106 protein-coding genes (1 of these 106 running past the window's edge) are annotated in these 115343 nt (G+C 53.0%); 75 read left to right on the forward strand and 31 right to left on the reverse strand.

Annotated elements, in window-relative coordinates; all coding sequences use genetic code 11:
* The first annotated feature begins 467 nt into the window (after positions 1 to 467).
* The 6 genes from ABJV08_RS10145 to ABJV08_RS10170 all read left to right on the forward strand — a co-directional run bounded on the left by ABJV08_RS10145 (position 468) and on the right by ABJV08_RS10170 (position 7458).
* A complete protein-coding gene (locus ABJV08_RS10145) occupies positions 468 to 2576 on the forward strand; it encodes a tetratricopeptide repeat protein (RefSeq protein WP_348039369.1) in 2109 nt (702 codons plus the stop codon).
* A 168-nt stretch (positions 2577 to 2744) separates the two neighbouring features.
* Positions 2745 to 4097, forward strand: a complete 1353-nt coding sequence (locus tag ABJV08_RS10150; RefSeq protein ID WP_348039370.1) for an MFS transporter — start codon at positions 2745 to 2747, stop codon at positions 4095 to 4097.
* 1 nt (position 4098) lies between these two features.
* Complete coding sequence (locus tag ABJV08_RS10155) at positions 4099 to 4554, forward strand: hypothetical protein (RefSeq protein WP_348039371.1); 456 nt, start codon at positions 4099 to 4101, stop codon at positions 4552 to 4554.
* Positions 4555 to 5415: 861 nt separating this feature from the next.
* Entirely contained in the window at positions 5416 to 5832 is a 417-nt protein-coding gene (locus ABJV08_RS10160) for a hypothetical protein (protein ID WP_348115145.1), read from the forward strand.
* 268 nt (positions 5833 to 6100) lie between these two features.
* Entirely contained in the window at positions 6101 to 6814 is a 714-nt protein-coding gene (locus tag ABJV08_RS10165; protein WP_348039373.1) for an MBL fold metallo-hydrolase, read from the forward strand.
* Positions 6811 to 7458, forward strand: coding sequence for a Rieske (2Fe-2S) protein (locus tag ABJV08_RS10170; RefSeq protein ID WP_348039374.1), 648 nt, complete (start codon positions 6811 to 6813; stop codon positions 7456 to 7458). The genes ABJV08_RS10165 and ABJV08_RS10170 overlap by 4 nt, the downstream gene beginning before the upstream one ends.
* 98 nt (positions 7459 to 7556) lie before the next feature.
* On the opposite strand, the gene ABJV08_RS10175 is transcribed toward ABJV08_RS10170, so the two are convergent.
* Positions 7557 to 8324 carry a hypothetical protein gene (locus ABJV08_RS10175; protein WP_348039375.1) on the reverse strand — a complete coding sequence of 256 codons (768 nt, stop codon included), beginning with the start codon at positions 8322 to 8324 and terminating at the stop codon, positions 7557 to 7559.
* Positions 8325 to 8970: 646 nt separating this feature from the next.
* Here ABJV08_RS10175 and ABJV08_RS10180 point away from each other — a divergent pair.
* Both ABJV08_RS10180 and ABJV08_RS10185 read left to right on the forward strand, forming a co-directional pair.
* Positions 8971 to 9996, forward strand: a complete 1026-nt coding sequence (locus ABJV08_RS10180) for an NADP-dependent oxidoreductase (protein WP_348039376.1) — start codon at positions 8971 to 8973, stop codon at positions 9994 to 9996.
* Between the two features lie 102 nt (positions 9997 to 10098).
* Positions 10099 to 10257, forward strand: coding sequence for a hypothetical protein (locus ABJV08_RS10185; protein WP_348039377.1), 159 nt, complete (start codon positions 10099 to 10101; stop codon positions 10255 to 10257).
* A gap of 444 nt (positions 10258 to 10701) precedes the next feature.
* Here the strand turns inward: ABJV08_RS10185 and prfB are convergent, their stop codons facing one another.
* Positions 10702 to 11829: a peptide chain release factor 2 gene (gene prfB, locus ABJV08_RS10190; RefSeq protein ID WP_348039378.1), complete on the reverse strand. Its 1128-nt coding sequence runs from the start codon at positions 11827 to 11829 to the stop codon at positions 10702 to 10704.
* Positions 11830 to 12055: 226 nt separating this feature from the next.
* On the opposite strand from prfB, the gene ABJV08_RS10195 reads away from it, so the two are divergent.
* A complete protein-coding gene (locus ABJV08_RS10195; RefSeq protein WP_348039379.1) occupies positions 12056 to 12805 on the forward strand; it encodes a carbonic anhydrase family protein in 750 nt (249 codons plus the stop codon).
* 168 nt (positions 12806 to 12973) lie between these two features.
* Here ABJV08_RS10195 and ABJV08_RS10200 read toward each other — a convergent pair whose 3' ends face one another.
* The 3 genes from ABJV08_RS10200 to ABJV08_RS10210 all read right to left on the reverse strand — a co-directional run bounded on the left by ABJV08_RS10200 (position 12974) and on the right by ABJV08_RS10210 (position 16911).
* Positions 12974 to 14995, reverse strand: a complete 2022-nt coding sequence (locus tag ABJV08_RS10200) for a GMC family oxidoreductase N-terminal domain-containing protein (protein WP_348039380.1) — start codon at positions 14993 to 14995, stop codon at positions 12974 to 12976.
* A gap of 44 nt (positions 14996 to 15039) precedes the next feature.
* On the reverse strand, positions 15040 to 16068 hold the full coding sequence (locus ABJV08_RS10205) for a YncE family protein (protein WP_348039381.1): 1029 nt from the start codon (positions 16066 to 16068) through the stop codon (positions 15040 to 15042).
* A gap of 75 nt (positions 16069 to 16143) precedes the next feature.
* Positions 16144 to 16911 (reverse strand): CsgG/HfaB family protein, encoded by a 768-nt coding sequence (locus tag ABJV08_RS10210; RefSeq protein WP_348039382.1) that lies wholly within the window; start codon positions 16909 to 16911, stop codon positions 16144 to 16146.
* 262 nt (positions 16912 to 17173) lie between these two features.
* Here ABJV08_RS10210 and ABJV08_RS10215 point away from each other — a divergent pair, with 262 nt between their 5' ends.
* On the forward strand, positions 17174 to 17899 hold the full coding sequence (locus ABJV08_RS10215; RefSeq protein WP_348039383.1) for a hypothetical protein: 726 nt from the start codon (positions 17174 to 17176) through the stop codon (positions 17897 to 17899).
* A 107-nt stretch (positions 17900 to 18006) separates the two neighbouring features.
* On the forward strand, positions 18007 to 19311 hold the full coding sequence (locus ABJV08_RS10220; protein WP_348039384.1) for an FAD-dependent oxidoreductase: 1305 nt from the start codon (positions 18007 to 18009) through the stop codon (positions 19309 to 19311).
* On the opposite strand, the gene ABJV08_RS10225 is transcribed toward ABJV08_RS10220, so the two are convergent.
* Positions 19308 to 20201 carry an alpha/beta hydrolase gene (locus ABJV08_RS10225; protein ID WP_348039385.1) on the reverse strand — a complete coding sequence of 298 codons (894 nt, stop codon included), beginning with the start codon at positions 20199 to 20201 and terminating at the stop codon, positions 19308 to 19310. The genes ABJV08_RS10220 and ABJV08_RS10225 overlap by 4 nt on opposite strands.
* A 78-nt stretch (positions 20202 to 20279) precedes the next feature.
* Between ABJV08_RS10225 and ABJV08_RS10230 the strand changes: the two genes are divergently transcribed.
* On the forward strand, positions 20280 to 22022 hold the full coding sequence (locus ABJV08_RS10230) for a D-aminoacylase (protein WP_348039386.1): 1743 nt from the start codon (positions 20280 to 20282) through the stop codon (positions 22020 to 22022).
* A 33-nt stretch (positions 22023 to 22055) separates the two neighbouring features.
* On the opposite strand, the gene ABJV08_RS10235 is transcribed toward ABJV08_RS10230, so the two are convergent.
* From ABJV08_RS10235 to dnaN, 3 genes are all read right to left on the reverse strand, one after another.
* Complete coding sequence (locus ABJV08_RS10235) at positions 22056 to 23141, reverse strand: transporter (protein WP_348039387.1); 1086 nt, start codon at positions 23139 to 23141, stop codon at positions 22056 to 22058.
* Positions 23142 to 23206: 65 nt separating this feature from the next.
* Entirely contained in the window at positions 23207 to 23692 is a 486-nt protein-coding gene (locus ABJV08_RS10240) for a hypothetical protein (RefSeq protein ID WP_348039388.1), read from the reverse strand.
* Between the two features lie 557 nt (positions 23693 to 24249).
* Positions 24250 to 25365, reverse strand: a complete 1116-nt coding sequence (gene dnaN, locus ABJV08_RS10245; protein WP_348039390.1) for a DNA polymerase III subunit beta — start codon at positions 25363 to 25365, stop codon at positions 24250 to 24252.
* Positions 25366 to 25594: 229 nt separating this feature from the next.
* On the opposite strand from dnaN, the gene ABJV08_RS10250 reads away from it, so the two are divergent.
* From ABJV08_RS10250 to rlmN, 3 genes are read left to right on the forward strand one after another with little or no spacing between them, the layout of a single operon-like run.
* On the forward strand, positions 25595 to 26248 hold the full coding sequence (locus tag ABJV08_RS10250) for a histidine phosphatase family protein (protein ID WP_348039391.1): 654 nt from the start codon (positions 25595 to 25597) through the stop codon (positions 26246 to 26248).
* Complete coding sequence (locus ABJV08_RS10255) at positions 26245 to 26739, forward strand: hypothetical protein (protein ID WP_348039392.1); 495 nt, start codon at positions 26245 to 26247, stop codon at positions 26737 to 26739. Before ABJV08_RS10250 ends, ABJV08_RS10255 begins: the two co-directional genes overlap by 4 nt.
* A 33-nt stretch (positions 26740 to 26772) precedes the next feature.
* Entirely contained in the window at positions 26773 to 28020 is a 1248-nt protein-coding gene (gene rlmN, locus ABJV08_RS10260; RefSeq protein WP_348039393.1) for a 23S rRNA (adenine(2503)-C(2))-methyltransferase RlmN, read from the forward strand.
* Here rlmN and ABJV08_RS10265 read toward each other — a convergent pair.
* On the reverse strand, positions 28017 to 28406 hold the full coding sequence (locus ABJV08_RS10265) for a RidA family protein (protein ID WP_348039394.1): 390 nt from the start codon (positions 28404 to 28406) through the stop codon (positions 28017 to 28019). The two genes, rlmN and ABJV08_RS10265, sit on opposite strands and share 4 nt — an antisense overlap.
* Positions 28407 to 28499: 93 nt before the next feature.
* Between ABJV08_RS10265 and ABJV08_RS10270 the strand changes: the two genes are divergently transcribed.
* The 3 genes from ABJV08_RS10270 to ABJV08_RS10280 are packed head-to-tail and all read left to right on the forward strand — an operon-like array spanning position 28500 to position 31356.
* Positions 28500 to 29312: a cytochrome b/b6 domain-containing protein gene (locus tag ABJV08_RS10270; protein ID WP_348039395.1), complete on the forward strand. Its 813-nt coding sequence runs from the start codon at positions 28500 to 28502 to the stop codon at positions 29310 to 29312.
* Complete coding sequence (locus ABJV08_RS10275; RefSeq protein ID WP_348039396.1) at positions 29309 to 30067, forward strand: molybdopterin-dependent oxidoreductase; 759 nt, start codon at positions 29309 to 29311, stop codon at positions 30065 to 30067. The genes ABJV08_RS10270 and ABJV08_RS10275 overlap by 4 nt, the downstream gene beginning before the upstream one ends.
* Positions 30068 to 30105: 38 nt before the next feature.
* On the forward strand, positions 30106 to 31356 hold the full coding sequence (locus tag ABJV08_RS10280; RefSeq protein WP_348039397.1) for a cyclopropane-fatty-acyl-phospholipid synthase family protein: 1251 nt from the start codon (positions 30106 to 30108) through the stop codon (positions 31354 to 31356).
* 18 nt (positions 31357 to 31374) lie between these two features.
* Here the strand turns inward: ABJV08_RS10280 and ABJV08_RS10285 are convergent, their stop codons facing one another.
* Positions 31375 to 31818 carry a DUF1801 domain-containing protein gene (locus ABJV08_RS10285; RefSeq protein ID WP_348039398.1) on the reverse strand — a complete coding sequence of 148 codons (444 nt, stop codon included), beginning with the start codon at positions 31816 to 31818 and terminating at the stop codon, positions 31375 to 31377.
* An 86-nt stretch (positions 31819 to 31904) separates the two neighbouring features.
* Between ABJV08_RS10285 and ABJV08_RS10290 the strand changes: the two genes are divergently transcribed.
* From ABJV08_RS10290 to ligA, 19 genes are all read left to right on the forward strand, one after another.
* On the forward strand, positions 31905 to 33128 hold the full coding sequence (locus ABJV08_RS10290; RefSeq protein ID WP_348039399.1) for an argininosuccinate synthase: 1224 nt from the start codon (positions 31905 to 31907) through the stop codon (positions 33126 to 33128).
* 9 nt (positions 33129 to 33137) lie between these two features.
* Positions 33138 to 34112: a calcium/sodium antiporter gene (locus ABJV08_RS10295; protein ID WP_348039400.1), complete on the forward strand. Its 975-nt coding sequence runs from the start codon at positions 33138 to 33140 to the stop codon at positions 34110 to 34112.
* A gap of 126 nt (positions 34113 to 34238) precedes the next feature.
* A complete protein-coding gene (rimP, locus tag ABJV08_RS10300; RefSeq protein ID WP_348039401.1) occupies positions 34239 to 34796 on the forward strand; it encodes a ribosome maturation protein RimP in 558 nt (185 codons plus the stop codon).
* 2 nt (positions 34797 to 34798) lie between these two features.
* A complete protein-coding gene (gene nusA, locus ABJV08_RS10305) occupies positions 34799 to 36427 on the forward strand; it encodes a transcription termination factor NusA (RefSeq protein WP_348039402.1) in 1629 nt (542 codons plus the stop codon).
* A complete protein-coding gene (locus tag ABJV08_RS10310) occupies positions 36408 to 37091 on the forward strand; it encodes a DUF448 domain-containing protein (RefSeq protein WP_348039403.1) in 684 nt (227 codons plus the stop codon). The genes nusA and ABJV08_RS10310 overlap by 20 nt, the downstream gene beginning before the upstream one ends.
* A gap of 63 nt (positions 37092 to 37154) precedes the next feature.
* Positions 37155 to 39719, forward strand: coding sequence for a translation initiation factor IF-2 (infB, locus tag ABJV08_RS10315; RefSeq protein ID WP_348039404.1), 2565 nt, complete (start codon positions 37155 to 37157; stop codon positions 39717 to 39719).
* Between the two features lie 3 nt (positions 39720 to 39722).
* Positions 39723 to 40322, forward strand: a complete 600-nt coding sequence (locus ABJV08_RS10320) for a hypothetical protein (RefSeq protein WP_348039405.1) — start codon at positions 39723 to 39725, stop codon at positions 40320 to 40322.
* Positions 40322 to 40732: a 30S ribosome-binding factor RbfA gene (gene rbfA, locus ABJV08_RS10325; RefSeq protein WP_348039406.1), complete on the forward strand. Its 411-nt coding sequence runs from the start codon at positions 40322 to 40324 to the stop codon at positions 40730 to 40732. Before ABJV08_RS10320 ends, rbfA begins: the two co-directional genes overlap by 1 nt.
* An 88-nt stretch (positions 40733 to 40820) precedes the next feature.
* A complete protein-coding gene (locus tag ABJV08_RS10330; protein WP_348039593.1) occupies positions 40821 to 41411 on the forward strand; it encodes a thymidine kinase in 591 nt (196 codons plus the stop codon).
* Positions 41404 to 41940 (forward strand): GNAT family protein, encoded by a 537-nt coding sequence (locus tag ABJV08_RS10335; protein WP_348039407.1) that lies wholly within the window; start codon positions 41404 to 41406, stop codon positions 41938 to 41940. Before ABJV08_RS10330 ends, ABJV08_RS10335 begins: the two co-directional genes overlap by 8 nt.
* Entirely contained in the window at positions 41937 to 42647 is a 711-nt protein-coding gene (locus ABJV08_RS10340; RefSeq protein ID WP_348039408.1) for a class I SAM-dependent methyltransferase, read from the forward strand. Before ABJV08_RS10335 ends, ABJV08_RS10340 begins: the two co-directional genes overlap by 4 nt.
* Before the next feature lie 46 nt (positions 42648 to 42693).
* Positions 42694 to 43416 (forward strand): hypothetical protein, encoded by a 723-nt coding sequence (locus ABJV08_RS10345; protein ID WP_348039409.1) that lies wholly within the window; start codon positions 42694 to 42696, stop codon positions 43414 to 43416.
* A gap of 27 nt (positions 43417 to 43443) precedes the next feature.
* Positions 43444 to 44418: a tRNA pseudouridine(55) synthase TruB gene (truB, locus tag ABJV08_RS10350; protein ID WP_348039594.1), complete on the forward strand. Its 975-nt coding sequence runs from the start codon at positions 43444 to 43446 to the stop codon at positions 44416 to 44418.
* 22 nt (positions 44419 to 44440) lie between these two features.
* Positions 44441 to 44710 carry a 30S ribosomal protein S15 gene (gene rpsO, locus ABJV08_RS10355; RefSeq protein ID WP_348039410.1) on the forward strand — a complete coding sequence of 90 codons (270 nt, stop codon included), beginning with the start codon at positions 44441 to 44443 and terminating at the stop codon, positions 44708 to 44710.
* Positions 44711 to 44886: 176 nt separating this feature from the next.
* Positions 44887 to 47163 (forward strand): polyribonucleotide nucleotidyltransferase, encoded by a 2277-nt coding sequence (gene pnp, locus ABJV08_RS10360; RefSeq protein WP_348039411.1) that lies wholly within the window; start codon positions 44887 to 44889, stop codon positions 47161 to 47163.
* A gap of 282 nt (positions 47164 to 47445) precedes the next feature.
* The gene (locus ABJV08_RS10365) at positions 47446 to 48231 is read left to right on the forward strand and encodes an outer membrane protein assembly factor BamD (RefSeq protein WP_348039412.1); all 786 of its coding nucleotides are present in this window, start codon (positions 47446 to 47448) and stop codon (positions 48229 to 48231) included.
* Between the two features lie 57 nt (positions 48232 to 48288).
* A complete protein-coding gene (gene recN / locus ABJV08_RS10370) occupies positions 48289 to 49953 on the forward strand; it encodes a DNA repair protein RecN (RefSeq protein WP_348039413.1) in 1665 nt (554 codons plus the stop codon).
* Positions 49950 to 50336 (forward strand): antibiotic biosynthesis monooxygenase family protein, encoded by a 387-nt coding sequence (locus tag ABJV08_RS10375; RefSeq protein ID WP_348039414.1) that lies wholly within the window; start codon positions 49950 to 49952, stop codon positions 50334 to 50336. The genes recN and ABJV08_RS10375 overlap by 4 nt, the downstream gene beginning before the upstream one ends.
* Positions 50336 to 52450, forward strand: a complete 2115-nt coding sequence (ligA, locus tag ABJV08_RS10380; RefSeq protein ID WP_348039415.1) for an NAD-dependent DNA ligase LigA — start codon at positions 50336 to 50338, stop codon at positions 52448 to 52450. Before ABJV08_RS10375 ends, ligA begins: the two co-directional genes overlap by 1 nt.
* Positions 52451 to 52470: 20 nt before the next feature.
* Here the strand turns inward: ligA and ABJV08_RS10385 are convergent, their stop codons facing one another.
* Positions 52471 to 53457: a hypothetical protein gene (locus ABJV08_RS10385; RefSeq protein WP_348039416.1), complete on the reverse strand. Its 987-nt coding sequence runs from the start codon at positions 53455 to 53457 to the stop codon at positions 52471 to 52473.
* A 144-nt stretch (positions 53458 to 53601) separates the two neighbouring features.
* Between ABJV08_RS10385 and ABJV08_RS10390 the strand changes: the two genes are divergently transcribed.
* Together ABJV08_RS10390 and ABJV08_RS10395 are read left to right on the forward strand one after the other, a co-directional pair.
* Positions 53602 to 54777, forward strand: coding sequence for a sterol desaturase family protein (locus ABJV08_RS10390; protein WP_348039417.1), 1176 nt, complete (start codon positions 53602 to 53604; stop codon positions 54775 to 54777).
* 20 nt (positions 54778 to 54797) lie between these two features.
* Positions 54798 to 55298, forward strand: coding sequence for a GNAT family N-acetyltransferase (locus tag ABJV08_RS10395; RefSeq protein ID WP_348039418.1), 501 nt, complete (start codon positions 54798 to 54800; stop codon positions 55296 to 55298).
* Positions 55299 to 55327: 29 nt separating this feature from the next.
* On the opposite strand, the gene ABJV08_RS10400 is transcribed toward ABJV08_RS10395, so the two are convergent.
* Positions 55328 to 56050 carry a helix-turn-helix transcriptional regulator gene (locus ABJV08_RS10400; RefSeq protein WP_348039419.1) on the reverse strand — a complete coding sequence of 241 codons (723 nt, stop codon included), beginning with the start codon at positions 56048 to 56050 and terminating at the stop codon, positions 55328 to 55330.
* A gap of 174 nt (positions 56051 to 56224) precedes the next feature.
* Positions 56225 to 57358 carry a TIGR03032 family protein gene (locus ABJV08_RS10405; RefSeq protein ID WP_348039420.1) on the reverse strand — a complete coding sequence of 378 codons (1134 nt, stop codon included), beginning with the start codon at positions 57356 to 57358 and terminating at the stop codon, positions 56225 to 56227.
* A gap of 285 nt (positions 57359 to 57643) precedes the next feature.
* On the opposite strand from ABJV08_RS10405, the gene ABJV08_RS10410 reads away from it, so the two are divergent.
* The gene (locus ABJV08_RS10410; RefSeq protein WP_348039421.1) at positions 57644 to 59638 is read left to right on the forward strand and encodes a pyrroloquinoline quinone-dependent dehydrogenase; all 1995 of its coding nucleotides are present in this window, start codon (positions 57644 to 57646) and stop codon (positions 59636 to 59638) included.
* Between the two features lie 95 nt (positions 59639 to 59733).
* On the opposite strand, the gene ABJV08_RS10415 is transcribed toward ABJV08_RS10410, so the two are convergent.
* Positions 59734 to 60588 carry a sterol desaturase family protein gene (locus ABJV08_RS10415; RefSeq protein ID WP_348039422.1) on the reverse strand — a complete coding sequence of 285 codons (855 nt, stop codon included), beginning with the start codon at positions 60586 to 60588 and terminating at the stop codon, positions 59734 to 59736.
* A gap of 90 nt (positions 60589 to 60678) precedes the next feature.
* On the opposite strand from ABJV08_RS10415, the gene ABJV08_RS10420 reads away from it, so the two are divergent.
* Entirely contained in the window at positions 60679 to 61344 is a 666-nt protein-coding gene (locus ABJV08_RS10420) for a Crp/Fnr family transcriptional regulator (protein WP_348039423.1), read from the forward strand.
* A gap of 4 nt (positions 61345 to 61348) precedes the next feature.
* Here the strand turns inward: ABJV08_RS10420 and ABJV08_RS10425 are convergent, their stop codons facing one another.
* Entirely contained in the window at positions 61349 to 61987 is a 639-nt protein-coding gene (locus ABJV08_RS10425; protein WP_348039424.1) for a TIGR02117 family protein, read from the reverse strand.
* Positions 61988 to 62064: 77 nt separating this feature from the next.
* Here ABJV08_RS10425 and phhA point away from each other — a divergent pair, with 77 nt between their 5' ends.
* Entirely contained in the window at positions 62065 to 62961 is an 897-nt protein-coding gene (gene phhA, locus ABJV08_RS10430) for a phenylalanine 4-monooxygenase (RefSeq protein ID WP_348039425.1), read from the forward strand.
* 29 nt (positions 62962 to 62990) lie between these two features.
* On the opposite strand, the gene ABJV08_RS10435 is transcribed toward phhA, so the two are convergent.
* Both ABJV08_RS10435 and ABJV08_RS10440 read right to left on the reverse strand, forming a co-directional pair.
* Positions 62991 to 63974, reverse strand: a complete 984-nt coding sequence (locus ABJV08_RS10435) for a 50S ribosomal protein L11 methyltransferase (protein WP_348039426.1) — start codon at positions 63972 to 63974, stop codon at positions 62991 to 62993.
* Positions 63975 to 63986: 12 nt separating this feature from the next.
* A complete protein-coding gene (locus ABJV08_RS10440; protein WP_348039427.1) occupies positions 63987 to 65867 on the reverse strand; it encodes an ABC-F family ATP-binding cassette domain-containing protein in 1881 nt (626 codons plus the stop codon).
* Between the two features lie 167 nt (positions 65868 to 66034).
* Between ABJV08_RS10440 and ABJV08_RS10445 the strand changes: the two genes are divergently transcribed.
* Complete coding sequence (locus ABJV08_RS10445; protein WP_348039428.1) at positions 66035 to 67663, forward strand: M28 family metallopeptidase; 1629 nt, start codon at positions 66035 to 66037, stop codon at positions 67661 to 67663.
* A 5-nt stretch (positions 67664 to 67668) separates the two neighbouring features.
* On the opposite strand, the gene ABJV08_RS10450 is transcribed toward ABJV08_RS10445, so the two are convergent.
* A complete protein-coding gene (locus ABJV08_RS10450) occupies positions 67669 to 68352 on the reverse strand; it encodes a spermidine synthase (protein ID WP_348039429.1) in 684 nt (227 codons plus the stop codon).
* Complete coding sequence (locus ABJV08_RS10455; RefSeq protein ID WP_348039430.1) at positions 68349 to 69062, reverse strand: SDR family oxidoreductase; 714 nt, start codon at positions 69060 to 69062, stop codon at positions 68349 to 68351. The genes ABJV08_RS10450 and ABJV08_RS10455 overlap by 4 nt, the downstream gene beginning before the upstream one ends.
* A gap of 201 nt (positions 69063 to 69263) precedes the next feature.
* Here ABJV08_RS10455 and sdhC point away from each other — a divergent pair, with 201 nt between their 5' ends.
* From sdhC to ABJV08_RS10475, 4 genes are all read left to right on the forward strand, one after another.
* On the forward strand, positions 69264 to 69677 hold the full coding sequence (gene sdhC, locus ABJV08_RS10460) for a succinate dehydrogenase, cytochrome b556 subunit (protein ID WP_348039431.1): 414 nt from the start codon (positions 69264 to 69266) through the stop codon (positions 69675 to 69677).
* A 15-nt stretch (positions 69678 to 69692) separates the two neighbouring features.
* Positions 69693 to 70082: a succinate dehydrogenase, hydrophobic membrane anchor protein gene (sdhD, locus tag ABJV08_RS10465; protein ID WP_348039432.1), complete on the forward strand. Its 390-nt coding sequence runs from the start codon at positions 69693 to 69695 to the stop codon at positions 70080 to 70082.
* On the forward strand, positions 70082 to 71899 hold the full coding sequence (sdhA, locus tag ABJV08_RS10470; protein ID WP_348039433.1) for a succinate dehydrogenase flavoprotein subunit: 1818 nt from the start codon (positions 70082 to 70084) through the stop codon (positions 71897 to 71899). Before sdhD ends, sdhA begins: the two co-directional genes overlap by 1 nt.
* A 101-nt stretch (positions 71900 to 72000) precedes the next feature.
* Entirely contained in the window at positions 72001 to 72621 is a 621-nt protein-coding gene (locus ABJV08_RS10475) for a LysE family translocator (RefSeq protein ID WP_348039434.1), read from the forward strand.
* A 4-nt stretch (positions 72622 to 72625) separates the two neighbouring features.
* Here the strand turns inward: ABJV08_RS10475 and ABJV08_RS10480 are convergent, their stop codons facing one another.
* Both ABJV08_RS10480 and ABJV08_RS10485 read right to left on the reverse strand, forming a co-directional pair.
* Entirely contained in the window at positions 72626 to 73117 is a 492-nt protein-coding gene (locus ABJV08_RS10480) for a hypothetical protein (RefSeq protein WP_348039435.1), read from the reverse strand.
* A gap of 22 nt (positions 73118 to 73139) precedes the next feature.
* Entirely contained in the window at positions 73140 to 74288 is a 1149-nt protein-coding gene (locus ABJV08_RS10485; protein WP_348039436.1) for an alpha-hydroxy acid oxidase, read from the reverse strand.
* Positions 74289 to 74416: 128 nt separating this feature from the next.
* Between ABJV08_RS10485 and creD the strand changes: the two genes are divergently transcribed.
* Entirely contained in the window at positions 74417 to 75832 is a 1416-nt protein-coding gene (gene creD, locus ABJV08_RS10490; protein ID WP_348039437.1) for a cell envelope integrity protein CreD, read from the forward strand.
* 41 nt (positions 75833 to 75873) lie between these two features.
* Here the strand turns inward: creD and ABJV08_RS10495 are convergent, their stop codons facing one another.
* On the reverse strand, positions 75874 to 76776 hold the full coding sequence (locus tag ABJV08_RS10495) for a neutral zinc metallopeptidase (protein WP_348039438.1): 903 nt from the start codon (positions 76774 to 76776) through the stop codon (positions 75874 to 75876).
* Between the two features lie 126 nt (positions 76777 to 76902).
* Between ABJV08_RS10495 and ABJV08_RS10500 the strand changes: the two genes are divergently transcribed.
* The 7 genes from ABJV08_RS10500 to ABJV08_RS10530 all read left to right on the forward strand — a co-directional run bounded on the left by ABJV08_RS10500 (position 76903) and on the right by ABJV08_RS10530 (position 82760).
* Positions 76903 to 77688, forward strand: a complete 786-nt coding sequence (locus ABJV08_RS10500) for a 3-hydroxybutyrate dehydrogenase (protein WP_348039439.1) — start codon at positions 76903 to 76905, stop codon at positions 77686 to 77688.
* Positions 77685 to 78272, forward strand: coding sequence for a DUF4893 domain-containing protein (locus ABJV08_RS10505; protein ID WP_348039440.1), 588 nt, complete (start codon positions 77685 to 77687; stop codon positions 78270 to 78272). The genes ABJV08_RS10500 and ABJV08_RS10505 overlap by 4 nt, the downstream gene beginning before the upstream one ends.
* A gap of 69 nt (positions 78273 to 78341) precedes the next feature.
* Positions 78342 to 79664 (forward strand): amidohydrolase, encoded by a 1323-nt coding sequence (locus tag ABJV08_RS10510; protein WP_348039595.1) that lies wholly within the window; start codon positions 78342 to 78344, stop codon positions 79662 to 79664.
* Positions 79665 to 80030, forward strand: a complete 366-nt coding sequence (locus ABJV08_RS10515) for a hypothetical protein (RefSeq protein WP_348039441.1) — start codon at positions 79665 to 79667, stop codon at positions 80028 to 80030. It abuts the gene before it with no gap.
* A 163-nt stretch (positions 80031 to 80193) separates the two neighbouring features.
* Complete coding sequence (locus tag ABJV08_RS10520) at positions 80194 to 80613, forward strand: rubrerythrin family protein (protein ID WP_348039442.1); 420 nt, start codon at positions 80194 to 80196, stop codon at positions 80611 to 80613.
* Positions 80614 to 80713: 100 nt separating this feature from the next.
* The gene (locus ABJV08_RS10525; RefSeq protein WP_348039443.1) at positions 80714 to 82045 is read left to right on the forward strand and encodes a heterodisulfide reductase-related iron-sulfur binding cluster; all 1332 of its coding nucleotides are present in this window, start codon (positions 80714 to 80716) and stop codon (positions 82043 to 82045) included.
* A 121-nt stretch (positions 82046 to 82166) separates the two neighbouring features.
* The gene (locus ABJV08_RS10530) at positions 82167 to 82760 is read left to right on the forward strand and encodes a DUF3501 family protein (protein ID WP_348039444.1); all 594 of its coding nucleotides are present in this window, start codon (positions 82167 to 82169) and stop codon (positions 82758 to 82760) included.
* On the opposite strand, the gene ABJV08_RS10535 is transcribed toward ABJV08_RS10530, so the two are convergent.
* Entirely contained in the window at positions 82757 to 83194 is a 438-nt protein-coding gene (locus ABJV08_RS10535) for a hypothetical protein (RefSeq protein WP_348039445.1), read from the reverse strand. The two genes, ABJV08_RS10530 and ABJV08_RS10535, sit on opposite strands and share 4 nt — an antisense overlap.
* A 197-nt stretch (positions 83195 to 83391) precedes the next feature.
* On the opposite strand from ABJV08_RS10535, the gene ABJV08_RS10540 reads away from it, so the two are divergent.
* The 5 genes from ABJV08_RS10540 to ABJV08_RS10560 all read left to right on the forward strand — a co-directional run bounded on the left by ABJV08_RS10540 (position 83392) and on the right by ABJV08_RS10560 (position 91823).
* Positions 83392 to 84783, forward strand: a complete 1392-nt coding sequence (locus tag ABJV08_RS10540; protein ID WP_348039446.1) for a short-chain fatty acyl-CoA regulator family protein — start codon at positions 83392 to 83394, stop codon at positions 84781 to 84783.
* Between the two features lie 164 nt (positions 84784 to 84947).
* Complete coding sequence (locus tag ABJV08_RS10545; RefSeq protein ID WP_348039447.1) at positions 84948 to 86336, forward strand: TIGR03013 family XrtA/PEP-CTERM system glycosyltransferase; 1389 nt, start codon at positions 84948 to 84950, stop codon at positions 86334 to 86336.
* Between the two features lies 1 nt (position 86337).
* Positions 86338 to 88434 (forward strand): XrtA/PEP-CTERM system histidine kinase PrsK, encoded by a 2097-nt coding sequence (gene prsK / locus ABJV08_RS10550; protein ID WP_348039448.1) that lies wholly within the window; start codon positions 86338 to 86340, stop codon positions 88432 to 88434.
* Positions 88434 to 89816, forward strand: a complete 1383-nt coding sequence (gene prsR / locus ABJV08_RS10555; protein WP_348039449.1) for a PEP-CTERM-box response regulator transcription factor — start codon at positions 88434 to 88436, stop codon at positions 89814 to 89816. Before prsK ends, prsR begins: the two co-directional genes overlap by 1 nt.
* Before the next feature lie 3 nt (positions 89817 to 89819).
* Positions 89820 to 91823: a tetratricopeptide repeat protein gene (locus ABJV08_RS10560; protein ID WP_348039450.1), complete on the forward strand. Its 2004-nt coding sequence runs from the start codon at positions 89820 to 89822 to the stop codon at positions 91821 to 91823.
* 7 nt (positions 91824 to 91830) lie between these two features.
* Here the strand turns inward: ABJV08_RS10560 and ABJV08_RS10565 are convergent, their stop codons facing one another.
* Positions 91831 to 92175 carry a GntR family transcriptional regulator gene (locus tag ABJV08_RS10565; RefSeq protein ID WP_348039451.1) on the reverse strand — a complete coding sequence of 115 codons (345 nt, stop codon included), beginning with the start codon at positions 92173 to 92175 and terminating at the stop codon, positions 91831 to 91833.
* A gap of 81 nt (positions 92176 to 92256) precedes the next feature.
* On the reverse strand, positions 92257 to 92859 hold the full coding sequence (locus ABJV08_RS10570; RefSeq protein ID WP_348039452.1) for a nitroreductase: 603 nt from the start codon (positions 92857 to 92859) through the stop codon (positions 92257 to 92259).
* 161 nt (positions 92860 to 93020) lie between these two features.
* Here ABJV08_RS10570 and ABJV08_RS10575 point away from each other — a divergent pair, with 161 nt between their 5' ends.
* Genes ABJV08_RS10575 through ABJV08_RS10585 form a run of 3 tightly spaced genes read left to right on the forward strand, consistent with a single transcriptional unit; the run spans position 93021 to position 97541 of the window.
* Positions 93021 to 94832, forward strand: coding sequence for a peptide MFS transporter (locus ABJV08_RS10575; RefSeq protein WP_348039453.1), 1812 nt, complete (start codon positions 93021 to 93023; stop codon positions 94830 to 94832).
* A gap of 16 nt (positions 94833 to 94848) precedes the next feature.
* Complete coding sequence (locus ABJV08_RS10580) at positions 94849 to 96249, forward strand: amidohydrolase (protein ID WP_348039454.1); 1401 nt, start codon at positions 94849 to 94851, stop codon at positions 96247 to 96249.
* Complete coding sequence (locus ABJV08_RS10585; protein ID WP_348039455.1) at positions 96246 to 97541, forward strand: amidohydrolase family protein; 1296 nt, start codon at positions 96246 to 96248, stop codon at positions 97539 to 97541. Before ABJV08_RS10580 ends, ABJV08_RS10585 begins: the two co-directional genes overlap by 4 nt.
* A 2-nt stretch (positions 97542 to 97543) precedes the next feature.
* On the opposite strand, the gene ABJV08_RS10590 is transcribed toward ABJV08_RS10585, so the two are convergent.
* Together ABJV08_RS10590 and ABJV08_RS10595 are read right to left on the reverse strand one after the other, a co-directional pair.
* Positions 97544 to 98536 (reverse strand): aldo/keto reductase, encoded by a 993-nt coding sequence (locus ABJV08_RS10590; protein ID WP_348039456.1) that lies wholly within the window; start codon positions 98534 to 98536, stop codon positions 97544 to 97546.
* On the reverse strand, positions 98533 to 99753 hold the full coding sequence (locus tag ABJV08_RS10595) for a cation:dicarboxylase symporter family transporter (RefSeq protein ID WP_348039457.1): 1221 nt from the start codon (positions 99751 to 99753) through the stop codon (positions 98533 to 98535). The genes ABJV08_RS10590 and ABJV08_RS10595 overlap by 4 nt, the downstream gene beginning before the upstream one ends.
* 174 nt (positions 99754 to 99927) lie before the next feature.
* Here ABJV08_RS10595 and glmM point away from each other — a divergent pair, with 174 nt between their 5' ends.
* Genes glmM through rnhB form a run of 4 tightly spaced genes read left to right on the forward strand, consistent with a single transcriptional unit; the run spans position 99928 to position 102836 of the window.
* Positions 99928 to 101268, forward strand: coding sequence for a phosphoglucosamine mutase (gene glmM / locus ABJV08_RS10600; protein WP_348039458.1), 1341 nt, complete (start codon positions 99928 to 99930; stop codon positions 101266 to 101268).
* 52 nt (positions 101269 to 101320) lie between these two features.
* On the forward strand, positions 101321 to 101512 hold the full coding sequence (locus ABJV08_RS10605) for a hypothetical protein (protein WP_348039459.1): 192 nt from the start codon (positions 101321 to 101323) through the stop codon (positions 101510 to 101512).
* On the forward strand, positions 101473 to 102282 hold the full coding sequence (gene thiD, locus ABJV08_RS10610) for a bifunctional hydroxymethylpyrimidine kinase/phosphomethylpyrimidine kinase (RefSeq protein WP_348039460.1): 810 nt from the start codon (positions 101473 to 101475) through the stop codon (positions 102280 to 102282). Before ABJV08_RS10605 ends, thiD begins: the two co-directional genes overlap by 40 nt.
* The gene (rnhB, locus tag ABJV08_RS10615; protein WP_348039461.1) at positions 102279 to 102836 is read left to right on the forward strand and encodes a ribonuclease HII; all 558 of its coding nucleotides are present in this window, start codon (positions 102279 to 102281) and stop codon (positions 102834 to 102836) included. Before thiD ends, rnhB begins: the two co-directional genes overlap by 4 nt.
* Here rnhB and ABJV08_RS10620 read toward each other — a convergent pair.
* Positions 102833 to 103864: an acyl-CoA desaturase gene (locus ABJV08_RS10620; protein WP_348039462.1), complete on the reverse strand. Its 1032-nt coding sequence runs from the start codon at positions 103862 to 103864 to the stop codon at positions 102833 to 102835. The two genes, rnhB and ABJV08_RS10620, sit on opposite strands and share 4 nt — an antisense overlap.
* Positions 103865 to 104196: 332 nt before the next feature.
* Here ABJV08_RS10620 and ABJV08_RS10625 point away from each other — a divergent pair, with 332 nt between their 5' ends.
* The 4 genes from ABJV08_RS10625 (at position 104197) to ABJV08_RS10640 (ending at position 109612) form a co-directional block, all read left to right on the forward strand.
* On the forward strand, positions 104197 to 105336 hold the full coding sequence (locus tag ABJV08_RS10625; protein WP_348039463.1) for a DNA methyltransferase: 1140 nt from the start codon (positions 104197 to 104199) through the stop codon (positions 105334 to 105336).
* A gap of 1 nt (position 105337) precedes the next feature.
* The gene (gene folP, locus ABJV08_RS10630) at positions 105338 to 106474 is read left to right on the forward strand and encodes a dihydropteroate synthase (protein WP_348039464.1); all 1137 of its coding nucleotides are present in this window, start codon (positions 105338 to 105340) and stop codon (positions 106472 to 106474) included.
* 106 nt (positions 106475 to 106580) lie between these two features.
* A complete protein-coding gene (locus tag ABJV08_RS10635) occupies positions 106581 to 108116 on the forward strand; it encodes a tryptophan halogenase family protein (RefSeq protein WP_348039465.1) in 1536 nt (511 codons plus the stop codon).
* The gene (locus ABJV08_RS10640; protein ID WP_348039466.1) at positions 108113 to 109612 is read left to right on the forward strand and encodes a tryptophan 7-halogenase; all 1500 of its coding nucleotides are present in this window, start codon (positions 108113 to 108115) and stop codon (positions 109610 to 109612) included. The genes ABJV08_RS10635 and ABJV08_RS10640 overlap by 4 nt, the downstream gene beginning before the upstream one ends.
* A 1-nt stretch (position 109613) precedes the next feature.
* Here the strand turns inward: ABJV08_RS10640 and ABJV08_RS10645 are convergent, their stop codons facing one another.
* Positions 109614 to 110855, reverse strand: a complete 1242-nt coding sequence (locus tag ABJV08_RS10645; RefSeq protein WP_348039467.1) for a threonine ammonia-lyase — start codon at positions 110853 to 110855, stop codon at positions 109614 to 109616.
* 75 nt (positions 110856 to 110930) lie between these two features.
* On the opposite strand from ABJV08_RS10645, the gene ABJV08_RS10650 reads away from it, so the two are divergent.
* From ABJV08_RS10650 to ABJV08_RS10665, 4 genes are all read left to right on the forward strand, one after another.
* Positions 110931 to 111803 (forward strand): NAD(P)-dependent oxidoreductase, encoded by an 873-nt coding sequence (locus tag ABJV08_RS10650; protein WP_348039468.1) that lies wholly within the window; start codon positions 110931 to 110933, stop codon positions 111801 to 111803.
* Between the two features lie 13 nt (positions 111804 to 111816).
* Positions 111817 to 113490 (forward strand): amidohydrolase family protein, encoded by a 1674-nt coding sequence (locus tag ABJV08_RS10655; protein ID WP_348039596.1) that lies wholly within the window; start codon positions 111817 to 111819, stop codon positions 113488 to 113490.
* Positions 113491 to 113679: 189 nt separating this feature from the next.
* Entirely contained in the window at positions 113680 to 113913 is a 234-nt protein-coding gene (locus tag ABJV08_RS10660) for a hypothetical protein (protein ID WP_348039469.1), read from the forward strand.
* A gap of 166 nt (positions 113914 to 114079) precedes the next feature.
* The gene (locus tag ABJV08_RS10665) at positions 114080 to 114844 is read left to right on the forward strand and encodes an arginyltransferase (protein ID WP_348039470.1); all 765 of its coding nucleotides are present in this window, start codon (positions 114080 to 114082) and stop codon (positions 114842 to 114844) included.
* Between the two features lie 103 nt (positions 114845 to 114947).
* Here the strand turns inward: ABJV08_RS10665 and ABJV08_RS10670 are convergent, their stop codons facing one another.
* Positions 114948 to 115343, reverse strand: the 3' end of a protein-coding gene (locus tag ABJV08_RS10670; RefSeq protein WP_348039471.1) for an RcnB family protein. It continues 1095 nt past the right edge of the window; only the last 396 of its 1491 coding nucleotides appear in the window; its start codon lies beyond the right edge, outside the window — the gene reads right to left on this strand; the stop codon is at positions 114948 to 114950.

Raw genomic sequence — 115343 nt, forward strand, 5'->3', positions numbered from 1 at the left:
GCACACGCGTATCACATTGAACAAAATCTATTCGAATTTGTTTATTGTTTGATCGGAATAACAGTTCTTCTTATCGAATTTCCAAAAAAGTTTTTGCTGATGTCGGTCTATCACGTCCATTATAGCCTATACCTGCTCGCAAGCTTATATTTCTTGATCTATGTCCCTCAAATGAAACTGTCGGGAAGTGAACTTGCTTTCGTTTGTCTGTTTTTTGTGCGGACATTCGCATTCACGCTTTTCTATATCCAAATGCATCGCGTCAGGATGAAAACGAGCATTTGACATTCAAGCTTTCTAGTGTCCGCTTTCGGGATATAGCCGCCACACGCTAGTGTCCGGTTTGGGCAAAAAAGCGGACGCTACTCCTGCATTAAAAACTACGACTATGGGATTCTCATTTCCGCCATTGCTGTCGATCCGATTTGCACTATGTTACATAGCCTTAAATATCGTTGGGGGCTGCGATGGAACATGGGCAGAAAGTGGAGTTGGCGCACAGGACAAAACCCGCGTTGCGCGCGTCGCTATTTGGTGGTTTCCAGTTGTTCGCGCCTGATGGCATTGCAATTGCAATTACCAATCGCCGAGCGCGCGCTATTCTCGCCATGCTTTGTCTTGCGCCAGATGAAACACTCGATCGCAACTATCTCAGCAAATTACTATGGCCCGGTAGATTTGAAGCCCAGGCGCGCGCCAGTTTGCGGCAATGCCTGTTGGACATTGGGAAATTATTCCAGTCCATGGACTGTGATCTTGTGGAGATCAGTCGAGCCAGCGTCGGTCTGAAAGCTTTCGCAGTCCGAACGGATCTTGGTGAAGTGGAGAGTGCCCTTGCCAGTGAGGATTATGCTGCCGCCAGTGAGTTACTGATTTCCATTGGTGCAAAGCCATTGCTTGACCAGATAAATTTTGATGAAGCATTTGACGATTGGCTGAGGCTTCGTCGCCATGAAACCGAACAACGATTGCAAGTCGGAGTAGCGACGGCATTATCCGCGTTGAAAAAAAGCGATAACCTGGCAGATCATGCGCGTCTGCTTAACGCCTGGTCACTACGATCTCCCGACTCCAATCCGATATCTAACCGCAAGCAAGGCAAAGTACGAATTGCCGTGCTCCCGTTCAAATCCATCGCAGAACCCGATGATCAGAGTTTCTTCGCAGATGGTATTGTCGATGAATTGATCACGACTTTTGGTCAGGTGCCTCAACTTCTCGTTGCCGGTCGAACTTCCTCCTTCCAGTTTAAAAACACGGATAAGAACCCATCGGACATCGCCAGCGCGCTAAATGTTTCCTATCTTCTGGAAGGTTCTGTTCAAAGGAAGGGAGAGCAAGTTCGCATTGATGTTGGTTTGATTGATGCTGAAACCGGTTTTGAATCATGGTCCTATAGCTATGATGGCACTCTCGATGATATTTTTGCGGCAAGGGCCGATGTCGCGCAAGCGGTCACAAACGGGTTGAGTGAAGCGCTTAATCTGCAAGAACATCAGCCTAAAACCCGAACCCTGACAACCAACAGGGAAGCTTATGGGCTCTATTTGCAAGGCCGGGCCCTGACCATCAGGGCCATTGGCGACGGAGTGTTGCCTGCGGCTATTGAATTGCTCGAAAAAGCTTTGGCACTTGATCCTGAATTTGCTGAATGCTGGACGGCACTGGCTGAAGCAGAGATTAATGTTACGGTTTTCTCGCCATGTTTGGATCGGTTGGAGCGCTGTGAAAAAGCAGCTGGCTATGCGAATAAAGCGCTCAAACTATCGCCGCAGCAGGCCCATGCCCGTATTGTCCTTGCCTTTTACGCTTGGACGCAAAATGATATTGTCGGTGCGCTTGACTTGGCGTTTGAGGCTTATCTGCTGGAACCCAATAATCCGGATGTGTTAAACCGTGTCGGTTCCTTTCTGCTCTATTGTGGGCGTTGCCGGGACGCCTTGCCATATATCGAAGCCAGCATAGATCAGGACCCGGTCAATGGCCGTAGCTACGCTATCCTTTGTGGGGTGCATCTTAACCTTGGGAATATTGATGTTGCCATTGATGCGGGACAGCGGATGGTCGATCTTGGTTTTCCATCTTTGTGGCTGGCAGCGGCAACGGCTATTGCAGGTGATAATGAACGCGCCGTGGAAACATATCAGCTGACAAAGAAGTTGATGAATACCGTAATCTACCCGCCGGCCGGCAGTGCTCCGATGGATCCCGAGGCGATGGATGCATATTGGCTGATGGCTGCGAAGGGACTTTGGAGCGGGGAAGGCCAAGACCGCAAAAACTATTGCATGGTGCTGGAGATGCTTCACGCGACACTGCACGATTCCTGTGATTCGACTATCGTTCTCCCAGCGATTTGGATGGGTGAGGCGCAGATGGTCTTCAAAACCCTCGGCAAGCAGATAACAACCGCCAATTTCTTCGCCTTCATGTCGCTCTGGACCAATGCAGAACCGATTAATCAGGTGCGCTTGCATCCTGACTTCATGGATTTTGCCCAGCGCATCGGCATGGTCGCCGCTTGGGAAAAATATGGTTGGCCGGACCTACTCCCCAAGCCTTCCACCATGAAATAGAGCATTATTGACGCTTTTTTGACGGTAGCGCAGTTGACGTAAATTTACATTTGCGTGCATCAATAGCGCATTGAAATTGCAGACAAGTTTGATCGTTCAGGTCGGTTCAAAAAATCTCTTTGGCCGCCAGCAGGAGAGCTTTGCCTGCTATATGCTGGGGGGAATGAAATGGAGCAAGCTGCTAGGCTGCCGGTACGGCTGGCCCTTCCCTCGCTTTCTGAAAGCAAGCCGGCGCGTCTCATCGTCGTGGCAATTCTTTATTTCATGCAGGGCGTGCCAATAGGACTGACGACTGTAGGCATAGCGGCGTGGCTCGCAGCCAAAGGCGCAACACCGGTTGAGGTGGGCGTATTCATCGGCACGGCTATGTTGCCCTGGTCCCTAAAGCTGGTGAACGGCCTGTTGATGGATCGCTTTACCTTCAAACCAATGGGCCGTCGCCGGATTTGGATTATCACCGCGCAAGCCATGATGGCGATTGTCCTGCTAGCCATGGCAATAGATGCGCCGACGGTTGGTCAGATCGGGCTGCTGGCGGCCTATTGTTTTGCGCTCAATCTGTGTGCAACCTTTAACGATGTGGCGGTCGACGGGATGGTTGTCGACATTGTTCCGGAAAACGAACGCACAATTGTCAATGGCCTGATGTTCGCATCCCAATCAGTGGGAATAGCCGGCGCCAGCTTCATCGCTGGGCAATTGCTTGTTTCGGGCGATATCGCGTCGACAGCGCTGACTTTTGCCGCTTTTGTAGCAATCGCCTCGTCCGTGGTCGTGATCATCCGCGAACGTCCCGGAGAACGGCTGTTGCCATGGAGTAAAGGCTCTGCTTCCCGCGAATGTGAAGAACGGCAGCACAGCGCTTGGCTTCCAATGATCGTCGGCTTGTTTCGGTCAATGGCCTCACCGCTTACTTTGTTGTTCGTTCTATGCATGACCTTAATGCAGGTGACTTGGTCTTTTATAGACGCGGTCAGTCCGACGCTAACCATCCAACAGCTAGGTTGGGGGAGCGAGCAGTTTTCCAGTTTTTCAGCGACTGTCAGTCTAGTCGCGGCCCTTGCTGCGGGGGTCTTGTCTCCGCTGATCGTGCGCGTCACTGGCTTACGCAAAGCCATCATGATTCTGTTTCTTCTGCTCGGATTTAGTGCAGCAATTGGCGGTGCGACTTTCGACAGTTGGGAAGGTGACAGAACCTTCATCGCAATTTTCATGATTCAATATGTCGTGGCGCTGCTGCTGATGATCTTGATGATTGTTTGGGCCATGCGCATCTGCGGACCCGCCGTCGCCGCTAGTCAGTTTGCCCTGTTCATGGCCGTTCCGAATTTAGGTCGGGCAGTGATGTCCGGCAACTCCGGCTGGCTCGTCGAGAGCGGCGGCTATGCCGCAACCTATTACGCGGTCGCCGCAATCACGCTGGTCGGCTTTGCACTCTGCTTAATGGCCAAAGTGGGAAAATCTGAGGCGGTGCCTGGCACGGCGCTGCCCCGCAAAAGTTCAACAACCAAGGAGACGTAAAATGAAAATGATTAAAGAAATGAAGATGGCTGCCGCTGCTATGGTGGTGACTCTGCCAATGGCATTGCCCGCTATGGTGCAAGCTCAGGAATTCCCGTTGGTTGCCGGTGAGTATTCAAACGTTAGCGGTATTTATATCAAAGACGGCGGAGCGTTTAAATATGCCAACCATCTTGCTAGCGATTGGACCAAAGTCCAGGAATTTGCCAAATCAAAAGGCTGGATCAGCGACTATAAAATACTCATTAACGAGAACCAGCGTGATGGCGAACCGACGCTTTATCTGATGACGACCTTTGCCAGTATTCCGGACGCAGCGGAATCAGAACGGCGCAATAAAGAATATGATGCCTTTATGAAGTCATCTGCCGAGCAGCAGATAACAGAATCCGGCAATCGCGCCGAATATCGCACCGTGAAAAGCAGCATGCTTTTGCGCGAATATAAACCTCGATAGGCCGCCCTTAGGTCTTTCGAAGATTTCACGAAAGTGATGCGTCCGGCGGATGGAATTGCGACCCTCTATCCGCCGGTTTTCGCACGCCATGGAGAAGCAACGCTAATGTCCGATACAATTGTCTCTCAAGACAAACTCCAGTAGCGTCCCTGCCTCCCTGAATAACTCTAGTGTCCGCTTTCGGGATATTGCGGTCACCATGCTAGCGTCCGCTTTGGGCGCAAAAGCGGACATTGTGAACAGCCCAAGATTCAGTTTATGTGGTCGCAAATATCGAGGGAATTTGATGTGCCAAGCCTACTACTGTTGGTGACTACTGCCCTTATAGCCACAGTGTGGGCGGTATTGAGGCGACGTTCTGAATCAAGGTCCAAAACTGAACCTATCGCCTTTCTTGTTTTCTTATGTTTGACACTAGGCTTAGCACTGCGCTTTGGAGGCAGAACTTACCCCGGGATTTATTTCCCCAATTCCTCTTTTTTGAATTGGATGTTGAACGGTAGTACGCTTTTTGTTGATTTTGGATACACCTTAATCATGGCTTATTTCTTGGCGCGATCCGCATTGATTTTTATCCCAATGCACCACAGGTTAAAACTCGGTTTGACTGTGGTCTCGTGGCTTGCCGTCTCTACGGCTACTATGATAGCGTTCTATGGATTTTATTGGGCTAATGCGTTTGATCGACTGCCATAGGAAGCAAAGTCCAATCCCCAACCAGCCCCAAACACCCTCCAAGACTATACCTAGTGTCCGCTTTGGGCGCAAAAGCGGACATTTGAAACGCAAAAGCAGCCGTTCAGCTCATGACCCACTAGCGGTTGGTCCAGAATGTGCTAAGTCTGACGCATGTCTAACAAGATGCCAAGGGTAGATAGCGAGTTTTTGGAAGGCGTTCTTGAGAGTATCAGGCGTCGGAGCAAGGCACTTAAACATAGGAACGCAAAGCCTGCGATTGAGAGGTTTCTCGAAGTTCAAGAAGATCATTTCGAAGAACGGATCGAAATCCGTATAGATATCCGACCCCGCCAAACCCTAAGGCTGAAACTATGGAGCGACAGATTTATCGATGTTTGGGCAGCAGAGTCAGTTTGGCAGGCGGGATGGAAATTTCAGTACCAAAAATCCGGACGCTTTGTCGGCGGTATCGATGGCCGCAAGATTGTAGGCGCTATCGAGGAATCGCTATCTGCCATGTTCGAAATGACTGCAGACGACACATCTGAGCTTGAACAAACCTGGAAGCCATTGCTGGCTTCGGGGCCATCAGCTTTATGACCACTTCCACACACTTTCAGACATTCGACGGGATGAAAGCCAATGTCCGCTTTCGGGATGAAGCGGACAGCGCGGGCACTAGAGAGTAGAGCGCTGCGATGATGTGCTCAGGAACCTCTGCGCAGTTCCAAATTTGCTTTGCTGACAGCGCTATGCATAATGAGGATCCAGTGCATCCAAAAGGGTATGTCCAATAGAAAATCATGATGAGCTGTCCGTTGCAACATGCTGGTTCGAACGAAAGAACATCAGCGATGGCATAACCTTGTTGTGGGAACCACATGTCCATCCGCTTTTGCGATGTAACATTTGGCATGTCCGTGGACGCGACCAGGATATTTTGATCGACACCGGCTTGGGCGTAGGCAGCCTCTCAACGGCTGCGAAGGATTTGTTCGACAAGTCCATTCTTGTCGTTCTGACTCATACCCATATGGATCATGTGGGTGGCGCGTACGAATTTGATCATTGCTGTGTTCACCGAGAGGAAGCGAACGCAATGGCCACCGCCGAACACCATCTACCGTTGAGCCTTGACGCCTATAGTGACGATGACAAAGCATGGTTTACCTCCATCGGTTACGACATTTCAGGAGGTCTGCTAACGGCGATTCCGCACGCAGGATTTGATCCTGAAATCCATCAAATGGAAGCGGTAGAAGCCACCAGGATCATTGACGAAGGCGACATCATCGACACCGGCGACCGCGCGTTTGAAGTTTTGCACTTACCAGGCCATTCTCCCGGCAGCGTCGCGCTTTGGGATGCCAAGACCGGAACGCTGTTTTCCGGTGACGCGATTTATGACGGCAGCTTGCTTGATCAAATTCCAGGGTCGGACATTCCCATCTATATAAAAACAATGAAACGTTTGCGGGAGCTGCCGGTAGAAATTGTTCATGCCGGCCACGAGCCCAGTTTTGGACGCGATCGTCTGGTGGAGTTGGTCGATGGCTATTTGACGGAGAAGGATGCGCTATGATCGAAGTCGGGCAGTTGGAACGCGATGTGGGTGCAAGTGCAAAACGGGCGATTGAGGATGAGCTCGATTGGGAGCATCTACCACACACGCACCGCACCACCTTCTCGGCTGTTTCCCTCATTCATTCTGATCGTAACGGCTGGGAAGCCGATGTTATACTAGTTGATGGCACGCCAATGCGGATGAAGGTCACTCTCGATGAAGATCGGCTCGGCTATACCAATGCGACATTTTCTGAAGGCACTGAAAATGGACGCGCGGTTTGCCGGATTTCTGAAACGGGAAGCGATAGTTGCCGCATGTCATTGCGTTTCTTTGTCCCCGATATATCGGGATTGGACCGAGAAGGCGTTGGCGCATTTTACGTTGATCTGTTTGGGCGTTTGATTGACGAAGATGAACCAAAGATGATCTACACAACCGAGGCTTTGAAGGCGGGCGGTGCTGCGCATAAGCAACGCCGGAAGGCTGCTTTGGCAGATGGAACAATGGTTCGGGTGCCTGTTGTTTGCCCACATCAAGGATTACCGCTAAATTGCGAACCGGATGCGTCTGGTATCATGACCTGTCCTTGGCATGGCTATCAGTTTGATGCTCGATCCGGAGAATGCGTCAGCGGACAAGTCAAGGGATGGCGTTCGTGAGACGAACAGTTTCTCGACCGGTATGTTTCAAGCCCTGATTTGAAAATCGTAACAAATCCAATTTTCGCTTTCGGGATGTCGCGGCCATAACGGACGCTTTAGATTGATTTTGTCATTTTTGGGTATTTTCTGAGAAAAATTATAATCATTATCGGGGCGACTAGGAGAGGACCAAATAATATTAGGGCCACGGGTATCTCGAGTTGAGAATATATTTCCGCCAATGGTGCTCGCACAGCAATGACAAAAGCCCAAATCATGCGGGCAAGATGACGGCGTATTCTTAGCGCAGAGCGTACATGAGCATTGCGAAAGAAATGAATGTCTCCAACCAACAATATGATGGGTATGGTCAGTATGACCAATGGGCCAATGGGAGGAATGCTTCCCGCTATGATTTGAGGAACAGCCATTGCCAGGAATATTGCGACGACGATAATCTCGAATATGAAAAACCCATATTCCGTCACTTTTATCTTCGTAGATGCCGGTTTTAGGGCCAAAATAGCGGTGCCGACTGCGTAGACAGATGTAAGGGCAGCTACCAAGAGCGGCGGAGCCATGCGCACTGATAGTAAAATTAGCGATGTGATTGCTACGACCAGAATACCGGCGGCAAAAATTCTACCAGCTAGAATATGAAACATGCTTCCTTTTTTTGCAGTCAACGCAACAATGGCAGCAATTAGCCCGAGTGCCCCAATCACGATATGCGCATAGTAGCTCAAGGCATCAAACGGCGCTGGATTGGTTAAGTCAACCGGATCAACAGGTATCATCAGCAAACCTTTAGCAATTTTTGAAAGCCCTGTATCGCTCCTGTTTTTTACCATTGTCAATATCCGCTTTCGGGATATTGCAGACATGTCTGTTCCTTCAAGCTAAGCATATTGTCACGAAGGAGTGTGAGCATGGAACGGCTTAAGAGAATGCAATTGCCAATAAAGGGTGGCTGCTTGTGCGGCGAGGTTTCCTACCAATGTTCAACTGCGCCCATATGGTCTGTGAATTGTCATTGTAGAGCGTGCCAAATGCTTAGCGGTGCGCCATATGTTTCTGCGTTCTCGGTCCCTGCGGAGGCGTTCACTGTAAACAGTGGGGATACGATAAAGTTCTTTCGAGAATCCGACAACGGAAACAAAGTATCAACAACTTATTGCGCTAAATGCGGAACAAGATTATTCGCGCAAAGTGAAGGCAACCAGGCTTTGGTGAATATATTCGCGCCAACATTGGAGGATGCTGCCAATTTTGTACCGATTTCCAATGTCTACCTATCAGCTGCGGCCTGCTGGATTGAACCAGACGAAAAAAGATTTAACTTTGAAAAGATGCCCGAATTTTGAGGATGAATCTATGGCCGCTTCCGGGATAAAGCGGACATTGCCATGGAATCTGTCTTGGGCCGATTATTCTGATTGAAACCCAGCACTGAGTTTCACCGTGATTGCTACTCAAAATGCTACTTGCGGCTGGCAGGGCTTCTCATATGCCGGATAGACATCTTCATCCATGTGCAGGAGTTCGGCCATCACCATTAAAAACCGCAGAGTCTTTATCAAGCAACGTCCAGACGGAATGCCGACGATTGACGACTTTGGTATTGAGAATGTCAATATCGAGGATGTGCCGGCGGGTCATGTGGTGGCGAAAGTCGATACGCTTTCGATGGATGCGTGGATCCGGACAACATTGAACGAAGAAGGCATGCACCGGACGGGCGATATCGGATCGACTATTCGCGCGCTGGGTGTTGGCCAGGTGGTCGAAAGTCGCAGTGATGATCTGGCTATCGGTGATTGGGTCTATGGCCTCATGTCAGCGCAAACATATGCCGTTTTGCCGGCAGGCGCCGCTACCAAAATTGTTCCGGAAGACGGGATAGCACCGAGCGCTTTTGCCGGGCCTTTGGGAATTACCACCGGTCTGACCGCATGGGTTGGACTGGTCGCGGTCGGAGAAGTTCAGGAAAATGATGTGGTGGTCGTTTCGGGCGCTGCCGGTGCGGTGGGAACGGTTGTGGTTCAGCTTGCAAAGGCCCGCGGCGCACGCGTGATTGGGATCGCGGGCGGCCCTGAAAAATGCAGTTATCTGACAGAAAAGATGGGCGCAGATGTTGCAATCGACTATAAAAATAATGACGTCTCTTCTGCTCTGAAAGCGGCAGCTCCAGAGGGTGCAAATGTCTTTTTTGACAATGTGGGTGGCGAGATTCTTGACAATGTTCTCGACAATCTGGCCGCCGCCGAAGCGCGCATTGTCATTTGTGGCGCGATCTCGCAATATCAACATTTGGCCGATGTAAGAGGACCAAAATTATATTTAAGACTGGCCGAGCGGAACGCCTCGATGAGAGGCTTTGTGGTTAGTCATCATGAAGCGAGATATCCCGAAGCGATTCAAGAAATATCTGAGTTGCTGAAGACCGGTCAACTGGCCTTGCCGGAACATGTTGTCGAAGGGATTGATCGTTTTGCGGAAGCGTTGTTCATGCTGTTCAATGGAGCGCATGTCGGGAATCTCGTTGTCCGTCCTTGAACAGATGGACCGCTGCACATCGATGGGGCGCAGTCGATAGATTTTGAAGTGCTTCAGGGACGGAAAAACGGACATTCGAGAATTGATGTTTTTGATCAATCGGTGGAATCAGCAATAGTTGCCGGGATCGATTTTGAAGCTGCAAAGATGCTGAGACAGGTGGCCTTTATGGCGCCCAATATATGGAAGAATGTCGCGGCCCGGGAAGTGGCACAGGTGGCGGGCAAAACTCAGAGTGAAGCAGATGCTGTTGAACTTTGAAAACACAGGACAGCACTGGTCGATTTTTCTTGGGATGATATTTTGTCCTGACGCTCGCTTTCGGATGCAACGGGCATTGGTTTGTCCCTTCATTCTATGCGGGGACTTTCCTACAGATAGGCAAAGAGCATAGGTTTGTTCCTGATCTTTGATAGTTTGGATAGAATCGCAATTGCCGCGCATATGGCCTCTGAACGGCCCGGATTTGAGGTGGGGACGGAAAGGTTACACTCGATCCGAGGTTTTTGGAGTGGAATGCTCGAATATTCAGGGCTTCGGGACAAAGGGATCGGAAACAAAAAGCCTGTTTTGTGTCAACTTCGGTTGTGAATGAGAGCTTCTCCAAACGGGGTCCGTGTGGAGACTATAAAGTTGGTTAGACCGAGCGTGAACAGGCTAGGGCAGGGGGAAAGTTAGTCGTCTCCCAATTTGGAGAACGACGGGCTATTCGACATCCTCGACATCGACAGCTTCACCCGTGACTTTTTGCGACAAGGTAGCGGCAATAAAGTCGTCTAGGCTGCCATCGAGGACATCGCTGGGCGCGCTGCTGGTGTGGCCGGTGCGGAGATCCTTGACCATCTGATAGGGTTGTAGGACATAGCTTCGGATCTGGTGACCCCAACCGATTTCGGTCTTGGCTTCATATTCGCCCGAGGCTTCGGCTTCGCGGCGTTGCAGCTCGGCTTCGAACAGGCGCGCTTTCAGCATGCCCATAGCGGTGGCGCGGTTCTTATGCTGGCTGCGGTCATTCTGGCTGGCAACGACAATACCCGTGGGTTGGTGGGTGATGCGTACGGCGCTGTCGGTGGTGTTGACGTGCTGTCCGCCGGAACCGGACGCGCGATAGGTGTCGATCTTGAGGTCGCTTTCGTTGATCTCGACTTCGAAACTGTCATCGATGACCGGATAAACCCAGACGCTGGAAAAGCTGGTATGGCGTTTGGCGGCGCTATCAAAGGGAGAAATACGGACTAGCCGATGGACTCCGCTTTCGGTTTTTGCATAGCCATAGGCATTCTCGCCCTTAACCTCGATCGTCGCCGATTTGATGCCCGCCTGATCACCGGCCTGATAATCGACCATGCTGACCTTATAGCCCCGTCCGTCGGCCCAACGCTGATACATGCGCAGCAGCATTTCTGCCCAGTCCTGGCTTTCGGTTCCGCCGGCGCCAGCGTGAATTTCGATGTACGTGTCAAGACCATCCGCTTCGCCGGAGAGCAGGGCTTTGACTTTGTCACGGTCGGCGCGGGTTGCGAGCTTGTCGAGTGTCGCCACGCCTTCATCGGCCAAATCGCTGTCGCTTTCTTCTTCGGCCATCTCGATAAATTCAAGCGCATCATCGCGTTCCTGCTGGATTTCCAACGCAGCGTTGATGGATTCATCGAGACGTCGCCTTTCGGTCATAACCGCTTGCGCTGCCGTTTGGTCGTCCCACAAAGTTGGATCCTCGACGCGGGCGTTCAGCTCGTCGAGACGGCGCAAAGCGGCGTCCCAGTTGAGAGCAGTCTTGATCAAGGTGAGAGCGGCGTCGATCCGATCGACAAAGGCTTGCGCGTCGGCACGCATGATAATCTCCAATAACAGTGGCAGCAGCGATTAGACGATATCGGCGGGAAGTAAAGTGGTCTGGCAATAGATTGGCGGAACTGGCGGGTTTTCTGTCCTGCGTCCATTGATAAAATCTATTGAAATCGGTTCTTGGTTAAGATTGTGATTTTGTTGATGGAAATCTAAATATCGTCGCATAGGGCCGCTGAAAAAAGTTGCGGTTAGGCAATTTGAAAGGACTAGCATGATTTATCGTCGACTTTCGGGCTCCATATTGGGAGCTCTTCTCATTTCCAGCCCGGTATTTGCCGAGCATCACAAATCTTACGGCTATGAGGGCGAGCATGGACCTGAAAAATGGGGCCAATTGGCTGATAAATATGCGCTCTGCGAAAAGGGTGACATGCAGTCTCCGATCGATTTGGCTGGGGCCAACGCCAAGGGCAAGGTCGCACTTTCGGTAAATTATCAGAATGGCCCGTTGACCGTCTCTAACAAGGGTCTGACCATTCAAGCTGATTTCGCAGCCGGTTCTTCGATGACGAGCGGCGGGACACAGTTTAATTTGATCCAGATTCACTTCCACACGCCCTCCGAGCACGCGATTTCGGGCAAGCGTTATCCGCTAACCGGACATTTTGTACATGCTACCGAAGGCGGCAAGTTGGGTGTTCTCGGTGTGATGTTTGAAGAGGGTGCCGCCAATGCGGAACTCGCGAAAATTCTTGCTGCCGCGCCAAACAAGAAATCTAAGCCCATGGCAGTGGCTGGACAGATGATCGATCCCAACGGATTGTTGCCTGCAGATCGCGCTGTGTATCGCTATATGGGTTCGCTGACCACACCGCCATGCAGCGAAGGGGTCAATTGGCACGTACTCAAAGATCCGATCACGGCTAGCGCTGAGCAGATTGCAGCATTCGAAAAATTGATGGGCGATAGCGCACGTCCGGTGCGGGCTCTGAACAATCGGCTTGTGGTTGCGCCAGAATAATGGGGCACTGCTGATTTCGGAGCCTTTGATTGAATCAGAGGTAGGATAGGAAGTCAGCGAGTTGACTAGAAAATATTGAGAAAGGGACGTGTCCGAAGATTATGGGCACGTCCTTTTTTTGTGCGGAGAGTCAAAGATGAGTTTTGTGAACCACTTTGATCCCAAGACTTAACCGAAGCGTCTTTTCCCTGCCATCGCTCTGTGGGCCATTGCCATGGTCGTCAGTTGAGCGTTTACCCGAATGCAACTGGGCATGACGCTCGCATCAGCGACATAACAATTGGTTGTATTGTGAACGCGCTGGTTGAGGTCAACGACACCCTTGTTAGGGTCTTCGTTGATTGCATTGCCTCCATGCGGATGGGAACTCGAAAGGACTACATCATCCGGTTCGACAATTGCACTTTCGTAAAAGGCATCGATCTGTGCGTCGGTCATCTCGTTCTTCAATGTTTGACCCAGGAGCAACGCAGGGTAGACTTCTAGTGCACCATTGAGGAAGTGGACTTTGGTCATCGTTGCCAGCGCGCGGCGCAATAGAGACAATTCATCTTCGCCAATTTTTAGCTTAAGCTTACCATTGTCCATGTAACCCAGTCGATCTGCCGGAAACAGAACTCCTGCGGAAACCAGATGGTTGTAGTTTTGCATGCGCTCAAAATGATCTTCAAACCAACCCGGTACCAACATAGCCATGCTCATTGGCGGCTGAAAATGACTCTCGATCAGAAAATCACCGCGATCGATATAGGTTGCCATCTGGTCTTCGTTCCAGGCATTCACCTTTGTGGTTTCGGGCATCAGGGCAACGACAGGGCAGGCGATGTTCAACGAGATATTTGTTCCCGATTGCAGGATGCCGCTAGCGTTTAGCAAATTGCTCGAGGCAAGGGCACCAGCTGCTACGACGACGCCTTTCCGTGTGCGAATTGTCCGCTTGCGTCCATCAGGCAACATGATTTCGACGGCTTTCGCGATGCGCTTGCCGTTGGCACCTTCGGCCCAAAGAATTTCGGTGGCTTCGGCTTGATCCAATATCCGGGCTGGTTTGTCCCGCGCATCGCTGGTTGCATGCGTAAGATAGCTTTCGGGCATGGCTTTTTTGCGGCCGTATGGGCAACCGGTGTTGCAATATCCGCAATATACGCACTCGCTATCCGCGGTCGCGGGACCGTAGTTTTTCTTGAACCACGCAGTGATAGCCTTCTGGTCCTTCGGATCGGTTGACTGCGCAGCATATTTTTCCCAGCCATTCAGAAGATGGGGGCCATTGTTGCGACCGGTTATCGGGTCAATCTCTGCAACGTTCAATGCTTGCTCGATGGCTTGGTAACTGGTCGCCAGGCTGGCTTCGCTGATAGGAGCGCCCAGCCTCGACCAAGTGTCGTAGACGTCTTCCGCATCAGGGTGGACGAGGCCCTCCTGTTTCATGCGCAGGCAGATGCCATTGTTGATGACCGTAGAGCCACCTACGACGCGGCCTTGGAATACGATGATATCGCGATCGAAGGTCGTTTGTAGCCCCCCATCCTTGAACATGCGGGCTGTCATCCGTGCTTCTTCATGCGTGATACGAGAAGAGGGGTAATGGCTTCCGGCTTCGATGATCAGTACCTCATGCCCTTCATCGGCAACTGCCGCCGCTGCTACAGCGCCGCCGGCTCCGGAGCCGATCACAACTACGTCGGTTTCTTCCGGTATGGCATCATGGCCGACAAATGTTTCTGCCGTTAGATCTCGATGCGTTTCACGGCGAACCATTCGCTCGCCTGATGCAGAGCGGTCTCGCTGTGCCGGCAGTTCGAAATTGAGGTCGTTTAAGACCGGATTATCGAAATTGGCTTCCTCATCACCGTGCTGCCAATGGCCATAATAGCCAGCCAGAATTACGCCTTTCGTGCGCGCGATGTCCTGAAGGAAATCGATACGAGACTTTTGCAGCCGTTTACGGATTATATTCTTTCGAATACCAGGGGGGGCAGCGAGGAAAAAAGGACCTCCGAGAACGGTCAGTAAACCGTATAGAGCCAGACCGATTTCATCTGGTTTTTTGCCGTCGATATTTGAAAAATGTTCCTGGAGATTATCAACAATCTGATCAACGGAAATGACCATCTTTCGATCGTGGAAGAGGGCTTCCGCCATTGCTTTGATAATCAATGCCTGCAGTCGATTGAACGGTTTACGCAATTTCTATCTCCCAAGGTGCGACCCGGGAATTTTGTTGTTTTGGCCTATTTCTTTTTGAACTTGGCCTGTGAAACTATACCTAACCCGTCCCCGTCTGCTCCAGCTTTGAAACGACGGAGCACCTTGCCAGCTGCCAGATCAACTTCGGCAATCATATCAGGGCCGGTTTCCGCTACATATAGAAACTTTCCATCAGGAGAGAACAAGATTGTCACTTGTTGAGAATCGATGCTGCCGCTCACCGGAATATCGCTTTTCGGTGAGCGTGTTGCCACATCGTACAGGCCCAATGCGCCGTCTCCTAGATTGGAAGTGATGGCGGTTTGGCCATCGGGGCTAATCGCAATACGGATCGGAAATTTTCCAGTCGGAATGGTGCCGATTTTTTCGAGGCTATCAGCATCAAAAATATACAATCGGTCTCCGCGGCGATCGGCAACCCACACAGTTTTGCCGTCAGGTGTGACGGCCAATCCTTCCGGTTCGGTTCCTGCTGGTAGATCCTTAATCTTGGTCATATTAAGCAGATCAAGCACACTCACTGTCCTGGATTGCATATTGGAGACAAAGGCACGCGACTTGTCCGGAGTGACAACCAACATATGGCTGCCCTGCTGGCCCGTTGCAATTTGTGAAATATTGCGTGTTTGCGTTTCTCCGCTCGGAGGAGAGACAATCGTTATCGTGTCGCTTCCTTCGGTTGTTGCAACAATGCGTCCGTCATCGAGCCACAATATTCCGTGCGGACGTTTGTTCGGAGACAATGATATGGTTTCGATTTTGTCCATCGCAGCAACGTCAAAAATATCTATGGTTTCGCCGCCATAGGAAACAATGGCCGCCAAGTTACCATCGGGTGAAATAGCAATCTCATGCGGTTGATTGCCGGTTTTTCGCCGTGCGGTTTCCTGGCCACTTTCAAGGTCAATGAAGCTTAAGCTGTCTTCGCCCTTGTTGCCTACCAGCAAAGTGCCGTTTGAACTGGGATCTATTTGACTGCTTTCATTTGCGGCAAGGGCACAGGATGAAAGGACAATCGACGTCAGAGCCGTTGTAATAATCCGCTTGTTCAATTGCCCCTCCCCAAAAAAAACTCAGCGACCTTTTGCAGGCCGCTGAGTGCTAGTTCAATCGAAATAGCGATGCCGCTACTCGGCTTGCGGAGCCGCAGCGCTGGGATCTTCGGGAAGACCGCCCAATTGCGTCACCAATTCTGTATATGCATCGAGATAGGCCAATGCCATCACCCGTCCGATTTGCGTGTCTGTATATCCGCCGCCAGCAGCGCCTACCAATGCACCGCCGAGGAAGCCGCCTGCGCCGCCACGAAAGCGAACATCAGACGTTCTTCTGTAGCCTTCAACGGTCCGCTCGATTTCAGTCGTACGGACATTGACGAGCGACAGCGTAACATTTGCCTCTTTTTTGTTGACCTTCAGGCCACCCAATAGGCCGCCAAATGTTCTGCCTCCCAACGCACCAGCGACTCCACCTAACAAGCCGCCGCCGCCAGAACGGCTATTGGCTGAAATGATGTCAGGAATAAGTACATAGTCGGCTGCTTTGACTTGGCGCCGACCAACATTTGATCCACGTTGCAATTCGCCGTCATCGGCAAGAGCGCGTTCGATTGCGCGCGCCGCAAGGCCAGACCCACGATCGACCTGTCCGAAGCAACCGGAGCGTTGAATGAAGGTCTTGATCAAGGCTTCTGGAGAACCGATATTATAGCTTCTCCACCATCTGACTTCTGGTTCTACAACAGCAATCGTGCCGAGCTTGACCGTGCATCTAGGAATTTGTGCAGCGGCCCGGTCTTGCGATTTCTGGCCCTTTGATTTTCCTGCAGCCATTGCGGCTCCACCGGTCAGCGCAACAGATGCTATCGCGGCGGTGGTCAGTAGCTTTTTCAACATGATTGTTCCTCCGATTTTAGAACTCGTTTTCCTGAAAAACTGTGAACTGAGCTTCCCCAAAAAAGCGATGTGGCTTTTTGACGACCCCAAAATTCCAAAGATGTTGTAAACCGGTTAGTAGCTAACCCCTGTGATGAATAGCATAATTTGGACATTTTACATTGCTATGGATTGTTTTGCTTCGCCGTTCCGTTTTCAATATTGGTTGTTTGTGCTAGGATGCCGATAGATAGAGAAATTTAAATATGTTGTTAGAGTCGCTATGAACTTTGTAGTTAAAATTGCCCTGCTCGGGGGTGTGTTGCTGGCTGGCGCTGCGCATGCTCAAGGTATGCTGGATCCGGACAATCCGACCTGTCCGCGCTATCCCAATTGGTCCTCCAGCAAGATCATGGAACTGACGTTGGTTGACCGCAAAGGCACAAAAGTATTGCTTGCTGAAGGCGCAGTCGATCAAGGCTTGCCCGATCGCCTGAACAAGATGCTTTCTGAAAACAAAGATATTACGGAAATCTGGTTGCGGTCTCCGGGGGGCAACGCACGGGCGGGCAATGAAGCGGGCCAGGTCATTCGAAAGTTTGCCAAGACCATCGACGGCCTTTTGATCACGCGTATCCCGTCAGGCTGGACCTGCTTTAGTGCCTGCAACTTTGTGTTCATGGGGGGGCGCGCTCGGATAATTGATAAAGGCGGTCATTTCATGGTTCATATGTTCACCATGACGGGTGATCGCAACGCGATAAATTATAGCATCGAAATGGGAACGGATTCCACGGTAGGCTTGATTGGCGAAGTGGAACAGGAAAGCGCGCTTCTTGCAACAGAAGATAACGACTTTCTAATCCGCATGGGTGTCTCGCGTAAATTACTGTCTGAAGTCATGTACAAAACCAGCGCCGTTAAATCCGGTGCAGGCGACAAGGAAACACGCCGTTGTCTGACTGAAGAAGAAGCGCTTCGCTATAATGTAGCCAATGTGACCGACTAATATTTCGGATCCCAGATACCGACCTCCCGAAAATGACAGCGCCCTTTTGCTTTTCTTTTGAAATTATGGCGTTAGCATGAGGAACAGATATTCGGGGAGGCAGGACGATGCGTCATATTGCGATCATAGGATCGGGACCCGCAGGCTATTATTCGGCGGAAGCCGCGCAGAAGAAATATGGCGAAGATGTCGCTGTCGATATTATCGATCGTTTGCCCGTTCCTTTTGGACTGATCCGCACAGGCGTCGCCCCTGATCATCAATCCATTAAAGCTGTGTCGCGGCGATATGAGAAAACCAATCTGGGCGACAATGTTCGCTTTGTTGGCAATGTAACGGTTGGCGAAGATGTCAGTATAGATGAGTTGCAGGGGCTTTATGATGCTGTTGTACTCGCGACCGGTGCACCCCATGATCGTGCGCTAGATATCCCAGGCAGTGATATGAATGGTGTCATCGGCAGCGCCGCTTTCGTAGGATGGTATAACGGTCATCCGGATTTCAAAGATCTGGATCCGCCGCTTGATGCCAAGTCGGTTGCGATCATCGGCAATGGCAATGTTGCGCTGGATGTTGCCCGGATTTTAGCAAAGACCGAAGACGAGTTTGTTGGTAGCGATATCGTCGGTCACGCGCTTAATAGCTTGAAACAAAGCAAGGTTGAACAGATCACCTTTCTGGGTCGCCGTGGGCCGCACCAAATCGCTATGACCCCTAAAGAACTGGGAGAACTTGGCAAGTTGGAACGGGCAAAACCCTACGTCGAGATCGATGACTTTCCAGATATCGGAGACGACGCCATGCTAGAGCCGGGCATGCGAAAATCTGTCACCCATTTGCGCGATTTTCTGATCAGCGATCCGGAAGAATCCCTGAAACCTTTGGGCATAAATTTTGACTTTTTCGCAATGCCGATTGAAATCCAAGGCGATGGAAAAGTTGAAAAACTGATCGTTGAGAAAACTGCGCTGGACAAAGATTTGCGATCCGCTGGCACGGGTGAACTCTATGAGTTGGAATGCCAAATGGTGATTAGTTGTATTGGTTATCGCACGCCACCGATTGAAGGGGTGCCCTACGAGCATGGTAGGGGACGCTTTGCCAATAGCGATGGTCGGATATTGCCTGGTCTCTACTGCGTCGGTTGGGCACGGCGCGGTCCTTCGGGGACGATTGGCACGAATAAGCCGGATGGTTTTGCTATTATCGAAACAGTCGCCGAGGATATCGGCTCGGGTAACCGCAAGGAAGGCCGAGAGGGGCTTGATCGACTGTTTGGAGAACGCGGTGTCGAAACGGTCACGTTCCGGGACTGGAAGAAAATCGAAGAAGCTGAAGTTGCGCGGGCGAGGGAAGGCTCCCCCCGCGAAAAGTTTACCGATATTGCCGATATGATAGCGGCGAGAGATTAGTCAGCAAGCCAGTCCCGCAGTATCGCATTCACCTTTTCCGGTGCTTCCTGTTGCACCCAATGTGAAACACCGGGCAGCCGGTACAGTTCGAAATTTGGAACCCACTGGTCGGTGCCGTCCGTGCAACGGATATCGAGAGCGGTGTCTTCCTCACCCCAAATCATAAGCGTCGGAATGTGGACCATCGCATCGCCAATTTCCCGTCCATCTTTCGTGCGAACCAAAGCGCGGTAATAGTTGATCATCGACCGCAATCCATCTGGTCGGCTGGCGGCGTCTGCGTAGACTTGCAAGTCGCTATCCGGAAAACGGCTCTTGTCGACCGCCATTTTGGAAAAGGCTTCTTTGATCGGCTGTGCTTTGTTTCTTCCCAGAATTTTCTCGGGCAACCACGGCAGTTGGAAGAAGAAAATGTACCAGCTTTTTTTGAGCTGATGCCAGTGCCGAATTTCCCGTTGTGCGCATTTGGGATGGGGGACATTCATTATCACCAGCTTCGCCAGTGGACGAATTTTCAGAATTGCAAAATGCCATGCGATGATCGCACCCCAGTCGTGCGCGATTAGGGTGACTTCCTCGGCTTGGCTGGCATCAATGAGCGCTGCGATATCTTGGACAAGAATATTGAGGCGATAAGAGTCGACACCGCCGGGCTTGCTCGAACTGCCATAGCCACGCAAATTGGGTGCCCAGACCTTGTAACCCATCTCAACCAGTTGCGGTATCTGGTGGCGCCAGGAATAATGGAGCTCGGGGAAACCATGCAGGCACAGGGCGAGCTTTTTCCCTTCGCCAGCCATGGCAACTTCGAAGTCCAATCCATTGGCATGGACCATTTGCACGGTGAAGCCGCTCTCTGGTTCCGGCTTCCATGAGAATTGATCCTGCATATCCCTTTGTAACATCAGCACCCTTTAACCATCCAGTTAAATCTGTTACGTTGTTGAAAAATATTCAGGAGAGAGTCGATGCATGATTTGGTAATTCGTGGCGGAACCGTGGTTGATGGAACAGGCAGCCCGCCTTTTGTTGCAGATGTTGCCATTGATGGCGATCGCGTTTCTCTTGTCGGGGAAGTGCTAGCGCAAGGCCGTGAAGAGGTAGATGCGACCGGTAAGTTCGTGACCCCCGGCTTCGTCGACGTGCACACACATTATGACGGGCAGGCTACTTGGGACGATGAAATGGCGCCGTCGAGCTGGCACGGCATTACCACCGTGGTCATGGGCAATTGCGGAGTCGGTTTCGCACCGGCGCGTCCTGACCGTCATGAGTGGCTGATCAATCTGATGGAGGGCGTGGAGGATATCCCCGGTACTGCGCTGGCCGAGGGCATGAGCTGGAACTGGGAAACCTTCCCTGAATATCTTGATGAACTGGAAAGAATGCCGCGTACGGTCGATGTCGCGACGCATGTGCCACATGGCGCGGTGCGCGCCTATGTGCTGGGCGACCGAGAAAAACCTGGCGCAGTGCCGACCGATGACGAGGTCGAGCAAATGTCCAAGATTGTCGAAGATGGCTTGAAAGCCGGCGCGCTCGGTTTTTCGACGTCGCGGACGATCCTGCATCGCAGCATTGATGGCGAGCTGGTTCCTGGCACCACGGCGACCAAGGAAGAGTTGATTGGCATCGGCCGCGCGATGGGCAGGGTCGGCTATGGTGTGTTCGAAATGGCCAGTGATCTCAACAAAGAATGGAATGAATTTGGTTGGATGGGTGACCTGAGCCGCGAAACCGGAATGCCGGTTACCTTTGCTGCGCTGCAGTCGATTGCCAAGGATCAGTCGCTGGATGAACAGATCGCCAATATGCGCGCGGAAAATGATAATGGCGCTAATATTGTGGCGCAGATCGCGTTGCGCGGAAACGGCATTGTCATGGCCTGGCAAGGCACGGTGCATCCCTTCGTTCGTCATCCTAGCTGGATCGCGATGGACGATCTTCCGTGGGACGAAAAATATGCCAAGTTGAAGGATCCGGAGTTCAAGGAGCAATTGCTGAGCGAGACCGCGGAGATGCCGGAACAGGTTGATATGGTGCCGGTGTTCATGGTCGTGACGCAGGGCTGGCCAATGCAATTCGAGATGGATTTGGATTTCAACTATGAACCGCAGGCAGACGAAAGCATCGCAACAAGGGCAGAAGCCGCAGGGAAGTCGGGCGCGGAATATGCCTATGACCTGATGATGGGCGATGATGGCAAGGGCTTTATCTACCTACCATTGCTTAACTATATGGATGGCAACCTCGATTTCCTGGAAACATTGCAGCAAGCTGATGACACGGTGAACAGTCTATCCGATGGCGGCGCCCATTGTGGCACGATCTGTGATGCGGCCAGCCCGACTTTCATGCTCGAACATTGGGTCAAAAACCGCAAGCGCGGCACCATCAGCATCGAAAATGCGATCAAACGGCAATGCCTGGATACGTCGCGGCTCTATGGCCTGAATGATCGGGGGCTATTGAAGCCCGGTTATCTGGCAGATGTAAATGTGATCGATATGGACCGGATCAAACTGGGCAAGCCTTGGCTCGCTTTTGATTTGCCTGCCGGTGGCAAGCGGTTGCTGCAGAAAGCGGACGGCTATGATTATACGATCAAGTCGGGACAAGTGACGTTCAAAGGCGGGGTCGTGACCGACGCACGACCGGGTGGTTTGATCCGCGGGCCGCAAGTCGTGGAAATGCTCGAAGCAGCAGAGTGAAAACACCCCTCCCTCGAAAGGGAGGGGTACATATTAGAAGGCTTTCTGCCAACCAAGGGTCAGCATCCAGTCTCCTGTCATCTGCGGGCCATTGAGGTCTTGATAGACGGGCGCACCGAATTCGATACCGAAGCGATGTCCGGCCAGTGCGCCGTGGGTTACAACCGTGTTGATACCGGCGATCAGATCAATTCGCTCGCCACCTTGAAAATCAGGATTGGCGGTTTGAACCGGGCCGATGATCATCGGATCAATGCCTTGGACCTGACCCGTGGTTTTGCCCTTTACCCGTCCGGAAAGGCTCAGCCATTGCGCAGCCCGATAGCTTATCCAGCCGGTGACTTCATGGATGTCACCAAAGCTATAACCGCTGTCATTGGAGCCTAGCCGTATCGTTCCGGCATATTGTGCACCGTAGCCAAGCTTCCCCGCCCAACCTTTAAACGTCGCTGCGGGCTTCAAGTCCCATGTTCCTGAACCAATTTGCATCATATAGGGCGCGCGCACTGTCGGCATTCCGCCCATTGGCGTTAGAATTTGGGCGGTTTCGCTGGTTGACCCTGTAGGCAAAGAGATAGATGCTCTCACATTCAACTCTTGGGCATGGTCGGCCATTTGTTCGGCATGGCCCAGCAGTGGAAAAATTCCGCCAAGGGTGACATCGCCAAAGCCCTCGGGGCTGGAACGAAATGCGCCGCGAATATTGGTGCCCATCCCGCCAGCAAAGGTTTGATGATCCATTTCCTTCTGAACATAGCTTCCCATTGCGACGAACGTGACCCAATCGGTGGGTGCGTACATTGCGCCTACCATCGTCATATCGGCCCGCATGGAAGTGGGAGCGATGCGCAATGTCGGCGGTTGTCCTGGTACACCGAAAAACCGGTTGGGAATGGAGGTCACAACATCTTCTGTTGAGATGCCGTCGGTCCCGATTTGATTGCCGGACATTTCCATATGCATATGACGGACCGAGAGCATCACTTCGCCTTTCTTGTGCGCATGGTCAGCCATCACGCCAATCGGTGCGTGGTCGTCGGCCCGGACATCATGTGCATGTGCGGGCAACGTCATAGCGCAGGCCGCGACAATCGCGCCTGCAAAAGCAGTGTTTTTCATTGAATTTTCCTGTAAATATCTGAACGCAGTGACCGCTAGGATCCGCTGCAAATGAGAGATGTGGTTCAGACGGCGGCAGGAGGTCCGGTCGCCGGGGGGATGTTGATTCTATTGCGAAGTGCAAAGCGCCGAAGTTCTGCGGGTTCGTGCATCGCAGGAGCCAATACAGGAAATTTGAAATCTGGCGCCGATGAAGTCAGGCCAACGGAAGCCCCGCCGGCAAAAGCGCAAGCAGCGGATGATGGTTCAGACTCGGTCTGCGGGTCACTCTCATGCTGCTGGCCATAGATCAGCGCCAGCAATTCAAAATCTGGATTGTCTGGCGAGATCGCTATCTTGCTCTCGGCATGGCCCGAACAAAGCTTGATCGCAAAACCACTGGTCGTCTGGGTGGGCATGAAGCCTTGGGGCGCAAGCGCACTTACCAATAAGGCAATCAATGCCAGAGCATGGATAGCCGGATAGGTTCTAACGAACCGGAAGAAGGGGAAGCGTCGAGTCATATTATTTCTGTGCCGCGTATATTCCGGGGCGACAGGAAATACTACCATCTAGAAGTTACATTTCGATAGAAAATTGACTGCGATCTTTGATTTGAAGCTTTGCGCCTCTAACCAAAATCAAGGCAATGTCAGTGGACTGTTTTCTTCGATGATACGGGCGGTTCTCTCTGACACAATAAGAGTAGTGATCTCGGGGCGCCCAAAAGCCAGATCGACGCGCGCAAACATAGCTGTTTTGGATTTTGACGGTGTCATTTGTGACCAAGGCACAAAGACAGGTGAAGAAAATGGAGCGAAAATTCTCCAAACTGAAACCCGCAGTCCGGTTGGGCATATTTCCAATCTGAGGCACCCAGACATCGTAACAGGCGCGCCTGAAGGGGACTTGATCATTCCACTTTGCATGCGCATCGAAACGGTCTCGGTTTCAGGGCGATCCGGAAACCGTTCTTCCAATGCAGGCCATTTCGCAGCTCGGCTGATGAGATGCGTCACGCCCAGCCAAATGGCTGCGAAGAGGATCAAAAACAGAGGCATGTTCCATAGAGGGTCAACGGACATGATGTGTCGCTCTAGGTTCTATCATCGATAGGTTCCGTTGAGACTTATACCCGCATTGGCATCAGCACATAGAGCGCTGGCGACTTGTCATTCTCGCGAATGAGGGTCGGCGCACTGGCATCGGCCAAATGTAATTCAACGGTGTCACTTTCAATTTCGCTCAGGATATCCATGAGATATTTCGAGTTGAAACCGATCTCAAACGTGTCTTCCTTGTAAGAGCCCGGCACTTCTTCTTCGGCCTTGCCATTTTCAGGGGAGGTGACCGACAAAGTGATTTTGTCATCGCCGAGCGCCATTTTTACAGCGCGGGTTTTTTCGGTCGCGATCGTCGATACACGGTCGACACCCTGAGCGAAGCTCTTCGGATCGATCTTGAGCAGTTTGTCATTACCGGTCGGAATAACCCGCGTATAGTCGGGGAAGGTACCATCGATCAGCTTACTCGTCAGGATAGCGGTGCCGAGTGTGAAGCGGATCTTGCTTGCTGATAGGTCAATTTGCACAGATGATTCATTGTTTTCATCCAGCAACTTGCGGAGTTCATTGACGCATTTGCGCGGGACAATCACGTCGGGCATGCCTTCTGCACCGGATGGACGGGGCAGGGTCACGCGAGCCAGGCGGTGTCCGTCTGTCGCAGCAGCTTTTAACACTGGCTTGTCTTCATCCTGCACGTGCAAGAAAATGCCGTTAAGATAGTAACGCGTCTCTTCGGTCGAAATTGCAAAGCGCGTCTTGTCGATGATCTGGATTAGTGATGTCGCTGGCAATTCGAAGCTGGTCGGCAGCTCACCTTCTGCAATGACCGGGAAATCATCGCGGGGCAGCGTCTGCAGATTGAACCGTGCGCGACCTGCATTGACTTTCATCTTACCATCGGCGGCGTCCAACTGGACCTGGGATCCATCGGGCAGCTTGCGGGCAATATCAAAGAGCGTGTGGGCGGAAACGGTTGTTGAACCAGCGGTTTCCACTTGTGCTTCGACGGTCTCTACCACCTGAAGGTCAAGGTCAGTGGCCATCAATTTGATACTGCCATCTGCGCTCGCCTCGATCAAGACGTTGGACAGAATGGGGATTGTGTTGCGCCGCTCAACCACGGACTGGACATGGCCCAGACTCTTTAGCAATGCAGCGCGTTCAATGGTCGCTTTCATAAACCGTCCTTCTTGTTCCCAATCAACCGTGAAAATAGTTGTGTCGATGACTCCGCACCGGTTCACGGATAGTTCACCGCTTCATTAACAATAAAGTGCCGTAGGGCAAGCCTGATCGCGGTCATACGTCCGATAATGCCGTGAAAAACTGTGGAAAAAAACAGGAAGGTCGGTAAAGCCGCAGTTGCAACAGATGGTTTTCGCCATTTTTGAATGGGATAGAGTAAGTATGAGTGGTATCAGCACCAATGGAAAACGCCTCTATATCGCGCGACATGGCGAGACGATTTTCAATCTTGCTGGTCGAATACAGGGCGAACATGCCCATACGCCGCTTACCCGCACCGGATTTGCGCAGGCCGATGGGATGGGACGAGCCCTGGCTTTGCATCTGGGGCAACGGGGATTGGATGAAAGCGAATTGGACCTCATTGCATCTGATACAGATCGTGCACTGCAAACTTTGTCGGTAATCTCCGAACATGTCGGAGCGGACTGGCATCAGGCCATCAGCGATGCGCGATTGCAGGAAATAGACATGGGCGAGTGGGGTGGCGTCTATTATCGTGACCTGGGAGGCAAGCTGGTCATAGATGAAGAAGAAAGACTATTTGTCACGGTTGCTCCCGGTGGCGAAGACTATCGTGATATTGCCAAAAGACTGGAAGATTGGCTCGCAGAACAGAATTTTACGCGGGATGCTGTGCTGATCAGCCATGGGATGACCAGCCGGGTGTTGCGTGGCTTATTGGTCGGGGCGGATCCGCATCCGCGATTTGGTGTTCCGATCGCAGAAGGTTTGCCGCAGGGTTCGATAGTGCAGATTTGTGATGGTCTGGAAGATGTCATTCACCTTGGTGGAGGGGAAGGGGAGAAGGCTTGAAAAAGCAGTCAGTTATATTGGGACTCCTCATATCTGTGATCTCAACCCCGGCGGTCGCAAAGGATTCGCTTGGCATATTCAATAGCTGGGGCGCGTTTCGCGATCCGGAAATTCCTCGCTGCTATGCGATTGCAGAGTCTGAAGAAATTACCGGCAAGGCAGAACGCAAGTCCTTTGCTAGCATCGGTTTCTGGCCGAAACGCAAGATCAGGCGGCAATTTCATGTCCGTATGAGCCGGGATAGGTCCACCAACAGCCGGGTGATCGTCAGCATTGCCGGCCGCCGTTTTCAACTGACCGCCAATCGATCCGATGGCTGGTCGCAGGACAAGCGGATGGATGCTGCCATCATCGCAGCGATCCGCTCGGCCACCAGCATGACGGTGGAAAGTGTTGGACGGGATGGGAGTCCGATAGTGGACGCTTATCGATTGCGCGGCGCTGCGACTGCCATTGATGCGGCCTCCTTGGGATGTTCGCGGTTGCGGTAGATTTTCCTGCAGACAGGCCCTATACGCCGCTTCATGCAGATTCCCGGCCATATTGATCCCGTTCCTTTGCCCGCAAAGGTTACTCCGCGTCCCGATGGTCGGATAGACCTTATTGGGTTGAGCGTTTCTGAAATCCGCGACGTTCTGATCTCCGCCGGACTGGAAGAAAAGCAAGGAAAACTGCGCTCCAAGCAACTGTTCCACTGGATTTACCATCGTGGCATCGATGATTTTTCTTTGATGACCGATATGAGTAAGACACTGCGCCCCTGGTTGGCGGAGCGATTTGTTATCGGCCGCCCTGAGGTTGTCGAGGCGCATCTTTCGGAGGATGGCACCCGTAAATGGCTATTGAGGTCGGCGGATAGCCAGGATTATGAAATGGTATTCATTCCCGATGAGGATCGCGGGACCTTGTGTATTTCAAGCCAAGTCGGATGCACGCTCAATTGCCGTTTCTGCCACACCGGCACAATGCGGCTGGTGCGCAACCTGACGCCCGGAGAAATTGTTGGTCAGGTGATGCTTGCTCGCGATGCTTTGGGCGAATGGCCAAAAGGCGTGATGGACTTTGCCGACGACGAAGATGCTGAAAATACAAAAGTCTATAACCAGGCCTATAAATCAGACGGCCGTGTACTGACGAATATTGTGCTGATGGGCATGGGTGAACCTTTGTATAATTTCGACAATGTTCGTGATGCGATGAAGATCGTAATGGATGGCGATGGCTTAGCGCTCTCCCGCCGCCGGATCACGTTGTCGACCAGCGGTGTGGTGCCGATGATTGCCCGGGCAGGGGCGGAAATTAACGTCAATCTGGCTATTTCTCTGCACGCGGTGAACAAAGAAACGAGAGACGAAATTGTGCCGCTCAATCGCAAATATTCGATCGAGGAGCTACTGCAGGCCTGCGCGGACTATCCGGGAGCGAACAATGCCCGTCGGATTACCTTTGAATATGTGATGCTGAAGGACAAGAATGACAGCGATCAGGATGCCCGTGAATTGGTCAATCTGCTGCGCAATTATGATTTGCCCGCCAAGGTCAATCTAATCCCTTTCAATCCCTGGCCTGGTTCAGACTATGAATGTTCCGAACCTGCGCGGATCAAATCATTTTCCAAGATCATCTTTGATGCTGGAATCAGCGCGCCCGTCCGGACTCCCAGAGGCCGGGATATCATGGCAGCATGCGGACAATTGAAGTCAGCCAGTGAAAAGAAAAGTCGGGCTGAGCTAGACAGGCTAGCGGAAGAGAAGCAGGCTGCGCTCGGTTAAACCGTCGCGATTACGTCAATTTCAACCATCAATTCGGGCAAGGCCAAGGCTTTGACTTCAACAATTGTATCTGCAGGATAGGGCTCTGTGAAATAACGTTTTCGAGCCTCAACAACCTCTGGAAAATTGCCCATGTCGGTGAGGTAGATCGTTACCTTGACGATCTGCTTGCGACTGCTGCCACCGGCTGCCAAAACGCGATCGATATTGTCGAATAACTGCGCCAATTGCGCGTCAAAGTCTCCAGCACCAACGATTTGTCCTTGTTCGTCAATCGCTGCCTGGCCAGAAAGAAATAGCAGGTCGCCGACCTGCCAACCCGGCGATATCGCATAAGGAGCAAGTGGATCTGGATCGACTTGGATCACACGCTTCTTGATGTTCATGCTTTTGCTTCCTCAATTGATGCCTTCATATTTGTGGAATGATAGTTGTAACGATGGGCTTGGCAATGCCGAACCATAGGTTAGAGTGCAAACATGCCCGAGGAAACTATCATTCCAGCCCAGCCTCGCCACCGCCTGACAACCCGAATTTGGCATTGGATCAACGCATTGTGTTTGATCACCCTTTTGATGAGCGGTCTTACAATTTTCAACGCCCATCCCCGTCTCTATTGGGGCGAATATGGTGCGAACGGCGACTATGCTTGGATGGCAGTCGGTTCCTCGGACACTATGGGATATTTGCGGTTCGGCGATTTGCGCATTGAGACGACAGGCGTTTTGGGGAACTGGCAGGATGATCAAGGAAGGACGCAAAAATGGGCGTTTCCAGGATGGGCGACCATTCCTTCCTCATATAGTTTGGCGGATGGCCGGCGCTGGCACTTCTTTTTCGCCTGGATATTCAGTGTTGGACTTGGCCTTTTCATACTCCGTTCGCTTTGGAACCGTCATGTCCAGCAGGACTTGCGCATTGGTTTGCAGGAGTGGCGACCCTCGGCGATTTGGAATTCCATCAAAAGCCACCTGAAGCTGAGCAATATCAGGCAGACAGGCGAACAGGGCTATAATATCATCCAGAAATTGAGCTACGTCGGGGTGATTTTCGTCCTGTTGCCTTCGATGATTTTCAGCGGCCTCGCAATGTCTCCGGCGATGGACGCAAACTGGCCCTTGCTGACCGATATTTTTGGTGGCCGTCAATCGGCGCGCTCGCTCCACTTCATTGCCGCTTTCTTACTGGTACTGTTTTTCTTCGTACATATCGCAATGGTTCTAGTTTCCGGCCCTGTTCGGCAAATGACCGCGATGATCTTCGGCGGTAAACGGAAGGAACCGCCTGCATGACGATCATCACCCGGCGCAAATTGATAACCAGCGCGGCCATCGGCGCTGGAGGGCTGTTGTCCGGTTGTGATGCTCTGAATAGGAGCTCAACCTTTCAGGATGTTCTAGCGAGCGCCGAAACTGCCAATTTTGCGGTCCAGAGGGCTTTGGGGGATCGGATGGCGTTGGCGAGTGAATATACATTGGCGGATCGTTCACCTAATTTCAGAGCCAATGGCACCCGCGATCCTGGCACCGCTGATTATGCATCTAGCGCAGCGCAGGGTTTTGCGGACTGGCAACTCCGGTTGACCGGATTGTTCAAAAAACCGCAACAATTTAGTATGGCAGCATTGCTATCCATGCCGCAGCGGACTCAGATAACCCGTCACGATTGTGTCGAAGGTTGGAGCGCGATTGGACAATGGACCGGGGTGCCTCTGAAAATTCTACTTGATCTGGCCCAGTTGCAAGGCAGCGCGCAGTTTCTGGTTTTCCACTGCGCCGATAGGCTGGGTGGAAGACCCTATTATGAGAGTATCGATTTGCTGGATGGTTTTCATCCCCAGACGATTTTGGCGCATCGGCTGAACGGTGAATCCTTGCCAATCGAAAATGGAGCGCCGCTGCGACTTAGGGTTGAGCGGCAATTGGGCTATAAACATGCCAAATATGTAACCGGTATTGAAGCCGTCGCCTCACTAGCGGGGATTGGCGAGGGCAAAGGGGGGTATTGGCAGGATGTCGCCAACTATGAATGGTATGCTGGCATCTGAATGACGTGAACTTGTTGAGTTTTATCGGGAGTGATTGAATGTCAATATTGGGTCAATTTCTGGACAAGGTGATCGAAAAGGGCTCGATCAAAGTCACTCATCCCGATGGTTCGACAGAATCCTTTGGTACCTCTGCTGTGGGTTATCCTGATATTGGCGTTCGGCTGGCTGACAATGCCGTGATCCGGCAGATTATGCTGGATCCGCGATTGGGCGCTGCTGAAGCGTTCATGGATGGGCGTTTGATCGTCGAGCAAGGTGATATTATGAAGCTGGTGGAGCTTTTGCGCGCGAACCGGCCCTTTGAACGCGGAGGAAAGCTCAAAGATGCCAGCGCTTTCAAGAAGGTTCGCGATCTGATCGCCGGCAATTTCGATCGAATAAACTTTCTCGGTCGATCGAAAAGTAACGTCGCGCATCACTATGATGTCGGCAATGGGCTATATGACTTGTTTCTCGACGAGGATCTTCAATATAGCTGCGCTTATTGGGATTTTGACCGGCACGGACCTGATATGACTCTGGAACACGCCCAGTTTGATAAAAAGGCGCATATCGCCGCAAAAATACAACTAAAGCCTGGACAACGGGTGCTGGATATTGGCTGCGGCTGGGGCGGAATGTCTCTCTATCTTCATCAGAAGTTCGACGTTGACGTGCTTGGTATCACGCTAAGTGAAGAACAGCTCAAAACGGCGCAGGAGCGGGCTGAGAAGGCCGGCGTGGCGGACAAGGTGCGTTTCGAGCTCATTGACTATCGAGAACTGGCGGCACGCGAGTCCGGGACGTTTGACCGGATCGTTTCTGTTGGTATGTTCGAACATGTGGGAACGCCGCAGTTCCGGACATTTTTTCGTAGCTGTGCCAATTTGATGACCGACACGGGCGTGATGCTTTTGCACACGATCGGGCGGATGGGTGGTCCTGGCGCGACCGATGCGTTTACCCGTAAATATATCTTTCCCGGTGGCTATATTCCAGCGTTGAGTGAGACGCTCGCAGCTAGTGAGCCCTATCGGTTGATCGCGACAGACATTGAGAATTTGCGTCTCCATTACGCCTTCACTCTGCGGGAATGGTACAAACGAACCGTCAAAAATAGAGACAAGATTGTCGCGCTCTATGACGAACGGTTTTACCGAATGTGGATATTCTATCTCGCAGGAGCGACTGCAGCTTTTGAAAATGGCGGCATGTGCAATTATCAGATCCAGTTTAGCCGAAACCGGAACACGCTGCCGATCACGCGGGATTATATTGGTGAGACAGAGAAAAATTTATTGGCCTAGTTGTGCGACGCTCAGCCATTATTGGGGATAGCGTTCGTTCATCAATTCCCAATTGTTGCGGATCAACTCTTCCAAAATGTTCATATCCACCTGCTCCAGCCGATTGATATATAAACAAGATTTTCCAACTTTATGCTTACCCAGCAATCCAAAAAGGCGATCTTGTTCCGCTCGTGCCTCGGGCGTGCAATAGGCACCCATCAGATAGAGACTATGCTTGGCCTTGCGCGGCGAAAAAGCGGATCGGGGTGATGTGCCCTCACGCCCGCTCTCATATTTATAGTCATAACTGCCAAATCCGATGATGCTCGGACCCCACATTTTCGGTTCTTCTCCGGTGACTTTGCGGAATAGCTCGATAAGTTTGAAGGATTCTTCTCTCCGAACTTCGGGTTCGGCGGTTTCGATAAATGCCAATACATCGGCATCGGTTGGTTTGGTTTTCAAATTTGCTTTTGTCATCGGATCCTCCTTATTGCCCTATATCATATTGCACCGGAATTTGGACCCTGTTAGGCGCGGCGCTTGATTCATGGAAAGACGGTAAAATGAGCGATTCTGTAAAACGTGTGGTCTTGGCCTTCTCAGGCGGACTTGATACCAGTGTGATCCTGAAGTGGCTGCAGCAGGAATATCAGTGTGAAGTCGTTACTTTCACTGCTGATCTGGGGCAGGGCGAAGAGCTGGGTCCTGCTCGAAACGTCGCAGAAAAGCTTGGCGTAAAGCCAGAGCATATCTTCATCGACGATCTGCGCGAAGAATTTGTGAAGGATTTTGTTTTTCCGATGATGCGTGCCAATGCGTTATATGAAGGGCTGTATCTTCTCGGCACCTCCATTGCGCGACCGTTGATTTCTAAGCGTCAAATCGAGATCGCCAAACTGACCGGAGCGGACGCCGTGGCGCACGGTGCGACCGGTAAGGGCAATGACCAAATTCGCTTTGAGCTGGGCTATTATGGTCTCGATCCCGACGTAAAAGTAATTGCGCCGTGGCGGGAATGGGATCTCTCGAGCAGAACCCGGTTGATCGAATTCGCGGAAAAGCATCAGATACCGATTCCCAAGGACAAGCGCGGAGAATCGCCTTTTTCTTGTGACGCAAACATGTTGCATACGTCGTCTGAAGGCAAAGTGCTTGAAGACCCTTGGGAAGAAGTTCCTGATTATGTTTATTCGCGGACCAATAATCCAGAGGATGCTCCGGATAAGCCCGAATATATCACCATCGACTTTGAGCGTGGTGATGGTGTGGCTATCAATGGAGAAGGCATGTCGCCTGCCACATTGCTAGAAAAACTGAATGATTACGGCCGCGAGCATGGCATTGGTCGACTTGATCTCGTCGAAAACCGCTTTGTGGGGATGAAGTCCAGGGGCATGTACGAAACACCGGGCGGCACCATATATCATGCGGCGCATCGAGGGATTGAACAGCTGACGCTGGACAGTGGCGCGATGCATATGAAAGACGAACTGGCACCCCGCTACTCGGAGCTTGTTTACAACGGTTTCTGGTTTGCGCCGGAGCGGGAGATGCTTCAGGCGGCAATCGACAAGAGCCAAGAGCGTGTTGCAGGAACGGTTAGATTGAAACTCTACAAAGGATCAGTCAGTGTCGTGGGGCGCAAAGCAGATGTAGATTTCAATCTTTATAGTGAAGATGTTGTGACCTTTGAAGATGATCAAGGTGCATATGATCAGAAGGATGCTGAAGGCTTCATCAAACTCAATGCACTGCGGCTGCGGTTGCTGGGCAAACGCAATCGCTGATAACACTACATGATAGGCGCGTTGCTGATACTCACCCTAGGGTTTGTCGTCTTGATTGTCGGCGGCGAATTGCTTGTCCGTGGCGCGGTGCGGGTTGCAGAACGCGCTGGCATGTCGCAGCTTTTAATTGGTCTCACGATTGTTGGCTTCGGTACGTCTGCGCCTGAACTGGTGGCCAGCGTAGAAGCGGCGCGAACCGGTTCGCCTGGCATCGCCTGGGGTAATATTGTCGGTTCAAACCTTGCAAATAGCTTGCTCATTCTTGGAACGGCTTCTTTGATCCTGCCTATGGTTGTGCCGAGAGGCCCATTGTGGCGCGATGGCGGATTGGCTTTGATTGTGACAGTCGTTCTTTGGCTGGTTGCCAGCACGACGGGCATTACGGTCGCCATTGGTGTCGCGTTTCTAACACTTTTGGTCTGTTATTTGGGCTATGCCTATTGGGCGGAGAGAACACAGCCTGTCGGGGCAAGCGCGTTACATGAGAAAGCAGAGTCCCTTGAGGTTTCCGATACGCATTTGCACGATGTGCAACCGCTCTGGCGCGCAATTCTCGTGCTGGTTTTCGGAATTATCCTGATCGTGATGGGCGGCCGTTGGTTGGTCGAAGGTGCGGTAGATTTGGCACGTTTGGTGGGCATGAGCGAGGCTGTTATCGGATTGACTGTCATCGCGATTGGAACCTCATTGCCGGAACTCGTCACGTCCGTGATTGCTGCTTATAAAGGCGCGAGCGCGGTGGCTTTGGGCAATGTACTGGGCTCAAATATTTTCAACCTGCTGTTGATTGGCGGTGTTACCGCGGTCATCGCGCCGGGCACAATACCTGGAGAGATTACCAATTTCGGATTGCCGGTCTTGATCGCTACTGCGCTGTTGTTGCTCTTGTTCGCAGCAACCGGAAGAAAGATCACGCGTTGGGAAGGTGCGATATTGCTTGCAATTTATCTGATGATGCTCGCCTACAACCTTGTCGCCGTTTGATTCAGCCGTTGCAATCTCGAGAATCTGTCGCTAGATAGCAGTCATCCCAACATTGTGAGATTTTGAGGGGCTGGCGCCAGACGGGGCCGGTAGCAAATTCTCATTGTGTAGATTGAAGGACTTTGATTGACCGATATAGGCGCCCTGACAAACTTGATTAAGCCGGAAGCAGATGCTTTGGGCTTTGCACTTGTGCGCGTGGAGTTTGTTGCCGGTGCAGAAGAGCCAACGCTTCAGATCATGGCCGAACGTCCGGAAACCGGGCAATTGGATATTGATGATTGCGCTGCTTTGTCCCGACGCATTTCGGCCAAGTTTGACGTTTTGGAAGAGGAAGGGCGCGATCCTATCGATCATGCCTATCGTCTTGAGGTCAGTTCGCCCGGCATTGATCGGCCGCTTACCCGAGCTTTTGATTACAATAATTGGTCGGGATATGAAGCGCGGATCAATTTGATCGATGCCGTCGCTGGTAAAAAACAGCTTCGTGGCCTGCTTGAAGGCATCGAAGGTGACATAATAAAGATTGACGATCGCGAGACGGGAAGTCAGGAGACGCCCTTGGCAAACGTCCATAGCGCAAAATTGATTCTGACCGATGCCCTGATTGCTGCCACCGTTCCGGTCTCAGCTGCGGGTGCGGACGAAATTGAAGAACAGACTTTAGAAGAACAGGAAGACTAATCATGGGCAGTGCTATTTCAGCAAACAAAGCCGAATTGCTCGCTATTGCGACAGCCGTTGCGACGGAAAAAATGATCGACAAGGCGATTGTGATCGAAGCTCTGGAAGAAGCAATCCAGAAGGCTGCGCGCGCTCGCTATGGTGCCGAAAATGACATTCGCGCGAAACTCGACGTCAAAACCGGCGACCTGCGCTTGTGGCGGGTTGTTGAAGTGGTCGAAGAAGTCGAGGACTATTTCAAGCAGGTTGATGTCAAGCAGGCCGAGAAGCTGGAACCGGGCTCCAAAGTCGGTGATTTTATCGTGGATCCGCTGCCAGCCGTCGATCTGGGCCGCATTGATGCCCAATCTGCCAAACAAGTGATCTTCCAGAAGGTTCGCGATGCTGAACGCGACCGGCAATATGAAGAATTTAAGGAGCGTGGCGGAGAAATTATCACCGGTGTCGTCAAATCGGTTGAATTTGGCCATGTGGTTGTTGATTTGGGGCGCGCTGAAGGCGTGATCCGCCGTGACCAGCAAATTCCGCGCGAAGCCGCTCGGGTTGGTGATCGCGTCCGTTCCCTTATTCTTGACGTTCGCCGTGAAAACCGCGGGCCACAGATTTTCCTGTCTCGCGCGCACCCTGACTTCATGCGGCTGTTGTTCGCTCAGGAAGTGCCTGAAATTTATGATGGCATCATTGAAATCAAGGCCGCAGCCCGTGATCCTGGATCGCGCGCCAAGATTGGTGTGATCAGCCATGACAGTTCGATCGACCCCGTCGGCGCTTGCGTCGGCATGAAGGGTAGCCGTGTTCAGGCCGTCGTGCAGGAGATGCAGGGCGAAAAAATCGATATTATTCCATGGTCAGAAGACATCGCAACCTTTGTTGTGAACGCTTTGCAGCCTGCAACCGTGAGCCGCGTGGTGATCGACGAGGAAGAAGGCCGAATTGAAGTTGTCGTTCCTGATGATCAGCTCAGCCTTGCCATTGGCCGTCGTGGTCAGAATGTGCGCTTGGCGTCCCAATTGACCGCTCTTGCGATCGATATCATGACCGAAGCCGACTCGAGTGAGAAGCGTCAGGCTGAATTTGCAGCGCGTACTGAGATGTTCCAGGAAGATCTGGATGTCGACGAAACATTGTCGCAGTTGCTGGTAGCCGAAGGCTTTAGCGAGCTGGAAGAAGTCGCTTATGTCGCACCGGAAGAAATTTCGAACATAGAAGGCTTTGACGACGAATTGGCGGCCGAGCTCCAGAACCGTGCCCTTGAGGCGCTGGATCGGCGTGAAGCGGCTGCGAAAGACAAGCGCACCGAATTGGGTGTCGAAGATGCAATCGCTGAATTGCCGCATTTGACGGAAGCAATGCTGGTGACGCTTGGTGAAGCTGGTCTGAAGACACTCGATGATGTCGCTGATCTTGCTACTGACGAGCTTGTTCTGAAACGGAAATCGGAACCGCGCCGTCGCAATGACAACCGCAAACCGGAACCGGACGGCGTGTTGGCGAAATATAGTCTGACCGAAGAGCAGGGCAACGAGATCATCATGGCAGCGCGTGCGCATTGGTTCGAGGATGAAGACGAGCCCGCGCCTGCCGCGACCGAAGAAACCGGGGAGGACGCAAATGCGGAATCTCCCCAATGAAACGCGGTCTAAACCTCTAGATCGCACGCCACACCGTAAATGCATTTTAACCGGGGAAAGCCTTTCCCAGGAAGAATTGGTGCGGCTGGCTATTGGGCCGGACGGGCAAATTGCGCCAGATGTCCGAGCAAAAGCGCCGGGCCGTGGAGCCTGGATTGGCGTCAATCGTGTTGCTCTGGATATCGCGCTCGTTAAAGGCCAGTTGAAAGCTGCTTTGTCGCGCGCCTTTAAAACGGGCCCGCTTGATATTCCCGAAGATCTGGCTGACCGTCTTGAAAAGGCACTAGAGCGTGGCACATTGGATCGCTTGGGACTAGAAGCCCGCGGCGGAACGTTGCTCACTGGATCTGAGAAGATCGAAACTGCAGCAAGGCGCGACGAGCTTTCCATGCTCCTTCATGCGTCCGATGCCGGGAAAGATGGATCATCAAAGCTTAGTCAGGCTTGGCGTGTCGGCAGCGACCGTGAAGGGCAAGATTTACACGGTATAACTTTGCCGGTGGACCGCCAGGGGCTTTCTGTGGCATTGGGCCGCCAGAATGTTGTTCATATCGGGATAATTGATAAGCGGGCTGCGAGCCGTGTCTCGCAAATGTTGACAAGATGGCTTCGCTTTATTGATCCTGACGATTTGCAGGATGATGCGGAAAAGAAAGTTGCGTAGTTTGGTTTAGGAAAACTAAGTAATATATTGAAAATGTTTATTTTTAGGGATTAAGTCTGTTCGATGAGTGAAGATACAAAAGATACGCCAAAACCTGCACGCAAACCCTTGGGGTTAAAGCGTTCGGTCGAGCCTGGCGAAGTCAAGCAGACGTTCAGCCATGGACGAACCAACAAAGTCGTGGTCGAGGTCAAACGCAAAAAGCTGGTCGGTAAGCCTGGCGCACAGGAAGCGGCGAAGGAAATCGTCCAGGAAGTTCCTGTGGCCGCTCCGACCCCGGCGCCGGCGCCGGCTCCCAAGCCTGTCGAGAAGAAACAGCCCGCTGCGCCAAAGGCAGATAATGGCCTGACTCGCCAAGAGATGCAGGCGAAACTGCTGCGAGAGGCAGAAGAATCTCGCCTGGATGCGATGCAGGAAGCGCGGAAACGCGACGCTGAAGAAAAGAAAAGCCAGACGGCAGAAGAGAAGAAGCGGGCAGAGGAAAACCGCAAGGCTGAAGAAGAGCAGGCTCGCAAGGCACAAGAAGAAATCGCCGCTGCGGAAGCCGCTGCTGCTGAAGCTCCGGCCACTGATTCAACGGCAGCTGCAGAGGCTACTAGCCCTGCAACTCCAGCGGCCACCACCGCTGCGCGTCCACCCGCTCGTAAATTTACGCCTGTGGAAGCGCCAAAACGACCGAAACCGGAAAAAGAGAAGCAGAAAACTGGACGTGACGACCGCAACGATCGTCGCCAATCAGGTAAGCTCACGGTCAACCGTGCGCTGCGCGGCGAAGACGGCGCAGCGCGGGCTCGTTCGCTTGCGGCGCTGAAACGTGCGCGTGAAAAAGAAAAACGGGCCCAAAGGTCTGGTCGCCCAAGCGAGCCGCGTGAAAAGCAGTTCCGTGACGTGATTGTGCCGGAAGCCATTACCGTTCAGGAACTGGCCAAACGTATGGGCGAGAAAGGGGCTGACCTCGTCAAATCCCTATTCAACATGGGTTCCATGGTTACCGTCAATCAGACGATCGATCAGGATACCGCAGAATTGCTGGTCGAAGAATTCGGTCACACTATCCAGCGTGTTTCCGAAGCCGATGTCGAAATTGACACCCAGGCTGATGTCGATCCTGAAGAAACGCTGAAACCACGCCCACCGGTTGTTACCATCATGGGCCATGTCGATCACGGCAAGACGTCCTTGCTCGATGCTCTGCGCGGAACCGATGTGGTTGCCGGAGAAGCTGGCGGTATTACCCAGCATATTGGCGCCTATCAGGTGACGATGAAAAATGGCGACAAGGTTACGTTCCTCGATACGCCAGGTCATGAAGCCTTCACCGAAATGCGGATGCGCGGCGCGAATGTTACGGATATCGTGATATTGGTCGTGGCTGCCGACGACGGGCTTATGCCGCAGACCATTGAAGCGATTAAGCATACCAAGGCTGCTGGCGTGCCGATGATCGTTGCTATCAACAAGATCGACAAAGAGGGTGCAGACCCGACGACCGTTCGTACACGTCTTCTTGAACATGAAGTGATTGTGGAAGAAATGTCCGGTGACGTTCTCGATGCTGAAGTTTCAGCGCTTAAGAAGCTCGGCCTTGATGAGCTGATGGAGAAAATCCACGTTCAGTCCGAATTGCTTGAACTCAAGGCTCGTCCTGATCGTCCAGCCGAAGGTGCTGTTGTCGAAGCGAAGCTTGATATCGGTCGTGGACCCGTTGCAACCGTTTTGATCGAACGCGGTACGCTGAAACGCGGCGACGTCTTTGTTGTTGGCTCGCAGACTGGTAAAGTTCGGGCGATGATCGACGAAAAAGGCAAGCAGGTTAAGGAAGCAGGACCATCGATGCCGGTTGAAGTGCTTGGTATCTCTGGCGTTCCATCTGCCGGAGATAAGTTGACCGTGGTCGAGAATGAATCCCGTGCCCGTGAAGTTGCCGCTTATCGTGCAGAACAGCAGAAGCTGAAGCGTACCACGCAAGCGCCGACAAGCCTCGAGAATATGTTCTCTGCCGCCGCAGACAGCGCAGTGGAATTCCCTGTGCTGGTCAAGGCTGACGTTCAGGGTTCAACCGAAGCGATTGTGCAAGCGTTGAACAAGATTTCGAATGACGATATCAAAGTGCGTATCTTGCACAGCGGTGTTGGCGCGATCACGGAATCCGATGTTACCCTGGCAGGAGCAAGCAAAGCACCGATTATCGGTTTCAATGTACGTCCCAACGCCAAGGCCCGCGAGATTGCCAAACGGGATAGTGTCCGGTTTAAATATTTCGACATCATCTATGCTTTGACTGACGAGATCCGTGCCGAAATGGCCGGCGAACTGGGTCCGGAGAAGATCGAGAACGTGATGGGTCGCGCGGAAGTCAAGGATGTGTTCAAGTCTGGCAAGAAAGACAAAGCTGCTGGTCTTTTGGTCACCGAAGGTGCGCTGCGCAAAGGATTGTTCGCCCGTCTTACCCGCGACGATGTCATTGTCAGCGCAACGACTATCGCGTCGCTGCGCCGTTTCAAAGACGATGTGGAAGAAGTTCGCGCCGGCATGGAATGTGGTGCGGTTCTCGAGGATACGAACGACATCAAACCGGGCGATATGCTGGAAGTCTTTGAGATCGAAGAGCGCGAACGGATTATTTAACCGGTGGTTTCCACCAACGATCCTGCGAAAGCATGGCGGATCAATATTGTGTTGCTCATGGCATGTTTGTGCTTGTGGGGTTCAGGAGGTCTGACTGCAAATTTCCTGACTATATTGGCATTAGGGGCTGCACTGTGTCTGCTGGTTCTAGTTTGGTTGGTTCTTGGTATCTTTTCGATGGCCCGAGGTTGGCAACAAAGAGCGAATTTGACTAGAAGGCGGTTGTTGGCTCAATTGATTGCGTTTCCTGTCACTACTGCTGCATTTGTCCTGCTCGCATGGCCCGTTCGTTTTGCCGTCGAATATGTTAGGTCGGCAACATATGTTGAACTTTTAGACGACCCAGTTTTTCTGGTTACAGCTAGAAAGGCATTGAATGATTTTTCCTATGATGGGCACAAAGTTGAAGTAGACAATCAAGGCCCAAATATGCGGCTTGCTTTTGACCGCGAAGGTTACGTTGTCCGTTCGGGTGCTTTTGTCTACGATCAGGATAGTGATTTGGAGATGCTCACAAAGACTAAGGAGATAGAGATGTTTGGCTATAACCTTTCCCGTTGCCGGTCTGTTAGGACAAATCTTTATTATTGTTCGTTCACCTAATGGCAAAATATAACGATACATCCCCCGAAGGCCGGTCGGTTCGCCTACTGCGTGTGGGCGAGCAGGTTCGGCACATTTTGTCGGAACTGTTGATGCGCGGCGAGGTGCATGATGCAGTGCTGACTTCGCATAGCGTGAGCGTTACCGAAGTCCGTATGTCACCGGATTTGCGTCATGCCACAGTCTTCGTGAAACCATTGCTTGGCGCTGATGAGGTGGATGTACTCAAGGCGTTAAAAACCAACACCGCCTATTTCCAGAAGGAAGTCGCGAAGCGGGTGCAGATGAAATATGCGGCGCGGTTGAAGTTTCTGTCGGACGAGAGTTTTGATACGGCGGAGCATATCGAAAGCCTGCTCAACAATCCCAAAGTTGCGCAGGATTTGTCGAAGGCCGTTGACGAAGAATAGTTCCGTGCGTCCTGAGCTTGTCGTTGGCAATCTCAGGGTGCAAAAGTGCTTCGACAGGTTCGGTACGAACGGCTATGCAGCGGGACTTATGGCCAAACTCTATTTCTACTACGCATCGATGAATGCCGGAAAGTCTAGCAATCTGCTGCAGGCGGCTTTCAACTATGGCGAGCGTGGAATGAAAGTCATGCTGTGGACGGCAGCCATTGATGATCGTGCATCCTTTGGTGCCATTGCTTCGCGCATTGGTTTGAATGCGGATGCCCATCGTTTCCATGACGGTATCGATATGTTCGCTGCCGTTCGTGAAGAGAATGATGAAAATGAACTGGCTTGCGTGCTGATCGATGAAGCGCAGTTTTTGACCGAGGATCAGGTTTGGCAATGTGCAAAGATTGCGGACAAGGCCGGTATTCCGGTTCTCTGCTATGGTTTGCGCACTGATTTCCAGGGAAATCTATTCCCCGGGTCGGCGAAACTTTTGGGACTTGCCGATAGTCTCGTTGAGCTCAAAGCCGTCTGCGAATGCGGCCGCAAAGCAACGATGAATTTGCGGATCGATGAGAGTGGAAATGCCATAGCAGCGGGTGAACAGACTGAAATCGGCGGGAACGAAAGCTATGTCGCTTTGTGCCGGAAGCATTTCATGGAACGTCTAGAAAGAAAGTCGCATGATTGATCTGACCGCAACATTAGAAGCAGGATCAGTGCGGCTCGAGCCGATGGCCGAACAGCATGTTGAACCGCTACGCACCGCCTGTGCAGAGGATCAGGATATCTGGGACATCTACCCGATCAATATGCTGGGCGATGACTTCGATAAGGCTATGCAGGCGTTTCATAGCATGACTTCGTGGGTGCCCTTCGCGGTGATTAACGCTGAAACAGACACGGTTGTCGGCATGACCAATTATATTAACCCCGACCAGCATGGCGTGGTCGAAATTGGCGGAACCTATATCGCGCCTTCGGTGCGTGGTATCGGCTTTAACGATATCATGAAGAAGCTTTTGCTCGATCATGCGTTCGCCAATGGTTTCCGCAAAGTTGAATTTCGTGTGGATGATCGAAATGAACGATCCAAAGCAGCAGTATTGAAAATCGGTGCGAAGCGCGAAGGAACGCTGCGTAAAAACCGGGTTACCTGGACTGGTCATGTACGGGACACGGCCGTCTTTGGCTTGCTCAAAGAAGAATGGGTGGGATGAACATGGTTGGAGATGTCAATGGCTGGACGGATTCGGCTGACGCATGGATTGCATCCATAGGCGATGACGGCGACTGGACGCGCAGAACCTTTCTTGATGCTGCGATGCTGGCGCGCGTGCAAGCGCATAGCGGGACGTTTCTCGACGTCGGTTGCGGAGAAGGCCGGTTCGTCCGCAAGCTGCAAGAACTCGGTTTTAAAGGAATCGGGGTCGATCCTGTTGAAAGGCTGATCAATGTGGCGCAGCAGCGTGATCCAAAGGGGGATTATCGCATTGGCGTAGGAGAAGATCTGGACTTTGACGACGCCAGCTTTGATTTGACAATCAGCTACCTGTCACTGATCGATATCGAAGATTTCCGCACTGCCATCAAGGAAATGACCCGCGTAACGAAGCTTGGTGGCTCGATATTGGTTGCCAACCTTACGGGCCACTTCACGGCGGGAAAATGGGAGCGTAGAGCTATTGGTGTCGGTCGCCGGTTTGAAATGGATAATTACCATGAAGAACGCGCTACCCGCGAACAATGGCAGGGTATTGATATCCTAAACTGGCATCGACCGCAGGCCTCCTATTTCGAAGAGTTTCTTTCGAACGGTTTGATCCTTCGACATTTCTCGGAGCCCACACCGCCAGATCAAAGCGATCCAAAGAGTGACCGTTATACGCGGGTGCCGGGATTTTTGGTGATGGAATGGCAGAAATGAGACTGGTCGAAGCCTTGTTTGAATCGCTTGTCGCGCAGGTGAACCTGTGAAACGAAGCTTTTGGGTCTTTGCTCCGATGCTGCTGCTGGCAAATACAGATGACCTTGCAGGTGATGAGGCGGGAGCCGACCCAATTCCTCTAAGCACTGCTTCAGCCCAAGATTTTGTTCCCGGTGGCTGGTATCTGGAAAGATCTGTGGTGGGTGATCTGAATGCTGATGGCCTGTCAGACATCGTGCTTATTATGCGACAGAATGACCCGAAGCTCCTCATCGATAACGAGGGTTTGGGCAGAGATCGCTATGATAGCAATCCTCGGACAATCTTGGTGGCGTTAAAACAATCTGATGGCGGATATTTAAGGATCGCTCAAAACGATCAAATCATCCCTGTAATCAGCAGTGCAACAATGGATGATCCAATTGGTGATGCTGGAGATGGTTCACTTTCACTCGTCAAAGGCGTGATGCGGTTGAGAATCGGCTTTTGGGCGAGCGCGGGCGCTTGGCAGATGTTCAATAGAACTTTTTCATTTCGACTGAACGACCGGCGATTGCGGCTGATCGGTTATGATAACTATTATGTACATCGGGGCTCCGGAGAATTGAAAACCACAAGCATCAATTATCTGACGCGGCGCAAAAAAAGCCAAAATGGGAGCATAGAAGACACTCATGTTCCGGAAGTCTGGAGCAAGATAAGCCGAAAACCATTAATTCTTTTTGACAATATCGGCGACGGCTTCGATTTCGATCCCGATAGAAACTAGTCTTTTCAGGCAGGACATACATTGACGATAGAAAAACCCCATGGATGGATTATCCTGGATAAGCCCTTGGAGCTAGGCTCAACACAGGCGGTTGGCGCAGTGAAACGGAATCTCCGTGAAGCCGGTCTGCTCGGCAAGGGTAAGAATAAGCTGAAAGTGGGGCATGGCGGAACGTTAGACCCTTTGGCGACCGGGGTGTTACCGATTGCTCTGGGTGAAGCTACAAAGCTTTGCGGGCGCATGCTGGACGCTTCGAAAATTTACGAATTTACGATCAGCTTCGGCAGCGAGACGGAAACGTTGGATACGGAAGGCGCTGTAACAGAGACCTCTGATTGCAGGCCGACATTAGCCGAAGTCAAAGCTGTTCTTCCACAGTTTACCGGCCCGATTGAACAGATACCGCCTAAATATTCAGCGCTGAAGATTGATGGCAAGCGGGCTTATGATCTTGCCCGGGCCGGGGTTGATGTTGAGATGAAGGTGAGGGGTGTGACGATATATTCGCTTAACGTTCGCGGTCCTGAGCTTGCCCAAGAACCTTCAGAAGCCCCGAAGCAAGGTCCTCATGATGGTTGTTTGACTGAAGTTACGCTCACCGCCAATGTCTCCAAAGGCACCTATATCCGGTCTCTTGCAAGGGATATTGCGCGGGCGCTTGGTACGTTCGGACATGTGATCATGTTGCGCCGAACAAAGGCTGGCCCTTTTGCATTGAAGCAGGCGATTTCACTGGACAAACTCAATGAAATTGGTAAGGGCGCGGACATTAAAGAATACCTCTTGCCGCTTGAGGCGGGGCTGGACGACATCCCGGCTTTTAACCTCAACCCTGATCAGGCAAGACTGCTTCGGCAAGGCATGACGCTGGACGGGCAGGAATTGATCGGGAACCCCGCAGTTAACGGGCTTTTTCTAGCGACAGAGAATGAAAATTCTCCCGTTGCTTTGGCAGAGTTGGTTGATGGCACCGTAAAGGTTGTTCGCGGATTCAATATGTAATGATGTTCGAAGGAATGAATGAATGACGATTACCGCAGAAAAAAAACAAGAACTGATTAAAAAATTCGGCCAGACAGAGGGCGATACCGGTTCTCCGGAAGTTCAGGTTGCCGTGCTCACAGAGCGCATCGTAAACCTGACCGAGCATTTCAAAGGCCACCACAAGGACAACCATTCTCGGCGCGGATTGCTGATGATGGTGAACAAGCGGCGCAGCCTGCTGGATTATCTTCGTAAAAAAGATGTCGAGCGTTACGCCAAGCTGATCAAGGACCTTGGTCTCCGTAAATAAGAGTTTTGAAGGCGGCTCCCATATGGGGGCCGTTTTCGCATTGGACATCGCAGCAATAAGGCGGTGATGTCTTTCGACCGGGGCACAAATGGCCCCGAACCGCTGTTCAGCCGGATTGCTGGACACAAGAAAGCCCCCGCACTGCATAGGGCAGGTGGGACAAAGGAAATATACGAATGTTTGATGTAAAAAAAGTCGAAATGGAATGGGGCGGACAAACCCTCACCCTCGAAACGGGCCGTATTGCCCGTCAGGCTGATGGCGCAGTGCTTGCGACCCTCGGCGAAACGGTTGTGCTGTGCGCAGTGACCGCCGCAAAATCGGTACGCGAAGGACAGGACTTCTTCCCGCTGACCGTTCACTATCAGGAAAAATTCTCAGCCGCCGGACGTATCCCAGGCGGTTTCTTCAAGCGCGAAGGCCGTGCGACAGAAAAAGAAACGCTGACATCGCGTTTGATTGACCGTCCTTGCCGTCCGCTATTCCCAGAAGGTTTCTACAACGAAATCAACGTAATCTGTCAGGTGATGAGCTATGACGGTGTCAACGAGCCCGATATTCTGGCTATGGTTGCAGCATCTGCTGCTCTGACCATCTCCGGCGTTCCTTTCATGGGCCCAATTGGTGCGGCTCGTGTGGGTTACAAAGAAGGCGAATATCAGCTGAACCCATCTATGGAAGAAGTCGCTACCGGCGAACTCGACCTTGTGGTTGCTGCGACACCTGGCGCTGTGATGATGGTTGAATCGGAAGCAAAAGAGCTGTCCGAAGAAGTCATGCTTGGCGCCGTTCAATTCGCGCATGAAGCATCGAAGGATGTTGCTGGCCTGATCATCGATCTGGCTGAACAGGCTGCGAAAGAACCTTGGCAGCTTGATGCTGGCGAAGACAACAGCGATATCAAAGAGGCCCTGCGCAAGCTGGTCGGAAAAGATATTGCTGCGGCTTACAAGAAAACCGACAAATCAGAGCGTAGCGACGCGCTGAATGCGGTTCGGGAAAAAGCCAAAGAAAAATATGCTGACGAAGATGGCCAGACCCAGATGACTGCTGGCAAGATGGTCAAGAAGCTGGAAGCTGAAATCGTTCGCGGAGCCATCATCAAAGACGGTACTCGTATCGATGGTCGTAAGCTTGATCAGGTTCGTCCGATCGAAGCCATGGTAGGCTTGCTGCCACGGACCCATGGTTCGTCGCTCTTCACCCGCGGTGAAACACAGGCAATCGTGACCACGACCCTGGGCACCAAAGATGCAGAACAGATGATCGATGGTCTCGACGGTCTGAGCTACACCAACTTCATGTTGCATTATAACTTCCCGCCATATTCGGTTGGTGAAGTAGGGCGTTTCGGTTTCACCAGCCGCCGCGAAACCGGTCATGGTAAGCTCGCTTTCCGCGCGCTTCGTCCGGTACTGCCGACAGTGGAAGACTTCCCATATACCATTCGGGTTTTGTCCGACATTACCGAATCTAACGGTTCGTCTTCGATGGCGACCGTTTGTGGCGGTTCGCTGGCGATGATGGATGCTGGTGTGCCTTTGGCGCGTCCGGTTTCCGGTATTGCGATGGGCCTGATCCTCGAAGGCACTGACTTTGCGGTTCTGTCCGACATTCTCGGTGACGAAGATCATCTCGGCGACATGGACTTCAAGGTTGCGGGTTCCGAAAAAGGTATCACTTCCTTGCAGATGGACATCAAGGTAGCCGGCATTACGCAGGAAATTATGAAGTCTGCTCTGGAACAAGCCAGTGGCGGTCGTGCCCATATTCTGGGTGAAATGTCGAAAGCACTGAACAGCGTTCGTACCGAAATGTCCGAACATGCTCCGCGCATCGAAACCTTGCAGATCAACAAAGAGAAGATCCGTGACGTTATTGGTACCGGCGGCAAAGTGATCCGCGAAATCGTTGCGGAAACTGGTGCGAAGGTCGATATCGACGACGAAGGTCTGATCAAGGTTTCCTCTTCCGATAAGTCCCAGATTGATGCGGCCATCGCATGGATCAAGGGCCTTGTTGAAGAAGCCGAAGTTGGCAAAGTCTATGACGGTAAGGTTGTAAACCTTGTCGACTTTGGTGCTTTTGTGAACTTCATGGGCGGCAAAGACGGTCTCGTTCACGTTTCTGAAATCAAGAATGAGCGTGTAGAAAAAGTCGCTGACGAACTGAGCGAAGGCCAGGCTGTTAAGGTCAAGGTTCTCGAAATCGATCAGCGCGGCAAGGTGCGCTTGTCGATGCGGGTTGTTGATCAGGAAACTGGTGAAGAGTTGGAAGACACCCGTCCTCCGCGCGAAAACAAGCCACGCGGCCCGCGCCGTGATGGTGGCGGCGGACGCGGACGTGAAGGTGGCGGACGTGGCCGTGATGGCGGCGGACGTGGCCGGAAACCGGAAGCTTCAAAAGACGGAGGCGGCGATATTCCATTGCCTTCTTCAATCACCGAAGACTAGATTTTCGCAAAAAATATGGATCAAGGGCTCGGAGCAATCCGGGCCCTTTTTCTTTGTCCGGAAAAGGAATCACAAGAATCTGTTCCAGGCTGCTTTGGTGTGAGCAAGGGTGCGGACTGAAACTGCAGGTGCAATTCAATCATTTATCGGAAAAACCGTCGGTTCCCTGCTGGATTAATGTCAGGTAAAGCTAAAACAGAACAGAGAGTGTTAGTCTGTTCCAGCGGCTTTTTTTGCTTTATTCTTGGCTGGACGAAAACAAGCGGTTAAGAGGTCTGGCATATGACAAAACACATTCTCAAATGGGCCGCACTAGGCCTCTCCGCTTCGCTCCTCTCCGGTTGCGCTCTTCTTGGTGGCGGTGGCGGAGGCGGCAGCACAGACACTCGTTACGTCGCGCGTGATGTTGATACGCTTTACAATGCTGCAAAAGAGCGGCTTGATCGAGGGCAGTATAAGATTGCAGCCGCCCTGTTCGATGAAGTCGAACGTCAGCATCCCTATTCGCCATGGTCCCGTCGTGCGCAGCAGATGAGTGCGTTCAGCTATTATCTAGCGGGTGACTATAACAAGGCGATTGAATCCTCTCGTCGGTTCTTGTCGATCCATCCGGGAAATAAAGACGCGCCTTATGCTTATTATCTGATCTCGCTTTGCTATTATGAACAAATCAGCGATGTGACGCGTGACCAGAAGATTACCGAACAGGCGCTGGCGTCTCTCGGCGAGGTTGCCCGTCGTTATCCCAATAGCCGCTATGCTGCTGATGCGACGTTAAAAATGGATCTGGTCAACGACCATCTCGCGGGCAAAGAGATGGAAATCGGTCGTTTTTATCAACGCCGCGGAAAGTGGCTTGCCGCTACAATCCGTTTCCGGAAGGTGATTGAGAAATATCAGACGACCACCCACACGCCGGAAGCGTTGATGCGACTCACGGAATCCTATCTTGCATTGGGTGTTCCGGTGGAGGCCAAAAATACCACCGCTGTTCTGGGTGCCAACTATCCGGGTAGCAAATGGTATGAACGCGCTTATGAGCTCGTCAACAAACATGGTGCCACTTAAAAGCATATGTCGCTGCAATGCGTTGCAGCTAAGGTAAACGTGTTTTAAGAGGGTCCTGTGCTGCAGTCCCTTTCCATTCGAGATATCGTATTGATAGAGGCGCTTGACCTCGAATTCGGGTCGGGCCTGACGGTCCTGACCGGCGAAACGGGTGCGGGAAAGTCGATCCTTCTCGACAGTCTTGGGCTAGCACTTGGCAATAGAGCGGATAGCGGCTTGGTCCGTCAGGGTACGGAGAAGGCTCAGGTTACCGCCAGTTTCGAAGCTCCGGCAGCCGGCAGTAGACTGGCAGCGACACTCTCTGACAATGACATTGAAATTGAACCGGGCGAAGCGCTGATCATCAAGCGATCCGTTAAGGCCGATGGCGGTAGCCGGGCTTTCATCAATGACCAGCCTTGCTCGGCGACGTTGTTGCGCGCCGTGGGCGGACAATTGATTGAAATTCATGGACAACATGATGATCGCGGCATGATCAACCCGAAAGGCCATCGGGCGTTGCTGGATGCTTTTGCGGGTGTAGAAGGCGCCGCAGTTGGTGATGCATTCCAAGCCTGGCAGGCCGCAAAAACGGCGCTGGAGCAAGCGAAGCAGGATCAGGAATCTGCAGAAAAAGACCGTGAATATTTAGAGCATAGCGTTGCAGAACTGGCCAAATTTGGCCCAGAACCGGGGGAAGAGCAGGAACTGGCTCTGGAACGGGCGACGATGATGAAGGGCGAGAAGCTGACCGGCGATCTCGAAGCGATCCGTTCCGCTTTTGACGGCTCCAATGGAGGGCTGGCGTCGCTGCGGTCTGCGGCGCGAAGGCTTGACCGGATTGCCGATGATCACCCCTTGCTCAAGGAGGCTTTAGAGTCGCTCGACCGGTCGATTATCGATGCCAGTGAAGCGGAAGAAAAACTCAATGATGCGGCGGCTGCGCTGATCTTTGACCCACAGCGACTCGACGATATGGAGACCCGTCTATTTGATCTGAGAGGGCTTGCCAGAAAGCATCGGGTGGAGCCTGACAAGCTTTCGGAATTGCTCGATGAACTGCAAGGCAAGCTGGCGGCGATTAGTGATGGCGGCAAGACAATGGAAGGATTGGAGGCATCATTGGCTTCTGCGAAGAAATCCTACATTTCACTGGCGGAAAAGCTGCGGACGCAACGTAGCAAAGCGGCAACGGCGTTGGACAAAGCGGTCGCCGGAGAATTGGCACCGCTCAAACTGGATGCCGCAAAATTTCAGACTTTGCTTGAAGAATTACCGGAAGAGCATTGGAATAAAAGCGGAATTGACCGCATCGAGTTTTTGATTGCGACCAACCCGGGTGCACCTTTGGCACCGTTGGGCAAAATTGCGTCGGGTGGGGAGCTTTCTCGGTTCATTCTATCCCTTAAGGTCGCATTGGCGGAAGAATATGGTCTGAAAACGATCATTTTTGACGAAGTCGACCGCGGTGTCGGCGGGGCAGTGGCCTCGGCGATCGGTGACCGGCTCTCACGCTTATCCAAGGGCGCGCAGCTGCTCGTAGTGACCCATAGCCCGCAGGTTGCCTCCAAGGGCGACGCGCATATGCTGATCAACAAGTCGCGCAGCGGCACCGTATCGCGTACCGATGTCCGCGCACTGGACGATGAGGGCCGCCGGCAGGAGATTGCGCGGATGCTGTCCGGCGCGGATGTGACGGATGAGGCGAGGGCGCAGGCGGACCGGTTGCTGGAAGGAGTATGATCGGGCGGCGAGAATTGTTGGCCTGGATGGGGACGACAGGAGCGGTGGTCTCTGGCTGTGCCAAAATAGGAAGAGAACAGGTCATGGATGAAAATTTGTCCTACGGGATTATTGGCCAAATGAAGGTTGCCGCCGGAAAACGGGATGAGCTTGTGGCAATTTTGGCCAAAGGAACGTGCAATATGCCCGGCAATATTGCTTATATAATTTCACTTGATCAGGCAGACGAAGGTGCGATCTGGATCACGGAATATTGGGAGAGCAAGGATGCGCATACCGCGTCATTGCAACTGGCGTCGGTCCAAGCCGCCATAGCCACGGGACGTCCGATGATAAAAGGGTTCGGACATCGGTTCGAAGTGGCGGCGGTTGCGGGCTTTTAATGCGCACACCGTCCACCCCTTTAATATCCGAAGCAGACGCCGCGAATGAACTCATGCGTCTCGCGCGCACGATTGCGAAGCATAATAAGCTTTATCATGCCGAAGACACGCCGGAGATATCCGACGCGGACTATGACGCGCTGGTGCGGCGGAATAATGAGCTGGAAGAGGCTTTCCCGCATCTGGTGCGGGAGAATAGCCCGAACAAGCTGGTAGGCGCGGCAGTCGCGGCTTCGCCTTTGTCGAAAGTTGCGCATGAACAGCGCATGATGAGCCTCGACAACGGCTTTTCCGATGAAGATATCGCCGAATGGCTGGCCCGAGTGCGGCGGTTTTTGAACCTGCCGGAAGACGAGCCGGTGGCGGTGACGGCGGAAGATAAGATCGACGGGCTATCTTGTTCGCTGCGCTACGAAAAGGGCAAGCTTGTCCTCGCCGCAACGCGCGGGGACGGGCAGGTCGGCGAGGATGTGACCGCCAATGTGCAGATGATATCCGATATTCCTGATACCCTATCCGGCAATGTCCCGGACCTGTTCGAGATCCGCGGCGAAGTCTACATGGCCAAGGCCGATTTTGCCGGCCTCAACGAGCGGTTGATGGACGAAGGCAAGGCTGACGCGCTGGCCAAGAATGTCGATTTTGATCCGGAGAAAATCCGCCAGTTCGCCAATCCCCGCAACGCGGCCGCCGGTTCGTTGCGGCAGAAGGATGCCAATATCACGGCAAAGCGGCCACTGAAGTTCTGGGCCCATGGCTGGGGCGTGCATAGCGAATTGCCTGCGGATACGTCTTTTGCGGTGGCCAAGGCGATGGAAAGCTGGGGCGTACCGCTATCGCCTTTGGTCAAACGCTTTGAGACGCTGGACGAAATATTATCCCATTATCGTCATATCGAGGCGGAGCGAGCGGACCTGCCATATGATATCGACGGGGTGGTCTACAAGGTCGACCGGCTCGATTGGCAGCAGCGGCTTGGTTTTGTCGCCAAAGCACCGCGCTGGGCGCTGGCGCATAAATTCCCGGCGGAACAGGCACAGACGACGCTGGAGAGCATTGATATCCAGGTCGGGCGTACGGGCAAGTTGACGCCGGTGGGGCGGCTGAAACCCGTAACCGTGGGCGGCGTGGTTGTTTCTAACGTCACATTGCACAATCGCGATGAAGTCGAACGGCTTGGCGTCCGTCCGGGTGACCGGGTGGTGATCCAGCGGGCAGGGGACGTGATCCCGCAAGTGGTCGAGAATCTGACGCGCGACGAAGAGCGCGAAGCCTATGAGTTCCCGGACCATTGTCCGGAATGCAATAGCGAAGCAGTCGCCGAAGAAGGCGAGGTCGATGTGCGTTGCACCGGCGGCCTGATCTGTCCGGCGCAGCGGTTCCAGCGACTGGTTCATTTCGTCTCGCGGGTGGCGCTGGATATTGACGGTCTGGGCGAAAAGAGCATCGGCGAGTTTATTGAAGCGGGTTTCATCGAAAGTCCCGCCGATATCTTCCGTCTGCACAAGCATCGCGCCGAAATCCTCGCCCGTGATCGGTGGCAGGACAAGTCTGTGGATAATTTGTTGGAGGCTGTGGAAAAGAAACGCCAGCCTGACGCGGCCCGACTGCTGTTCGGTTTAGGCATCAGGCATATCGGAACGGTGACGGCGCGGGATCTGCTCAAGAATTTCACAAATTTGCCCAAACTAGCCGAAATCGGCAAAGCGGCCCGTGAGGACGAAGCGGTGCGCGAGGAAATTACCGCCATTGACGGCGTTGGTCCCACTGTCGCACAGGCGCTGGCTGACTTTTTCCACGAACCCCATAATGTTGCGGTCTGGGATGATTTACTCGGCGAAGTGTCACCGCCTGACTATATCGTCGAAACCCGCGATAGTTCCGTCGCAGGCAAAACCGTCGTTTTTACAGGCAAGCTGGAAACCATGAGCCGCGACGAAGCCAAGGAGCAGGCCGAGGCTTTGGGGGCCAAAGCATCGGGTTCGGTAAGCGCCAAAACCGATCTGCTGGTCGCCGGTCCGGGTGCCGGTTCGAAAATGAAGAAAGCTGCGGAGCTCGGCATCGAAGTGATCGACGAAGCGGGCTGGGCAGAAATTGTGAAAGCAGCGGGGTAGGGTGCAAAAGCCGTTCTAAGTCATTGCTCCGCGCGGTCCGATTGTTTCAACCCTTCGCTCATGGAATGGATCATCGCAGAGCGTTGAAGCGAAGCCTTCACATTAGCAGGGACATTGTACAGTCCACGGAGGAGCAGCAAATCGCCGCTGCTCAGGGATGTCGGTTTCAGTGTCTCGTCTTCGGTTTCCGCAAATAGCGATAATATCGATCCGTCTGGCACCTGTTGATCACCGCCGACTTTTATATCGATAAGAGAGACCATTGCGGCATAATCAGCCAGTTGTGCCGCGGAGATGCCTTTCAATGATTTGCTTTCAATTAACAGATAGGAATAGGCGATGCCTTCGATGGTCGATCTAGAAATTTTGGATTTAACATGTGATGTTTGGCCGTTGGTTGTTGATCCTCCGAGGGCAGGGCCCAAACCTGCCCCATTCGCGCCTGCCATGAACGTGAAGGTACCCGCGCTGGCATTATGTCCGGAATCACTACCAACGGTGTGCGTCGCTTTCCAAGTATAAACCGGGCCACCGCTTTCTTCCAACGCATCCCGCTCCCAATGCGGGATTGTTTCGAACAGGCGGTTTTTCTTCTTTCGCAGAAGTTGAATTTCCGCTTTGCCATCCTCGATCAGGGCAACAAACAGATTGGGGGAGCATTTGTCGACGGCGACCGGAATGTTTGCCATCGCTGCAACCTGACGAATGCGATCCTCGATCGCGCTGCTTTGCCGCTCGGATAATCCGGCGACGGAGGGACAAACAGGGGCCGCGAAACGGGGATATTGGCCTGTTTGCTTGCTACCGCCGGACACATTAAACTGGCTGACAATCAATTCCCGGATTTCAGCCAGCCTTTCCTTTTGGCCGATCACGACTATTTCTCTGTCTTTTGATGCGGAGGGTTTTGCTTCCTGATTTCCGATTGCAGGGCTACCAAATGCCAAAAGTGATGCAGAGGCGAAAATCGCCATGCTGATGATTTTGGATGATTTCTTCCTTGGCATGTTGGCAAAGACTATAGGAACAGACTTACATTGGCAAACCCCAGACTATTGACTTTGGCGGTCAGCTGGAATTGGAAGGCCTAAACACAGTTGCCAAGGCCCAAATCGAACGGCAGCGGAATCGCGGTTTTGCACGGAGAGAAGATGACCACGAAGATAAAGAAAAAAGGCATTCTGAAGCAACTCGCAAAAGACCTTGAATCCCATCCAGAAGTGCGCCGTTTCGGCAGTGGTTGGCTGTCTGGATTTTTTGCGATTGTGATGGCCATTGCCGGACTGGGTATGGTGTTCGCGCTGCGTTTTCCCGACTGGTTTGCGACCCCTGAACTGGAAGCGGTCAAACAATGGACCGGTTTTCGCGGAGCCATTCATCTGTTGTTGCTTGGTTCTTATGCGCTGGCTTTGCTCAGCTTGTTGCTGCGTCCCCGTAAAATCCTGGGTTTTACAGCATTGGCCATCGGTATTTTTGCAGCCATATTGGGCGGTGCTAATGTTCAGCCGGAGGATACGCGCAGCTGGGGCATATTTTTTGGGCTGGATTTCTTCATCGTCAATATGGTGATCACCGGGCTGATGTTTGCGCCGTTGGAGCGACTTGTGCCGCACCGGCGTTCGCAGCGGTTGTTCCGGATCGAATGGCGAGAGGATCTCTTCTACTATCTGGTCAGTTCTATGATGGTACAGGCGCTTACTTTTCTGGCGCTGGCGCCTTCCAATGCGTTGGTGGCCAACACCAATAGCTGGGACGCGTTTCGCGCGGCGGTGGCTTCCATCCCGTGGATCATGCAATTTGTCATCGTGCTCTTTCTGACCGATCTTGTGCAATATTGGTTCCACCGGACCTTCCACCGCTTTCCGTTTCTATGGGGTTTCCATGCGGTGCATCATTCTTCCAAGTCTATGGACTGGCTGGCCGGATCGCGGATGCACTTCATCGAGATCATATTGCTGCGCGGGATAACATCTTTGCCGATGATGACATTGGGATTCAGCCCCTCTGTGCTGCAGGCCTATATCGCCTTCGTCTATATTTACAGTTCGTTGCTCCACGCCAATGTCAAAGGCGATTTCAACTGGCTCGGCCACTGGATTGCAACGCCGCGCTTTCACCACTGGCACCATGGATTGGAGCGCGAGGCGTTCGATGTGAACTATGCCATTCACTTTCCAGTGATCGACAAAATCTTCGGAACCTTTCATCTGCCGGAATCCCGATGGCCGGAAAATTATGGCATCCCGGAAGATGTGCCGAAAGGATATTTGAAGCAATTTGCTTATCCGGTCACGCGCAAACAACCTGATTATGGAGACCTCGAATGATGGTTTTGCGCGTGTAATATATGATCCGCTTTCGGCCCGTTATCTTGTCCGATGTTCCCTGGATTGCGGAGGCGTTGAGTCACGAAACAGTGGCAAGGAACACATCCACAATTCCTCATCCCTTAGACGAAAATTTCATCCGATCCTGGGTGTCAGACTGGAAGCAGCTAGAAGCCGCAGGGCAGGGCTTTAGAATGGTAGGAACAACGGATGATGGCGATGGTTTTGGGTCCGCTGCAATCAAACGCACGACTGCAACAACAGGGGAGTTGTCCTTCTGGATTGCTCCGCGATTTTGGCGGCAGGGACTGGCAAGCCAAATGTCCAAAGCGATTGTCGAGCAGGCAGGGGTAGCGGGCTTTACCCGACTGACCGCAGGCCATTTTCGGGACAATGCGGGATCAGCGGCTGTTTTGAGAAAACTCGGTTTCCGGCGACTGGATCAGGATATGGAGATTTTTAGCCTCAGCCGGAATGAGAATCTTGCCACGTTTCGATATGCATTGGACTTGGAACGCTAATGTTCATGCGCAAGCAGGAAGCTGCGCCGCTACATGTTGATCTTGCTGGTAGCGACCCCGGCCAAGACAGCGCCCACTTTGTTGTGGACGCCCAGCTTCCGGTACATCCGTCGCGTATAGGTATCAATTGTGGCGGGCTTGATGCCCAATATCATCGAAATCTCTATGATGCTTTTCCCGAGGGCAAGCCATTGCAGGACTTCGGTCTCGCGCGATGACAATTGAATGATATGCAGTTTTTCGTGGAAGCAGGACACAGTTTTCACATGCGATGCGGCGGCCAAGACCTCGAGGGCGCACCGCGTTTCGGCAGACAATGTGCTGATATCTTGGGGGAAGCCAAAGCACATGCAGCCTTCAATTTTATAGGGGCCATAGACCGGGATCATATATTCATCCTGCAGCCCGACGGAAGCCATATGCTTTTGAATATTCGTCGCGAATTTTGCATTGATGACGCGCTCGCCGGCCATCAGTGACAGATAGTTTGTCGGCAATCCTTCGGTGATGATGATATCATGTACTTTCTCGATATGCTTCTGCATGCCAAGACTTTTGGACGAGCCTTTGTTGGGCCAGGCGTTGCTAAACAAGAGCCGGGGTATGTTGGTTTCGGCGGAATGAATCGATGGTTTTACATGATAGGTAAAGGACTTGGCGCCGAGAGCTTGGGATGTTCTCAACACACGCTTTATGATTCCAACGGGCGTCGCTTTGGCCTCGTGCGTATCAGAATCAGGTCCATCAGGCATAGACTGGGATTAACTCCTTTGTCACAGACTCGAGATGCTCAATTTATCAGAATCCCCAACGAGCTCCATAAGCTAATATCAAAGTTTACTTTTGGCATGAGGCGTGATCACGCCACCAGTGAACAGGCACTCTATCCGGCCTGCGGAGACGTGCTGGCCCCATTTATTCCGCAACTATTGCAGCGCTTCCATGGTGATAAAGTCCCTGATTTCCTGAGATTGCGGTCCGAGAGTGATCGGGTTCTTGACACCGGGGAGCACGCAAATGTCGAACAATTCGGTGATCGCGCCATCAAAGCGCAACCACTGCGCGACATCACCACTCGACAAGGAAACGATCTGGATACCGCACCACGCATCTGCGTCTTTTTCCTTGAGCTTATCGTCCAGTGCCAGCCCTTCAAAGCGGCCGTGACGCGGTTTGGACAGAGTGACAAAAGCATGGTCATTGTGGAAGGCCAGACCGCGCAAGAAGCCGGGGAAGAAGGCAACCGGGGTAAAGGCGCCGTCACTGGGATGGAGCCAGCCCAGTTCGCCTGTTCCGGAGTTTAAGACCCACAATTTTTCGGCATGAAAGCGCGGGCTGTGGGGCATCGACAGGCCGTCTGCCATGATGGCATTGGTTTCAATGTCGATGATCACGCCGCCATCATGGCGCCGGTCCCGCCAGCCGTCGACAACATCGGATTTGCACACGGCGCTGACATATTTCGGTTCATTGTCGACCATCGCTAGGCCGTTTAGATGGCAACGGTCTTCGGGGGCCAGCTTGGTGATGAACTCGGGTTTCCAGATCGGCTTGAAACTATGTTTGACGCTGGGTTCGCACAGGCAGCTATAGCGCGTGTTGACGAACACCATCCGGCCATTTTCGCGAATGCCAAGCTCGTGGATATCTATGTTGCCGGTCGTTTGCATGTTGCGCGGGACATAGACTTTGTCATGCGCACCATTGGCCAGTTGATCGGGACCCAGAACATTTTCCATCCGCACGATTTGGGTCAGTGTGCCTAGATATAAACGTTCCTGATCACCGGCCACGCCCATGGCTTGGGGATATTGTGCTTCGTGCAAGGCCAGCTTTCCGTCGGGACCAGCGCCGACCAGATAGAGCCGTCCGGTTTGATAGGATGTGAAGCCGATCGAAATGGCGTTGGATGCCAGGAAACCGGCAAGACCGTGCGAAAAATTAATATCGATTTTGCCTGCTTCCGGCTGCGCGTTTGGCTGCGCCTCGGTCGGCTTGTTGGTGTTCTCGGGCGTGGCGGTTTCGGCCTCGGCAGCGGCTTCTGGTTTCTTCTTCGTCACGGACTTCCCCCACATCAAAGTTCACGCCTGTGCCAAAATCAGCTTGCTGCCACAAGGCAAAAGGGGATTTTGACCAGCGAGTAGGGCCTCATCGACGATCATACAGATGTCCGCAACCACCCTTTCGGGTGATTACATTGCGCCCGGCCCTGTACTAGCTTGCGCTCAGTCGGACGAAAAAGGGGCATGGTCGCGAAAGCGAATGGTTCTAATTTCTCTCGGAGAGGGCAGGCCATCGAGTGACTTGTCTGTTCCCAATCATGGGAATTCTGATACGTTGCCGGAATGAAATTCACTGCTTTCCGTGTATTGTGCGCGCTCTCGTTGCTGTTCCTTGCGGTCAGTATCCTGGGTGGATCGCTTGTCTGGTCTATACTCGGACTATCCGATGATTTGACGATTGAGGGCAATGCCCGGATGGTCCGTGCGACAGCGGGCGGTCTGGGAGACGGGTGGAGCGCCTATGGCGGTGACAAAGGTGGAAACCGCTATTCTGCCGCTAGGCAGATCGACACCGACAATGTCGACCAACTGGCCATTGCGTGGACCCATCACAGCGGCGCATTGGATGGCAAGAGCGCCGAGGACCGATCAAAAAGCGCGCTTCAGACGACGCCGATATTGGTCGAAGATTCACTGATTTTCTGCACCCAATTTAACGTGGTTATCGCCGTTGATCCGGGGACTGGTGTAGAAAAATGGCGCTATGATCCCGAAGTTCCGACCGCCAGCGATCCGTCCAATCAATATACATGTCGCGGCGTAAGCTATTGGAAAGACGAAGATACTGGGCCAGATGTACAATGTTCCACACGCGTGTTTACCGGAACGGTCGATGCGCGGTTGATTGCGTTGGATGCAAAGACCGGCATACCGTGTGAAGCCTTTGGCAAAGCGGGAACCAAGCGCATCCTGCCCTCCATGTCGTTACGCTGGCCCGGCGAATTTCAGATTACGTCGGCACCTGCAATCGTGGGTGATACCGTTGTGACGGGAACATCGATTGGTGACAATTTGAGGACGGATGCTCCCAAGGGCACCGTCTTTGCCTTTGATGCACGCACTGGTGAGACCGAATGGACCTTTGATCCACTGTCTGGATCACCGGATATCCGCGGGGGGCACAGCAATGTCTGGTCGACCATCGCTGTTGACGAGGAACGTCAGCTGGTCATTGTCCCAACCTCCAGCCCCAGTCCGGACTATTATGGTGGAAATCGGCCAGGAGACAATCTCTACGCCAATAGCGTGGTCGCGTTAAATGCCGCCACGGGCACGGTTGCCTGGCATTTCCAGACGGTCCACCATGATGTCTGGGACTATGACCTTCCTGCACAACCCGGACTCTATCAGGTGTGGCGCGATGGTAAGGCACATGATGTGGTGGCACAGGTTACGAAAATGGGCTTGCTGTTCGTGCTCGACCGGGAAACTGGAAAACCGTTCCTGCCGATTGAAGAGCGAGCGGTTCCGCAAGGGGCTGAAAAGGGGGAGATGCTTTCCCCCACACAACCATTCCCTGTTAAGACGCCGGCGATCGTGCCTGACCGGGCAGATCCTGCCAATGCCTTCGGGATTACACTTTGGGACAAGCTGGCGTGCAAGGGCCAGCTGGAAAGCCTGCGGGCGGAAGGGCTTTTTACGCCGCCGACAATCCAGGGCAGTTTATCTCTGCCGTTCACTGGCGGTGGCGCCAATTGGGGCAGCGCTGCTTTTGATCCGAAACGGAATTTGCTGGTGATCAATATGAACAATATCGGTCAATATATGCGCCTCCAGCCCAATACCAAGGAAAGCGCGAACGCGAACAAGATAAGCGATGATGATGAATTTGCTCCAATGGAAGGCGCGCCATATGGCATGAGCCGGGCCATGCTTTTCTCTCCGCTCGGATTGCCCTGCACGCCACCACCCTGGGGCGTGTTGGCGGGAATTGATCTGGACAGCGGGGAAATTGTCTGGCGGCAGACATTGGGTACAACGGAAGATGTCGCTCCGGGCGGCTTGGCGCTCAAACTGGGGACACCCGCTCTGGGAGGTCCGATTGTTACCGCTGGGGGCTTGGTCTTCATTGGCGCAACAGGGGATGATTATCTGCGGGCCTTTGAAGCGGCAACCGGCAAGGAATTGTGGAAAGGCCGGCTTCCGGCGGGTGGCCAGGCGACCCCGATGAGTTACGTTTGGAAAGGGCGGCAATTTGTCGTCATCGCTGCCGGCGGTGCTTCCAATCTGGGATCGAAGCTGGGTGACAATATCGTCGCCTTTGCGCTGCCTCAATAGCAGCAAGATGATCGATGGGAGAGCCGGTCGCATTTGAAGTCAGGCGGTCGCCAAAACTATATGCCAGCGACCGCCTTACCTCTCTCCCAAGCTCTTTAAACCTTTGAGGCCGCCTCTAGCGCTGCCAACTCTCTTACGCCGTGGCCGCCTTTCTTATTCTCCGGAAAGATCGGCCAAGCCAGTTGCTGACCCAAGGTCGCGGGGGCAAGGTTTTCAACGCCGTAGCTGTCGGGGTAGCGGCGGGTGATTTTTGCGGTGCCGAACAAGACGTCCCAAAAGAAAAGCAGATTCCCAAAATTGCCTTTGTAATTGGTCACGCCGTCACTCACATGCCGGCCATGATGAGCATGGTGCGTTGCGGGTGTCGATATCGTGCGTTCCACGACCCACATGACCGGCGAAAGCCATTTGATTTTGTAAAGCGGTGCATCCCAGGCGACATCGCTATGCGCGCCCACAATAACCGCCATTTTTACGATGATATAGCCAACATAGACCCATCCGAGCCCCAGATAGATGAGCGCGCCGGACAGCCAAATGCTGGGCATGGTGAGATAATAGAAGATATTATTCCGGTAGACCAACCGCACGCTCATATATTTCGCATTATGGTGCGAGCGGTGCAGATTGTAGAGAAACGGGACGCTGTGCGATAGCCGATGCCAGAAATATTGCATCATATCATCAAAGACCAGGAACAGGCCGATGGCTGCGATCAGGGGAATACCGGTCAAGGCACCTTGCCATTGTGGCGCCACGCTGCCGAGCAGAAATTGGGCGGCAATGATGATGCTTGGCTGTGTGATGACGAGCAACACGAAGGAACCGATTATCTCGACTAGCGCATCGTCGCGGGTTTGATCCGGCTTGCTAAACAGATGCGTGCGGAATAATTCCAGAAGTCCGAAGACTAAGAATATTCCCAGGATCGATAGAATCTCAGGCCGCATGTTTTCTCTCCCACAAGATTGCTTGCAGGATTCTGATAGCGGATGTAGCCATTGGTAAATGCAAACTAGTTATCATTCTATGGTTTTATCATGAAGGTGCCTTCTCCTATGGCTGGCACGGGCTTTGTGGCAGGGCTTCCGGAAGCGGTTCGCCGGAACCTGCTGAGCCGGGGACAAGCGCGTTCTTTCACCAAAGGACAAATCATTCAGCAACGTGGTGATGCTGCAAATGAATTTTGGTATGTCGAGACCGGTTCGGTGCAGATTGGACGCTATGGCATCGATGGACGATTGACCCTGTTTACGCTGATCGGTGCGGGCGAGACCTTTGGCGAACTTGCCTTCATGGGAGAGTTCTCCCGAACCGTGGATGCCATTGCAGGGGGTGATTGCACCTTGATCCGGATTGGGGATAATGAACTTGCAAGCCTGATGAATTCCGATCCGGCGATCACCCGATTGCTGCTCAAAACCATGGCGCTCACAGTGCAAGAGGCGATCAATCTGATCGAATCCAGTCGGAACCTAACGGTTCTCCAAAGACTGGCGCAGGCGCTGCTCCAATTGTGCGGGGATCAGCAAGATGGCGCCGAGATCATGGCCACCCAGCAGGATTTGGCAGATCTGCTTGGTGTTTCCCGTGTGTCGCTCGGAAAGGCCATGAGCACATTGCACACATCGGCTATTGTTGAGCCGGGATATGGGGTTGTTACGATCCGCGACGGAACTGCCCTTCGCGCTGTTCTAGCATCCTAGAGATCTATTCCTGTCGCTCGGGAAACCAGCGCATCACGCCGCCCTGAAACGGCGTCCAGTGGCCCGTTCGGACTCCGGCTTGTTTCAGGATGTCGTTCGTCCAGTTGTTGCACGTATTGAAAGCGCTATAGTGGCCGTTTGACTGGTAGAAGAGGTCATACCGGCCATAGCCGGGCGATGGTTGAGAATGTTGCTGATGATCAAGGGCAAATCTTGTTTCAATCGCGGCCGCGATTCTCCGATATTCCGCCTCGCTGACTTTTAGGCTGCGGCGATAATGGGGATAAGCCTGTGGAAATTTCAGGTGATAGACGTGGATAAGTACCTCTTCGCTGCCAAAAACCGCGCTGAGCGCATCGCCGATCCGTAAGTCTGTCCACTCGCGGGTGTGGCGATAAACGCCTTCATGACCCCAGCCGACCAAAATATGACTGCCGTAAAGCGACGGATCAGAGAGATGTTCGGGGCGGAGCAAAGGCGTCCAGTCGTGGGTGTCGCTCCATATCGGCATGATGATGCCCGTGTGTACCCCATTGGTTTCAATGAACAATTCTATACCATCTTCGGGGCTCTTCCAATTCTGGTTGGCGGGAAATAGGCTCCCCGTGAGTGCGGCGAGCAGGTATAATGCTATTAGTGCCATCAGCGCAAAACCGCAGCGTTTCAAACATTTATTCGCTAAAGTTGCCATTGAAACCTTTTCTGCTGTAGGATGGATTCATGTTCAGCGCCCCCGATCCCGACAGCCATGTCTATGACAAGCCGCCCGCGCACGCAAATGCCGACTGGACGATTGACCAGGACTGGCAAAGCTATTCAGCGGAAGACCATGAAACATGGGATATCTTGTTCGCCAGGCAACAGAAGATGTTGCCGGGCAGGGCGGCGCAGGCTTTTCTCAACGGCATCGACATCTTGAATCTGTCGCAACCGGGTATTCCGGATTTTACGGAACTCAACCGGACTTTGATGGATGCCACCGGATGGCAGGTCGTGGCTGTTCCGGGACTTGTTCCGGACGATGTGTTCTTTGACCATCTAGCCAACCGGCGCTTCGTTTGTGGCAATTTCATCCGGAAACGAGACCAGCTCGACTACCTGAAAGAACCGGATATTTTTCACGATGTATTTGGTCATGTCCCCATGCTCGCGGATCAACGTTTCGGAGACTATATGGCGGCTTATGGCCGTGGTGGCCTGCGGGCGCTGAAATATGGTACGTTGAAGCAATTGGCGCGGCTCTATTGGTATACGGTGGAATTTGGGTTGATCCAAGAGGCCGAGGGCTTGCGAATCTATGGCGCGGGCATTGTTTCCAGCTATGGCGAGAGCCTATTCGCGCTCGACGATCCCAGTCCCAACCGGATCATGTTCGATCTAGAGCGTGTTTTGCGCACCGAGTATCGGATTGACGACTATCAGCAGAATTACTTTGTTATCCCCGGTCTCGATGAACTATTGCGGGTTACCGTCGAGACCGACTTCAAGCCGGTCTACGATCGTATCGCCGAACAGCCCGACATCAAGATCGCAGAGATTGCGGAAGGTGATGTCGTGCTGACCAAGGGGACGCAGAGCTACGCGCTCTCCCAGTCCGGTGAAGCCAAGATTATTTGATAGCGCTAGCGACGGCGCTGATCGCCCTTTTAGCATTCGCCGAAATAGTCGGATGCGAGGGGAGACTTCATCTTCTTGCGTGTCGGGGTCCAACCATATTTTCTGGATTTCACGAGGGTCAAGCAAGGCCATTCGTTCTCGAGGCGCGTGTGTCTGAGACGAAACCCTTCACGGGCATACGCACGCACCACTTCGGCTTTTTGACGGCTGAGCAATCCGGCGATCAGCAAGGCGGTCCCGGTCCCAGCTGCAGCGGCGATTTGCGGTGCCAGTGCCACTAGCGGACCGGCCAGTATATTGGCAATGATGAGGTCGAACGGCGCCCGTCGCTTTAACGCGGGGTGATCGAGGCCATTGCTTTGAACCAGACGGACTTGGCCCCGACTATGGCCCAATCCTATTGCATTTTGGTGGCAGTTTGCTTCGGTTACGTTCACCGCAATCGGGTCAATATCGCTGGCGATGATTTTGGCGCCCTGCCAGAGATGATGGGAGGCAAAGGCCAATAGGCCGGTACCTGTCCCAATATCGGCAATATTGCGAAACCTGTGACCAGTTCGCTTCAACCGGTCGAGGCTTTGCAGGCAACCCATTGTTGTCTCATGATGACCGGTCCCAAAAGCTTGTCCGGCATTGATGCATATATTGATGAGCTTGGGGTCTTCAGATGGCTGGTCAGTCGACGTGTGAACATGAAAGCGACCGGCGCGAAGCGGGTCGAGGCCTTGCTGGCTTAGGGTGACCCAATCTTCGTCCGGCAGCAATTCCACAACAGGCTGGAAATTGCTCGCCTTGGCCGAGGGCGACAGTTGACGAAGATTCTCGATCAACTCGGGGTCAGGTTCGACCTGACAATAAACGTCGATCATCCATTGATCGGGCTGATTGACGTCAATCTCGCTGGCCACAATCGTTGGCGTTGTATCGCTGGAAGCCACAAAAAGCTGATCTTCCGTCAGCGCCTGCGCCTCGGCGCGAGTGCAGGGGAGCGAGACCTTCCATGTGCGGGTCAAAGATGCGGCCGATCAGGCATTGACGTTTTCTTTTTCCAACTTGTCACTGGCTTCCATCCAAAGCGTTTCCGCTTTGTCGAGCTTGTCCTGGATTTCCGCACGTAGCTTCATCAGCTCGGTCATCGTCAGATCGGCATGTTTCGGCTCTGCAGATGCGGGATCGAACATGGCGCGATCAATGGCTGATAGCTCGTCCCCCAGAATTTTCATTTCCTTTTCCGCGGCTGTAACGGACTTACGCAACTCGGTCTGCTGTTTGCGTCGTTCCGCTGCGGCGCGGCGTTCTTCCTTGCGGTTTCCACCGCTGGATTTACCGACGGAAGCGCTAGGTTGATTCCGGCCGAGAACAAAATCGGTATAGTCTTTCAGCGATCCGGCAAATTCTTCTGCCTTGCCGCTGTCGACCATCACCAGACGATCAGCGGTCAGTTCGAGCATGTGGCGATCATGGCTGACCAAGATGACAGCGCCGCTATATTCGTTGAGCGCGTGCACCAGCGCTTCACGGGCATCGACATCAAGGTGGTTGGTTGGCTCATCGAGGATCAGCAGATGCGGCGCATCCCGCGTGATCATTGCCAGTGCCAGGCGGGCCCGTTCGCCGCCGGACAGCTTGCCAACTTTGATCGTCGCCTTGTCGCCGGAAAAACCGAACCGGCCAAGCTGCGCGCGCACAGCGCCCGGTTTGGCGCTCTTCATCAGGCGGGTCATATGTTCGAGCGGCGTGTCGGTGGTATCGAGTTCCTCCACTTGATATTGGGTGAAATAACCAACGGTCAGCTTGCCGGACTTATTGATCGCGCCCTGTTTGGGTTCCAACTGGCTGGCGAGCAATCGGGCGAGGGTGGTCTTGCCATTGCCGTTCCGTCCGAGCAGCGCGGTCCGATCATCGGGATCGAGGCGCATATTCAATCCCGACAGAATGATGTTATCCCCATAGCCGACCGATGCATCATCCAGCGTGATCAGCGGTGGCTTCAATTCTGCCGGGCTAGGGAAGTGAAAGCTGAGCGAGGGATCGTCAATCGCAGCGGCAATAGGTTCCATACGCGAGAGCGCTTTGACCCGGCTCTGGGCCTGCTTGGCGCTATGTGCTTTTGCTCCCCAGCGGGACACGAAGGATTCAAGCTTTTCTCGCTGGGCTATCTGCTTTTCGCGAGAGGAGGCGAGCTGCGCTTGCCGCTCGGCCCGCTGCTTCTCGAACGCGTCATAACTGCCCGGATAGAGGGTTGTCGTGCCATGTTGCAGATGGAGAATATGATCGACCACATTGTTCAGCAGATCGCGTTCATGGCTGATCACCAATATTGTTGCTTGATAGCTGGTCAGGAAATTCTCCAGCCATAAGGTCGCTTCAAGGTCGAGGTGGTTTGAAGGCTCATCAAGCAGCAAGACTTCGGGTTGCGAAAACAATAGAGCGGCCAATGCCACGCGCATCCGCCAACCGCCGGAGAAACTGTCCATGGGTTGCTGTTGGGAGTCCTCGTCAAAGCCCAGCCCGATCAGGATTTTGGCCGCGCGGGCCGGAGCGCTGTGCGCCTCGATCATATTCAGACGCTCGTGGATTTCGCCAATCCGTTGCGGATCGGTGGCAGTGTCCGCCTCCTCCAACAGTTTCGCCCGTTCGACATCCGCCGCCAGTACAGTGTCGAGCGGGCTCTCCTGGCCGGCAGGGGCTTCCTGCGCAATGTAGCCGAGCCGCGCTCCCCTGGGCATGTCGACGCTGCCGTCATCCGGCTCCAAAATGCCGGCAATGACCTTCATCAAGGTGGACTTGCCTGCGCCATTGCGGCCAATCATTCCCACGCGCGCGCCCGGTGGCAGCGCAGCGGTCGCACCATCGAGGATCACGGTGCCGCCGAGGCGCACAGTTATATTGCTGAAATTGAGCATGGGGAGCCGTTAGCGGAGCAAGCGCATTAGTGCAAAAGATAGCGTAAAAAACTTCACGTGCAAATAGAGCCTGATAGGCTAATATTAGACCCGATGAGGGGTTCTTTGGGAGTTTTGCTTTGTTTTTCAGCCGCACCGCCACACTATGTTCCGCCGCCGCTTTGGCTATGGCTTCGCCGATTAATGCACAGTCCGCTGATCAATCGATAGAGATCAGCGCTGATGAAATCACCCGGACCGTCCGGACCATGACTCTGGATCAGTTCGAAGGCAGGGCGCCAGGCACCGCGGGGGAAGATAGAACCATCGGATATCTAATAGGTCGGTTCGAAGCGCTCGGCCTCGAACCTGGCGGCGTCGACGGCACATGGACGCAGGCGGTTCCCTTGCTGCATACTGTTCTTGGTGAGCCCGAGAAGCTCTCGATCTCCATGAACGGAGAGACCACCAACTTGAATGCAGGCAAGGACATTTATGTGTCGACCCTGCAGCCCAAGGACAGGGCCGTTGTCGGTGACGCGGAGATGGTTTTCGTAGGCTATGGCGTGACTGCACCGGAACGGGGCTGGGATGATTTTAAAGGCGTGGATCTAAAAGGAAAGGTCGCGGTCTTTCTGGTCAATGATCCAGATTTTGCAGCGTCTTCTCAAGAAGATGTCGCTGGTGAGTTTGCTGGTAGGGCCATGACTTATTACGGACGATGGACCTATAAGTTTGAAGAAGCATCGCGGCGTGGTGCCGTGGCTGCCCTGATCATTCATGAAACGGAAGCCGCTGGCTATGGCTGGAATGTCATCGAAAGTCCGCAGGGCGAGAATTACGGAACAGTTTCGGCAGATGGCCAGATGACCAGCCTGGCTTTGCAGGGATGGATAAGCGGCAGCGCTGCTGAGAGTCTCTTTGACGATGCAGGACTGGACTTGGCGAAATTGCGCGTTGCTGCACGGACCAAGGGTTTCAAGCCGGTGGCGCTGGGAGCGGAATTTTCGGCCGCCTATCCGGTGAAACAGTCAATTGTTAAAAGCCAGAATGTCTTCGGCAAGATTACGGGTAAAGCGCGACCGGATGAGACGATCATTTTTGGCGCGCATTGGGATGCCTATGGCGAAGGCCCCCCGGATGAAAACGGGAATATCTACCGCTCGGGTGCTAATGATGATGCACTGGGCATGGCCGGTATCATGGAAATTGCCCGCAAGTTCAAATCTATGGAGCAGCCGGACCGGACAATTGTGATCGCCGCATGGGCTGCCGAAGAGCGGGGATTGCTGGGATCAGAAGTCTATGCGCAGTCTCCGGTTTATCCGTTGGAGACAACTGTTGCCAACCTGGCGCTTGATGTCTTGCAAACCGGCGGGAAAGCGAAGGATGTCATTCTGGTCGGTAAGGGGCAGGGAACGCTCGAAGACGATTTGGCAAAATTCGCTGGTCTGCAGGGGCGTGTGGTCACCGAAGAAAGCCTGCCCGAGCGGGGTCTATTCTTCCGCGCCGACCATTTTTCATTGGCCAAGCGCGGGGTGCCGGTGCTTTTGATGATGGGTTTGGCCGGCGCGTCTGATTTAGTGGAAGGCGGCAGGAAAGCAGGGCAGAAGTGGATCGATGACTATACGGGCAATTGTTACCACGCCGCCTGCGATGCATGGTCGCCGGATTGGGACCTTGCGGGGGCGATGCAAGATATCAATGTGATGTTCGATATCGGCAATAGCCTAGCCTATTCCAAGCAATGGCCGGAGTGGAAAAAGGGTTCCGAATTTAAGGAATTGCGCGACGGATCTGCAGACGCGCGCCGATAGGCGTTTTACTCGGTTTTCTGCGCCAGCCAGATCGTATGTTTCGCGCCTTTGCCATTCGCACGGGCCGGCACGGTTTTTACGTCGACGGCAAAGCCCGATTTGTGCAGCCGCGACGTGAACTTCGTGTCGCCTTCGCTCGACCAGATCGCCACTATGCCATTGGAGCGAAGCGCCTTCTTGGCTTTTGCCAGCCCGGCCATGCTGTAAAGCCGGTCATTGGCTTCATGGGTCAGGCCATCAGGGCCGTTGTCGACGTCCAGCAATATAGCATCATATTCGCGGTCTGCCTTATCGATGACATCGCAGACGTCGTCGACGGTGATGGTCACGCGACTGTCATTGAGAGAATTTTGGGACAGCTCGACCATCGGTTCCTGTGCCCATTTCACAATGGCAGGAATCAGCTCAACCACTTCGGCGCTCGCCTGCGGTGGCAAGACGGACAGGGCCGCGCGCAGCGTAAAGCCCATGCCGTAACCACCAATCAATATTCGCGGATTCTTGACCGTCAGGCGTTCGCAGGTGAGGGTCGCGAGCGCTTGCTCTGATCCACTCAGGCGGCTGTTCATCAATTCGATGCGACCCAGCATGATGGAATATTCATCGGCACCTTTCAGCGCGCGTCGAAACAGCTTGAGTTCATCGCCGCCCGGAATTTTAGCAGTGTCCAGAAGTTCGCGTGCAATCATCTCACAAAACTTGCGCCATTGGCATCCAGCACGGCGCCGGTCATGCTTGGCGGAGCGTCCAGCGCGCACCATCGCACCATCTCCGCAATTTCCTCTGGTTGGGCGACGCGTCCCAAAGGAATGTCTGCCAGCAATTTGTCACCGCCGCGGCTAGCCAGATAATCCTCGGCCATGCCGGTCATTGTGAAGCCCGGACAGATTGCGAAAGCCAATATCTCGTCTTTGGCATAAGCTCGGGCAATCGTCTTGGTCATCGCCACCATACCGCCCTTTGATGCGGCATAATGCCAGTGATCAGGGCTGTCCCCGCGATAGGCGGCGCGGCTGGCAATATTGATGATCCGTCCGGTATCTGTACGTTTTTGAAAATGCAGCACGGCGAGGCGGCACAGTTCGGCGGAAGCCGAAAGATTGATTGTCATCGTTTGGTTCCAGCTCGCTAGCCAATCATCGCTAGCAAGAGGATTGGGATCAAAAATTCCCGCATTGTTGATCAGCACATCGATGCGGCCATCTAACTGGTCTAGCGCTTGCTCCCACAATGAAGTCGCGGCGCCGTGTTGGGAGAAATCGGACGGAATAAGGCCATCTGCTCCGGTGGTGCTTTGACCAACGATGGTGACATTGCTCTGATCCAGTGATTCGAGGATAGCTTTCCCGATCCCACGGCTGGCGCCGGTCACCAATATATGTTTTTTTGTTTTGCTCATGCTGGATTGCGTAGAACGACAGCGCGCGCGCGTCCATCGATGATGCATATTTCCTGCTTTGAATCGTTCTGGTGGCTTTTTGCACTATTAAATTGTCCAAATCGGGCGCATCCGGTTTGCATGAGACGCGCTTTTCGCTAAGAGAATGGTTCGATTTCAAAGACTCCGGCGCGATCCGGATAGATTGTTCAGGGGAATACCATGGCCGGCGCATCAGGTTCATCATCGAACAGACCGCTTTCACCGCATCTGCAGGTATATAAATGGGGTCCGCATATGCTGGTCTCAATTCTTCATCGGGCGACCGGTGATGGCATGGCGCTTGTCGGCGTGCCGCTGATGGTTTGGTGGCTTTATGCCATTGCGGCCGGGCCAGAGAGTTACGAATATTACCTCAGTTGGTTCCACACTTATTATCTGGGTTATATTATTCTTGTCGGCATGAGCTTTGCGTTTTTTGAGCATTTATATTCTGGATTGCGCCATTTTGTGATGGATGCCGGAGCGGGCTACGAACTTCAGACAAACAAAATGTGGTCGATTGTCGTGCCTTTGGCGGCTGTCCTTACCACTGCTGCGATGTGGCTCTACATCGCAGGCAAGAATTTTTTATAGATTAGGAATCGGAACATGGGTTCAGGAACCAATATCGGCCGGGTACGCGGCCTCGGATCGGCGCAAGAAGGCGCGCATCACTGGATAGTCCAGAGGGTGACCGCAGTTAGCAATTTGCTTCTGGTCTTGTGGCTGATCTTTTCACTCGTCCGGCTTCCCAATTTTGAACATGATTTGATGATCCAGTGGCTGTCTTCGCCATTGGTCGCGGTGCCGATGATCTTGATGCTAATTAGCATCTTCTGGCATCTACGCATTGGCCTACAGGTTTTGATCGAGGATTATGTTCCCGATCATGGCATGAAATTCGGCCTGATCGTTCTCCTTAACTTTTTCGCCATTGGCGGCGCGGCTCTGGGAATTTTCTCGGTCGCGAAAATAGCCTTTACCGGAGTGGTTGCATAATGACTGAAGAATCCACCCAGCCAGCTTATAAGATCATTGATCACACCTATGACACTGTGGTTGTCGGTGCCGGAGGCTCCGGCCTGCGTGCCACCATGGGCGCTGCTGAATCGGGCTTGAAAACCGCCTGTATCACGAAAGTCTTCCCGACCCGGTCGCACACGGTTGCGGCGCAGGGCGGTATTGCTGCGTCTTTGGGCAACAATACCCCGGACCACTGGCAATGGCATATGTTTGACACGGTCAAGGGATCTGACTGGCTCGGCGATCAGGATGCGATTGAATATCTCGTGCGCGAAGCGCCGCAGGCGGTTTATGAGCTGGAACATGCCGGTGTGCCATTCTCGCGCAATGAAGACGGTACGATCTATCAACGTCCGTTTGGTGGCCATATGCAGAATATGGGTGAAGGACCTCCGGTCCAGCGGACTTGCGCCGCCGCCGACCGTACCGGCCACGCCATGCTGCACGCGCTCTATCAACAGAGTCTGAAATATGACGCGGATTTCTTCATCGAATATTTCGCCATCGACCTGATCATGGAAGACGGCGAATGTCGCGGCGTGATCGCTCTTTGCCTGGAAGACGGTTCCATCCATCGGTTCCGCAGCCATGCTGTGGTGTTGGCAACCGGCGGTTCAGGTCGCTGCTATTTTAGCGCGACCTCTGCCCATACATGTACTGGTGACGGTGGCGGCATGGTACTGCGCGCGGGGTTACCTTTGCAGGATATGGAATTTGTTCAGTTTCACCCGACCGGCATTTATGGTGCGGGCGTATTGATTACCGAAGGTGCTCGCGGCGAAGGCGGTTATCTGACCAACAGCGAAGGCGAGCGTTTCATGGAACGCTATGCGCCAAGCGCCAAGGATCTTGCCAGCCGTGATGTTGTTTCGCGCTGCATGGCCACAGAAATTCGCGAAGGCCGCGGCGTCGGACCGGAGAAGGATCATATCTATCTCCATCTCGACCATATCGCGCCCGAAGTGCTTGCCGAACGGCTGCCCGGCATCACTGAAACCGGTAAGATTTTTGCTGGTGTCGACCTGACACGGGAAGCACTGCCGGTTGTGCCGACGGTCCATTATAATATGGGCGGCATTCCCTGCAACTATCATGGTGAAGTGATTAATCCGACAAAGGATGATCCCGATGCGGTTGTTCCCGGCCTCTATTCTGTTGGCGAAGCAGCCTGTGTTTCGGTCCACGGTGCAAACCGCCTGGGTTCGAACTCTCTGATCGATTTGGTGGTCTTTGGCCGCGCAACCGGTTTGCGGCTTAAAGAAAAACTGACGCCGAACGAGTCACACAAGCCTCTTCCTGCAGATGCAGCCGATCTGGCTCTGGCCCGATTGGATCATTTCCGCAATGCCGACGGACCGGTGCCGACGGCTGACCTGCGCCTTGAAATGCAGAAGACGATGCAGGCGCACGCCGCTGTGTTCCGCGACAATAAATTGCTCGACGAAGGCGTTGCAGCGATGGACAAGGTCAACGCCAAATTGGCCGATGTAGGCGTCACCGATCGCTCTTTGATCTGGAACACCGATCTGATCGAGACGCTTGAACTCGACAATTTGATGAGCCAAGCAATGGTCACGATCAAAAGTGCCGCCAACCGCAAAGAAAGCCGCGGCGCTCACATGCATGAAGATTATGAAGACCGGAATGACAAGGAATGGATGAAACATACGACATCCACCTTCGAAGGCTGGGGCGGCAAAGGTGGCAAGGTCGATATCGACTATCGCCCGGTCCATGATTATACGCTGACCGACGAAGCGGAATATGTGAAGCCGAAGAAACGGGTTTATTGATTTCGATTTATTTGGTGAAAGCGTGAAGTATCGCGACGGGCAACGTTTGTTGCTCGTTGATCCTTCTTGTTTCTCTTCATAATCCGGATACAATCTGGGCTATGCTAGCCCCCATGCTTCCATCCTTTCTGCTTGTTGTGCTGCTGGTCGAACTGACTCCCGGCCCAAATATGGGCTGGCTGGCCTTACTCAGCGCGAGTGAGGGCAAGCGAGCTGGCTTTGCTGCGACCGCTGGCATAGGTCTGGGACTGGCTATCATTGCCGCCGCATCGGCTTTAGGACTGGCGCAATTGGCGCAGGCATCGGAACTGATATTCAATTTTCTGCGTTACGCTGGGGCCGCTTTTTTGCTGTGGTTGGCATGGGAAGCCTGGATGGGAGAGCGGGAAGTATCTCCGGCAGCGATCCACAAGAGAGAGACGCCGGCGAAGCATTTTCGTCGTGGTCTAATTATAAACTTGTTAAACCCTAAGGCCGCGTTGTTTTTTATAGGGGTGCTTCCGGTTCATATTGTTGCAGATCGTTCGGTTGCGATGCAGACGATCCAGCTTTCTATTGCCTATGTGGCGATCGCTACATTGATCCACATCACTATTGTTCTGCTTGCCGGCCGTGCCCATGGTTGGTTGTCGTCTGGGCCATATGCTAATTTGATCCGGCGAGGCTTTGCGATCATGCTGGCCGCCATTGCTCTATGGTTTTTTGTCGCAACCTTTCAATAATGGCTTAAGGTCGGGCAGGGGCTTTGCATCCCCGCTCGCGGCCTACACCTTTTAGAAAGCCACGCCGGACCGTGCCGGCATAGACCGCCTTATTATATCTCCGCCGCTCGGCATTGGCACCGGTTACTTCTCCGATAAGTCCGCCAAAGGGAATGATTGAGCCAACTGCGCTACCCGCAACCCGGCCAGCGGTATCGCGCCGTTTCTTGGCCTTGCTTTTGCTAACCCGTTCGTTGACGTCTGGTCCCAATACGGCATTGAGCGCTTTGACTTCGGCGATGATGGCGGCACAGCTGCCCATGGCTTTGAGGGAGTAAGGCTTGTCCCGAATATCCTTCAATTTTTGGGGTATCTCTTTTCCATCAAATGGTTCGGTGACCTTATCGCCTGCCTCTTCGAGAGTGGATTCCTTTTTTGCGCCTTGTTGCGCCAGTGCAGGTGATCCGATCATGACAGTGGCGAACAATAGTCCGATCCAGCGGTTCGTTTTTTTCATTTCCATCCCCTTTCTGGCCCGCCTAACGAAAGCGGAGGTTCTCGCGGTTCAATTGGTCGACCGCCGTGACGCCCATGAGCTTCATATCGCGCTCAATCTCAGCTTGTAGCAATGAGAGGATTCTCTCAACCCCTCCCTGACCGGCAGCGGCGAGCGCGTATAGATAGAGCCGTCCGCCCGAACAGGCCTTTGCACCGACGCTCAGCGCTTTCAGAACATGGCTGCCGCGGGTGATGCCACCATCGCAAATCACATCAAGCTTGTCGCCGACCGCATCGCATATTTCTGCCAATTGATCGAAAGGCGCGCGCGATCCGTCCAGTTGCCGTCCGCCATGGTTGGACACCATGATGGCGGTTGCGCCAATGTCCACCGCGCGCTTTGCATCGGCGACGGACATGATCCCTTTCAGGCAAAATTCTCCGCCCCAATCTTTCGCAATCTCTTCGGCCATGGCCCAATCGAGCGATTGGTCGAGCATATTGGTGAAATAGTCGGCGACGCTATTGGGAACGCTTGTGCCTTCGGAAACATGATCCTTTAAATTGGAAAGTTCGAAACGGTCGCGGAACATATAGTTCAATCCCCATGCTGGTTTGGCAGCATAGCTCCAGAAGCTGGTCGGCGTGATTTTGGGTGGGCTGGTAAATCCGGACCGCAAGCAGCGCTCCCGGTTGCCGCCAACTATCGTATCCACGGTCAACGTGAGCGCGTCGAATTTTGCCGCTTTGCAGCGTTCGACCATCGACCGGTTGAGCTCTTTGTCCTTGTGAACATAGAGTTGGAACATTTTCGGCGTGCTGATGGTCGAACCGATTTCCTCAATGCTCACCGTTCCGAGGGACGAAATGCCAAAATAGGTGCCAAATTTTTCCGCAGCCCGCGCAACGGCGCGTTCTCCCTGCCAGTGAAACAGGCGTTGCAGGGCGGTGGGAGAGAGGAAAAGCGGCATGGCCAGCTTCTGCCCCATCACCGTCGTGCTCATGTCCATGGTCTCAACACCGGTCAGTACATTGGGCACCAGATCACACCGTTCATAGGCATCGGTATTGCGTCGGCGTGTCACTTCATCATCCGCCGCGCCATCAATATAGTCAAATATCGGAAAGGGCAGGCGTTTTTTTGCGAGCGCACGGAAGTCGTTCACATTGTGGCAATCCGAAATATTCATAACGACCTTTCGATTCGACGCACGTGTGTCTCTGCTTGTCGCAGATCATGCAAGGATCTAGCGGGTAGTTTAGACGAACATGTGCGTCTCGCAAGCAACGTTTATATGGGTAAAATGAGGGATATATCATGACTGAAATACAAGAGGACCCCACTGGTCCTGTGAAGCCGGAACGATCACCAGGGGCAAAGTTCCTGATGGTCCTGTTGATGGGCTTCATCATTACCATACCATTGTTCACTGTTTGGTTGCTCAACTACGATCGTCAGAGCCAAAGCGAAACGGCGCAGCAGTCCATTGTATCGGGTTGGGGCGGTAAGCAGGTTTTTGCCGGGCCAAAGATCGTGCTTCCCTATCAGGCGAAGGTTACAGAGTCGGTCGAGGAAAATGGCAAGACGGTAACCCGGACCAATATAGTGACACGGGAATTGTTCGTCGCGCCCGAACTGGTGAAATTGAATAGCCAGCTGAACACCGAAACCAAGAAGCGGGCGATATACGAAGTGATCGTTTATGATACGGCAATGACCGGGTCTGCAACTTTCCGGTTGCCTGATGATCTTGATCGCTATGGTGTGACCCGCGACCAGATTGATTTCAGCCGAGCTGAACTGCGCTTCGGTCTATCCGATGCACGCGGACTAGCCGGTGACAACAAGGTTGTTGTTAATGGCGAAACGCTTGAGTTGCAGCCGGGCAAGGGGCTTGGCGAAACGGGCAACAGCGGCTTCTTTGCCTTCGTGGATGGGGAAACCTTGGCCACGGGTGCTATCGAGGCTGAATTTAACGTCCGGTTCAAGGGCAACCAAAGCGTCACCATCGCACCACATGCCGGTCAAACCGAATGGACCGTCCAATCAGAATGGCCGCACCCTAGTTTTGCCGGGAGCTTTCTCCCTGAAAGCAGAACGATCGATGATGACGGTTTCAAAGCGAAATATGTGATCACCAATCTAGCCTTGGGAACGTCACTGATCTCCACCGAAGGCGCGCAACAGGTGCAACCAATGCGGGCGAAGGACATGACCTATTATGATCCTGCCTATTCTAATGGCGGAACTGCAAGCGCGACTGTGGACTTGATCCAGCCTGTTGATCTCTACGGTCAGGTGGACCGGGCGACCAAATATGGTTTCCTGATCATCGGCTTCACCTTTGTTGCACTCCTGTTGTTCGACCTGATCGGCGGAGTGAAGATATCTTCGGTGCAATATATATTGGTCGGCGTCGCACTGGTGCTGTTCTTCGTCTTGCTGCTGGCATTCGCAGAGATTGTTGGCTTTGCCTTGGCCTATGTCATGGCATCGCTGGCGACAATCGGACTGATCACAGCTTATTCGGCATCTGTCTTGTCGAGCTGGCGAAGAGCTTCCATTGTCGGTGGCATGCTGGCAGCGCTCTATGGCGCGATCTACATATTGCTGAGCCTCGAAGCCTATTCGCTTCTCATCGGCTCGTTGTTGATCTTCTTGGCACTAGCAGGAGTGATGTTCGTGACCAGACGGCTTGACTGGTCGAGCAGTTTGAACCGAGCAAAAGCTTAAATATTAGCGGGCTCCGGAGTTAATCCGGAGCCCGTATTCTATTATACCGCGCCGTTGGCAAATGTATCGCAAGAGGCCGGATCACCGGTCTGCATTCCTTTGCGAAGCCATGCTTTGCGCTGCTCGGAAGAGCCATGAGTGAACATGCTTTCTACCGGCCGCTGGCCAGCGCCACGCATCAACGTATCATCACCGATTGCGTGGGCTGCGTTTAGACCTTCTTCGACATCGCCGGGTTCCATACGGGTTGCATTTTGCGCAGCCCAAACACCGGCATAGCAATCCGCTTGCAATTCCATCCTGACCTGAAGGGCATTCCCTTCTGTCTTGCTGGCGCGGGCCTGGGCCTTGCGTATCTGGTCGGCGACACCGCTTAGATTCTGGATATGATGGCCGACTTCATGGGCGATCACATAAGCCTGCGCGAAATCGCCCTTTGCGCCCATCCGCGTCTGCATCTCGTTGAAAAAAGATGTGTCGAGATAAATGCCCTGATCCGCAGGACAATAAAAGGGTCCCGCTGCCGATGTTGCCGAACCGCAGCCTGCAGAACTCACGCCGCCTTGATAGAAATGCAAGGTCGGTGCGCGGTAGGTGCCACCATTCTGACGGAATAATCCAGACCAGGTCTGCTCAGTTGATGCCAGCACACGCCCCGCAAATTGTTCGCTCTCGGTGTCATAGGCAATGCCATCTCCGCTCGAGGACGCAGAGCCGCCGCCAAGCATCCCGCCGCCGCCGGTGAAATACATGAAGGCCAATGCCCCGCCGCCGATAAGCAAGACTGTGCCGCATCCCATTTTTTTGCGACCGAGCAACATCGGCAGGAAGCTGAACAACAGGCCAATGATTCCGCTTCCGCCACCGCCTCCGCCAAAGCTCCGTCCGCCGCCTTGTCCATGGTCGCGTACATTTTTGCTGGGATCCAGGTCGTCTAAGCGCATTGCAAATCTCCTCGTCTGATCCCAATTCGCCTGATTCATCAAAAAGCGCAAGCGTCGCTGATTTCTTTTACAAAAACATTGCAGTCCGGTTCGACTGTTTTAAGGTTGCCGGAAAGGAGAATCTGCATGTTTCTAAAGGGCAAGACGGCGCTGATTACGGGCTCAACATCGGGCATCGGCGGCGGTTATGCGAAGGCGCTGGCCGCGGAAGGCGCGGCTGTGATGATCAATGGTTTCGGCGATGCCGGCGAGATAGAGGCGCTGCGGCAAGAACTAGAAGCGCTAAGCGGCACCAAGGCGGCCTATAGCAGCGCCGACATGACCAAGCCGGAAGAAATCCGGCAAATGTGCAGCGATTGTGCCGAACAACTTGGTTCGGTCGATATATTGATCAATAATGCGGGTATCCAGTTTGTCTCTCCGGTCGATGAATTTCCCGAGGAGAAATGGAACGCAGTGATGGACATCGTCATGAACAGTGCCTTCCATACGACCAAGGCGGTTCTGCCGGGGATGAAAGAAAAAGGCTGGGGCCGGATTATCAACACCGGATCGATGCACAGCAAGGTCGCGAGCCCCTATAAGTCGGCTTATAATGCCGCGAAGCACGCGATTGACGGGTTCGGCAAGACCGTTGCTCTCGAAGTGGCGCAAAACGGCATTACAGTGAATACAATTTCGCCCGGCTATACGTGGACCCCACTGGTCGAGGGGCAAATCCCGAACACGATGGAAGTGCGGGGCCTAACGCGAGAACAGGTGATCAATGATGTGCTGCTCGCCCCGCAACCGACCAAGGAATTCGTCCAGATCGACCAGATTGGCGCACTGGCGATATTCCTCTGCAAGGAGGAGGCGCGGGCCATTACCGGCGCAAATATTTCGATCGACGGAGGCTGGACCGCGCAATGATCGCTGGACTGCTTCTGCTTGTTGCAGCCGCCGCGGAACCGCCAGTTGCACCGCCATGGCGTGAACGGGCGACTGCTGCCGATGTAGAAAGGCTGGAAAAATGGGAAGAGGCGTTGGAGATCGGTCGATCCGGCGTCATCGGAGCGGGGGCAGGCGCTGTGCTTGCCGCTCGTTCCCCTCTTTTTGAAACCGATGCGGCCCTGGCTGACAGCGATATTCCGCAAGGCCTGTATAATTGCTCGATCACCAAGTTGGACGGTGATGCCGCTGGCGGGCTTCCTTATATCGCTTATCCTGCGTTCAAGTGCCGGATCGTGGAGCAGAATGGCCGCAGGCATTTGACCAAATTGACCGGATCACAACGGACCATTGGCTGGATCGACAAAGCGAACGGGGACCATTCAATATATCTTGGTACCCTGATTTACCATTATGAGAATGCTTTGGTGCCTTATGGGCATATGGCGAAACGCGATCAGGCGGCGGTTGTACAGCGCATCGGACCAGATCGCTGGCGGATGGTATTTCCGTTTCCGGCTTATGAAAGCAAGGTTGACGTGATGGAGTTGACGCCGGCGGATTGAAATTTTGGACCTGACAAGCGTCCGTGATCAGATTAGTCAGGGGCAAATTATAGAAAATTGGGGATGATGATGCAAAAATTGGTGAAATTGGGTTTGTTGGCGGCGGCTTCGATGCTGGCGGCCGTTCCGGTCCAGGCGGATAGTCTGAAAGAGGCGATCGCCGCAGACATGCCATCGCTGATGGACATTTATCGCGATCTCCATGCCAATCCCGAACTGAGTGGCGAAGAAGTCCGTACCGCCGCCAAATTGGCCGCCGAAGCGCGGCGTCTCGGCTTCACCGTCACCGAAAAGGTCGGCGGAACGGGCGTTGTGGCGGTCATGGAAAATGGCGAAGGCCCGACCGTGATGCTGCGCGCTGATATGGATGGCCTGCCGCTGGAAGAGAAAACCGGACTCTCTTACGCCTCAAGGGCTAAGGCGAAAACCCGTCAGGGCAATGATACATTTGTGATGCACGCTTGTGGCCATGACACGCATATGACCGGTTGGGTTGCTGCTGCGCGGCAATTGGCGGCGCGCAAAGATGAATGGTCCGGGACCTTGGTGATGATATTGCAACCAGCTGAAGAGACAGGCGAGGGTGCCCTCGCGATGCTGGAAGACGGCCTTTATACCCGCTTTCCAAAGCCCGACTATGCGCTGGCTTTCCATGATGCCGCTGGTGCCCCCGCTGGTTATATCGGATATGCGCCAGGCTTTGCGCTAGCCAATGTCGATAGCGTAGATATCCAGGTAAAGGGCGTTGGCGGCCATGGCGCCTATCCGCATACGACCAAGGATCCCGTGGTTTTGGCAAGCCGCATTGTCGGCGCGTTGCAAACTCTAGTGAGCCGCGAAGTGGATCCGCAGGATCCGGCGGTCGTTACCGTGGGGAGCTTTCAGGCTGGTTCCAAGCATAATATCATTTCAGACGAAGCGCTGTTGTTGATCACCGTGCGCAGCTATGGCGACGAAACGCGCGCTCAATTGCTTGACGGGATCAAACGCATTGCGCGCGGCGAAGCTATCACCGCTGGTATGCCGGAGGATCGGATGCCGGTCGTTTCCATCCGCGATTCAGAATTTACGCCCGCAACCTACAACAGTCCGGAATTTACGCTGGAAATGGCAAAACTGTTCGAAACGCGTTTCGGCAAGAGTCGCGTAGTGCAGTCCAAGCCAGTCATGGGTGGCGAAGATTTCAGCCGCTATCGCCGCGCCGACGAGAATATCAAAAGCATGATTTTCTGGGTCGGTGGCGTTCCGATGGCGGACTATCAAGCATCTCAGACCGAAGGCAAAAAATTGCCTTCACTGCACAGCCCTTTTTGGGCGCCTGATGCGGAAAAGGTGATCACGACCGGTGCAGAGGCCTTAACGGCAGCAACGTTGACAATCTTGAAGAAATAGATGGTTGGTTGGCTTCTCTTGCTTTCGCTGATGGCCTTGCCCGAACCAGCAATGGCCACAGCGGAAGAGATGGAAGTCGAGTCGGTCTATTTTGAAGGGCGTTGGGCCTTCATCGACGAAGAATGTGCCGCGCCGAGCAGTTGGACCATGATATCCGGTGGAACTTTTGTGTCAGAAGACTTGATGGGAAGCTGGCGTTGGCAAGACGGTCAGTTGCTTTTGAACCTCGATGATCTTGCGATTGACGAGGAGACAGGTGAGGCGGGCGGAAAGTTTCGTATGGACGGCCCTGTGACGTTGGTCGATTCTGGCCGATTTGATTTTACCATCGCTCCCGATGTCTATCAGTTGAAACGCTGTCCTTGATCATAAATCGCTAATGCGAATAAATCGCAATACATTGATTGATATTTCCGATCACTAATGATCAAAAAATTCGATGGAACGGGGGTCTTCGCGCGCGTATTATCTTGGGTAATCCGATTCTTAACGTCGGTATCTAATCTATTCACGCCATTAGGAGAATATCATGGGACTTGCTGGAAGCAAAACCGAACAAAATCTGAAAGACGCATTTGCTGGAGAAAGCCAGGCCAACCGTCGTTATCTTTATTTCGCCCAGAAGGCCGACATTGAAGGGTATAATGACGTAGCCGCTGTGTTCCGCTCAACCGCAGAAGGCGAAACCGGTCACGCTCATGGCCATCTCGAATTTCTTGAAGAAGTTGGCGATCCAGCGACGGGTGAGCCTATCGGCGCGACGTCCGACAATCTGAAATCGGCGATTGCTGGTGAAACCCACGAATATACCGATATGTATCCGGGCATGGCAAAATCTGCTCGCGAAGAAGGCTTTGATGAAATTGCTGACTGGTTCGAAACGCTTGCAAAAGCTGAAAAGAGCCACGCTGGTAAGTTCCAGAAAACCCTCGACACGATGGACGCTTAATAAGCGGATCTAAAAGATTGTGCCGTTGCCACCTCTCGAGGGGCGACGGCACAATCTTCTCACCAACAGTTTCCGCCTCTAGGGCGACAGGAAGCATATCATGACAGAAGGCAGCTTGGGCGCACCGACGCGGCACCCCATCCCATGGCAGGAAGAATCCTACTATGACGAGGAAGCGCTCGATCAAGAACTGCGCCGGGTATTTGACATCTGCCACGGCTGCCGCCGATGCTTCAATCTGTGTGACAGCTTCCCCCAAATGTTCGACATGATCGATGACAGCCCGAACGAGGAAGTCGATGATCTGAGTACGGGCGATATTAAAAATGTCGTGGACGCCTGTACGCTCTGCGACATGTGTTTCATGGTCAAATGCCCTTATGTGCCGCCGCATGAATTTGATTTGGATTTCCCGCACCTGATGCTGCGTCACAGGGCGGTCGAGAACCGCAAAGGCAAGACCGGTTTTGTAGACAAGCAACTGGCCGAAATCGATCGCAACGCCAAGCTTGCCGGGACCCTGGCCGGTGCTGCAAATTGGGCGACCAAACAGACCAACGGCCTGACACGAGGCGTATTGGAGAGTGTGGCGGGCATCGACAAGCGCGCACATCTACCGGTCTTTGAAGATGTCCCGCTTGATTTCAAACATGTGGGGCACGGCCCCGTTGCCAATGCCGATGCGCCAGCCTTTGGTCGCAAGGCTGCGATCTATGCGACCTGCTATGGCAATTTCAATGACCAGACTGCTGGCAAGGCTGCGCTAGACGTGCTCTCGCACAACGGCGTGCAAACGCGAGTGGAATATCCCGCCTGCTGCGGCATGCCGAAACTCGAGAATGGTGATCTGCCAGCTGTGGCCTCTTCTGCTGAAGAAGTTGCTGCATTTTTCGAACCAATCATCGATGAGGGTTTTGATGTTCTCGCTTTGACACCAAGCTGTGCGCTTATGATGAAATTTGAATGGCCGTTGATCTTGCCAGACAATGAGGCCGTGAAAAAACTTGCTGCTGCGACACGCGATCTGAGCGAATATGTCGTCGAAATTGCCAAGGACAAAGGCGTTGTTCCCATCGAACCGATGGACGCCAAAATAGGAATTCATTTTGCCTGTCACAGCCGTGCCCAGAATATGGGCCCGAAAGCTATGGAAATGCTCAAGCTGATCCCTGAAGCGAAGCCAACTATTGCCGAGCGATGCTCTGGTCACGGCGGGAAATGGGGCATTTTCAAAGAAAATTTCGACAAAGCCGTAAAAGTTGGCCGCCCCGCTGCACGCGCGGTGGCGAAGGGCGACCCTGATTTTATGGTCAGCGAATGTCCGCTTGCCGGGCCACATTTGAAGCAGATCATGGAAAGCGGTGGTCAGAAAAAATTGCCTGAACGGATTGGACACCCGATTGAACTGCTCGCCAAGGCATATGGTTTCTAGCAACTGAACCGACGGACCGGCTGCTCTTGGCAACGCGGGCCTAACGGTAAAATGAATTTGAATGGATAGGTTTTTGTCCCGGCGCCTGCCGGAAGAACGATCAAAATTTTGAGGATTAATTATGCCCCGCGACACGCATCAGATTACCAATGACGATATAATCTCGCTCGAAAATTACGAGTCTATTCGCAAGGACAAGCGCCAGGAATCGATTCTACGGAAAAAATTCCGCCGCATTGCTATTGGCCCTTATGCGACGATCCAGTTTGAAAGTTGGGAGAGCATGTGGTTGCAAGTCCAGGAAATGCTGCGGATCGAAAAAGGCGGAGAGGAGCAACTTGTCGACGAGCTGGCCGCCTATAATCCAATGGTTCCGAACGGGTCGGAATTTACGGGCACTTTGATGTTCGAAATCGATGAAGAAGAGCGACGCACGGCTTTCTTGAAGACGCTAGGCGGAGTCGATCAGCATATTCATATCATCATTGGCGACCAGAAGGTCACCGCCGAGCCAGAACAGGACATCGATCGCACGCGCGCGGATGGCAAGGCCAGTGCTGTTCAGTTTGTTCATTTTGCGCTTACCAGTGAGCAAGCCAAAATTTGGAAAAGCATGGAAGGGCAGGTGATGGTCCAGATCGATCATCCCAACTATGGCCATGCGGCAATAATTAGCGATGAATGTCGGGGTGATATGGCCAGAGATCTAGACTAGTCGTCAACCGGGTTTTCTGGATTGTTGGTTTTCAACAGGATGGGATTTTGGAGACTACCTTTTTCGCCCGGCGGAGGGCTGTCGGGCGAGGTCGTCTTGCTGGTTTTGGCATAGGAATTGGTCGACGATCCAGCGTCGCTCCAGCCTTCGTTCCGATCAGAACCATAATCTTCCACTTCAGAATCCGCATCTTGATCGCTCTCAGCATCATCCATACCGATCATGGGTTCTCCGAAAGTATAGGATTCCTCATCCTCATCTTCTTCATCCTCACCTTCATAATCCCAGGCGTTATCCGGTGACTGAGTCGCTGGCTTGGATGGTTTTTCGAGCTCTGCCTTGACAGTTTCTGGTTTAGGCGGCTCGTCTGACGGAGTCACAAAATAGATCAAAAGGCCGGTGGAAGCGACAAACAGGATGGATTCTTTGAGCATAGGAGAACACCAATTTAGTTCAGATTTCTAACCTGAATTAATCGGTCGCGGTTAAGAAACATTTACCTGCCGGTAAGAACGAGATGCTTTCTCTCCAGAAAATAAGAGCTGAGAAGCTGAGTTGATTTAATACAGAAATATTACAAGCAAAGACAATTGAACTTGAATTTTTGTAAATAAATTTACATAGCGTCAGAATGACAAATCCAAAACTTTTCGCAGGTGCGGCGATAAAACGACTCCGGCGAAGCGCCGGAATGACGCAGGTTGCTTTGGCCCAGGCGCTCGATATCTCTCCCAGTTACCTCAATCTCATAGAACGCAATCAGCGGCCTTTAAGCGCCCGTTTGATGCTTTTGCTGGCCGATAGGTTTGACTTTGATCCGCGGCAGTTGATCGCTGCAGAACCCGGTGGTGGCATTGACGCGATCCGACAAAGATTGAGCGATCCGCTATTCGAGGACCTGACCATCGATCGTACGGAACTGGAAGAATGGTTGATTGCATCACCCAATAGCGCGGAAGCTTTTGTAAGACTGTTTGATAATCGCAAAACGAACGGAGATGCGGGGGAAGCTAATATTGTCGATCCGATCCAATCGGTTCGTCGCGAAATTGAGCGCTGGCGCAACCATTTTGCCGATCTCGACTCTATGGCCGAAGAACTGGCCGATGAGCTGCGGCTTGGCGCTGGGGATCTATATGGCGCGATAACCGAAAGGCTTCGGGTCAAGCATCAACTCATGATCCGAATTTTACCGGAGACAGTATTGTCGGACAAGCTCCGACGCCTCGACTTACACGCGCGCCAACTGCAGCTTTCGGAGATGCTCGATCCGGCTTCTCGTACATTTCAGGCCGCGTTGTTGCTGGGTCAGATTGAAGCAAAGGGAGAAATAGACGCGCTCGCATTGGGCGGCAATTTCACAGACCGATCTGCGGAGAAACTGTTCCGCAGTCATTTGTCCGGATATTTTGCGGCTGCCTTGATGATGCCGTACGAACGGTTTCTCAAAGCTTGCGAGCAATCAGGCTATAGAATTCAACTATTGCAGCGCCGTTTCGGAGCCGGCTTCGAACAGGTGGCGCATCGGCTGACGACTCTGCAGCGTGTTGGATCTCGAGGTTTACCCTTTTTCATGGTTCGGATTGATCGTTCCGGCATGATTTCCAAGCGCTATGCCGGCGCCAGCAATGCCCCGTTGGTGGAAAGTGCGCATCGCTGTCCGCTATGGGATATCCACAGGGTGTTTGAACAACCGTCAGAAATCCGATCCCAATTGGTGGCGTTGGAGGACGGGTCGACCTGGTTCACCTTGTCCCGAGCGGTCCAGGGCATAGGCTCTGGTGCAGGAGGACATACGCCGGCGTTCGCTATCGGTCTGGGAGTGTCAGCGGATGTGGCTTCAGCATTACATTATGCACGTGGCAAGGACCTTAGCATTGAGCAGGCGGATCACATCGGTTTGGGGTGCCCGGCGTGCACGCGACCGCAATGCTCGCAAAGGTCCGCGCCACCGCGGAGCCGGACTCTCAAATTCAACGAACGAGAACGTGGTTTGACGCCGTTTGATTTTGTGAACGATTGAAACGGATCAGAGACTTGGCGAGCTGGTAGGGTGAAACTGTCGGCATTTTGAACAATTTTGACGAAAAGAAGCGATTTCGGGCAAATTTCTCTGTAAAATTTACCGACAGATAACCTATTTTCCTTAAGGGCCTAGCCAACCCCAAGGGAAAGATTGCGCGCAATATGATCAGATTGTTCAAGCATTACATACCTTATCCAGTACTTTTACTGGGTTTGATTGATTTCATTTTGCTGCTAATAGCGGCGGAAGCTGGTTGGATATTGCGAGCCGTCCAGATCGATATGTCGATCGGTTCAATATCTGATCGACCCGGCCCTGTATTCAGCTTTGCCTTCGCCCTGCAATTGGCCTTGATCGCGGTCGGCGTCTATGGTCCGGAAGCGCTCCAATCCCTCCGCTTTGCGGTCGCACGTATCTTGGTAGCGATTTCGTTGGGAGTGATCTTCCTTTCATTGCTCGCATTTGCAATGCCGGGGATCACGCTTTGGCGTTCAAATTCCCTTTACGCCATGATATTGGCAATCTTGTTCCTGATGGTCATCCGCATTTTACTCGGAACGATGCTAGACAGCGATATTTTCAAACGCCGCTTGCTGATCCTCGGTGCCGGTCCCCGTGCCGAGCGCATTGCGACGCTGGAAAAACGCTCCGAAAGCGGCTTCATCATCGCCGGCTATGTCGACATGAACGAAGGTCCGAGCAAGATTGAAGATGCTGTGCGACGCCAGGATATTGGTAACTTGCCGCAACATGTGATTGATCTTGAGGTGAGTGAAGTGGTGCTGGCACTCGAGGAGCGGCGTAACTCCTTACCCGTTGCCGATCTGTTGACGATCAAGACAACCGGAGTCCATGTAAATGATATGTCGAGCTTTGTGGAACGGGAAACCGGCCGCGTGGATCTCGATAGTGTGAACCCAAGTTGGTTTATATTCTCAGACGGTTTCTCTTCCGGCCGCCGGTTGTCGACCGCTTTTAAACGGGGCTTTGACATATTCCTTAGCTTTCTGTTGCTCGCCCTTACCGGACCCATCATTATCCTCTTTGCAGTGCTGATCAAGTTGGAAAGCCGAGGCGGCTCCTTTTTCAAGCAGGAAAGAGTTGGGCTTTACGGCCAGACATTCAGTATCCTCAAACTCCGATCCATGCGCGCCGATGCCGAGGCTGGCGGCAAGGCTATCTGGGCGGCTGAAAATGATCCGCGGGTGACACGCATCGGCAGCTTTATCCGCAAGGTTCGTATCGATGAACTTCCGCAAGCGTGGAGTGTTTTGAAAGGGGAGATGAGTTTCGTGGGGCCGCGTCCTGAACGGCCACAATTCGTCGACGACCTGCAAACCAAAATGCCATTTTACGCTGAGCGACACATCGTCAAGCCCGGGATCACAGGCTGGGCCCAGGTTAATTACCCTTATGGTGCTTCGACCGAAGACGCGCGGCACAAGCTAGAATATGATCTCTATTACGCAAAAAACTACACGCCTTTTCTAGACCTGTTGATCATTCTCCAGACAATTCGCGTGGTGTTGTGGCCAGTGGGCGCCCGCTAATATGGGGGCGCTTCTCGACAATATCAGCATTTTTGGACATGGCCTTGCTGCCGCCCTTTTTGGCGCTCTCGCCATTTGGCAATTTCAGCGCAAGGTCGATCGCAATGACAAGCAGATATGGCTGGGCATTGCGATTGCACTGACCAGTTTCTGGGCGCTTTCTGTCGCGGTCGAAGGATATTTTTCTCCAATTTCCCGTTTCACTGAATCGCTCCGGAATTTTGGTTGGCTGGCCTTCATGTTCATGCTTCTCCGCACTGGAGAGGGGCGAGATGAGCCGAAAACGGTCAACATCATTTATGCGGCTCTTGCCTTGGTTCTGGTTGGCCAGGTGATCGTCGACTCCCTGATTACTGTGTTTGTTGGAAGTCCACGTCTCGAGGGCGTTACCTTGTACACATCTCTCGTCCTCCGGATGATCTTTGCGGTGGGAGCGTTGGTGCTGGTGCACAATCTCTATTCCATTTCCGCGCCGGAGACCCGCTGGGGCATCCGATTGCCTATGGCTTCGCTGGCGGCAATTTGGACCTTTGATCTGAATCTGTTCACGATCACATATTTGACCCAGCAATTTCCAGCAGAACTTCATGCCATGCGTGGACCGATGATGGCGATTATAGCGCCTATTTTGGTGCTTGCATCGGTCCGTAATAGCGAATGGAATTTGAAACTGTCTCGCAGCGTGGCTTTCCGTTCGCTGTCGCTCATCGCGATCGGAAGCTATTTGTTGATGATGATTGTGATTGCTACGGCATTGCAAATCATTGGCGGAGACTATGCGCGCCTCGCTCAGATTAGTTTCCTATTCGGGACCTCCATAGGCGCTTTGCTGCTGCTGCCTTCCGAGAGGTTTCGCGCTTCATTGAAGGTGAAGCTGGCCAAGAATTTTTTTCAGCATCGCTATGATTATCGGTCAGAGTGGATCCGCTTTACCGATACCATTGGTCGCCCGGGGGCAGACAGTGCTCCTTTCCATGAGCGGGTGATCAAGGCGATTGCAGATATAACAGATTCACCAGCTGGTATTTTGTTGGTGCCTGATGATTCCGGCCAACTTGTGCTGCAATCCCGTTGGAACTGGTCGTCGATTCAGGTGCCTGCGCGGGCGTGCACAGTTCGGACCATTCCATTTTTCGAAGATACCAGTCACATTGTCGAATTTGACGCGCTGCGGGCCGATAAGGATGACAAATGCGATCCTGCTGCCATTCCGGAATGGATGATCCAGGATGACCGGACATGGACGGCGGTTCCGCTGGTGCATTTCGATCGTTTGGCTGGATTGATGTTGTTGGCGCGACCGCGGATCAATCGCACATTGGATTGGGAAGATCTTGATATGCTCCGCGTGGTCGGCCGTCAGGTCGCCAGCTATCTGGCTGAATCTAGAAGTCAGGAATCGCTTTCTGAAGTGCAAAGATTTGATGAGTTTAATCGGCGCATGGCGTTTATCATGCATGACCTCAAAAATCTGGTCAGCCAATTAAGTTTGCTTGCGCGCAACGCCAAGCGTCATGCGGAAAACCCTGAATTTCAGGCAGATATGATTGAGACGCTTCAAGATTCCGCAAACAAGATGAACGCTTTGCTGGAACGCCTGTCGCAACATAACAAGGCCAGTCCGGAGCAACCACAGCCTGTGAAGGTTAGGGAACTGGTGCAGTCAATCATCGAGAAAAAGCGCCTTCTACACCATATGGAAAGCACGCATATTGATGACCTAACGGCGATAGCCGATCCAGTCCGGGTCGATCAGATCATGGGGCATCTTATTCAAAATGCAATTGATGCCAGTCCAGATGGTGCGCCGATCTCCATCAACGCGCGTCGCCGAGATCTTAGTGTCGCCATTGAAGTCCGCGATCAAGGAACGGGCATGTCTAACGAGTTTATCCGAGGACAGCTGTTCAAACCATTTGCTTCTAGCAAGCAGGGTGGCTTCGGCATTGGCGCTTATGAAGCGCGTGAACTGGCCCGAGCGATGAACGGACGGTTGGAAGTGGAAAGCACCGAAGGGGCAGGCAGTCGCTTCACGTTGATCTTGCCGCTAGCCAAGCATTTATCGGAAGAAATTTCAGCAGACGAAAGGGCCGCATGATGTCGGACAAAAACCAACCGAGAAAAGAAAAACTGCTGATTGTGGAAGATGATCCCGGTCTACAAAAGCAGCTCAAATGGGCCTATGAGGATTTTGAAGTTTTCATCGCAGGTGATCGCGAGGCTGCTATCGAATTGCTGCGCGCGGAAGAGCCCGATGTTGTCACGCTTGACCTCGGCTTGCCACCGGATCCTGATGGCACCACCGAAGGCTTTGCGACAATGGATGCCATATTGAGCTTGAAGCCGGATACCAAAGTCATTGTTGCTTCTGGGCATGGAGAGAAAAGTAGCGCTTTGCGTGCTATCTCGGGCGGTGCTTGGGACTTTTATCAAAAGCCGGTGGATATTGACGAACTTGGCCTCATCGTGCGGCGGGCTTTCCATGTGCGCAAGTTGGAGCAGGAAAATGCTAGCCTTGCCGCTCGCGGCAATGATGACGGTTATATTCTAGGGGATATTATCACCGGCGCACCGGAAATGCTGAAAATTGCACAGATGGTGGAACGCGTAGCCAATACCAATGCCTCGGTGATGTTGTTGGGCGCGAGCGGGACGGGTAAGGAATTGCTCGCAAAAGGACTGCATGACTCGAGCGATCGAAGCGATAAGGCCTTTGTTGCCATCAACTGTGCAGCCATTCCTGAGAATTTGCTGGAGTCCGAATTGTTCGGGCATGAAAAAGGCGCGTTTACAGGCGCGATCAAGACGACTGAGGGCAAGATTGAGCAAGCCGATGGTGGCACGCTATTTTTGGATGAAGTGGGCGATATTCCGCTGCCATTGCAGGTTAAATTGCTACGTTTCTTGCAGGAACGTATGATTGAGCGGATCGGTGGTCGCAAGGCCATTGCCGTCGACACGCGGATCGTTTGCGCGACGCATCAGAATCTGGAATCGATGATCTCTGAAAATTCGTTTCGAGAGGATCTCTATTACCGGCTTGCTGAAATCGTGATAAAAATTCCGCCCTTGTCGGGACGATCTGGCGATGCCAGCTTGCTGGCACGGCATTTTCAAAAGAAATTTGCTGCCGAGATAAACCCGGCAGTGAAGGGACTTGCGCCGGATGCTCTGGCTGCCCTCGAAGCATGGCAGTGGCCGGGCAATGTGCGTGAATTGGAAAACCGGATCAAACGCGCTGTGATTATGGCTGATGGCAAGCTGATCTGTGCAAAGGATCTGGATCTGGAAGTTGATGAAGATGCCGCGACCGATCTGCTGAACCTGAAAGCGGCGAGAGAGGCCGCCGATCGTTCTGCCATTCTACGCGCTATTTCTCAGACCAGCGGCAATATATCCAATGCTGCAAAATTGCTGGGGATCAGTCGGCCGACGCTATATGATTTGCTCAAACAGTATAAGCTGCAGCAAGCAAGCTGAGCGATGTCGCTGAATTTCGTCTCTAATGTGCGCGGCTATCGCAAACCGGCCGTCTTGGTCGCGGTTTTGGCTTTGGCTGTCGCCAGCATGCCGACGGCTATTTCTGCTGCGAGCGAAGGCAATGCAGAGGCGCGCAAGGCCTTCGCCAATGCTCAGGAATTTCGCGCTACGGGTGATGCTAGGTCCGCGCGGATCGAATTGATGAATGCGATCAAGGCGGACCCGAATTGGGCCGATGCGCGGGTGGCTCAGGCGGAAGTATTGCTCAAACTGTCTGACGGAATAGCTGCGGAGGCGGAATTGCTTCGGGCAATGGAATTGGGGCAAGAGCCTGCGCCGGTCCGGCATCTCTTAGGCCATGCCTTAGCTTTGCAAGGCAAGGTTCAAAAAGCGCGGGATCAACTTCTCGCAGACGATATTCCGCTAGAACACCAAGCCCATGCAGCAAGGATGATGGGCAATGTGGCTTTGCAATTGGGGGACCGTCAACTGGCGAGAATGTCGTTCAATCGCTCGATGAAACTGGATGAGAAAAACCCGGATCTATGGGTGGATATTGCCCGCTTTCGTTCAGAATTTGGAGATCAAGCCGGAGCAACCAACGCCGTAGAAGAAGCTGTGAAACTGGGTCCCGAAAATGTTCGAGCCTTGCAGTATCGGGGCGAATTGCTGCGTTTTCAATTCGGCTTGGGCGCTGCCTTGCCCTGGTTCGAGCGCGCGCTGCTCATAGATCCCAATAATGTGCCTCTGTTGACTGAATATGCGGCGACCTTGGGGGACATGGGGCGGATGACAGAAATGTTGACGATCGCGCGGAAGATCATTGCATTGGATGGTCGCAACCCGAGAGCATTTTTCATGCAGGCGGTTTTGGCTGCACGCGCAGGAAATTATAGTCTTGCCAGACGGCTAATGCATAAAACTGAAGGCGCTATTGACGAGGTGCCAGCAGTGTTGCTGCTGCAGGGCATTATCGAACATGGCGAAGACAATCACAATGCAGCGGTCGACAAATTTGCCCGTCTGGTTTCGATACAGCCAAACAACCGGCAGGCTCAAAACCTGCTTGCGCGCTCTCTATATCTTGCTGGAAGCGCCCTCGATTCCGTTGAGGTGTTGAAATCTCAGGTAAACCGAAGCGGAGCCGCCCCATATGCCCTTTGGCAAGCGGCTCGTGGGCTTGAAGCTATCGACGAACGCGGTCAAGCAACGGGGGTTCTGAATCGGGCCGCTATCCACGATATCGGTAAAGAAAGCGCAATTCGTACCGAGATAAGTTTGAACGTATTGCAAGCGGAAGCACAGCGAAGCCCGAATGATGCCCGAACCGTGATTCCCTATATAAGGGCGCTCTATAGCAAAGGTGATTATGCCAATGCCTTGGTTGAAGCGAAGCGCTTGCAGCGAGGAAACCCAGGAGCGAGTCCTGCGCATGTCTTGGTCGCGGATGTCGCGGCAACCATGGGCAATTATGACGAAGCGCTAGACGCTTTGCAGCAAGCCCGCAGTATCCGCTTTTCCGAGCCTGTCATGCTGCGACTGATCGAGGTTCTGCGTTCGAAAGGCGCGCTCCAAGAATCCGGCGAGGTGCTGGCGCAATATTTGAACTTTAACCCGATCAACATCGCCGGATTGCGCTGGATGGCTTATTCTCATCTGGAAACGGAGAGCTGGGCGGTGGCAGCCCATATTCTAGAAAACCTGCGCAAGCGTATTGGTGAGAATGATGTATTGATCATGGCGGGTCTGGCGCAAGCCTATGCCGGTCTCGGGCAAACGGAGAAAGCGATTGCTGCGGGACGTATCGCTTATCGGGTGCAGCCTTCCAGTCCCGTGGTTTCGCATCTTTATGGCTTGGCTCTGTTGCAGGATGAAACGCGCACGGAAGATGCGGTTAGCTTGCTCAAAAAGGCGGTCGCCATCAGGCCGGACAATGTCGATTATCAGAAGAGTCTGAAGCGCGCTTCGGCGCAATCACGGGCGAATGTGAAAAAATCCGAGAGCTAAAAGCCAGCTAGGCGTCGCTTTTCAAAAGATCATCAATTGATAAGTCGAGCCGTTTCATCTGGCGCTCTACGGGAGGCCAGATGTTCTTGACGAAATCTTCCCGCTGCGCCTGACGCAGACGGTTTTTTGCGCCAGAGGCGACAAACATGCCAACACCGCGCTTCACGGTAACAAGCCCGTCTTCTTGAAACCCCTGATAGGCTTTGGCTACGGTCAACGGGTTTGCCCCTTGGTCCGCCGCAAAAACGCGAACCGAAGGCAACATGTCACCCTCCCGATACTCGCCATCAAGAATGGAGTCGGAAATAATGTCCCGCAATTTCAGATAGACAGGTTTGCTTGTATTGTTCATGCTGCATCACTGCCATAATACAGCGACGCACGCAAGCCATAACTATTTACTTTTCCGTCATTTAGTTAATTTTGAAACCAATCATTCTAAAGGTGCGGGGTGCCAGAGGGACAGAATGTCGTCGACTTCTGGTCGCGGCCGTTCAACCAATTCAGCATTGCTTGTTCCTAGATATAGGAAACCTGCGATTTTTTCCGGAGACGAACCGAACAGATCGCGGACATCTGCGTTAAAGGCCGGCCAGCCAGTAATCCAGCCACCGACAAAGCCCTTAGCGTGCGCAGCATGGATGATATTCATAGCAAAGGCACCGCAACTCAGCTCTTGTTCCCACAGAGGAATTTTTGTCGATTCGACTGGTGATGACAGCAGGACCAATAAAGTGGGCGCTTGATGCGCCATTGTTTCAAGCGCCTCGAGCTCCATTCGGCGAGCGTCCGGCTTTTCCTTTAGATAAGCTGTTTTGATACTGCTCGCTAGCGTGGAGCGCTGATCGGGCGCAACGGAGACAACGCGCCATGGGGCCAGCTTACCATGGTCGGGCGTACGTAAGGCGATCGAGACAATTTCGGCTATTTTTGACTTGTTTGGACCGGGTTCGATCATGTTGCGCGGTCGCCCTGATCGGCGGGACGTTAGATATGCGGCAGGGCTGCTCAGGTCGTTAAACTGATTTTCGTTCATGCCAGCCACTTTGGGAGGAAAGGGTATGAATGCAAGGCCAATATGCGACAAACCGGTCTCGCTTGAAACAATCTGCTTCACTTGCGTAATTATTTCATTAGTGTGACCTGCAACCGGGCTGCGTTAGACAGCCCAAATCTATTGTCGGGGATTTTTTACAGATGTACGAATTTATTTTCACCTTCGATAACGCATGGGAAATGGGTCTTTTTTGGGGAGCTGCAATAGCTCTAAGCGGGTTTTTGCTGGGTGGTTTGTTCATTGTAACGCGGCCTCAGCCTGAAGTTCTTGGCCACCCTAAGGGATTGTTTGTTCTTTTTCTCGCCGAAATGTGGGAACGGTTTTCCTATTATGGAATGCGCGCGCTACTGATATTCTATCTTGTCCAACATTGGATGTATTCAGATAGCGAGGCGTCAGTAATATACGGCGCATATACAGCCCTGGTTTACATTACGCCAGTTATTGGCGGCTATTTGGCTGATCGCTATCTTGGACAACGAAAAGCGGTTCTTTTTGGTGCTATACTGTTGACTCTAGGTCACTTTTTTATGGCGTTTGAAGGCGGTGGTGGTCAAGAGGACCCGATCATCAATGTGTTTTGGTTGGCGCTTGCTCTAATCATCGTTGGCTCTGGTTTCTTGAAAGCGAATATTTCGGTCATAGTAGGTCAACTCTATTCTCGAACTGATATTCGCCGTGACCCAGCGTATACTATTTTCTACATGGGTATTAACGTGGGTGCTGCAACAGCGGCTATCATCTGTGGGTTTCTAGGCCAAACATATGGTTGGCAATATGGTTTCGGACTGGCTGGCTTTGGGATGTTGATCGGCCTTGTGTTCTTCGTTCTTGGGAAGCCGCTGCTGCTTGGTAAGGGTGAGCCTCCAAAAATCTTAGAAAAAAGTCGAGAGTTGAGCATGTATGGGATTGGTCTTGTGCTTGTAGCGATGTGCTGGTTTATGGTGCAAAACCAAGGTTTGGTTGGCATATTGCTGGGTACATTCGGTGCCGCGCTTATCGCCTATGTTTTGTATATTGCGATATTTAAGTTACCCTATGGTAGCTATGCCGCGTCGCCATCGTTGTGGGTGAATCTGTTTTTGGGTAGTTCCGGCTTAGCAATTTTGGGAATGTTTTTTACCGCGATGGGCAACCAGAGTTTTCAAACTGTGGCAGTTGTCGGAGGCTCGTTGATGTTGGTTGTAATGATACAACAAATTGTCAGCCATGCCGATGAAATTCGGGATCGCATTATAGCAGCGATGTTCATGATCATCGTATCAATTATATTCTGGGCTTTGTTTGAGCAGGCAGGCTCATCACTGAACCTGTTTACCGATCGTCACGTTGATCGGGCAGGGATCGACGCATCGATGTTCCAATCGATTAATGCGATCTACATCGTTCTATTGGCACCTTTCTTCGCTGCAGCTTGGACTTGGCTTGCGCGGAAAAAAGCAGAACCTTCTGCCCCAATGAAATTTGGTCTTGGCGTAATTCAGGTTGGGCTTGGATTCCTCGTTCTGGTTTGGGGGGCGAATTCTGTTGGAGTTGATGTTCCAACACCTGTGATATTCATTTTCTTGATCTATTTGCTGCACACAACCGGAGAGCTTTGCTTGTCGCCTGTTGGGTTGTCTGCAATGAATCGGCTAGCTCCCGCCCATATGGGGAGCCTGATGATGGGTATGTGGTTCTTCGCTTCTGCCACCGGCAATTTTGCAGCCGGTCAAATCGCGGCCTTAACCGGAGCGGAAGGTGTAAGCGAAGAGGCTGGCAAGGCTGTTGTGCTTGGAGTTTATTCAACAGTTGGTTGGGTAGCTGTTATCACCGGCATTGCGGTAATGGTGATTTCTCCGCTCATTAAGAAGTTGATGCATCTGGATACGTTGAAAGATGACGATCTTGAAGGCCAATCGGAAATCGGCGAACCAGCTGCAGCCGGTGTTCATCCGACAACCAAATCATAAAACAAAGGGGTTTTATATGAAATTTCGGGCTTTGCTGGCGCTGGTAGCCAGCGGATCGCTGGTGGCTGGTTGTGCCGCCACCGCTGCGGAGACCAATTCGGCTAGCGCATCGACATCCGCAAAACCGAGCAAGCCTGAAAAGACTGCATTCCCGTCGACCTACAAGGCCTATCCATCGACCCCGACTGCGATTACCGGTGTAACGATCTTCGACGGGGAAGGTGGTCGGATCGACAATGGCACCGTGTTCATGTCGGGCGGCAAGATTGATAGCGTTGGTGGCCCCGACACGGCGATCCCGGCCGATGCGACCATATTGGACGGTGCTGGAAAATATGTAACCCCCGGCATCATCGACGTTCATAGCCATCTGGGTGACTATCCGACGCCCAGCGTGTCCGCGCATAGCGATGGCAATGAAGCCACCTCTCCGGTGACTCCGCAAGTCTGGGCAGAGCATAGTGTTTGGCCACAGGACCCCGGCTTTTCTCGAGCAATGGCCAATGGCGGGATTACGGCGCTGCAAATCCTTCCCGGATCAGCCAACCTTTTTGGCGGCCGTTCCGTCACGCTCAAAAATATGCCGTCGCGGACCGTGCAGGGAATGAAGTTTCCGGGTGCGCCTTACGGTATGAAAATGGCCTGCGGTGAAAACCCGAAGCGTGTTTACGGAAGCCGCAGCCGCTTGCCATCAACCCGCATGGGCAATCTGGCACTCAATCGGCAAACCTGGATTGATGCACAAGAGTATCGCAAGAAACGCAATAGTGCCAAACCACCCAAACGGGACCTTGGCAAAGAGACTCTAGCGGGTGTTTTGGACGGAGATATTCTCGTTCACAACCATTGCTATCGCGCGGATGAACTCGCCCAGATCATCGATATGTCGAAGGAGTTCGGTTATAAGGTCACGGCGTTTCACCATGCGGTGGAAAGTTATAAGATTGCCGATATTCTGGCTAAGGAAGGCATCTGTTCCGCGGTTTGGGCCGACTGGTGGGGCTTCAAGATGGAGGCTTATGATGCCATTCCTGAAAATGCCGCCTTGCTACAGAAAGCCGGCGCCTGCGTGATCATTCACAGTGATGATGAAAATCAGATCCAGCGTCTGAATCAGGAAGCTGCCAAGGCACAGGCCGATGGTCGGGCCATGGGGATCGAAATCAGTGACGCCCAAGCAATCCAATGGATCACGCTCAATCCCGCCAAAGCCATGGGAATTGACAGAATGACCGGTAGTTTGAAGACAGGCAAGATGGCGGACGTGGTTCTCTGGAACGGGGATCCGCTCAGCGTCTATGCGCGTCCTGAAAAAGTATGGATCGATGGTGCGTTGATGTTTGACAGCGGCGACCCGACACGTCGTCCGGTGAGCGATTTTGAACTGGGGCAGCCCGGTGAAGGAGACGTGAAATGAAGCGTTTTTCTCTGTTTCTCGCCACCGCCGCGGCCTTGATCGGTAGCCCTGTTGCCGCCCAGACTACCGCAATCACCGGCGGCAAACTTGTTATTGGCGATGGCAGTGCGCCGATTGAAGGTGGCACAGTGCTCATCCGCAACGATCGCGTCGTTGCAGCAGGCGCGAATGTGACCATTCCTGCCAATGCCCGCCGGATCGATGCCACCGGAAAATGGGTGACGCCCGGTATTTTTGCCGGATTTAGCCGGATCGGTCTTGTCGAGGTCGGCGCGGTTACGCAGACCAATGACATAAATGCCAGCGGTTCGCCTTTCTCGGCAGCGCTCGACGTTCAATATGCCGTCAATCCATTTGCTTCGGCAGTTGCGGTAAACCGCGCCGCAGGCGTTACCCGTGCGGTTGTGTCTCCAAGTACCTCCAATTCTATATTCGGTGGATATGGTGCTATTGTCGATCTTGGGCAGGATGAAAATCCGATTTCCAAAGCGCGTGCATTCCAATTTGTCGAATTGGGCGAGACCGGTCACAGGCGGGCAGGGGGCAGCCGCTCCGCCGCCCATATCCATTTCCGGGCTATGTTGAATGAAGCGCGCACCTACGCGCGCAATCCTGCGGCATTTGACAGCGATCTGTTAAAAGCATCTGATGCAAAAGCGCTGTTGCCAGTCATCAATGGGAGAACAAGGCTTCTGGTGCATGTCGAAAGCGCGAATGATATTTTGAAAGTGCTAGACCTTCGGAAGGATTTTCCATCACTGAAGATGGTGCTGGTCGGCGTCAATGAAGGCTGGCGTGTTGCCAGTCATATTGCAGCCGCTGGCGTGCCGGTTCTGGCATCAGCGCTCAGCGATCTGCCCTATGGTTTTGAAGATCTTTCTGCGACCCAGTCCAACATCGGTCGAATGAAAGATGCAGGCGTCAAGGTTGCGATCGGCATGATCAACGATCGCGATGCGCATCAGTTGCGCTATTCTGTGCAATATGCTGGCAATCTTGTCGCGTTAAACAAAGTCCCCCGCGCCACAGGGTTAAGCTGGAACGAAGCCTTTGCTGCGATCAGTTCGGGACCCGCCGACATCATGGGCATGGGCGCGCAACTGGGCTCTCTAAAGGCTGGGCGCAAAGCTGATGTTGTGATCTGGACGGGAGATCCGCTGGAGCTTTCCACCCAGGTCGAGCAAGTGATGATTGACGGTGTTGAACAATCTTTGTCGAACCGTCAGATGCGTCTGAGAGATCGCTATCGCAATCCTACTCCGGGAGCTTTGCCCAAGGCCTATGATCGCTAAGCCTAAAGGCGGACCATCGACATCATCGCATCGCCATAGCGCGGGCCCGCAGTGCCTCCGACAGGCGCCGCGGCCTCCAGTTCATCGAGATCTTCTGGAGTGAGGGCGATATCGACCGCCGCCATGCTGTCTTCCAGCGTCGCGCGCCGTTTTGAACCGGGAATAGGCACGATGAAATCCCCTTGTGCGGATAGCCATGCCAAAGCAATTTGAGCGGCCGAGCCATTGTGCCGTCCGGCTACCGTTTTTACCACATCGACGAGTTGCAGATTCTGGTCGAAATTCTCTCTTGAATAGCGCGGATCATTGCGTCGATAATCGTCTGCCGGAAGATCGTCGCGGCTTGTGATCTGCCCCGTCAAAAAGCCTCGTCCCAGCGGACTGTAGGGAACAAAGCCGATGCCCAGGTCCTGGCAGATCGGAAGAATCTCTTCCTCGATGCTGCGTTCCCATAAAGAATATTCCGATTGCAGGGCCGCGATCGGGTGCACGGCGTGAGCCTTTTTCAGCGTTTCTGCACCGGCTTCAGAAAGCCCCAGATATCGAATTTTGCCCTCCTGCACCAAATCAGCCATTGCGCCAACCGTGTCCTCGATGGGCACATTGGGGTCGACTCGGTGCTGGTAAAAGAGGTCAATCGTATCGATACCAAGGCGCTGCAAAGAGCCTTCGCAAGCTTTGCGCACATTGGCGGGACTGGAATCCACTCCGGCAAATTTCCCATCCTTGATTGCAAAGCCAAATTTGGTCGCAATGACCAGCCGCTCGCGGCGACCGCGGATTGCACGGCCAAGAAGTTCCTCGTTGATATAGGGGCCATAGACCTCAGCCGTATCGAAAAAGGTGACACCAAGTTCAATAGCCCGATCAATGGTCGCGAGACTTTCGGCACTATTGGCTTCGCCATACATGCCTTTGCCGATACCAGCCATCGGCATGCAGCCCAGGCCCAATGCGGAGACTTCCAGTTCGCTGCCGAGTGTACGATATTTCATGTCATATCTCCTTCGCTTCTGGCAATTGTCGCAGTCACGCTCATATCCGCGCTGACGTTGGCCACGGTCCGCATGATATCAGGAAAAGTTTCAATCGCCAAAAGCAGCACCAGCGGTTCGATCGGGATACCCATGGCAATGCAGATCGGTGCGATAGATGTGATAAAGCTAATCGAACCGGGCAAACTGACCGCGCCCATGGTGGTTATGGCTGCAACCGCTACGCCGATCGCCAATACGCCAAAAGACAATTCGATTCCCATAAGATGGGCAACATATATCGCCACAGCGAGGTTCATGCAGGGGCCGGTAGCGCGGAACAACGCGACCGAAATGGGCAGGACCACGTCAGCAGACCGTTCGCCAACGCCCATTGCTTTTACCCCGTTCACCATCGCTGGCAGAGAAGCGAGTGAGCTTTGCGTGGAGATTGCAACGGCTTGCGCGCGTGCAGATGCTTTGAAAAATGCAATCGGGCCGCGCTTCGCACCGACATAGGTCAAGACATAGCTTAGGATCCAGATGACCGCTCCGACGCTGCTGACAATCAGGACATAATGTAGCAGGGCACCGAAGGCTGCCAGCCCGGCTTTAGCGCCGACGCCCAATGCGAGGGCAAAAACACCTAGCGGGGCTAAAGCCAATACCCATTGGATCAGGATCAGAAGAGCATCCGCGACGGCATTGAAAAACTGGTCGAGCATCATGCGTTGCGCATCGGGTAAGCGGGTGATTGCAAAAGCAAAGGCCAGCGCGAAGATCATCAATGGGAGTACAGCATCTTCTGCAGCGGCTGCAATCGCGTTGGTGGGGATAAGGGCGCGAAGGAATTCACTGAACGGCGGGACATCACCGGGTGCAGCAGCATCACCCAATGCAGCCTGAAGCGCTGCTGCAGCATCAATATTGAGTGGAAATATGTTGAGCAAGGCTGGCGTCACAAAGGCTGCCATTGCCGAAGAACACCACAAGATGAATATCATGAACAATATGGCGCGCGCGGTCATCCGTCCTGCACGTGCCATTGAAGCGGCTTTGCCAATGCCGACGATCAGCAGGGTGAAAACCAGTGGTATAACGGTCATTCGAAGCGCATTCAGCCACATATTGCCGACAACATCGGCGGCTTCGACTATCAGCTCGCTTCTGGTGCCAACAAATAATCCGGTCAATATGCCCAGAACCAAAGCAAATAATATGATCAACGCTTTTTTCAAAATTTCTATCCCTTGCCCCGTTCGTTCGCACCATCAACCATGACCGTTGTTCGCTGGCAAGGGTTGATTGATATGTAAAATTTGTCGCTGACCTCATTCCTACTTGGTCTCTAGTCGGTGCATGGGCTAGAGACACGCGCAGCGGGGCGTGTCCATGTTGGGGTTTAAGAGAATATGACAAAGAAATTTTTCGGAACTGACGGTATCCGGGGCTTGACCAACAGCCATCCGATGACGGCCGAGATAGCAATGAAAGTAGGCCAGGCTGCCGGACGGCATTTTCTGCGCGGAAAGCATAAGCACCGCGTTGTGATTGGGAAAGACACTAGACTGTCTGGCTATATGATGGAAAATGCGCTGGTTGCCGGTTTTACCAGCGTGGGGATGGATGTGGTGCAAGTCGGGCCAATGCCGACCCCCGCAGTAGCATTGCTGACGCGTTCGATGCGGGCCGATCTGGGGGTGATGATCTCCGCTAGCCACAATCCTTATTATGACAATGGCATCAAGTTGTTCGGGCCGGATGGTTTCAAGCTTTCTGATGAAGACGAATTCAAGATCGAAGCCTATCTTGAAGAGGATGCCAAGCTGGCGCCTGCGGCTGATATTGGTAGAGCCAAGCGATTTGAAGACGCCCGCGGCCGCTATATTCATGCGATCAAAATGTCATTGCCGGACCATATCCGATTGGACGGTTTGAAGATCGTCTGCGATTGCGCCAACGGGGCCGCTTATCAGGTTGCACCCTCGACATTCTGGGAATTGGGTGCAGAGGTGGTAGCATTGGGAATCAATCCCAACGGTCTCAATATCAACGATAAATGCGGCTCGACGGATGTGGCTGTTCTGCAAGAAACCGTGGTCGCTTCCGGAGCGCATATCGGAATCGCGCTGGATGGGGATGCCGATCGACTAATTGTTGTGGATGAAAAAGGTCAGATTGTTGATGGCGATCAGCTGATGGCGTTGATCGGTTCCAGCTGGAGCCGCAATGGATTGCTTCGCGGGGATGGTATCGTTGCCACCGTTATGTCCAACCTCGGATTGGAAAGATATCTGAAATCCCAGCACCTTGATCTAGTGCGAGCGAAAGTAGGGGATAGATATGTCCTGGAAGAAATGAAAAAAGGCGGTTTCAACGTTGGCGGAGAGCAATCCGGACATATGATCATGCTTGATCACGGGACGACCGGTGATGGCACTGTCGCGGCGCTGCAGGTGCTGCGCGAACTGGTAGAGAGCGGCAAGCCAGCCAGCGAAATGCTCCATCTCTTTGATCCGGTTCCACAATTGCTTAAAAATGTGCGGTACAGCAGCGGCCAGCCACTGGAAGATACAAAGGTTAAGGCTGTGATCGCTGAAGCGGAGAAGGAACTGGATGGTTCCGGTCGCTTGGTGATCCGCAAATCAGGCACTGAACCGCTCATTCGGGTGATGGCGGAAGGGGATGATGAGGCTCAAGTCAATGCAGTGGTAGACAGGATTTGCGCTGTTGTTGAGGAGGTTGCTGGCTGATGTTAGGAAAGATGCCTAATCTCCTTGGCGGGTTTAGCGTGGGGGACAATAGATGCTGACCTTCCTGGACGCCATGGATGCTCGAACCATCGTGGTTATTGGCCTGATCTTGCCGGTCCTTTTGACCATGATCCTGTACTTCTTCGCTCGGGGATTTTTTCGTCGCTTTTGGATTCTGATCCTTTTGATCGCAGGCGCCGTTGAATGGTTTCTGATCGTGCAAGTGGGACCTCTGTTCCTGTGAAAGACAATTGCCCGCGAATATTGTCGATCGCGGGTTCCGATAGCGGGGGCGGTGCTGGTATTCAGGCGGATATCAAGACGGTCACGATGTTGGGCGGTCATGCGATGACGGCGATCACTGCTGTCACAGCGCAAAATACAATGGGCGTGCAATCCGTCTTTCGAGTGCCAGTTCGGATGATATTGGAACAGATTGAATCTGTGGTTGGTGATATTGGTGTTGATGCCATTAAGATTGGCATGATCGGGAGCGCCGACGCGGCTCAAGCTGTTGCCCAGCACCTTGTAAATCACAGCATTCCAGTGGTGTTTGACCCGGTGATGATTGCAACCAGCGGTAGCGAACTTGCTGATAATGAGACGATAGCTGCCTTTGGCGCGTTGATGAATGTTGCAACGGTCGTCACACCCAATCTACCGGAACTCGAGGCTTTGGGAGGGAAGGATGAGATCCTTCGCCATAGCTGTCACTTGGTGATCAAGGGCGGTCACAGCGACGGTGATGATGTGGTGGATGAGCTTCACGCGCCGAACGGACTGTTAAAGAGGGTTGAAGGCAAAAGAATTGAAACCAATCAAACCCATGGCACTGGCTGCACATTTGCGAGTGCATTGGCGTGTGGATTGGGTGCTGGACTGGATTTAATCAATGCGTTTGAACAGGCCGTGTCCTTCACTCGCATTGCGATAGTGAAAGCGCCTGGTCTTGGCGAAGGCAGCGGTCCGCTCGGACATCAATTTGTTACCGATTTCCAGAACAGTCAGCGATGATTGCTGGCGTTGATGAAGCGGGAAGGGGGCCTCTTGCCGGTCCAGTCGTTGCCGCTGCGGTCATTTTGCCAGACAGTCACACGATTGTGGGACTAGATGACAGCAAGAAACTGACATCGGCAAAACGGGAAAGGCTCGAGTCCGAAATCATGAACGGCGCGCAGTTTTCGGTAGCGCAATGCTCCGAGGCTGAGATTGATGATATAAATATTTTGCAGGCGACAATGCTAGCGATGACACGGGCGGTTGAAGGTCTGGATATCGCACCTGAGCACGTGCTGGTTGACGGCAATCGCTTGCCCAGATGGGGCTTCTCGGCAAAAGCGGTTGTTGGCGGAGATGCTATTCATCCCTGTATTTCTGCAGCCTCTATTTTGGCGAAAGAACATCGTGATAGGCTGATGATCGCTGCGGCTGAGCAATATCCGCAATATGGTTGGGAACGCAACAAGGGCTATGGAACGGCGGAGCATCTAGCGGCTCTCAAGCAATATGGTCCCACGCCGCTGCATCGACGAAGCTTTGCACCGGTGGCCCAGATGATATTGCTTTAGGCTTCTGCTTCCGCTGGTTTAGGTGCGATCTTACGCTCGGCCAAGACCCATTCGCCATCGTCCTTTTTGATATATTTTGGCTGACGGGTAACATTCCAGACGAGCCCGATTTTCTCCAACAGCAGCAAGACATAGCCAGCTATGTCAATTTCCCACCATGCCATGCCCTGAAAACTTGCTCTGGGATGCTTGTGATGATTGTTGTGCCAGCCTTCTCCGAAGGTCAGCAAGGAGAAGAGAAAACTGTTCTTGGCCGTGCCGACGCCCTTTGTGTGCCGCTGTGATCCGACAACATGCGCATAGCTGGAAATACCAAGGGTGATCTGCAGGACTACGAATGTCCGGAAATAGCCGCCAATGAGTATCGTACTGATCACATGGTCCCATCCACCGAAAACAAGCCCCCAGATGCCGGGAAAGATAATCAATGAGAAGATCAGCCAATACCAGCGGGTTTTGTGCAGCCAGAGCACCACAGGATTATCGGCCAAACCTTTGCCATAGATGCTCATATCGGTGACGCAATCATCCATGAACCAGCCGAAATGCGAGTGGAACATGCCTTTGATCCTGCTCGTCGGTTGCCCTCGGCCATCCAGCCAGGGGCTGTGAACATCACCATTTTCGTCGGAATGCGCGTGATGGCGGCGATGATCCGCTGCCCAGCGTAGCACGGAAGACTGGATCGACATCTGCGCCATTCCGCCCAAAATATATTGCATGGGTACAGATGTTTCGAACGCTTTATGTGAATAATAGCGATGAAAACCGAGCACGATACCGAGCATCAATATGATGTAGCCGGCAATGAAGGCGGACCATTCTACCCAGCCGGTATCATAGGTGAGCATCCACCAGACGGCAGCGATTGATCCGAATATTTTTGATCCGAAAACAATCGCATATTCTATGTGCTTTTCGCGTCCGGCGGCGCCACCGACGATTACGCCTGGATGAGGGCGAGGTTCATCGCTTTCCTGAGCAATGCCATATTCATGCTGATATTTATCACGAAAATTGCGTGCCATCTGTTTACTCACTCCCGAATTGTTACGCTTTGGAGCTCTTTTTGATGGTCCAACCTATAGTCTGAAAGCGACTTTTTGTGAACCGATTTTAAATTTGGGCTATTTATCTGAAATGCGCAAATATAATTTCAGAAAGAGTCTTTTCCGTCACACCACTAGGGATTGAGTCCGCCCGATGGGCTGTGACTCCATATCTGGTGGGGGACTCCTTTCGTTCTCCTGACTCATCTTCTGTTAACCATAAAGATACGCCTTTAACCTATGTTAACGGCCTTGACCCTCCGCAGTTTCGGACTCACCGTGAACGCGGTTCAAATAAGGAATAGAGGTTCATGGGGATTATCGAGCGAATTCACGCGCCAAAAACAAGTCGCGCAACACGCACCGCGAAAAAGGCTGATGTGCTGCCATTGGGGCAGATATTGAAGATGGATTGTATCGAAGCAATGGCGTCTTTACCGGACGCCTCCGTCGACATGGTATTTGCCGATCCGCCTTATAATCTGCAACTTGGCGGCGATCTTTATCGCCCAGAAGGCGGGCAGGTGGATGCGGTTGATGACGCTTGGGATCATTTCGACAGCTTTGCGGCTTATGATGCTTTTACCAAGGCCTGGCTGGCAGAAGCGCGTCGTATTCTCAAACCCGACGGTTCTTTGTGGGTCATCGGAAGCTATCACAATATTTTCCGGGTCGGCGCTTCGCTGCAGGACCTCGGCTATTGGATCCTGAACGATATCATTTGGCGCAAAGCCAATCCCATGCCCAATTTCAAGGGAACCCGCTTTACCAACGCCCATGAGACCCTGATCTGGGCCTCGAAGTCGGAAAAAGCGAAATATACGTTCAACTATCGTGCGATGAAGAATCTCAATGATGAATTGCAGATGCGCAGTGACTGGGTGATGCCGATTTGTGGCGGACAAGAGCGGCTGAAGCGCAATGGCAGCAAGGCGCATCCAACGCAGAAGCCTGAAGCTTTGCTCTACCGTATCATGCTTGCGACCACCAATCCTGGTGACGTGATCTTGGATCCGTTTTTTGGCACTGGCACAACTGGCGCCGTTGCGAAACGACTGGGACGGGAATGGATTGGTTGCGAGAAAGAAGACAGCTATTGCGAAGTGGCGGAGCAACGCATTGCCGAAGCGCTGCCGCTGGATGAGAGTTCGCTGAAAACCATGCAGTCGCCGAAATCCAAACCCCGGGTCGCTTTTGGAACCTTGGTCGAAACCGGCTATCTCAAACCTGGCGATGAATTGTGTAGCAAGAACCGCAAATTCAAAGTGAAAGTGCGGGCCGACGGTTCCATAATCTGGGATGGACAAGAAGGTTCTATCCACAAAATCGGAGCTGCGGTGCAGGATGCGCCAAGCTGCAATGGCTGGACTTATTGGCATTATAGTGACGGCAAATCGCTAAAGCCTATCGACAATTTGCGTCAGACCTATCTGCTGGCCACTGAACCCTGATATGGGCAATGGACTGGAAGAGTTGGAAGCATGTGGAGCCGATGCACGGCTCTATCTGAAGCCCGTTGGATTGGTTGATAGTCCGCAATGGCATGACGATAAAAACAAACGTTTAAACAATAGCTTAACTTGGTTTTCTCAAGTAGAATATCTGATAGAAGAAACTGGAAAACCGAACCTCAGAGGGTTGGTCAACATCACTCAATGGCCGGAATGGTCAAATGCCTTGCCAGAGCCTTTGGCGGTCAGGGCTGCTTCACAATTTGCAAATCTGACCCGGCAGCATGCCGAACTGAAATGCGGCGACCGTATCATTCGCTTCGATCAGCCGCATGTGATGGGAATTCTGAACATCACGCCCGACAGTTTTTCTGATGGCGGCAAACATCAGAACGACCCTGATAAAGCGGCTGAAGCGGGACTGGCGATGGCTTCATCGGGCGCTTCCATCCTGGATATTGGAGGAGAAAGCACCCGGCCTGGCGCAGAAACAGTCTGGGAAGGTGATGAAATAAAGCGGGTCTTGCCGGTGATCGAACGGCTCGCCCATTGTGGAGCAGTGCTTTCCATAGACACGCGCAAGGCGGCAGTTATGGAAGCGGCAATTGCCGCAGGTGCTCATCTGATCAATGACGTTTCGGCTTTGCTGCATGACAAAAGATCGCTGGAAGTGGCTGGCATATCCGGTCGTCCGGTTGTGTTGATGCACGCGCCGTCTAGTGGCAAAAATCCACATAAAGGTGACGGATATGGCAATATCGTTACAGAAACGCTCGATTGGTTGGAGCAACGTATCGCCGATGTTGTCGCAGCGGGCTTCGAACGCGAAAAGATCATCATTGATCCCGGCCTTGGCTTTGGCAAGTCGCTGGCCGATAATCTTGCATTGATGAACAATATTGCGATGTTTCATGCGCTGGGTCAGCCATTGCTGATTGGCGCCAGTCGGAAGCGAATGATCGGGGCCTTGTCCAAGGAAGCACCGGTTGACCAGCGTCTCGGCGGCTCCATCGCTTTCGCGCATCATGCCATTCAGCAGGGTTCCCAAATTGTAAGAGTTCATGATGTCCCTGAAACGGTACAGGCGCTGCAGATCTGGCGCGGTATGCGCGACGCCGGGGTTACCGCGGCGGTCTGAGGCAATCTTCGCGCCGTTGCGCCATTGTTTGATTATCCATTTGGTCAAAACAGGCTATTCCGGCTAGCAGATATCTGCTTTGAAGATGCAAGCCATGGGGAACGCATTGAAAGACCAATCCGATCAAGCGATTCAAGAGATTGTCATCATTGGCGGCGGCACTGCTGGCTGGATGGCCGCGGCAGCGCTCTCGCAAAAGCTATCCGGCAGTGGCGCGTCTATCCGGTTGATTGAATCAGCAGAAATCGGAACCGTTGGTGTGGGCGAAGCAACCCTGCCGCAGATCCGCGATTTCAACCGGATGCTGGAAATTGACGAAGCCCAACTGATGGCCCGCACCAGCGCAACCATAAAGCTGGGCATCGAGTTTCGCGACTGGGGCAAAACGGGCGATCATTATATCCATCCCTTTGGTGTGCATGGCGAGCCTCTGGGTGACGTCGATTTTCATCATCATTGGGTTAAAGAAAATGCCGAAGGCCGAGCGGCTGATTTTGGAAATTATAGCCTACCCATCGAAGCGGCCCGAAAGGGGCGGTTTGAACCGCCATCGGACAATTGGACGTCTCCCGCGCATTCTTATGCCTATGCGTTTCAATTTGATGCCAGCCTCTACGCTGCCTTTCTGGCTGACTATGCCAAAACACGCGGTGTGGAGAGGATTGAAGGCAAGGTCACGACAGTGGATTGTGATACCGAAAGTGGCTTCATTCAATCCCTTACTCTGGAATCTGGCCAGCAAATTTCTGGTGAATTGTTTGTCGATTGCTCCGGCTTCCGGGGACTGTTGATCGAGCAAGAACTGAAAACCGGTTTCGCTGACTGGAGCGACTATTTGCCTTGCAATCGAGCGTTTGCGGTGCCCTGCAAAATCGCCGACGGGGTTGGTCCTTATACCCGTTCCACAGCCAAAGCGGCTGGCTGGCAGTGGCGCATTCCGTTGCAGCATCGGATTGGCAATGGCCTTGTCTATTGCGATCGCTACATGGACGATCAGGATGCCGTCGACATGTTGATGAATGGTCTCGAGGGAGAAGCGATTGCGGAACCCAAGCAACTGTTTTTCAAAACCGGCAAGCGCAAGAAACTGTGGAACCGGAATTGCGTGGCGATCGGACTTGCCGGGGGGTTTCTCGAACCGTTGGAATCAACAAGCATTGATCTGATCCAAAGTGGCATTTTGAATCTGATAGCATTGTTTCCGGAGAAGCAATGCGCGGCTTCGGATGTTAATGAATATAACCGGTTGATGAATCTGGAATATGATCGGGTGCGTGACTTTCTGATGCTGCATTATGTTCTGAACCAGCGGGATGATCCGTTTTGGCGGGACATGCGAGAGATGGCATGGCCTGATAGTCTCAGCGAGAAAATCGAAGCGTTCAAACGCCGCGGCCTTGTGCCCCAATATGATCATGGACTTTTTCAACCGGCTAGCTGGCTGTCGGTTTTCATCGGTCAAAATCTGGTGCCGGAAACCTATGATCCACGGGTTGATGCGATGAGCGATGATGCACGCACCACCGCTTTGAAAGCAATGGTGCATTCGATCGATACTCGCGTTGGAGATATGAGCGAACATCTGTCTTTCATCGAGCGTTATCGTGCTGCCTATTCCGGACCTGCGGGAGACACAATGTGAGCGAGGGTGATCAGCGGGTCAGGCGAATTGCCATTGTCGGCAAAAGCCAACAGCTTTGGCCTGTCGCCACGTTGCTTGCTAACAGCCTGCCTGAAGGCATGCGTTTGGTCCTCGTCGAAGATGTGGAGTCAGTCCCACCGGCGGCGGTCACGGTCCGCCTGGATGATCCGTTTCTTCTCCGGCTTGGGATCGGAGCAAAAGATTTTAGCACGACGGACAGTGCCGTTTTTGCTCTGGGCGTCACATTGTTGGACTGGCAGGGCGAGGGCAGCCGTCTCCATCTGACTGGCTCGGGGAGCCTTCCGGCCATTGATGATATTGCCATTCACCAGATCTTATTGCGCGCTGCTTTGTCTTATGACCAAGCGCAGAAGCTGGCCTATCTTTATCAACCATTTCGGTTTCCGGCCCGCGCGGTTGAAGCGGGTAAATTTGCTTTCCAATCGACTGATCTGCGCTCGCCGATGAGCATGTTGCGTCCGACCGTCCAGATTGATCAGGCCGACTTTGCCGCGCTTCTCAAAGATAGATTCCCGACCGACCGCGCGGAGATTGTAAAAGGAAAACCAAGTGCGGGGCTCGCTCATAAGGGAAGCGAGTTCATTGAACAGATTGATCTGGATAACGGTCACGGGATCAAAGCAGATTTCTTTGTCGATGTTTCCGGTGGCCTTGACGATCTTGCAGATAAACGCCGCCAAATGGATTGGCACCCACTTTTCGAGGGACTTCCCTTTGATCGACTGGCGTCTGCGCGAAATGCGGAAGTTTTGCCGCCTTCGGAAAAGCAAGAGGCCGCCCAGGCTATCGATGGCGGACTGCTGGTTCAAACGCCGTTGCGCGAAACATCGATCGCCCAACTTGTATACGCGTCGCGTGAATTGACGGACGATGCGGCGCGAAGTCTTTTAGGCGATGGTGCTCAATCGACTATGTTCAAACCCGGATATGTCAACGCTCCTTGGCACGGAAACGTAGCCAGGCTCGGCACTGCATCGGTGAAATTTGGTCCCTATTTGTCGGCAGATATCACTATGTTGCTACGTCAGACGATGGTGCTAGCGGCTCACATGCCGACGCGTTTGGATATGACCGTCGAAGCGAGAGATTATAACCGGCGGCATCTGATTGCGGTCGAACAGGTCAGGGATTTCGTTCTGTTGCCCTTCGCTCTCAATCGGCGTGAAGATGCAATTTGGTCAGAGATGAGAGATAGCAAGCTGTCCGAAAATCTCGCTATCAAGATAGAACAATTTCGCAGCAGAGGAAGGCTTGCCTCTTTTGAAGGTGAAATTTTCGACGAGCAAAGCTGGATCGACCTGATGATCGGCTGTGGCATCGTTCCCGGCCGCTATGATCCGATGGCGGCATCGCTCGACATGACGCATATGGCGCGGCGGTTAAAGAACCTCTCGGTCGCTTTCGATCAGGCGCTTGTGAGGACGCCGGAATATGAAGATGGCGTCCGCGATTTTGGATCCAACGAAACCCGTTAGGCTAGTCAGCCAGTTCAACCTGCCGGACGTCATAGCCAGACTGGTTGAGTTCTGAGATCAGACCTTCCAGTTGCTCGCGGTCTTTCGCTTCACATTCGATATCAGTGATCAGCCCTTTTGCGGGTAGATTTGTGAAGACACGTTGGTGGTAAACCTCGATAATATTCACTTCATGCTCGGCAAATTGTTTGACCACATTGTAGAGCGCACCTGGCTGATCACGCAGATGCAGGCGCAGACGCGCCAAACGGCCAGACCGGGCGAGATCACGCAACAGAACATTCGCCAAAAGGCGCGTATCGATATTGCCGCCACAAAGGACCAGCCCGACTTTCTCGCCCTTGAATTTTTCTTTGTTACCCAACAGGGCTGCCAGACCGGCTGCCCCGGCACCTTCGACAACCGTTTTTTCAATCTGCAACAACAGACTCACAGAGCCTTCCAGCTGCGCTTCGCTAACCAGCAAGATTTCGTCGATATGTCTCTGGATAATCTCTGCGGTAAATTCAGAGGGATTGCGGACCGCAATGCCTTCTGCCAGCGTATCGCCGCCGGCCTCGACCTTTTTACCAGTCAATTTCCCGTACATGCTGGGATAGAGGGCCGCTTGGACGCCGGTCATCTTTATACCGGGCTTGATGGCAGCGGCGGCCGTTGCCATTCCAGAGAATAACCCGCCACCTCCGATCGGGATGATCAGCCGATCCAGATCGGGAACGGCTTCCAGCATTTCAATGGCTACAGTTCCCTGACCGGCGGCAACACGCGGATCATCAAAGGCATGGATATAGGTAAGTCCGCGCTGTTCGGCCAGTTCGAGTGCGTGCGCATAAGCCTCATCATAATTGCCGCCGAAAATTACAATTTCAGCGCCATGGCCACGGGTCTGTTCGACCTTCACCATCGGTGTTGTGCTGGGCATGACGATCGTTGCCGGGATGTCCAGATTCTTGGCGTTATAAGCAAGACCCTGAGCATGATTGCCGGCGGAAGCCGCGATGACGCCGGCTTTGCGTTTGCTCTCATCCATAAGCAGCAGGGCGTTGAGCGCACCGCGTTCCTTATAGGCCGCGGTAAATTGCAAATTTTCGAATTTGAGGAACACTTCCGCGCCACTGAGTTCGGACAATGTGATGCTCTTCAGCGTCGGTGTGTAGACGACCCGGCCTTTAATCCGGTCGTGCGCGGCTTTCACATCCTCAAAGTCAAAGGAGGGAAGCGCTGGGTTTTGCATATCATTCATATCGCTTGTGCCCCTAACGCATCTGGTCATGGAGGGAAACAATGATTATGGCCGTGTCAGAGGATAGCGAAAACTATGGCGAATATTGCATTTATCGGGATCGGCGTGATGGGCGGACCCATGGCCGGTCATTTGGTCGAGGCGGGGCACGAGTTGACTGTTTATAACCGCACAAGATCCAAGGCCGAGGCCTGGGTGGCAAAACATGGAGGCGTAGTTGCTGATAATCCGGCACAGGCGGCTACCGAAAAGCAGATCGTGATTACTTGTGTTGGCAATGACGATGATCTTGCTGCGGTCACAATGGGGCGTGATGGCGCTTTTTCGACCATGGCGAGAGGGGCGTTGTTCATTGATCACACGACCGTGTCAGCGCGTATTGCCCGGCAACTGTCGGTTGAAGCAGAAGGGCGCGGCATCCATGTTGTTGATGCGCCGGTGTCCGGTGGCCAGGCTGGCGCGGAAAACGGCAATCTATCGGTCATGTGCGGCGGCGGCGAAGAAGCTTTTTCCGCCGCTGAACTGATTATGTCGGCTTATGCCGGGCGTATTGTGCATGTCGGGCGCACCGGCGCTGGTCAGACTACAAAAATGTGCAATCAGATTGCGATTGCTGGCATTCTTGAAGGCCTCTCAGAGGCGCTACGTTTTGCGCAGGCCAGTCAACTCGACCTGGACAGAGTCTATGAGGCTATTTCGGGCGGTGCGGCGCAAAGCTGGCAGATGGATAATCGTTGGGCGACCATGGCGAAAGATGATTTTGATTTCGGTTTCGCCGTCGACTGGATGCGCAAGGATTTGGGCTTGGCGATCGAAGAAGCCCGCACCAATGGAGCAACCATACCAGTAGCTGCGCTGGTGGATCAATTTTACGCTGAAGTGCAAGCAGCAGGAGGCGGGCGCAATGATACCAGTTCATTGGTCTCTCGCCTTCCGAAAAAAAGATAAAGAGGCATATAATATGGGCGGCTGGTTGAAAATTAATGGTTCAGCATTTTGCGCGATTGCGGCGAGTCTTCTCTTTGTTCCGGGCGCTGCTCAGGCCGATAGTCTGATTGAGAATGTGAACGGCATGACGCTGGATAGCGGAGGTAACGTCATCCGCTTCACCGGCATGATCATCGACGATGATGGCAAAGTTAAGCAATTGTTGAACCGGCGTGACAAACGGCCCCGTGAAGTGGACTTTCAGTTTGACGGGAAAGGTCAGACGTTGATCCCGGGGTTTTTCGATGCCCATGGCCATGTGATGGGCATGGGGTTCAACGCTCTCACTCTGGATCTGTCTGATACCGGATCGCTCGAAGAAGCGCTGGCCAAGATCGCTCGCTATGCAGCAGAAAACCCAAGTCGTCCGTGGATCATCGGCAATGGCTGGAATCAAGAAGCCTGGGGATTGGGGCGTTTCCCTACCGCGGCTGAGCTGGATGCAATCGTTCCGGATAGCCCGGTGTTTCTGTCCCGCGTCGACGGCCATGCTGTCTGGGTCAATGGCGCGGCGATGAAAGCCGCTGGAATTTCGGCGGCGACAAAATCTCCGAAAGGCGGCAGCATAGAAAGGGCAGGTGGCAAGCCCAGTGGAATTTTTGTCGACGCTGCGATAGATTTGTTCAGCGATGCCATTCCTGCGCCAAGGCCGGTGGAGAATGATATCGCGCTGAGCAAGGCGCAAGAAATTCTACTCGCCAATGGTGTTACGTCCATCGCCGACATGGGTACCAGCATGCAGGATTGGCAAAGCTTTCGCAGGGCAGGGGATGCGGGGCGATTGAAAATCCGGATTGTTTCTTATGCTTCCGAAATAGACAATATGATTGCCATTGGCGGCCCCGGACCATCGCCATGGCTATACGATGACCATCTGCGGCTGGTTGGGGTCAAGCTATATGTCGATGGCGCATTGGGATCGCGTGGCGCGTTGCTGAAGAAACCTTATGCGGACAAGCCCGGGGAAAGCGGACTGGCGTTGTTGAATTCGGCCCAACTCAAGAACAAGATGAGCCGTGCGGCTATGGATGGCTTTCAAACGGCCGTGCATGCGATTGGTGACAAGGCGAATGATGAGATTTTGTCGGCCATCGAGGAATTGCAGTTCACGTATAAAGGCGATCGCAGGTGGCGGGTGGAGCATGCGCAAATTGTTGACCCTGCGGATTTAAACCGTTTCGTGACATCCGGATCAATTGCTTCGATGCAGCCCGTGCACCAGACGTCTGATCGGTTGATGGCGGAAGCGCGGCTTGGAGCGGACCGTTTGCAAGGCGCCTATGCTTGGCGATCGATCCTCGAATCGGGTGCTAGACTGGCCTTTGGAACCGATGTTCCTGTGGAATCATCCAATCCTTTCCCGGGTCTTAGCGCCGCCATGACGCGCGAAGATGCGGCTGGACAGCCATTTGGCGGCTGGATGCCAGCAGAACGTCTGGACCGGATTCAGGCATGGCAAGCCTATACCAATGGATCGGCATATGCGGCTTTTGCAGAAGATCGCCTAGGAAGTCTTGAGCCTGGAAAAAGGGCGGACTTCCTGATCATTGATCAGGATATTCTCCTGGCAACGCCTGCGCAAATCCGGAATTTGCAAGTAAATGAAACATGGATTGCCGGTAAACCAGCATTTGTGCGCAAGCGTTAGACGACGTTCAATTGCTTTAGAATATTGCGACTAATCAAATTAGTTCAGCTTTTTAGTTGTAAAAAACAGAGATTGCTCTAAGAGTTGCGATAGAAGAGAGCGCGAAGCATTCTCTTCAAATGCATGGGGGCGCACTAAGGTTCATTTTGAACCTTTTCCATTGTAGATAGACTTTATTGGAGCATAGTTATGAAATTCGGTAAATTGGCTGCGGGTATCGCGGCTGCATCTTTGATCACTGCACCTGTTGCAGCTCAGGTTGCAAGCGTTTCAGCACCTGCTGTTGAACGTGTTGGCGCATCGTCGACATCTTCAGAAGAATTGGAAGGCGGAAGCGGCATTCTGATTGCGCTCTTGGCAGCAGCAGCGGTTATCGCAGGCATCATCATCATTGCTGATGACGATGAACCAACAAGCCCTTGAGCTTTGGCTAAACTAATTTGAAAACGGGGCGTTTTTCGCCCCGTTTTTTTTGTGCGCAGTACAGCGGTCGATTATAAATTTATGTGGTAAATCGCCTTTTCATTTCCGCTATTGCATTGCATATTGCCCTAGTCGATTCTGAACAATCTAACAAAAGGCTGGCTTTGTGACTGCACCCGTTCGCTTTCCGCGATTTTTTGTAACCAATCCCAGCCCATGCCCCTATTTGCCAGGTAAGAGCGAACGCAAGGTTTTTACGGAACTCAACGGGGCCCATACGGAAGAATTGAACGATGCGCTTGGTCGGATCGGTTTCCGTCGAAGCCAGAACGTGGCCTATCGACCCAGCTGCCTCGACTGCAAGGCCTGTGTTTCAGTGCGCGTTCTCGCTGATGAGTTCAGTCCGAATAGCACACAAAGAAAACTGATCCGGCGAAATCAGGATCTCGTTGTTGAAGCTTGTGAGCCTTGGGCAACGGAAGAACAATATCAGCTCCTCCAGAAATATCTCGCAAAACGGCACCCAGGTGGCGGCATGGCGGAAATGGACGAGATGGACTATTCCGACATGGTCGAACAGTCACCGGTCAAAAGCTATATGATTGAATATCGCGAACCGACCGAGGATGGCAGCAAGGGCCGTTTGGTTGGTGCCTGTCTGACAGACCAGCAAGGCGATGGCTTGTCGATGATCTACAGTTTTTTCGATGCAGAGCATGGAGAGCGTGCCGGTCTTGGAAACTATATCATCATGGATCATATCTTGCGCGCGCAAACGGCGCGTTTGCCATATGTCTATCTGGGCTATTGGGTCGATGGTTCGCCACAGATGGAATATAAGGTCCGCTTCCGTCCCTTGGAGCGACTGGGTCCTGATGGCTGGCAAAGGTTTGACCCCAGCGAGCTGCGAAAGCATCAATCGCCAAGTTAATTGCTGATGGATTTAACGATCCCATTCCATGACAATCACACGCAATAAAAAAGGCCTGCCAACCGAACTCGGTTAGCAGGCCTTTTTTGGCTGTGTCAGGCTATCAGTCGTACATGCAACGTGCTTGCTGACATCCTTTGACCGGTGCAGCCTTCGCGGCTGGTTTCCAGACTCTTTTCGCCGCTGGTTTCCAACGCTTCTTATATTTCGGCTTCGAGTAGACCACTTCTTCTTCGATATATGTCGTTGTCGTAGTGGTTGTTACCGGCGCGGATTGCACAACAATAGTAGTTACCATCGGCTGTTGCACCTGTGGATAATAATATCCCGGCGTATAATATCCTGGCGTATAATATCCATTCCAGCCATTCGGATAAGCCTGACGACTGTGATGCTGTTGTGGACGGCGATATTGCGCTGGCTGCTGACGATATCCATCACGCCGGCCGGCCTGTTGCTGGTCATAGCCATAGCGTTTGAGCATCTTGCGGCACTTGTC

The sequence above is a fragment of the Parasphingorhabdus sp. genome (assembly GCF_039982395.1).
GTDB lineage: Bacteria > Pseudomonadota > Alphaproteobacteria > Sphingomonadales > Sphingomonadaceae > Parasphingorhabdus.

What these genes read in the sequence shown, in the direction of transcription:
- ABJV08_RS10145 (WP_348039369.1), top strand. Translation starts at nt 468, where the DNA reads ATGGAACATGGGCAGAAAGTGGAGTTGGCGCACAGGACAAAACCCGCG.
- ABJV08_RS10150 (WP_348039370.1), top strand. Translation starts at nt 2,745, where the DNA reads ATGGAGCAAGCTGCTAGGCTGCCGGTACGGCTGGCCCTTCCCTCGCTT.
- ABJV08_RS10155 (WP_348039371.1), top strand. Translation starts at nt 4,099, where the DNA reads ATGAAAATGATTAAAGAAATGAAGATGGCTGCCGCTGCTATGGTGGTG.
- ABJV08_RS10160 (WP_348115145.1), top strand. Translation starts at nt 5,416, where the DNA reads ATGCCAAGGGTAGATAGCGAGTTTTTGGAAGGCGTTCTTGAGAGTATC.
- ABJV08_RS10170 (WP_348039374.1), top strand. Translation starts at nt 6,811, where the DNA reads ATGATCGAAGTCGGGCAGTTGGAACGCGATGTGGGTGCAAGTGCAAAA.
- ABJV08_RS10175 (WP_348039375.1), bottom strand. Translation starts at nt 8,324, where the DNA reads ATGTCTGCAATATCCCGAAAGCGGATATTGACAATGGTAAAAAACAGG.
- ABJV08_RS10180 (WP_348039376.1), top strand. Translation starts at nt 8,971, where the DNA reads ATGTGCAGGAGTTCGGCCATCACCATTAAAAACCGCAGAGTCTTTATC.
- prfB (WP_348039378.1), bottom strand. Translation starts at nt 11,829, where the DNA reads ATGCGTGCCGACGCGCAAGCCTTTGTCGATCGGATCGACGCCGCTCTC.
- ABJV08_RS10195 (WP_348039379.1), top strand. Translation starts at nt 12,056, where the DNA reads ATGATTTATCGTCGACTTTCGGGCTCCATATTGGGAGCTCTTCTCATT.
- ABJV08_RS10210 (WP_348039382.1), bottom strand. Translation starts at nt 16,911, where the DNA reads ATGTTGAAAAAGCTACTGACCACCGCCGCGATAGCATCTGTTGCGCTG.
- ABJV08_RS10215 (WP_348039383.1), top strand. Translation starts at nt 17,174, where the DNA reads ATGAACTTTGTAGTTAAAATTGCCCTGCTCGGGGGTGTGTTGCTGGCT.
- ABJV08_RS10220 (WP_348039384.1), top strand. Translation starts at nt 18,007, where the DNA reads ATGCGTCATATTGCGATCATAGGATCGGGACCCGCAGGCTATTATTCG.
- ABJV08_RS10225 (WP_348039385.1), bottom strand. Translation starts at nt 20,201, where the DNA reads ATGCAGGATCAATTCTCATGGAAGCCGGAACCAGAGAGCGGCTTCACC.
- ABJV08_RS10230 (WP_348039386.1), top strand. Translation starts at nt 20,280, where the DNA reads ATGCATGATTTGGTAATTCGTGGCGGAACCGTGGTTGATGGAACAGGC.
- ABJV08_RS10235 (WP_348039387.1), bottom strand. Translation starts at nt 23,141, where the DNA reads ATGAAAAACACTGCTTTTGCAGGCGCGATTGTCGCGGCCTGCGCTATG.
- ABJV08_RS10240 (WP_348039388.1), bottom strand. Translation starts at nt 23,692, where the DNA reads ATGGTAGTATTTCCTGTCGCCCCGGAATATACGCGGCACAGAAATAAT.
- dnaN (WP_348039390.1), bottom strand. Translation starts at nt 25,365, where the DNA reads ATGAAAGCGACCATTGAACGCGCTGCATTGCTAAAGAGTCTGGGCCAT.
- ABJV08_RS10250 (WP_348039391.1), top strand. Translation starts at nt 25,595, where the DNA reads ATGAGTGGTATCAGCACCAATGGAAAACGCCTCTATATCGCGCGACAT.
- rlmN (WP_348039393.1), top strand. Translation starts at nt 26,773, where the DNA reads ATGCAGATTCCCGGCCATATTGATCCCGTTCCTTTGCCCGCAAAGGTT.
- ABJV08_RS10265 (WP_348039394.1), bottom strand. Translation starts at nt 28,406, where the DNA reads ATGAACATCAAGAAGCGTGTGATCCAAGTCGATCCAGATCCACTTGCT.
- ABJV08_RS10270 (WP_348039395.1), top strand. Translation starts at nt 28,500, where the DNA reads ATGCCCGAGGAAACTATCATTCCAGCCCAGCCTCGCCACCGCCTGACA.
- ABJV08_RS10275 (WP_348039396.1), top strand. Translation starts at nt 29,309, where the DNA reads ATGACGATCATCACCCGGCGCAAATTGATAACCAGCGCGGCCATCGGC.
- ABJV08_RS10280 (WP_348039397.1), top strand. Translation starts at nt 30,106, where the DNA reads ATGTCAATATTGGGTCAATTTCTGGACAAGGTGATCGAAAAGGGCTCG.
- ABJV08_RS10285 (WP_348039398.1), bottom strand. Translation starts at nt 31,818, where the DNA reads ATGACAAAAGCAAATTTGAAAACCAAACCAACCGATGCCGATGTATTG.
- ABJV08_RS10290 (WP_348039399.1), top strand. Translation starts at nt 31,905, where the DNA reads ATGAGCGATTCTGTAAAACGTGTGGTCTTGGCCTTCTCAGGCGGACTT.
- ABJV08_RS10295 (WP_348039400.1), top strand. Translation starts at nt 33,138, where the DNA reads ATGATAGGCGCGTTGCTGATACTCACCCTAGGGTTTGTCGTCTTGATT.
- nusA (WP_348039402.1), top strand. Translation starts at nt 34,799, where the DNA reads ATGGGCAGTGCTATTTCAGCAAACAAAGCCGAATTGCTCGCTATTGCG.
- ABJV08_RS10310 (WP_348039403.1), top strand. Translation starts at nt 36,408, where the DNA reads ATGCGGAATCTCCCCAATGAAACGCGGTCTAAACCTCTAGATCGCACG.
- infB (WP_348039404.1), top strand. Translation starts at nt 37,155, where the DNA reads ATGAGTGAAGATACAAAAGATACGCCAAAACCTGCACGCAAACCCTTG.
- rbfA (WP_348039406.1), top strand. Translation starts at nt 40,322, where the DNA reads ATGGCAAAATATAACGATACATCCCCCGAAGGCCGGTCGGTTCGCCTA.
- ABJV08_RS10330 (WP_348039593.1), top strand. Translation starts at nt 40,821, where the DNA reads ATGGCCAAACTCTATTTCTACTACGCATCGATGAATGCCGGAAAGTCT.
- ABJV08_RS10335 (WP_348039407.1), top strand. Translation starts at nt 41,404, where the DNA reads ATGATTGATCTGACCGCAACATTAGAAGCAGGATCAGTGCGGCTCGAG.
- ABJV08_RS10340 (WP_348039408.1), top strand. Translation starts at nt 41,937, where the DNA reads ATGAACATGGTTGGAGATGTCAATGGCTGGACGGATTCGGCTGACGCA.
- rpsO (WP_348039410.1), top strand. Translation starts at nt 44,441, where the DNA reads ATGACGATTACCGCAGAAAAAAAACAAGAACTGATTAAAAAATTCGGC.
- pnp (WP_348039411.1), top strand. Translation starts at nt 44,887, where the DNA reads ATGTTTGATGTAAAAAAAGTCGAAATGGAATGGGGCGGACAAACCCTC.
- ABJV08_RS10365 (WP_348039412.1), top strand. Translation starts at nt 47,446, where the DNA reads ATGACAAAACACATTCTCAAATGGGCCGCACTAGGCCTCTCCGCTTCG.
- ABJV08_RS10375 (WP_348039414.1), top strand. Translation starts at nt 49,950, where the DNA reads ATGATCGGGCGGCGAGAATTGTTGGCCTGGATGGGGACGACAGGAGCG.
- ligA (WP_348039415.1), top strand. Translation starts at nt 50,336, where the DNA reads ATGCGCACACCGTCCACCCCTTTAATATCCGAAGCAGACGCCGCGAAT.
- ABJV08_RS10385 (WP_348039416.1), bottom strand. Translation starts at nt 53,457, where the DNA reads ATGCCAAGGAAGAAATCATCCAAAATCATCAGCATGGCGATTTTCGCC.
- ABJV08_RS10390 (WP_348039417.1), top strand. Translation starts at nt 53,602, where the DNA reads ATGACCACGAAGATAAAGAAAAAAGGCATTCTGAAGCAACTCGCAAAA.
- ABJV08_RS10395 (WP_348039418.1), top strand. Translation starts at nt 54,798, where the DNA reads ATGATCCGCTTTCGGCCCGTTATCTTGTCCGATGTTCCCTGGATTGCG.
- ABJV08_RS10400 (WP_348039419.1), bottom strand. Translation starts at nt 56,050, where the DNA reads ATGCCTGATGGACCTGATTCTGATACGCACGAGGCCAAAGCGACGCCC.
- ABJV08_RS10410 (WP_348039421.1), top strand. Translation starts at nt 57,644, where the DNA reads ATGAAATTCACTGCTTTCCGTGTATTGTGCGCGCTCTCGTTGCTGTTC.
- ABJV08_RS10415 (WP_348039422.1), bottom strand. Translation starts at nt 60,588, where the DNA reads ATGCGGCCTGAGATTCTATCGATCCTGGGAATATTCTTAGTCTTCGGA.
- ABJV08_RS10420 (WP_348039423.1), top strand. Translation starts at nt 60,679, where the DNA reads ATGAAGGTGCCTTCTCCTATGGCTGGCACGGGCTTTGTGGCAGGGCTT.
- ABJV08_RS10425 (WP_348039424.1), bottom strand. Translation starts at nt 61,987, where the DNA reads ATGGCACTAATAGCATTATACCTGCTCGCCGCACTCACGGGGAGCCTA.
- phhA (WP_348039425.1), top strand. Translation starts at nt 62,065, where the DNA reads ATGTTCAGCGCCCCCGATCCCGACAGCCATGTCTATGACAAGCCGCCC.
- ABJV08_RS10440 (WP_348039427.1), bottom strand. Translation starts at nt 65,867, where the DNA reads ATGCTCAATTTCAGCAATATAACTGTGCGCCTCGGCGGCACCGTGATC.
- ABJV08_RS10445 (WP_348039428.1), top strand. Translation starts at nt 66,035, where the DNA reads ATGGCTTCGCCGATTAATGCACAGTCCGCTGATCAATCGATAGAGATC.
- ABJV08_RS10450 (WP_348039429.1), bottom strand. Translation starts at nt 68,352, where the DNA reads ATGATTGCACGCGAACTTCTGGACACTGCTAAAATTCCGGGCGGCGAT.
- ABJV08_RS10455 (WP_348039430.1), bottom strand. Translation starts at nt 69,062, where the DNA reads ATGAGCAAAACAAAAAAACATATATTGGTGACCGGCGCCAGCCGTGGG.
- sdhC (WP_348039431.1), top strand. Translation starts at nt 69,264, where the DNA reads ATGGCCGGCGCATCAGGTTCATCATCGAACAGACCGCTTTCACCGCAT.
- sdhD (WP_348039432.1), top strand. Translation starts at nt 69,693, where the DNA reads ATGGGTTCAGGAACCAATATCGGCCGGGTACGCGGCCTCGGATCGGCG.
- sdhA (WP_348039433.1), top strand. Translation starts at nt 70,082, where the DNA reads ATGACTGAAGAATCCACCCAGCCAGCTTATAAGATCATTGATCACACC.
- ABJV08_RS10475 (WP_348039434.1), top strand. Translation starts at nt 72,001, where the DNA reads ATGCTAGCCCCCATGCTTCCATCCTTTCTGCTTGTTGTGCTGCTGGTC.
- ABJV08_RS10480 (WP_348039435.1), bottom strand. Translation starts at nt 73,117, where the DNA reads ATGAAAAAAACGAACCGCTGGATCGGACTATTGTTCGCCACTGTCATG.
- ABJV08_RS10485 (WP_348039436.1), bottom strand. Translation starts at nt 74,288, where the DNA reads ATGAATATTTCGGATTGCCACAATGTGAACGACTTCCGTGCGCTCGCA.
- creD (WP_348039437.1), top strand. Translation starts at nt 74,417, where the DNA reads ATGACTGAAATACAAGAGGACCCCACTGGTCCTGTGAAGCCGGAACGA.
- ABJV08_RS10495 (WP_348039438.1), bottom strand. Translation starts at nt 76,776, where the DNA reads ATGCGCTTAGACGACCTGGATCCCAGCAAAAATGTACGCGACCATGGA.
- ABJV08_RS10500 (WP_348039439.1), top strand. Translation starts at nt 76,903, where the DNA reads ATGTTTCTAAAGGGCAAGACGGCGCTGATTACGGGCTCAACATCGGGC.
- ABJV08_RS10505 (WP_348039440.1), top strand. Translation starts at nt 77,685, where the DNA reads ATGATCGCTGGACTGCTTCTGCTTGTTGCAGCCGCCGCGGAACCGCCA.
- ABJV08_RS10510 (WP_348039595.1), top strand. Translation starts at nt 78,342, where the DNA reads ATGCAAAAATTGGTGAAATTGGGTTTGTTGGCGGCGGCTTCGATGCTG.
- ABJV08_RS10515 (WP_348039441.1), top strand. Translation starts at nt 79,665, where the DNA reads ATGGTTGGTTGGCTTCTCTTGCTTTCGCTGATGGCCTTGCCCGAACCA.
- ABJV08_RS10520 (WP_348039442.1), top strand. Translation starts at nt 80,194, where the DNA reads ATGGGACTTGCTGGAAGCAAAACCGAACAAAATCTGAAAGACGCATTT.
- ABJV08_RS10525 (WP_348039443.1), top strand. Translation starts at nt 80,714, where the DNA reads ATGACAGAAGGCAGCTTGGGCGCACCGACGCGGCACCCCATCCCATGG.
- ABJV08_RS10530 (WP_348039444.1), top strand. Translation starts at nt 82,167, where the DNA reads ATGCCCCGCGACACGCATCAGATTACCAATGACGATATAATCTCGCTC.
- ABJV08_RS10535 (WP_348039445.1), bottom strand. Translation starts at nt 83,194, where the DNA reads ATGCTCAAAGAATCCATCCTGTTTGTCGCTTCCACCGGCCTTTTGATC.
- ABJV08_RS10540 (WP_348039446.1), top strand. Translation starts at nt 83,392, where the DNA reads ATGACAAATCCAAAACTTTTCGCAGGTGCGGCGATAAAACGACTCCGG.
- ABJV08_RS10545 (WP_348039447.1), top strand. Translation starts at nt 84,948, where the DNA reads ATGATCAGATTGTTCAAGCATTACATACCTTATCCAGTACTTTTACTG.
- prsK (WP_348039448.1), top strand. Translation starts at nt 86,338, where the DNA reads ATGGGGGCGCTTCTCGACAATATCAGCATTTTTGGACATGGCCTTGCT.
- prsR (WP_348039449.1), top strand. Translation starts at nt 88,434, where the DNA reads ATGTCGGACAAAAACCAACCGAGAAAAGAAAAACTGCTGATTGTGGAA.
- ABJV08_RS10560 (WP_348039450.1), top strand. Translation starts at nt 89,820, where the DNA reads ATGTCGCTGAATTTCGTCTCTAATGTGCGCGGCTATCGCAAACCGGCC.
- ABJV08_RS10565 (WP_348039451.1), bottom strand. Translation starts at nt 92,175, where the DNA reads ATGAACAATACAAGCAAACCTGTCTATCTGAAATTGCGGGACATTATT.
- ABJV08_RS10570 (WP_348039452.1), bottom strand. Translation starts at nt 92,859, where the DNA reads ATGAACGAAAATCAGTTTAACGACCTGAGCAGCCCTGCCGCATATCTA.
- ABJV08_RS10575 (WP_348039453.1), top strand. Translation starts at nt 93,021, where the DNA reads ATGTACGAATTTATTTTCACCTTCGATAACGCATGGGAAATGGGTCTT.
- ABJV08_RS10580 (WP_348039454.1), top strand. Translation starts at nt 94,849, where the DNA reads ATGAAATTTCGGGCTTTGCTGGCGCTGGTAGCCAGCGGATCGCTGGTG.
- ABJV08_RS10585 (WP_348039455.1), top strand. Translation starts at nt 96,246, where the DNA reads ATGAAGCGTTTTTCTCTGTTTCTCGCCACCGCCGCGGCCTTGATCGGT.
- ABJV08_RS10590 (WP_348039456.1), bottom strand. Translation starts at nt 98,536, where the DNA reads ATGAAATATCGTACACTCGGCAGCGAACTGGAAGTCTCCGCATTGGGC.
- glmM (WP_348039458.1), top strand. Translation starts at nt 99,928, where the DNA reads ATGACAAAGAAATTTTTCGGAACTGACGGTATCCGGGGCTTGACCAAC.
- ABJV08_RS10605 (WP_348039459.1), top strand. Translation starts at nt 101,321, where the DNA reads ATGCTGACCTTCCTGGACGCCATGGATGCTCGAACCATCGTGGTTATT.
- thiD (WP_348039460.1), top strand. Translation starts at nt 101,473, where the DNA reads ATGGTTTCTGATCGTGCAAGTGGGACCTCTGTTCCTGTGAAAGACAAT.
- rnhB (WP_348039461.1), top strand. Translation starts at nt 102,279, where the DNA reads ATGATTGCTGGCGTTGATGAAGCGGGAAGGGGGCCTCTTGCCGGTCCA.
- ABJV08_RS10620 (WP_348039462.1), bottom strand. Translation starts at nt 103,864, where the DNA reads ATGGCACGCAATTTTCGTGATAAATATCAGCATGAATATGGCATTGCT.
- ABJV08_RS10625 (WP_348039463.1), top strand. Translation starts at nt 104,197, where the DNA reads ATGGGGATTATCGAGCGAATTCACGCGCCAAAAACAAGTCGCGCAACA.
- folP (WP_348039464.1), top strand. Translation starts at nt 105,338, where the DNA reads ATGGGCAATGGACTGGAAGAGTTGGAAGCATGTGGAGCCGATGCACGG.
- ABJV08_RS10645 (WP_348039467.1), bottom strand. Translation starts at nt 110,855, where the DNA reads ATGAATGATATGCAAAACCCAGCGCTTCCCTCCTTTGACTTTGAGGAT.
- ABJV08_RS10650 (WP_348039468.1), top strand. Translation starts at nt 110,931, where the DNA reads ATGGCGAATATTGCATTTATCGGGATCGGCGTGATGGGCGGACCCATG.
- ABJV08_RS10655 (WP_348039596.1), top strand. Translation starts at nt 111,817, where the DNA reads ATGGGCGGCTGGTTGAAAATTAATGGTTCAGCATTTTGCGCGATTGCG.
- ABJV08_RS10660 (WP_348039469.1), top strand. Translation starts at nt 113,680, where the DNA reads ATGAAATTCGGTAAATTGGCTGCGGGTATCGCGGCTGCATCTTTGATC.